At 48.6% G+C, this 115,343-nt stretch carries 100 protein-coding genes and 3 pseudogenes (1 of these 103 running past the window's edge); 39 read left to right on the top strand and 64 right to left on the bottom strand.

The features are described 5' to 3' along the window. The 22 genes from Mcas_RS06575 to Mcas_RS06470 all read right to left on the bottom strand — a co-directional run. Positions 1–81, bottom strand: part of the annotated coding region (locus tag Mcas_RS06575) for an RpnC/YadD family protein (RefSeq protein ID WP_200873651.1) (this coding region is incomplete at its 3' end). The annotated region extends 547 nt beyond the left edge of the window; 81 of its 628 annotated nt are in view. An 89-nt stretch (positions 82–170) separates the two neighbouring features. Beyond that, a complete protein-coding gene (locus Mcas_RS06570) occupies positions 171–617 on the bottom strand; it encodes a hypothetical protein (protein ID WP_040334713.1) in 447 nt (148 codons plus the stop codon). A gap of 73 nt (positions 618–690) precedes the next feature. Continuing rightward, on the bottom strand, positions 691–1,458 hold the full coding sequence (locus tag Mcas_RS06565; RefSeq protein WP_052566946.1) for a glycosyltransferase family 2 protein: 768 nt from the start codon (positions 1,456–1,458) through the stop codon (positions 691–693). Next, complete coding sequence (locus tag Mcas_RS06560) at positions 1,451–2,635, bottom strand: glycosyltransferase family 4 protein (RefSeq protein ID WP_040334712.1); 1,185 nt, start codon at positions 2,633–2,635, stop codon at positions 1,451–1,453. Before Mcas_RS06560 ends, Mcas_RS06565 begins: the two co-directional genes overlap by 8 nt. After that, positions 2,632–3,858, bottom strand: a complete 1,227-nt coding sequence (locus Mcas_RS06555) for an O-antigen ligase family protein (RefSeq protein ID WP_040334711.1) — start codon at positions 3,856–3,858, stop codon at positions 2,632–2,634. The genes Mcas_RS06560 and Mcas_RS06555 overlap by 4 nt, the downstream gene beginning before the upstream one ends. After that, on the bottom strand, positions 3,843–4,637 hold the full coding sequence (locus Mcas_RS06550) for a hypothetical protein (protein ID WP_156033220.1): 795 nt from the start codon (positions 4,635–4,637) through the stop codon (positions 3,843–3,845). The genes Mcas_RS06555 and Mcas_RS06550 overlap by 16 nt, the downstream gene beginning before the upstream one ends. Then, entirely contained in the window at positions 4,621–7,599 is a 2,979-nt protein-coding gene (locus Mcas_RS06545; RefSeq protein ID WP_040334709.1) for a glycosyltransferase family 2 protein, read from the bottom strand. The genes Mcas_RS06550 and Mcas_RS06545 overlap by 17 nt, the downstream gene beginning before the upstream one ends. A 47-nt stretch (positions 7,600–7,646) precedes the next feature. Further along, positions 7,647–7,979 carry a type II toxin-antitoxin system PemK/MazF family toxin gene (locus Mcas_RS06540; RefSeq protein ID WP_040334708.1) on the bottom strand — a complete coding sequence of 111 codons (333 nt, stop codon included), beginning with the start codon at positions 7,977–7,979 and terminating at the stop codon, positions 7,647–7,649. Beyond that, positions 7,964–8,158, bottom strand: coding sequence for a hypothetical protein (locus tag Mcas_RS06535; RefSeq protein ID WP_040334707.1), 195 nt, complete (start codon positions 8,156–8,158; stop codon positions 7,964–7,966). Before Mcas_RS06535 ends, Mcas_RS06540 begins: the two co-directional genes overlap by 16 nt. A 110-nt stretch (positions 8,159–8,268) precedes the next feature. Next, positions 8,269–8,790: a CZB domain-containing protein gene (locus Mcas_RS06530; RefSeq protein ID WP_040334706.1), complete on the bottom strand. Its 522-nt coding sequence runs from the start codon at positions 8,788–8,790 to the stop codon at positions 8,269–8,271. 124 nt (positions 8,791–8,914) lie between these two features. Beyond that, on the bottom strand, positions 8,915–10,285 hold the full coding sequence (gene bioA / locus Mcas_RS06525) for an adenosylmethionine--8-amino-7-oxononanoate transaminase (RefSeq protein WP_040334705.1): 1,371 nt from the start codon (positions 10,283–10,285) through the stop codon (positions 8,915–8,917). A 243-nt stretch (positions 10,286–10,528) separates the two neighbouring features. Next, positions 10,529–11,344 (bottom strand): energy transducer TonB, encoded by an 816-nt coding sequence (locus Mcas_RS16440; RefSeq protein WP_052566944.1) that lies wholly within the window; start codon positions 11,342–11,344, stop codon positions 10,529–10,531. After that, entirely contained in the window at positions 11,341–11,748 is a 408-nt protein-coding gene (locus Mcas_RS06515) for an ExbD/TolR family protein (RefSeq protein ID WP_040334704.1), read from the bottom strand. The genes Mcas_RS16440 and Mcas_RS06515 overlap by 4 nt, the downstream gene beginning before the upstream one ends. Positions 11,749–11,793: 45 nt before the next feature. Then, the gene (locus Mcas_RS06510) at positions 11,794–12,003 is read right to left on the bottom strand and encodes a DUF2283 domain-containing protein (protein WP_040334703.1); all 210 of its coding nucleotides are present in this window, start codon (positions 12,001–12,003) and stop codon (positions 11,794–11,796) included. A gap of 46 nt (positions 12,004–12,049) precedes the next feature. Then, entirely contained in the window at positions 12,050–12,523 is a 474-nt protein-coding gene (locus Mcas_RS06505) for an NADH-quinone oxidoreductase subunit NuoE family protein (protein WP_040334702.1), read from the bottom strand. A 72-nt stretch (positions 12,524–12,595) separates the two neighbouring features. Continuing rightward, entirely contained in the window at positions 12,596–13,066 is a 471-nt protein-coding gene (locus Mcas_RS06500; RefSeq protein ID WP_040334701.1) for a Crp/Fnr family transcriptional regulator, read from the bottom strand. A 39-nt stretch (positions 13,067–13,105) separates the two neighbouring features. After that, positions 13,106–14,299, bottom strand: coding sequence for an NADH dehydrogenase (quinone) subunit D (gene nuoD, locus Mcas_RS06495; protein WP_040334700.1), 1,194 nt, complete (start codon positions 14,297–14,299; stop codon positions 13,106–13,108). Continuing rightward, entirely contained in the window at positions 14,278–14,820 is a 543-nt protein-coding gene (locus Mcas_RS06490; RefSeq protein ID WP_040334699.1) for an NADH-quinone oxidoreductase subunit C, read from the bottom strand. Before Mcas_RS06490 ends, nuoD begins: the two co-directional genes overlap by 22 nt. Next, positions 14,802–15,335 (bottom strand): NADH-quinone oxidoreductase subunit B, encoded by a 534-nt coding sequence (locus Mcas_RS06485; RefSeq protein ID WP_052566943.1) that lies wholly within the window; start codon positions 15,333–15,335, stop codon positions 14,802–14,804. The genes Mcas_RS06490 and Mcas_RS06485 overlap by 19 nt, the downstream gene beginning before the upstream one ends. A 57-nt stretch (positions 15,336–15,392) precedes the next feature. Then, positions 15,393–15,725 (bottom strand): NADH-quinone oxidoreductase subunit A, encoded by a 333-nt coding sequence (locus Mcas_RS06480; RefSeq protein WP_320408698.1) that lies wholly within the window; start codon positions 15,723–15,725, stop codon positions 15,393–15,395. Positions 15,726–15,890: 165 nt separating this feature from the next. Next, the gene (gene rho, locus Mcas_RS06475) at positions 15,891–17,150 is read right to left on the bottom strand and encodes a transcription termination factor Rho (protein WP_156033218.1); all 1,260 of its coding nucleotides are present in this window, start codon (positions 17,148–17,150) and stop codon (positions 15,891–15,893) included. Between the two features lie 533 nt (positions 17,151–17,683). Next, positions 17,684–17,968 (bottom strand): antitoxin family protein, encoded by a 285-nt coding sequence (locus Mcas_RS06470; RefSeq protein WP_040334697.1) that lies wholly within the window; start codon positions 17,966–17,968, stop codon positions 17,684–17,686. A 297-nt stretch (positions 17,969–18,265) separates the two neighbouring features. Here Mcas_RS06470 and Mcas_RS06465 point away from each other — a divergent pair, with 297 nt between their 5' ends. Beyond that, a complete protein-coding gene (locus Mcas_RS06465) occupies positions 18,266–19,819 on the top strand; it encodes a sensor histidine kinase (RefSeq protein WP_162176271.1) in 1,554 nt (517 codons plus the stop codon). Positions 19,820–19,915: 96 nt separating this feature from the next. Here Mcas_RS06465 and Mcas_RS06460 read toward each other — a convergent pair whose 3' ends face one another. The 3 genes from Mcas_RS06460 to uvrA form a co-directional block, all read right to left on the bottom strand. Further along, complete coding sequence (locus tag Mcas_RS06460; protein WP_040334695.1) at positions 19,916–20,386, bottom strand: DUF29 domain-containing protein; 471 nt, start codon at positions 20,384–20,386, stop codon at positions 19,916–19,918. Between the two features lie 4 nt (positions 20,387–20,390). Next, positions 20,391–20,858, bottom strand: coding sequence for a DUF29 domain-containing protein (locus Mcas_RS06455; protein ID WP_040334694.1), 468 nt, complete (start codon positions 20,856–20,858; stop codon positions 20,391–20,393). A gap of 103 nt (positions 20,859–20,961) precedes the next feature. Continuing rightward, positions 20,962–23,457, bottom strand: a complete 2,496-nt coding sequence (uvrA, locus tag Mcas_RS06450) for an excinuclease ABC subunit UvrA (protein ID WP_040334735.1) — start codon at positions 23,455–23,457, stop codon at positions 20,962–20,964. A 298-nt stretch (positions 23,458–23,755) separates the two neighbouring features. Here uvrA and larC point away from each other — a divergent pair, with 298 nt between their 5' ends. Beyond that, positions 23,756–24,955, top strand: a complete 1,200-nt coding sequence (gene larC, locus Mcas_RS06445) for a nickel pincer cofactor biosynthesis protein LarC (RefSeq protein ID WP_040334693.1) — start codon at positions 23,756–23,758, stop codon at positions 24,953–24,955. Beyond that, a complete protein-coding gene (locus Mcas_RS06440; RefSeq protein ID WP_040334692.1) occupies positions 24,927–26,198 on the top strand; it encodes an efflux RND transporter periplasmic adaptor subunit in 1,272 nt (423 codons plus the stop codon). The genes larC and Mcas_RS06440 overlap by 29 nt, the downstream gene beginning before the upstream one ends. A gap of 162 nt (positions 26,199–26,360) precedes the next feature. Here Mcas_RS06440 and Mcas_RS06435 read toward each other — a convergent pair whose 3' ends face one another. The 5 genes from Mcas_RS06435 to ychF all read right to left on the bottom strand — a co-directional run bounded on the left by Mcas_RS06435 (position 26,361) and on the right by ychF (position 34,528). Next, positions 26,361–27,212 carry a HEAT repeat domain-containing protein gene (locus Mcas_RS06435; RefSeq protein ID WP_040334691.1) on the bottom strand — a complete coding sequence of 284 codons (852 nt, stop codon included), beginning with the start codon at positions 27,210–27,212 and terminating at the stop codon, positions 26,361–26,363. 20 nt (positions 27,213–27,232) lie between these two features. Continuing rightward, positions 27,233–29,848 carry an SIR2 family protein gene (locus Mcas_RS06430; RefSeq protein ID WP_040334690.1) on the bottom strand — a complete coding sequence of 872 codons (2,616 nt, stop codon included), beginning with the start codon at positions 29,846–29,848 and terminating at the stop codon, positions 27,233–27,235. A 359-nt stretch (positions 29,849–30,207) separates the two neighbouring features. Beyond that, positions 30,208–32,214, bottom strand: coding sequence for an alpha-1,4-glucan--maltose-1-phosphate maltosyltransferase (locus Mcas_RS06425; RefSeq protein WP_040334689.1), 2,007 nt, complete (start codon positions 32,212–32,214; stop codon positions 30,208–30,210). Next, positions 32,208–33,431 carry a glycogen synthase gene (glgA, locus tag Mcas_RS06420; protein WP_040334688.1) on the bottom strand — a complete coding sequence of 408 codons (1,224 nt, stop codon included), beginning with the start codon at positions 33,429–33,431 and terminating at the stop codon, positions 32,208–32,210. The genes Mcas_RS06425 and glgA overlap by 7 nt, the downstream gene beginning before the upstream one ends. Before the next feature lie 11 nt (positions 33,432–33,442). Next, complete coding sequence (gene ychF / locus Mcas_RS06415) at positions 33,443–34,528, bottom strand: redox-regulated ATPase YchF (protein WP_040334687.1); 1,086 nt, start codon at positions 34,526–34,528, stop codon at positions 33,443–33,445. Positions 34,529–34,855: 327 nt separating this feature from the next. Between ychF and Mcas_RS06410 the strand changes: the two genes are divergently transcribed. Beyond that, positions 34,856–35,800: an Rpn family recombination-promoting nuclease/putative transposase gene (locus Mcas_RS06410; protein ID WP_052566942.1), complete on the top strand. Its 945-nt coding sequence runs from the start codon at positions 34,856–34,858 to the stop codon at positions 35,798–35,800. A 67-nt stretch (positions 35,801–35,867) separates the two neighbouring features. On the opposite strand, the gene Mcas_RS16435 is transcribed toward Mcas_RS06410, so the two are convergent. The 4 genes from Mcas_RS16435 to smc all read right to left on the bottom strand — a co-directional run bounded on the left by Mcas_RS16435 (position 35,868) and on the right by smc (position 42,738). After that, the gene (locus Mcas_RS16435) at positions 35,868–37,910 is read right to left on the bottom strand and encodes an Lcl C-terminal domain-containing protein (protein ID WP_052566941.1); all 2,043 of its coding nucleotides are present in this window, start codon (positions 37,908–37,910) and stop codon (positions 35,868–35,870) included. A 562-nt stretch (positions 37,911–38,472) separates the two neighbouring features. Next, positions 38,473–38,787, bottom strand: coding sequence for a type II toxin-antitoxin system RelE/ParE family toxin (locus Mcas_RS19175; protein WP_040334686.1), 315 nt, complete (start codon positions 38,785–38,787; stop codon positions 38,473–38,475). Next, complete coding sequence (locus Mcas_RS06395; protein ID WP_200873650.1) at positions 38,784–38,999, bottom strand: addiction module protein; 216 nt, start codon at positions 38,997–38,999, stop codon at positions 38,784–38,786. Before Mcas_RS06395 ends, Mcas_RS19175 begins: the two co-directional genes overlap by 4 nt. Before the next feature lie 154 nt (positions 39,000–39,153). Next, positions 39,154–42,738 carry a chromosome segregation protein SMC gene (gene smc, locus Mcas_RS06390; protein WP_040334684.1) on the bottom strand — a complete coding sequence of 1,195 codons (3,585 nt, stop codon included), beginning with the start codon at positions 42,736–42,738 and terminating at the stop codon, positions 39,154–39,156. A 187-nt stretch (positions 42,739–42,925) separates the two neighbouring features. Here smc and dsrA point away from each other — a divergent pair, with 187 nt between their 5' ends. From dsrA to Mcas_RS06320, 14 genes and pseudogenes are all read left to right on the top strand, one after another. Beyond that, positions 42,926–44,107 (top strand): dissimilatory-type sulfite reductase subunit alpha, encoded by a 1,182-nt coding sequence (dsrA, locus tag Mcas_RS06385; RefSeq protein WP_040334683.1) that lies wholly within the window; start codon positions 42,926–42,928, stop codon positions 44,105–44,107. A 37-nt stretch (positions 44,108–44,144) separates the two neighbouring features. Next, positions 44,145–45,224: a dissimilatory-type sulfite reductase subunit beta gene (gene dsrB, locus Mcas_RS06380; RefSeq protein ID WP_040334682.1), complete on the top strand. Its 1,080-nt coding sequence runs from the start codon at positions 44,145–44,147 to the stop codon at positions 45,222–45,224. Between the two features lie 111 nt (positions 45,225–45,335). Beyond that, positions 45,336–45,560 carry a hypothetical protein gene (locus Mcas_RS06375; protein WP_040334681.1) on the top strand — a complete coding sequence of 75 codons (225 nt, stop codon included), beginning with the start codon at positions 45,336–45,338 and terminating at the stop codon, positions 45,558–45,560. Positions 45,561–46,407: 847 nt separating this feature from the next. Continuing rightward, positions 46,408–46,869 (top strand): hypothetical protein, encoded by a 462-nt coding sequence (locus Mcas_RS18080; protein ID WP_156033214.1) that lies wholly within the window; start codon positions 46,408–46,410, stop codon positions 46,867–46,869. Positions 46,870–47,163: 294 nt separating this feature from the next. Then, positions 47,164–47,412, top strand: coding sequence for a type II toxin-antitoxin system ParD family antitoxin (locus Mcas_RS06365; RefSeq protein ID WP_040334679.1), 249 nt, complete (start codon positions 47,164–47,166; stop codon positions 47,410–47,412). 57 nt (positions 47,413–47,469) lie between these two features. Continuing rightward, a pseudogene (locus tag Mcas_RS06360) lies at positions 47,470–47,718 on the top strand (type II toxin-antitoxin system RelE/ParE family toxin); the annotation flags it as partial. 155 nt (positions 47,719–47,873) lie between these two features. Next, positions 47,874–48,992, top strand: coding sequence for a Fic family protein (locus Mcas_RS06355; RefSeq protein ID WP_040334678.1), 1,119 nt, complete (start codon positions 47,874–47,876; stop codon positions 48,990–48,992). Positions 48,993–49,189: 197 nt separating this feature from the next. After that, entirely contained in the window at positions 49,190–50,722 is a 1,533-nt protein-coding gene (locus Mcas_RS06350) for a DUF2142 domain-containing protein (protein WP_081853665.1), read from the top strand. A gap of 135 nt (positions 50,723–50,857) precedes the next feature. Further along, entirely contained in the window at positions 50,858–51,511 is a 654-nt protein-coding gene (locus Mcas_RS06345) for a YgjP-like metallopeptidase domain-containing protein (protein ID WP_040334676.1), read from the top strand. A gap of 79 nt (positions 51,512–51,590) precedes the next feature. Further along, positions 51,591–52,586: an Rpn family recombination-promoting nuclease/putative transposase gene (locus Mcas_RS06340; protein WP_052566939.1), complete on the top strand. Its 996-nt coding sequence runs from the start codon at positions 51,591–51,593 to the stop codon at positions 52,584–52,586. A gap of 90 nt (positions 52,587–52,676) precedes the next feature. Continuing rightward, on the top strand, positions 52,677–53,354 hold the full coding sequence (locus Mcas_RS06335; protein ID WP_040334675.1) for a vWA domain-containing protein: 678 nt from the start codon (positions 52,677–52,679) through the stop codon (positions 53,352–53,354). 10 nt (positions 53,355–53,364) lie between these two features. Continuing rightward, positions 53,365–54,168 carry a PP2C family serine/threonine-protein phosphatase gene (locus Mcas_RS06330; RefSeq protein ID WP_040334674.1) on the top strand — a complete coding sequence of 268 codons (804 nt, stop codon included), beginning with the start codon at positions 53,365–53,367 and terminating at the stop codon, positions 54,166–54,168. Next, complete coding sequence (locus Mcas_RS06325) at positions 54,146–55,351, top strand: helix-hairpin-helix domain-containing protein (RefSeq protein ID WP_081853664.1); 1,206 nt, start codon at positions 54,146–54,148, stop codon at positions 55,349–55,351. The genes Mcas_RS06330 and Mcas_RS06325 overlap by 23 nt, the downstream gene beginning before the upstream one ends. Positions 55,352–55,398: 47 nt before the next feature. After that, a complete protein-coding gene (locus Mcas_RS06320; RefSeq protein ID WP_040334673.1) occupies positions 55,399–55,989 on the top strand; it encodes an Lcl domain-containing protein in 591 nt (196 codons plus the stop codon). A 582-nt stretch (positions 55,990–56,571) separates the two neighbouring features. On the opposite strand, the gene Mcas_RS06315 is transcribed toward Mcas_RS06320, so the two are convergent. The 3 genes from Mcas_RS06315 to Mcas_RS06305 all read right to left on the bottom strand — a co-directional run bounded on the left by Mcas_RS06315 (position 56,572) and on the right by Mcas_RS06305 (position 60,146). Beyond that, positions 56,572–57,576 carry a CNNM domain-containing protein gene (locus Mcas_RS06315; protein WP_040334672.1) on the bottom strand — a complete coding sequence of 335 codons (1,005 nt, stop codon included), beginning with the start codon at positions 57,574–57,576 and terminating at the stop codon, positions 56,572–56,574. A gap of 73 nt (positions 57,577–57,649) precedes the next feature. Continuing rightward, a complete protein-coding gene (locus tag Mcas_RS06310; protein WP_040334671.1) occupies positions 57,650–57,988 on the bottom strand; it encodes an STAS domain-containing protein in 339 nt (112 codons plus the stop codon). A gap of 19 nt (positions 57,989–58,007) precedes the next feature. Continuing rightward, a complete protein-coding gene (locus Mcas_RS06305) occupies positions 58,008–60,146 on the bottom strand; it encodes a SpoIIE family protein phosphatase (RefSeq protein ID WP_040334670.1) in 2,139 nt (712 codons plus the stop codon). A gap of 235 nt (positions 60,147–60,381) precedes the next feature. Here Mcas_RS06305 and Mcas_RS17500 point away from each other — a divergent pair, with 235 nt between their 5' ends. Both Mcas_RS17500 and Mcas_RS06300 read left to right on the top strand, forming a co-directional pair. Beyond that, positions 60,382–60,570 (top strand): type II toxin-antitoxin system HicA family toxin, encoded by a 189-nt coding sequence (locus Mcas_RS17500; RefSeq protein ID WP_081853662.1) that lies wholly within the window; start codon positions 60,382–60,384, stop codon positions 60,568–60,570. A gap of 21 nt (positions 60,571–60,591) precedes the next feature. Continuing rightward, positions 60,592–60,837 carry a type II toxin-antitoxin system HicB family antitoxin gene (locus Mcas_RS06300; RefSeq protein WP_040334669.1) on the top strand — a complete coding sequence of 82 codons (246 nt, stop codon included), beginning with the start codon at positions 60,592–60,594 and terminating at the stop codon, positions 60,835–60,837. On the opposite strand, the gene Mcas_RS17495 is transcribed toward Mcas_RS06300, so the two are convergent. After that, positions 60,800–61,015 carry a type II toxin-antitoxin system HicB family antitoxin gene (locus tag Mcas_RS17495; RefSeq protein ID WP_081853661.1) on the bottom strand — a complete coding sequence of 72 codons (216 nt, stop codon included), beginning with the start codon at positions 61,013–61,015 and terminating at the stop codon, positions 60,800–60,802. The two genes, Mcas_RS06300 and Mcas_RS17495, sit on opposite strands and share 38 nt — an antisense overlap. 55 nt (positions 61,016–61,070) lie before the next feature. Next, complete coding sequence (locus Mcas_RS06295; RefSeq protein WP_040334730.1) at positions 61,071–65,300, bottom strand: PEP/pyruvate-binding domain-containing protein; 4,230 nt, start codon at positions 65,298–65,300, stop codon at positions 61,071–61,073. A gap of 89 nt (positions 65,301–65,389) precedes the next feature. Between Mcas_RS06295 and Mcas_RS06290 the strand changes: the two genes are divergently transcribed. After that, complete coding sequence (locus Mcas_RS06290; RefSeq protein ID WP_040334668.1) at positions 65,390–65,989, top strand: FmdE family protein; 600 nt, start codon at positions 65,390–65,392, stop codon at positions 65,987–65,989. 284 nt (positions 65,990–66,273) lie between these two features. Continuing rightward, on the top strand, positions 66,274–67,377 hold the full coding sequence (locus Mcas_RS16430; protein WP_156033212.1) for a sensor histidine kinase: 1,104 nt from the start codon (positions 66,274–66,276) through the stop codon (positions 67,375–67,377). A 28-nt stretch (positions 67,378–67,405) separates the two neighbouring features. Here Mcas_RS16430 and Mcas_RS06280 read toward each other — a convergent pair whose 3' ends face one another. The 3 genes from Mcas_RS06280 to Mcas_RS06270 all read right to left on the bottom strand — a co-directional run bounded on the left by Mcas_RS06280 (position 67,406) and on the right by Mcas_RS06270 (position 68,730). Continuing rightward, a complete protein-coding gene (locus Mcas_RS06280) occupies positions 67,406–67,669 on the bottom strand; it encodes a CopG family antitoxin (RefSeq protein ID WP_040334667.1) in 264 nt (87 codons plus the stop codon). Beyond that, positions 67,656–67,916, bottom strand: coding sequence for a BrnT family toxin (locus Mcas_RS19170; RefSeq protein WP_164468332.1), 261 nt, complete (start codon positions 67,914–67,916; stop codon positions 67,656–67,658). Before Mcas_RS19170 ends, Mcas_RS06280 begins: the two co-directional genes overlap by 14 nt. 496 nt (positions 67,917–68,412) lie before the next feature. Then, positions 68,413–68,730 (bottom strand): CCDC90 family protein, encoded by a 318-nt coding sequence (locus Mcas_RS06270; RefSeq protein ID WP_040334665.1) that lies wholly within the window; start codon positions 68,728–68,730, stop codon positions 68,413–68,415. 346 nt (positions 68,731–69,076) lie between these two features. On the opposite strand from Mcas_RS06270, the gene Mcas_RS16425 reads away from it, so the two are divergent. The 6 genes from Mcas_RS16425 (at position 69,077) to Mcas_RS06235 (ending at position 78,382) form a co-directional block, all read left to right on the top strand. Then, positions 69,077–72,148 carry an FG-GAP-like repeat-containing protein gene (locus Mcas_RS16425; protein WP_162176269.1) on the top strand — a complete coding sequence of 1,024 codons (3,072 nt, stop codon included), beginning with the start codon at positions 69,077–69,079 and terminating at the stop codon, positions 72,146–72,148. Between the two features lie 494 nt (positions 72,149–72,642). Then, a complete protein-coding gene (locus Mcas_RS06255; protein WP_040334663.1) occupies positions 72,643–73,944 on the top strand; it encodes an OmpP1/FadL family transporter in 1,302 nt (433 codons plus the stop codon). 108 nt (positions 73,945–74,052) lie between these two features. Beyond that, a complete protein-coding gene (locus tag Mcas_RS06250) occupies positions 74,053–74,295 on the top strand; it encodes a Uma2 family endonuclease (protein ID WP_052566934.1) in 243 nt (80 codons plus the stop codon). Between the two features lie 27 nt (positions 74,296–74,322). Beyond that, positions 74,323–75,045 carry a hypothetical protein gene (locus Mcas_RS06245; protein WP_156033210.1) on the top strand — a complete coding sequence of 241 codons (723 nt, stop codon included), beginning with the start codon at positions 74,323–74,325 and terminating at the stop codon, positions 75,043–75,045. 195 nt (positions 75,046–75,240) lie between these two features. Further along, complete coding sequence (locus Mcas_RS06240) at positions 75,241–76,266, top strand: hypothetical protein (RefSeq protein WP_040334661.1); 1,026 nt, start codon at positions 75,241–75,243, stop codon at positions 76,264–76,266. Between the two features lie 220 nt (positions 76,267–76,486). Then, positions 76,487–78,382: an ASKHA domain-containing protein gene (locus Mcas_RS06235; protein ID WP_052566933.1), complete on the top strand. Its 1,896-nt coding sequence runs from the start codon at positions 76,487–76,489 to the stop codon at positions 78,380–78,382. Between the two features lie 390 nt (positions 78,383–78,772). On the opposite strand, the gene Mcas_RS06230 is transcribed toward Mcas_RS06235, so the two are convergent. The 3 genes from Mcas_RS06230 to Mcas_RS06220 all read right to left on the bottom strand — a co-directional run bounded on the left by Mcas_RS06230 (position 78,773) and on the right by Mcas_RS06220 (position 83,348). After that, positions 78,773–80,467: an AIPR family protein gene (locus Mcas_RS06230; RefSeq protein WP_040334660.1), complete on the bottom strand. Its 1,695-nt coding sequence runs from the start codon at positions 80,465–80,467 to the stop codon at positions 78,773–78,775. A 131-nt stretch (positions 80,468–80,598) separates the two neighbouring features. After that, positions 80,599–82,260 (bottom strand): glutamate synthase-related protein, encoded by a 1,662-nt coding sequence (locus Mcas_RS06225; RefSeq protein ID WP_040334659.1) that lies wholly within the window; start codon positions 82,258–82,260, stop codon positions 80,599–80,601. Continuing rightward, positions 82,221–83,348 carry a class II glutamine amidotransferase domain-containing protein gene (locus tag Mcas_RS06220; RefSeq protein WP_040334658.1) on the bottom strand — a complete coding sequence of 376 codons (1,128 nt, stop codon included), beginning with the start codon at positions 83,346–83,348 and terminating at the stop codon, positions 82,221–82,223. The genes Mcas_RS06225 and Mcas_RS06220 overlap by 40 nt, the downstream gene beginning before the upstream one ends. Before the next feature lie 202 nt (positions 83,349–83,550). Here Mcas_RS06220 and Mcas_RS16420 point away from each other — a divergent pair, with 202 nt between their 5' ends. Next, positions 83,551–84,255: an LA_3696 family protein gene (locus Mcas_RS16420; protein WP_156033208.1), complete on the top strand. Its 705-nt coding sequence runs from the start codon at positions 83,551–83,553 to the stop codon at positions 84,253–84,255. A gap of 403 nt (positions 84,256–84,658) precedes the next feature. Here Mcas_RS16420 and Mcas_RS19025 read toward each other — a convergent pair whose 3' ends face one another. The 6 genes and pseudogenes from Mcas_RS19025 to murQ form a co-directional block, all read right to left on the bottom strand. Next, positions 84,659–85,219: a type II secretion system protein gene (locus tag Mcas_RS19025; protein WP_040334657.1), complete on the bottom strand. Its 561-nt coding sequence runs from the start codon at positions 85,217–85,219 to the stop codon at positions 84,659–84,661. Between the two features lie 204 nt (positions 85,220–85,423). Next, positions 85,424–87,172: a tetratricopeptide repeat protein gene (locus tag Mcas_RS06205; protein ID WP_156033206.1), complete on the bottom strand. Its 1,749-nt coding sequence runs from the start codon at positions 87,170–87,172 to the stop codon at positions 85,424–85,426. A gap of 47 nt (positions 87,173–87,219) precedes the next feature. Continuing rightward, positions 87,220–88,593, bottom strand: coding sequence for an adenylate/guanylate cyclase domain-containing protein (locus Mcas_RS06200; protein ID WP_040334656.1), 1,374 nt, complete (start codon positions 88,591–88,593; stop codon positions 87,220–87,222). A 334-nt stretch (positions 88,594–88,927) separates the two neighbouring features. Beyond that, the gene (locus tag Mcas_RS06195) at positions 88,928–89,419 is read right to left on the bottom strand and encodes a YbbD-related protein (RefSeq protein WP_156033204.1); all 492 of its coding nucleotides are present in this window, start codon (positions 89,417–89,419) and stop codon (positions 88,928–88,930) included. Positions 89,420–89,542: 123 nt separating this feature from the next. Then, positions 89,543–90,651, bottom strand: a pseudogene (locus tag Mcas_RS06190) (anhydro-N-acetylmuramic acid kinase). 32 nt (positions 90,652–90,683) lie between these two features. Next, positions 90,684–91,577, bottom strand: coding sequence for an N-acetylmuramic acid 6-phosphate etherase (gene murQ, locus Mcas_RS06185; protein ID WP_200873649.1), 894 nt, complete (start codon positions 91,575–91,577; stop codon positions 90,684–90,686). Between the two features lie 57 nt (positions 91,578–91,634). On the opposite strand from murQ, the gene mltA reads away from it, so the two are divergent. From mltA to Mcas_RS16410, 4 genes are all read left to right on the top strand, one after another. Beyond that, positions 91,635–92,852, top strand: coding sequence for a murein transglycosylase A (gene mltA, locus Mcas_RS16415; RefSeq protein ID WP_235203284.1), 1,218 nt, complete (start codon positions 91,635–91,637; stop codon positions 92,850–92,852). 74 nt (positions 92,853–92,926) lie between these two features. Beyond that, positions 92,927–94,624 carry a glycosyltransferase family protein gene (locus tag Mcas_RS06175; protein WP_040334653.1) on the top strand — a complete coding sequence of 566 codons (1,698 nt, stop codon included), beginning with the start codon at positions 92,927–92,929 and terminating at the stop codon, positions 94,622–94,624. A gap of 177 nt (positions 94,625–94,801) precedes the next feature. Beyond that, positions 94,802–95,266, top strand: coding sequence for a DUF29 domain-containing protein (locus Mcas_RS06170; RefSeq protein ID WP_052566945.1), 465 nt, complete (start codon positions 94,802–94,804; stop codon positions 95,264–95,266). Between the two features lie 101 nt (positions 95,267–95,367). Further along, positions 95,368–95,820 (top strand): phosphorylase family protein, encoded by a 453-nt coding sequence (locus Mcas_RS16410; protein WP_052566929.1) that lies wholly within the window; start codon positions 95,368–95,370, stop codon positions 95,818–95,820. Positions 95,821–96,572: 752 nt separating this feature from the next. Here the strand turns inward: Mcas_RS16410 and Mcas_RS06155 are convergent. The 11 genes from Mcas_RS06155 to Mcas_RS19165 all read right to left on the bottom strand — a co-directional run bounded on the left by Mcas_RS06155 (position 96,573) and on the right by Mcas_RS19165 (position 104,716). Further along, positions 96,573–97,196 (bottom strand): L-threonylcarbamoyladenylate synthase, encoded by a 624-nt coding sequence (locus Mcas_RS06155; protein WP_162176268.1) that lies wholly within the window; start codon positions 97,194–97,196, stop codon positions 96,573–96,575. Between the two features lie 41 nt (positions 97,197–97,237). Next, complete coding sequence (gene prfA / locus Mcas_RS06150) at positions 97,238–98,308, bottom strand: peptide chain release factor 1 (protein ID WP_040334651.1); 1,071 nt, start codon at positions 98,306–98,308, stop codon at positions 97,238–97,240. After that, entirely contained in the window at positions 98,305–99,189 is an 885-nt protein-coding gene (locus tag Mcas_RS06145) for a DUF1385 domain-containing protein (protein WP_040334650.1), read from the bottom strand. Before Mcas_RS06145 ends, prfA begins: the two co-directional genes overlap by 4 nt. Before the next feature lie 18 nt (positions 99,190–99,207). Next, positions 99,208–99,417, bottom strand: coding sequence for a 50S ribosomal protein L31 (gene rpmE / locus Mcas_RS06140; protein ID WP_040334649.1), 210 nt, complete (start codon positions 99,415–99,417; stop codon positions 99,208–99,210). Positions 99,418–99,550: 133 nt separating this feature from the next. Next, complete coding sequence (locus tag Mcas_RS06135) at positions 99,551–100,696, bottom strand: hypothetical protein (protein WP_156033200.1); 1,146 nt, start codon at positions 100,694–100,696, stop codon at positions 99,551–99,553. A 42-nt stretch (positions 100,697–100,738) separates the two neighbouring features. Beyond that, positions 100,739–101,503, bottom strand: coding sequence for a hypothetical protein (locus tag Mcas_RS06130; RefSeq protein WP_040334647.1), 765 nt, complete (start codon positions 101,501–101,503; stop codon positions 100,739–100,741). Continuing rightward, positions 101,500–102,009: a hypothetical protein gene (locus tag Mcas_RS06125; RefSeq protein WP_040334646.1), complete on the bottom strand. Its 510-nt coding sequence runs from the start codon at positions 102,007–102,009 to the stop codon at positions 101,500–101,502. The genes Mcas_RS06130 and Mcas_RS06125 overlap by 4 nt, the downstream gene beginning before the upstream one ends. 367 nt (positions 102,010–102,376) lie before the next feature. Next, positions 102,377–103,336: a branched-chain amino acid ABC transporter permease gene (locus Mcas_RS06120; RefSeq protein ID WP_052566927.1), complete on the bottom strand. Its 960-nt coding sequence runs from the start codon at positions 103,334–103,336 to the stop codon at positions 102,377–102,379. Beyond that, the gene (locus Mcas_RS06115) at positions 103,333–104,220 is read right to left on the bottom strand and encodes a branched-chain amino acid ABC transporter permease (RefSeq protein ID WP_040334718.1); all 888 of its coding nucleotides are present in this window, start codon (positions 104,218–104,220) and stop codon (positions 103,333–103,335) included. The genes Mcas_RS06120 and Mcas_RS06115 overlap by 4 nt, the downstream gene beginning before the upstream one ends. Before the next feature lie 96 nt (positions 104,221–104,316). Then, positions 104,317–104,526, bottom strand: a complete 210-nt coding sequence (locus Mcas_RS06110; RefSeq protein ID WP_040334645.1) for a hypothetical protein — start codon at positions 104,524–104,526, stop codon at positions 104,317–104,319. Positions 104,527–104,539: 13 nt separating this feature from the next. Beyond that, positions 104,540–104,716, bottom strand: coding sequence for a type II toxin-antitoxin system HicA family toxin (locus Mcas_RS19165; RefSeq protein WP_081853656.1), 177 nt, complete (start codon positions 104,714–104,716; stop codon positions 104,540–104,542). A 174-nt stretch (positions 104,717–104,890) separates the two neighbouring features. Here Mcas_RS19165 and Mcas_RS06105 point away from each other — a divergent pair, with 174 nt between their 5' ends. Together Mcas_RS06105 and Mcas_RS16405 are read left to right on the top strand one after the other, a co-directional pair. Continuing rightward, on the top strand, positions 104,891–105,412 hold the full coding sequence (locus Mcas_RS06105) for a Uma2 family endonuclease (RefSeq protein WP_052566926.1): 522 nt from the start codon (positions 104,891–104,893) through the stop codon (positions 105,410–105,412). Positions 105,413–105,763: 351 nt separating this feature from the next. Next, on the top strand, positions 105,764–109,594 hold the full coding sequence (locus Mcas_RS16405) for a hybrid sensor histidine kinase/response regulator (RefSeq protein ID WP_081853655.1): 3,831 nt from the start codon (positions 105,764–105,766) through the stop codon (positions 109,592–109,594). Here Mcas_RS16405 and Mcas_RS06095 read toward each other — a convergent pair. Together Mcas_RS06095 and Mcas_RS06090 are read right to left on the bottom strand one after the other, a co-directional pair. Further along, positions 109,591–110,025, bottom strand: coding sequence for a putative toxin-antitoxin system toxin component, PIN family (locus tag Mcas_RS06095; protein ID WP_040334644.1), 435 nt, complete (start codon positions 110,023–110,025; stop codon positions 109,591–109,593). The genes Mcas_RS16405 and Mcas_RS06095 overlap by 4 nt on opposite strands. Positions 110,026–110,048: 23 nt before the next feature. Beyond that, positions 110,049–110,360, bottom strand: a complete 312-nt coding sequence (locus tag Mcas_RS06090) for a type II toxin-antitoxin system Phd/YefM family antitoxin (RefSeq protein WP_162176267.1) — start codon at positions 110,358–110,360, stop codon at positions 110,049–110,051. Positions 110,361–110,723: 363 nt separating this feature from the next. On the opposite strand from Mcas_RS06090, the gene Mcas_RS18070 reads away from it, so the two are divergent. The 4 genes and pseudogenes from Mcas_RS18070 to Mcas_RS06075 all read left to right on the top strand — a co-directional run. Then, positions 110,724–110,897: a hypothetical protein gene (locus tag Mcas_RS18070; protein ID WP_156033198.1), complete on the top strand. Its 174-nt coding sequence runs from the start codon at positions 110,724–110,726 to the stop codon at positions 110,895–110,897. Beyond that, entirely contained in the window at positions 110,885–111,148 is a 264-nt protein-coding gene (locus Mcas_RS17465) for a type II toxin-antitoxin system RelE family toxin (protein ID WP_320408697.1), read from the top strand. Before Mcas_RS18070 ends, Mcas_RS17465 begins: the two co-directional genes overlap by 13 nt. A gap of 223 nt (positions 111,149–111,371) precedes the next feature. After that, positions 111,372–114,983: an ATP-binding protein gene (locus tag Mcas_RS16400; protein ID WP_052566924.1), complete on the top strand. Its 3,612-nt coding sequence runs from the start codon at positions 111,372–111,374 to the stop codon at positions 114,981–114,983. Between the two features lie 43 nt (positions 114,984–115,026). Beyond that, a pseudogene (locus Mcas_RS06075) lies at positions 115,027–115,343 on the top strand (hypothetical protein); the annotation flags it as partial.

Here is a 115,343-nt window from a genome sequence, read left to right as displayed (position 1 = left end):
TAAATCCGGTTGTCTCATCTGTACGCTTGGAAGCTGGATATCCAGGAATTTTCCTGTTTCGTATCCAGTAAGGATCTTCATAAATTTGGGTGGTACATTCTTAATTAACTCCTTAAGGAGTTTGTCGTATATCTGATGCCTCATATATAGTATACACTCAAAAAGTAGTTTTACTTGATCATACCAATAAGGCTTGCCTTTACTTCATCTATGGTATCAGACCTCTTTATAATGACCTTTAGTTGGCTAAGTTCTTCTAAAGTACCAATATTTCTTATCATACCCATAAGCCCAATGCCTGTATAGCCGTATTTAATCTCAAGTGCCATTTCTATCCCCTCAAGCAAACCTTTTCTCTCTCCCTCAAGCAAACCTTTTCTCTCTCCCTCAAGCAAACCTTCAAGCAAACCCTCTTGTTTGCCATCTAAAAACATCTCGCTCTCTCTTATGTCGAATGTTATAGGCATGTTCTCTACCTCCTTTTTGACTTTATTGTAAATTTTGTTCAGATTTGAAAGACCTAACAGCTTGAAGACATAGTCCTTTGCGTCCTCTGGTGATAAGCCTGAAAGTCTGCTCACTATTGTTCTGATAACGCCGTCTATATCGTCGGTCATGCAAAGGATTGCTAGTATAAAGTCGTTCTGATGCCTCATATATATTATTAAGTATAGCATTTTTCAGGTTCTTTTACAAGTTTTTTTCACCACCCCTTTCTTTTTCCCAGGCCTTGAGGTACTTCAAAAACGTATAAATGGCATACAGCACAGCCAGGATAAACCCTCGTACGCCATCAAGAACCCCCAGACGCAGGACATACATCTTCAGAAACATTGCAAGGGGCTTGAGTGTAAAGGCAAATGCGTACGACCTTACGGGCGCCTTGACAAGCTCCTCGGCTGCAAGGGTCGTGTAGACGTCCATCCTCCTGATGAAGTCCGATATGCTCCTGTAGGAGTAGTGCTCGATGGGATTGCGCAGATTACCAGCCCTGCCATCGAGGAGCACCTTTTCGTGTACCTGACGCTGGTGCATGTGTGCCTTGTCCTTCTTAAAGAGGCGCAGGGTGTTATCGGGCCACCAGCCGCTGTGTTTGATCCACTTGCCCAGGAAGAAGTTCTTGCGTGGGACGTAGAAGCCGTCATATGTTGCATCTGCCAGCACTTGCCCCAGCTCCTGCACAAGGGCGGGGGTCAATCGTTCATCGGAGTCAAGGAGGAACACCCAGGGACCCGCTGCATGGTCTATGGCAAACTGCTTCTGTTGTGCAAATCCCTGCCAGTGATTCTGGTATATCCTGGCGTTGTATCCCCGACATATGTCCACCGTCCTGTCCGTGCTGTAGTCATCGACTATTACGATCTCCTGTGCCATGCACGCACTTTCAAGCGCACCGGCGATGTTAAGCTCCTCGTTCCTGGTAACGATAACAACGGATACAGGCAGCTTGTCAGTCATTGCCAGGTTGCCCACGCTCAACGATACTTGCGATGAAGTCCATGATCTGTGTGGCACGTTTGTCGTAGGTATAGTCGCCGGCAAGGGCCTTGGACTTGGCTGCAATTTCGGCTGCGTAGGCGGGATTGTCGATGAGATGCCTGACCGATGTGGCCAGTTGCATGACGTTTCCCGGTTCAAACAGCAACACGTTGACCTTGTCCGTGAGTACGTCCGTTATGCCGGGGATGTTGGATGCCACAATGGGTAGTCCCAGGGCCATGAACTCAAACATCTTCAACGGCGAAGAGTGTATCGATGGCTTGTGCAGGATGTTGGGGATTATGGCAATCCGCGCACGGGACAGATACCCCGCCAGTTGACTCTGCTCTACGTACCCCGTAAAGACAATCCGTCCTGCAACACCAATGTCTGCGGCAAGCTGCTTCAATTCGTCCAATCTGTCGCCACCGCCGACGATTGTCAACACCTCACCTGGAATAAATGCCATCGCCTTTATTAGCACGTCAACGCCCTTCCACGGATAAAGCCCTCCGGCATAGAGCAGGCCCTCCCTGGCAACAGCGTCTGCCCCCACAGCCACGGCAGCAGCAGTGTTGAGGAGTTCGCTCTTGACGGCATTGGGGATCGTCACTATTGGCTTGCCATGCAGATGAAACAAAAGCAGGAGTTCTTCCCTGAGGAGGTTTGATATCGTAATGACGCCGTCAGCGTTGGCGTATATGTAGGACTCTGTTTTCTTTAACCTATGTTGTTTTTTGGGTCTCTCCGTGGTGAGGTGAAATATTTCGTGTGCCTCAAATATAACCGGCAGCCTCACAAGAGACTTGATCCTGAGCAGAAAGGCGGCCAACTTGGGGTGTCTGACAAAGATTACCCCGCTGCCGGCACGCACCAGAAGGTAAAAAAACAGCGTGACCTTAAACAACATCCCAAAAGAAAATGGCAGCCACGATATGTTTCTGCGCATGACCGGTAGAAACACCATATCAAGGTTTGGGTGTGGGTGCATGTCGTAGTAGCTGAATATGTCATTGGCGTGTTGTCCGAGCTGCCTGCCACAGAGCAGCTTGACTACATGTCCAGCCTTGGCAATGGAGTTGGCGGTGTTCATGATCTGTATGAATCTGGCCTGCGTTGCACATATGAACTCAGGCACGGGATAGAAGACCGTCACTTTCTACTCTCCGAGGTAAAAGCACCTGCCATGCCAGCCAGTACGCCAAATGGGATAATGTTTCTGTCCTCAAAGAGCGTGCGCAATCCGTATTCGGCGATGATTGCCGAAAATACGGCTATCCCCACGTATGAATCAGTCCCGGCTCCATCTGTGATAATCCGCCTGTATAGTCGTATCAATACCATGCCGATAGTAAACGTATAGATGACAATCCCCACAATCCCGTGCTGATACAAGATGGTGAGGAATTGATTGTGCGCCGTGGTGCGTTCGTCCTTTGTGGGGAATCTGCCGTAGAGGTGGTTGAAGGCTTGCCGGTAGTGTTCTGTGGCGTCGTCCTGGTTGAGGCCGTGACCGTAGAGCAGTCGTTGGCTGGACATCGACAGAAACACCTGCCACTGGGCAAACCGCTGTGACATCTGGATTGTCTCCATTGTGTGTCCCTTTATGAGTCTGTACTGACTTGGAAAGACTACCAGTGCTACCGTAACAAGACATAACACTGCCGCCGAAGTCGCTATAAGATTGACCCTCTTAAAAAACACGTCCCTTAGAAAGTACATCCAGATACCGATCACCACCGCAATGCCCAGCCAGCTCGCCCGAACGCTGATAATGATCAGCGCTATGATCGATGCTATCACTGGCATAATCCACAACATTCGTTTGCGTCCCTGGCTTTCTATGTACTTCATGAGGGCAAACGGGAAAAAGTACACGATGATCGTTGCGAAGTATCTGACATCGAGATAAGCAATCCGTCCGTCTGTGATGAGGTCGATGGTTAGTTCGTAAAATGCGGCGATAATGTACGCCACAGCCGTCCAGGCCATGACAAGGGCAAGCCTCTTTAGCCTGGTGGTATCGCTGAAGGTTGTCACGATGATGCAGTAGAGCAGGATGACCTTGAAATAATTCTTCTTGATCACCACGAGTGAAGAGGTCTGATTGGCGTTTAACAGGGATGATACAACGGCAGAGAGCGTAAACAGCAGCAGGCAGACAAGCACGGGGTCATACAACCGTACTCCGGCCTCCTTTTTTATTATCCACCTGATAAACAACACTGAGGCGGGAATGTAAAATGCCAGTGCCTTAAAAGTCCCAAACTTACCGGCATACATCAGCACAACAAAGACATACATCCCCCACTGCATAATAGCGGGGAACACCTTGTCTTCAACGTGTTGGTCCCACCATTGCCTCAGACTGCCTGACATTCAAAGACCTTGTAGTGCAGAAAGGCGTCAAAGCCGGTTTCGTTGCGTACAAAGACGTTGCCGACACTTGGTTTATCGCCATAGCAGGTCGTGATGTCGCTGACAATTACCTCCACATCTACTGCGTCAAGTTGATATCGTCTGGAGAGCTCCTCTGCGGTCATCAGCAGGCTGTCGGCCTGTTCAACGCAGCGCACGGCCCACCCCAGTCCCTGCAGGGTATCCGTCAACTCTGTAACCGTGGGAAACCACTTGTCAACCCCAAAGTGGCTGAAGATGACGTTCATGATCTCCTTGCCCTGTTCGTCCTCAAAGCAGGCGCTCTGGTGGATAAAGAACTCGCCGGATTTCATCTGCAAACGCAGGTGTTTCAGTAGTGGTACCAGTCCCGTAGCCCCAAAGTAGTGGAGCACGCTGCGCATGGTAAAAAGCAATGAGCCATCGTCAGTGAGCAAATCCTCACGTTTGACGTTGCTGAGGCATCGGTTTAGTGTCAGGATGGCAGAGTCAAGATTTACCTGCAGTTGTTTTTCGGAAGTCTCTATGTTGACAAGTCTTATGTTCCGGTCTGTCAGGGTCTGCCGCAGTCTCTGTAGTACATAGCCTGTACCACCGCCAAGGTCTGCCACGACATCCGGGGCAGTCCTGTAGATGACATCCGCGAGTTTATTAATCAATGGGCCGGCTACAGTCGGATCAGAGAAGTATCCGCCATGAGCACTATTCCAGTACTCACCGTGGAAACCCAACTCCTTGTAACACTCAATCCTGGTACTCATCCAAATGCCATTGCCTATTTAGATTTTGTACAAACAAGTATAGTAGTTCTTCCTTTGCCTTTGCCTTCAGGATTTCCTTGCGATTGATCTGAGATTTCTTGGTGAAGTCCACTGCTCCCAAGAATTTTGGGACGGCGTAGAGGACATCTTTGTACATGATGATATTATAGTTTTCATAGGGACAGAGAAGCTCCGGGGTGACGTCGTCGCGTTGTTGGATTGCATTTAGCACATTGTCATAGAGGGCGCTTTTGATTATTCTGTCGTTGTTTGTCTGAGCTTCATCGGTGAAGTCAACGTCTCCAAGGGATTTTGGCAGACCATAGAACAGCTTTTTATATTTTACCACGTTATAACCTGCAAGGCAATCCACCAACACCGGTTGAAAGCGACCAATCTCTACGATTACGGCCTTTAGCCCTTCCTCCGAGGGGGCATGGAGGACGTCCTTATGCTGAAGGAGTGTTAGCAGTTCTTCCTCCGTTTTTTCCCGCAGGATGTCGTGATAGTTGATCTTGGACTTGTAGATGAAGTCTGCCCGTTGCAGGGACTTTGGTATGGCATGAAAAGCGGAACGATATTTGACAATGTTATAGTGCCCACAAGAACACAAAAGAAGCGGGACGACGTGAATAGCTTCACGGATTAGATATAATACATCTTTCAGGTTGGTGGCAATGATTATCTCTGCGTGTTCAAGCTGGGTCTTGTCGTTGAAGTCGATCTTGCCCAGGGAGGCAGGCAGACCATAAAAGACATTGTCGTACCTGATCACGTTATAGCTGTCTATTGTATCGATCAGTTCAGGGACAAAGCGGCAAACCTCTTCTATGAGGGCGATGACCTCTTGTTGTGTATCGCCTTTGAGGATGTCGTCGTGATTTAGTCGTCCCTGGTTGGTAAAATCTATATTGCCGGCTGATGTTGGGATAGCGTAGATTTTTTTGTTGTACTTGACTACGTTATAATGTTTATGCGAGCAGAGCAGTGCCGGTAAGAGGTCATTTCTGTCTTTGGCGATACCTACGGCTTCGTCGTAGGCAGCGACCTTGATTATCTCATCGTGTCGGAGCTGTTTTTCGTCGCTGAAGTCTATTTCGCCAATGGAGGTGGGTACGACGTAGAAGAGCTTGTTATATTTGATTACGTTATAGCTTTCAACCGTATACGTCAAAACGGGATGAAGTTGGCCAGTGTCTTCAATGATGCCCTTTAGTTGTTGCAGGTCCGGGCACTTGATCACCTCTTTGTGTTCCAGCAACTGCAGGAGGTCTTCCGTTGTCTTTGCCCTAAGGACGTCCTGGTAGTTGACAACGCCGTTGTCATTGGTCTTTTCCATCAACATAGGGATGGCATAGAAGCCGTGTCTGTACCTTAAAATATAATATGCCTCATGCGGGCATACATAGACCGGGACAAGGTTTTTGACTTCCTCAATTCGGGCAGTGACCTCATCGAAGTTGATGCCATTGAGTATCTCCGGTTGATTGAGTTGTGCCGTATTGGTGAAATCGATCTGTCCCAGGGACATGGGCAGGGCATAAAACATCTTGCCGTATTTAATAACATTGTAGCCCTCCACGGAGTGTACCAGTTCCGGGTCAAAACGACCGGACTGCTCGATCTTTACCCTGACCTCTTCAGTAGTAGAGCCTTTGATGATCTCATTGCGGTTGAGTTGTTTTTTACTTTTGAAGTCAACGTTTCCCAGGGACATGGGGATGCCGTAAATGATGCCCCTGAATTCAATGATATTGTATGTCAGGTATGATTCAATGATTTCGGGCATGGCATTGATGTCAATTGGCTGATAGTCTCCGTAGATCAGGGTCTTGATAAAGTTGTAGAGTCTCTTGCCCAACAAGAGTTTCAGGGACTTTATCATTGCCGGTTTCAGTATGTTGACCACGATGACCTTCATTGACAGCGAGATAAACAGCTCGATAGTCATTAACCACAGCAGCCACTGAGGAAAGCCCTCCGGACCTGTCATGTCGGCGTAGCGTTCTTCGAAGTTGGTGCCAATGACCCTGTCCTTCATGCGCATGTCAAATACTATGGGGTTTTCCTGCAGGGGCAGCATCTTGCCGGCAGAAAACGCCTCTACGGCCCTTATGGCGTGCAGGTCTACGTGCGGATATGTGTTTTCAAATATGATGTTGATGGAGGCCCTCAGTCCGTTAACGCCGACGGGGTCAGGGTGTGCGTAGTGCCACAGGGCGGTAACCGTGTGGTCGTACCAGACCTCCGGCATCCCTGCGTTGACCAGTCGCCATCCCAGATCGTAGGGGCCACAGAGGTATCCCCGGTAGGAGCTGTGCTCGTCGAAGGCGCCATAGCGGATGGCGTCGGACTTTCTGACGGACATACAGGCCCCGGCATTGGGGTTTACCGGCCACCACTTCCACCGCTTGTCCTTGACGTCGTCGATCTCCTTCAGCCCCTCCGGGAACATAAAGGACGACCTCATTTCGTGGTGCATCAGCACCAGGGAACGTTGACAACCTTTGGTGGCGTCGTACTCGAAGGACTCGGTTATCGAGCTTATAAAGTCGGGCGGGAATATGGCGTCGCTATCGCAGATGGTCACGATATCGCCACGGGCATTGAGTACCCCCGTGTTGTAGCCCAGGTGCTTGTGATACATGCCGGATTGTCCGCACGTGATGTGGCAATCGACCTGTGCCGTCACTTGGGGCACCACCTGGTTGTACAGTTCGATCCAGATAAGCTCGTACTGACTACGCTCAACGTCCTGTCTGTTGAGCCAGTACAGGGAGCTGTAGTGTTCACGACACTCCCAGTCCAGAAGGATTATTGATACAATTGGTTTTTCTTCCCTCTGGTTGGCCTTGTGGATGATCGTCGTGCCTGGGGATTGGGCAGCTTCCAGTGCCCTCTTATTGGCAGCCTTTCTGCCACCTACGCCGCGCACTACCCTGTCGTAATTTAATACCTTCACGTGAGGCTATTTAATCCTTAAACGGTTCATTTTAAATACACTGTAATTCATTTGTTTAAAATAACCACTATCCTTTCAATTACTTCTTTCATTTTTCCTGGTTTGAGAGAACCGATACGGTATAGGACAATATGCCGGTCTGCCGTAAATATGCGATTAGGTCTGACATTACTAATCTGCTTAAGAGTGCCATTGTCAAAGTCATTATCGTCAACTTCAACAGCATATTCATCAGCATTTAACCGACTGGTTATCTGGCAAAGGATCAAATCATTATTTTCTGATTTTGCAATAACCAAGGCAGGACGTCTTTTAGAACGACTCATATCGGAAAATGGAAAAGGAACCACCAAGACATCTCCTTTTACAAATCTTGCCAAGCTTCATCCTCTTCAGGTTTCAGCCAGTCTTTCTTCAGCGAAGTTTCACTTGCAATTGCAGTTGCCAAACCTTCATTCAGTGCCTTTGCTTCAATCATACGTATAAAACCCAACACGTCGGGAAGATAGTCAGCAGGGATAATTTCCAGCTCCTGTATGATTATATCCTTTAAACTCATCGCATTGTCTCTTACTCTTAATGTTTTTACTTCAAGGCAATAACTGTGGCATATCTTTCATACCTGGTTGGTATACCGCAGTTGTCTTAAACATACAGCACTTTCACGCCTCATTTCAAACCCTTCTTTATCAGATCAGCCTTTAACATATCCAATGAGGTTTGAGATACATTGTGGATTTTGTCCTTACCCTTTACCATATTGGTTAATGTCTTTAACGGGTTTTTTATAATACTTTTAAAGTCCAACAGTTGATCTGAGCTGTCATGTTGGTATTTCATCAGCATTTTAAATTCAAGCATAGTCAAAAGGTAAATTATCTCTTTACTTTTTTGTTGCACTTCTTCAAAATCTATCTGTGCCTGGGCATCATACCGTGGGCTTATTTTTGGCGAATTATGCCATTTGACCACCTTATCTGCTGCCATATGAAATAACTTGTGTTCATTTTCCAACAATTCAATTTCGGGTATTTCCTGGTACATCTTCAACGCCGTACTGTAGAGCCATATGCCAAGTTCACATTCATTGTACGGCCTCATATTAATCACCAGATTTCTTTTCTGTAACGCCAGTTCAAGCTGATACTCCCACTCTACATGGGTTATCCTGGCTATGGTAATGTCAATCATAAACCAAAGTCTCCTTTTAAATCTTCAAACACTTGTAAAGCAATAAGAGCGTTTCAATCAGCGCGCATTCTTCTTTCTCTAAAAAAATTCACCATACTTTTATACCACAACTACACCTTCGCTGTCAATAAATAGCTTCCTCAATGATTGCCAGCATTGTGCCAAGGTTTTCCATGCTGATGGCCAGCGGAGGCATTATGACTACGACGTTACCAAGGGGGCGGATAATCAGACCTTTCTGTCGTGCCTTCTGTGCCACCTGCCACCCGATCCTCTGCCCGTACTGACAGGTCTGCGCCGGTGTGCCATCCTGGAGCAGCTCAACCCCCGCCATCAGACCAATCCCCCGTGCCTGCCCTACGCGTGCGGACTTGGCGGCGATGTCCCTCAACCAACCGTTAAGCAGTTCGACCTTGGGCTTGAGGGCCTCAAGCGTACCCTCGGTCTCAAAAACATCCAGACAGGCAAGGGCGCACGCACACCCCAGTGGATTGCCCGTGTAGGAATGTCCGTGGAAGAATGCCTTCAGTTGGCTGAATTCTCCCTGGTAGGCGTCAAAGATTCTCTGTGAGGCCACGGTCATGGCCAGCGGCATGTATCCGCCCGTCAGCCCCTTGGACAAGCAGATAATGTCGGGCACCACAGCCTCATGCTGACAGGCAAACATCTTACCCGTCCTGCCAAACCCAGTTGCCACCTCATCGGCAATCAGCAGCGTGTCGTACTTGCGGCAGAGGTCTCTGACCCCGCGCAGGAACCCCTCCGGGGCCACGATCATCCCCCCGGCGGCCTGCACCAGCGGCTCGATTATCACGGCGGCTATTTCGTGACTTCGGGTGCTCAGTATGGCCTCCATCTGTCCAAGACACCGCATGTGGCAAGTATCCGGCCTCAGACCAAGCTCGCAACGATAACAGTACGGCGAAGGACTCCTGTGCGTCTTAAACAGCAGGGGGGCGTACAGGGCGTGGAAGACGTCGATCCCACCCACGCTGACCGCCCCGAGTGTGTCGCCGTGGTAGCCGTTGTTGAGGCATATAAAGCTGTTGCGTGTGGTTTCGCCGATGTGTTTCCAGTAACCGAAGGCCATCTTTAAGGCCACCTCTACGGCGGTTGAACCGTTGTCGGAAAAGAACACCTTGTTGAGGTCGTGCGGTGTTGCGGCAAGGGTATCGCCCAGGAGTTGGACAACCCTGTGAGCCAGTTCGATGGCCGGGACGTTGCCCAGGCCAAGTAGTGTGCTGTGTGCCAGGGTGTCGATTTGTACCTTGAGGCGTTCGTTGATGTGCCTGTGTCCGTGGCCGTGGATGTTGACCCACATAGAGGAGACACCATCGAGGTACCATCGCCCGTATATGTCTCGTATGAAGCAATCCCGCCCCTGCTCTATGATGACCGGAGGGTCTTGCACCCACTCCTTCATCTGCGTAAAGGGATGCCACAAGCAGGCCCCGTCAAGCTCCTCAAGTCTCTTGTTGCGTGTCAGAATATCCATGACTAATTATTTTACCACACCGGAGAACGCTTTGGAAACTTTAGTTACTGTAAACTGTAAATATGCATTTGACAACAAGATATTATCGTGCTATAATAACAATGCGTCTGGAAGGAGTCGCCACGCGTCTCTCAGAGAGGTCTTAGGACCTCACTCCAGTCGCATTTTTTTTTACTCAAGACATGTGAGCCTCTTGCAAAACTCCTAACGTGCTGATATTTTAGCTCTCTCTATCAAGTCGTTTTAATTCAATCTGTATGTTACCGGAATCACAAGATATGCCGTAACGGGAGGCTTGGGAAATGGTGCGACCTTTTTGATGGTCTCAACTGCGTTGTCATCCAGGGAACGAAAGCCGGAACTCTCAACAACCTTTACGTCTTCAACATGTCCGTCGGCGATTATTACAAACGATACCGTTACCTTGCCTGCCCAGCCCATCTTTTGCGCCATACGTGGATAAGCTATGTTCTTTAATATCATGTCCCTGATGTAGGCAAAGTGTTCTTTCAGATACCGCTTCTTAGCCTCCTCCGGGGCAATTTCCTTAGCGGGAGCATGTCCAACAGGGGCAGGGGATGCTTCTTTGACGCCTCCTGCAGGGGAAGCAACGCCCACAGTATCAGTGGTGGATGTCATTGCACCCTGAGCAGTTGCAACCTCACCCTGATGAGCAGGCACCACCGCCGTGGATGTCTCTTGCGTGTGTGCATATTCTGATGGCCCGGCAACGGTTTCCAACGGGGCACTTTGCGGTATCGGCGCAACGGGTGGCTTGGCAGGTGTGGCAACGGCATGCTTTGGAGATTCTTGTGGCCGCGGCGGTGCGACTTTTGGCTTGACGGCGCTAACGACGGGCTTTTTTTCAGGTACACCTTGCGCAACTGCGGGGGGGGCTGTGTCCTTGACGGGACTTATTACCGGTCTTTCTATGCTGAAGTCTATCACAATCGGTTTATGTCGTTGCGACACCACAAGGGAGTTTGCCCAAACAAAGGCCAGAAACGCAACGGCATGGATAACTACAGAGAGGTTGAACCCCTTAAGCCGATGGCTCATCTTCTCACCTCGGTTGCGGCACCCTGCCCCTGGTCCTGACTCTGGAGGCTTACCTTCTTAAATCCCATCTGCTTTACAACATCAAGTACACTGACAAAGACCTGAAGCCTGATATCCCTGTCTGCCCTGATGAGCACCGGCACCTCCCTGCCAACGTCTGCAAGTCTGTTCCGCAGGGCATCCGGCGACAGCGGCCTGGAGTCAACGTATATGACCCCGGCCTTGTCGATATCGATTGTTATGGTCTTGAGCGTGGTTTCGCTGCCCCTGGAGGCAACCGGAAGCTCAACCGGTATGACCCCCGTGGCTATAAACGTTGACGTCGTAAGCACGATGGTCAGCAGTACCAACATGATATCCACCAGCGGTATGACGTTTATGTAATCAAACTCTCTCTCTTGCATTACGTAAGCTTAACTCCTATGCCAACAGACCTCCTGTGTTTTGCCTTATGTCGCTAATAAATCATATTTCACAGGCAACAAGCGGTCTAACTGTATTTTTTGCGACGCGTTTATAATTTCTATGGCAACAATCTTATCATCCGAGCCGATGTCAAGGACTATATCTTCTGAAATACGTTTATTTATAACATCCTGCGGTCTGTCGTCCAGCCTGAGATACAGGATGTCTCCTCTGTCGTTATAGTTGATATACATTTATGTCTCATTTATCGTCTGTGCTTTTACTATAGCATAAAAAAACCTACCTGTACTCTTGGAGGATGGCGAGCATTTTTTCCCTGGTCAGGCTGTCGTATGGCGTGGAGTCAACCAACATGGCCGGGGCAGTGCCGCAGGCTCCGATGCACTCCATGATTACGAGCGAAAAGCGGCCATCTTCGGTGGTACCGCCAGGCTCCAGGGCATACTCCTGCCTCAACGCCTCAACGAGTTCATCCGACCTGGCTATCATGCACGAAATGTTGGTGCAGAGTTGTATGACATGCCTGCCCATTGGTCTGGTCTTGTACATCGCATAGAAGGTCGCAACCCCCTTGATTTCGGCAGCGGGCACGGCCGTGTGTGTTGAGACCTCACGCATGGCCTCATCACTGAGCCACCCATAGACCTCCTCTGCCGCATACAACGACGGCAGAACCGCCCCCTGGTGCGTTGGATAACGCCCCTTTATCTCCTTGATCCTGCCCATTAGGGCCTCACTCTTTGTATCGTCCATTGTTGTTCCTACCTTGCGTTCATGCCTACTAATAGCCCACCTGCCATGCCTGCCGCCCTGCCTGCTGCCGGCCTACCTGCCCTTTGAAAACAGATACGTTGACAGGTCCATGTACTGTTTGTTCATGTCCCGGATGATTTCGCACAAATGCACACCGATCCGCTTATAGACCTTTGCCGCCATCACGGGGTCGTTTAAGGACAGTGATTCAAAGTCTATTTTTCTAATCTTTACGACCTCAACGTCATTATCGGCCATTGTTATGGCTGCGTGGTTGGTGCCGTCTATAAACGACATCACCCCGAACGTCTCACCTTCAGCCACCGTTGCATAGGGCAGTAGTTCCGAGTCCTTTGTTCGACGACAGACCCTAACCCGCCCCTTCATCAACAGATATAGCGTCCCGCCCTCCTGTGCCTCATCGTATATTACTTCTCCGGTCTTATATGAGCCTCTGACGAAGAATGCACTTAACATCCTTTGTTCATCGCCGTCAAGGCCCTCGAATATATCAAATCTCTCAAAAACCTCGCTATAATCCATCAGCAACCTCTCGTTCTGAGTCTAATCCTTGAATCCAAACTATCTGTCGCACTCGCCCAGCACCACGTCAATCGTTCCGATATTGGCGACCACGTCGGCCAACAGCCTGCCCTCGCACAATCGCGGCAACGCCGAGACATGCACAAAGGATGGTGAGCGTATGCGCATCCTGTAGGGCTTACCGGTACCGTCGCTGACGATGTAAAATCCCAGTTCACCCTTTGGGGCCTCTATTGCCACGTATACTTCACCCTTTGGGGCCGTCATGGGGCCTTTTGTCATGAGCATGAAGTGATGTATGAGGGACTCCATGTCGCCGAGGACCTTGTCTTTTGCCGGTAGCGTGAACTTTGGTGCATCCGGGGCCATGATCGGTCCACGAGGCAGTGCCTCGATGCACTGTTTGACGATCCTCGTTGACTGCCGCAGTTCTTCGAGTCTGCAGAGGTAACGGTCATATACGTCGCCGTTTTTGCCGACGGGGACGTCAAATTCAACCAGGTCGTAGGCATCGTATGGGAAGTGCTTACGGACGTCGTAGTTGACCCCGCAGCCCCTGAGCGTTGCCCCGGAAAAGCCCCAGCTGATGGCCTCCTCCGGTGAGATAATGCCCACCCCTACGGTTCTCTTAAGCCATATCCTGTTTACGTTTATAAGCGTCTCATACTCTTGTATCTTCTCCGGGAAGCCCTCTGCAAAGGCATAGGCCGTGTCTATGAACTCCTGGGTCACATCGATCTTTACCCCGCCTATGCGCGGATAAGTTACCGTCAGACGTGCCCCGGTCAGCATCTCAAAGAGGTCGATAATGCACTCCCTCTCTCTGAAGGCATACAAGAATACGGTCATCGCCCCGATGTCAAGGGCATGTGTGGCAAGCCACAACAGGTGGCTCGATATCCGCGACAGTTCGCTGACCATCGTTCGGATGTACTTTGCCCTCAGGGGGACGTTTATGTCAAAAAGCCTCTCAACCGCAAGACAGTATCCGACGTTGTTGGTCATCGATGAGATGTAGTCAAGTCTGTCGGTCAGCGGGATCACCTGTATGTAGGTCATGGATTCGGCGAGTTTTTCGGTTCCCCTGTGCAGATATCCCACGTATGGGGTACACTTGACGACCGTTTCGCCATCCACCTTGAGTTTGAGTCGCAGCACGCCGTGTGTTGAGGGATGCTGCGGTCCCATGTTTATGACCATCTCGCGTGTGTTCAGGTCTTTGTCTGGTTCCATTGGTACTTCTTAAACTCCTCGGCCTTTCTTTCGACCTCTTTAAATCCGCGCCATTCCTCTTCCGGACCCGCCGTGGGATAGTCCTTTCGCTGCGGATGACCTTCCCAGTCCTCGGGCATGAGGATTCTTCTGAGGTCGGGGTGATTATTAAACACTATACCATACATGTCGTAGCACTCACGCTCGTGCCAGTTGGCACCAGTCCATATGTCCACTACGCTGTCTATATCGGGGGCGTTTTCAGACACCTGCACGTTTAATCTCAGCATATGCCTATGACGCACGGAGTACAGGTGATAGACCACCTCAAAGCGTGGCACCTTTATATCCATGTAGTCAACCCCGCAGAGGTCTTTTAAGTAATCAAAGCTGTACTGTGGAGCATCATGCAGATATCGGGCAATATCGACGATACGAGTCCTTTTCAGATACACGCCCACCTGCCCTCTGAACTTGCTTATGTGGACGACCTCATCGGCAAATCGTTCTTTGAGTTCTGCTGCTATTTCAGCGGGGTCCATCGCATTGTCTCCTTGGATATGAGTTCCTGCAGCTTGATGATGCCGTGCATAAGGGCCTCCGGTCGTGGCGGACAACCCGGTATGTAGACGTCTACGGGCAGGAAGGTATCACAGCCCTGCACCACGCTGTATGTACGGTAGACGTTACCGGAGCAGGCACAACTGCCCATCGCTATGACGTACTTTGGTTCGGGCATCTGATCGTAGACCTTTCGGACAATGGGCGCCATTTTTTTGGTAACCGTTCCGGCCACTATGATGCAGTCGGCCTGTCGTGGTGAGGCCCTGAATATTATACCGAACCTGTCCAGGTCGTAGTGGCTTGCCCCCGTTGCCATCATCTCAATGGCACAGCAGGCCAGGCCAAAAGTCATTGGCCACAACGAAGACTTTCTGCCCCAGTTGATCAGCTTGTCTATCTGGAGCTTTTCCAACTGTGCAACGATGACATTTGCCCCGGGTATTACCTTAATACCATCCTCTACCTCTACAAGTGGTACAGATGAATCCGCCATAGCCTACCTAAATTATACAAGTTATACAAGAAAAGTCATCCTTGTCCAAATAAATTATTATTCCCAATCGAGCGCCCCTTTTTTCCAGGCATACACATACCCGGCTGCCAACACGGCAATAAAGATCGCCATCTCAACAAAGGCAAATAAACCGATCTTGTCAAACACCACCGCCCACGGATACAAAAACACTGCCTCTACATCAAAGACCACAAAGAGTATAGCGACTATGTAGTACTTGATCGAAAACCTCTGTCGCGGCTCACCCTCAGGGGGGATCCCTGACTCATACGTAGATAGCTTTTCGGCATAGGGTCTCCGTGGCCTTACCAGGTAGCCAAACATCAGACTGCCAAGCGCAAAGGCAAAGGCTATCATCAGAAAGACCATTATGGCCAAGTACCCTTCTGGTAAATATGTCCCAGGCATAAGTTATTTTTTATACCTTAATTGCCTGTCAATTGTCAACATCATTTTTTTAAGGGTCTCTGTTACGGTGGAGATAGTCCTGTGCGGACGGCGTTGATGCTACGTGTTCGCCAGTTTATTCGTCATCTATTTATTCATCATTTCTAGGAAATCCTTGTTTGCCTTTGTGTTTCTGAGTTTTGCCATTAAGAACTCCATGCTTTCTACGCTGCTGAGAGGGTTTAGTACCTTGCGTAGGACCCACATTTTGTTGAGGACATCCTTGCTGACGAGTAGTTCTTCTTTTCTGGTACCGGAGGTGTTGATATCAATGCTTGGGAATATGCGTTTGTCAACGAGTTTTCTGTCCAGGTGCAGCTCCATGTTTCCCGTACCCTTGAACTCTTCAAATATGACGTCATCCATCCTGCTTCCGGTGTCTACCAGTGCGGTGGCGATGATGGTGAGACTGCCGCCGGTTTCTATGTTTCTGGCCGTACCGAAGAATCGTTTTGGTTTCTGTAGTGCGTTGGCATCCAGTCCGCCTGAGAGCACCTTACCGCTGGCTGGGATAACGGCGTTGTAGGCACGAGCCAGGCGCGTTATGCTGTCCAGGAGTATGACGACGTCTTTTTTGCTTTCGACGAGTCTCTTGGCCCTGTTGATGACCATTTCGGCCACCTGGCAGTGTCTGTTGGGTGGCTCATCGAAGGTGGAACTGATGATCTCTGCCTGTTGCACCTGTCGCTTCCAGTCGGTGACTTCCTCGGGACGCTCGTCTATGAGGAGAATAATGAGGTGTACTTCCTTGTGGTTTTTCTTGACAGCCTTGGCTATCGACTGCAGGAGCATCGTTTTACCAGTGCGTGGGGCGGCCACGATGATCCCTCTCTGTCCCTTACCGATGGGGGTTATCAGCTCCATGACCCGCGTGGAGTAGTCCCCGCTGTCGTATTCGAGGATCAGGCGTTCGGTGGGGTAGTATGGCGTGAGGTTGTCAAATAGCGGTCTGCTTGCGTTTTCTTCGGGACTCTGGTGGTTGATTGCCTCGACCTTGAGCAGGGCAAAGTATCGTTCGTTTTCCTTTGGTGGTCGCACCTGCCCCGATACCAGCTCTCCGGTGCGCAGACTGAATCGCCGTATCTGTGATGGAGAAACGTAGATGTCATCCGGACCGGGCAGATAACTGTAGTCGGGCGACCTCAAAAACCCAAACCCGTCGGCCAATATCTCAAGCACCCCTTCGGCAAAGAGGTTTCCCGTCATCTGCGCCTGTGCCTGCAGGATCGCAAAAATTAAATCCTGCTTTCTCATGTTTGAAGCGCCCTCGACATTGAGGCCTTCGGCTACGTTAGTCAGCTCCTCGATGTCTTTTTCCTGCAATTCTGCAATTGCTATGTTGCTCATAAAATAGCTCCTTTTTCTGTGCTGCCGCAGTTACGCAGCCCTTGTTGATATTTATGTCCTAAATACCCCATTGTGGTTATTTTTTTATGCCTTAAAAGAATTGGCAGGTTTTATTTATGTATTTGCAACTTGGCTGTTTATGATAGCTAATAATCTATAGATCATTTTACTCTTATATAGTTAAAAGGTACATAAAAAAAACACTTTTGTCAATAGTTATTTTTTTCATGAGTGCATAAACTTTTCACGGGGAGGGGCCGCCCCCCATCCTCTTACTTGACAAAGAGAATGTAGCAGAAATATGCACTATGGCTTTTTTATCACATCGTGTTTGCCAACCCTTCTGAGGACATAAAACTCGCCTTCTATTTGATAAGTGAATCGGTATTGATGGTCAACATATCCTTCCCATATTCCGGCAGCCCTTTGAAGTAAGTGTACGTTTAGAGATGGATGGGCAGGGTTTTCTTGTAGATGGCGAAGTTGCTTGTCCACCTTGTCTTGTATTTCCGTTGGGAGTTTAGAGTAATCGATTATAAAGTATTTTGATAATTTAAGTTTTTTAGCCACTTTTCAGAGTCCGGACTCCTTAGCCATTCAAAGGCATCCTCGACATTATCAAATTCAACATACTCACCCTTTGCCAACGCTTCATCAGCCTCTCTTTCTCTTTCCTGCCACTGGTTAATCCGGAAATATGAGCGGGAATCTTTTATATCTTCGATAGTTATGTTTACTTCAGTACCTTCTTGCAGCTCGATATCATCTAAGGGTTCAAAGACACCATGGATAAATCTTGCCTTAATTGTAGTTAACATAGCAACCTCCTTGCTTCTCTGTATAATTATATTAAACTATAATCGCTGAAAATATCAACCTGACTCTGACAGCATTCCCACCGTTGTTTGCAATACCTCACTTCTTTAAGGTATTGAGCGCCGGAAACTATAAGATATGTATAGCCTTCCAAGTAACCACGGTTGATTGTGGTGCTACCGGTATTTCTTACGGCAAGAAAAAAATATCGACATAACCTGTAAGAATAGTTGTATAATAGATTGCAAACATATTATGTATTTAATGGAGCCATGTTGTTAAGAATGATTCGCAGCTCATTGAGCTGGAAGACAATAATTTTAGTGAGCGCCCTATTGTTGCTGTGGGGCGTGGTGTTCTGGTACAAGTTTATAATCAGTGCCAACAGTGAAGTGATCAGCAACAAGACGGAGGAGACGCTGTCCTACCTTGAGATCATCCGTAGCAGCATCAACTACAACATGCTCGTCAGCCACAAGGAGCAGATACAGAAAACTATTGAAAACGTGGGCAATATCAAAAAGATACCCACGCTGAGACTCCTGGACCATCATGGCAACATCAAGTTCTCCTCCGACAAAAACGAGCTTGGCAAGACCGTGGGTGATAAGGCGCGTATCTGCCAGGAGTGTCACACAAACGATATCAAAGGCGTATACAGTTTCAAGGAGCTTAGGCAGAACTGGTACATCACCGATGAAAGTCAGCATCTGCGCGCCTTTATACCCATCAAGAACGAACAGAGCTGCTACACGGCCCCCTGTCACGTCCACGATGAGCGAGTTAAGATAAACGGCATCCTGGAGGCGGAACTGCCCTTGGGCAGCACCTATGACATGATCAGGGCACGCAACATCGACGCCGTTATCTACGGGACGATCTTTGCCGCGTTGATACTGGTATCCCTGTACATGATGTTGTCAAAGCTGGTGACCAAGCCGTCGGTCTTACTGTACGAGGGGCTGAAGATGGTCTCGCGTGGGTACTACAGTCATTCGCTTGCGGAGGGCAGTGAGGATGAGATCGGCGACCTTGCACGGGCTTACAACGAAATGACACGGAGCCTCAAGTTTGAAAAATCCGATCTGCAGGAAAAGACCAGGAAACTCTCCGAAATCATGGAGCAGAAGGCCCGTGAGGTCAGAAAGACCCAGGAGCAGTACATGCATACGGAAAAACTGGCCTCTCTGGGCAGGATGGTGGCCGGCGTTGCGCATGAGTTAAACAGCCCCTTGACGGGTATAATCATCTTTGCCCAGCTCCTGTTAAAGCGCGTCCCGGCAGAGAACAAACAGGACAAGGACGACCTGGAGGTGATCATCCAGCAGGCCGAAAAATGTTCAAACATCATAGCGGTACTCTTGGGTTATTCGCGTGCGATCCCATCGGAGAAGGTCGATCTCGACGTTAACAAGACAATCGACAGCGCACTGAATATCCTGCAGAACCAGGCCAGGTTCCACAACATGAGCATCACAAAGGAGCTTAACCCTGACCTGCCGAGGATCGCCGGAGACCCCTCACAACTGGAACAGGTCTTCATCAATCTCCTGATAAATGCGGCCGACGCCCTGGAGGGCAAAGGGAAGGTGTTTATCAAGTCAAGGCGTATCAGCGAAGATGACAACGACCTGGTAGAGATCGAGTTTACCGACTCAGGGCCGGGCATCCCCGAGGGAAACCTCGATACGATCTTTGAGCCGTTTTTCACGACAAAACCCGAGGGCAAGGGCACAGGCCTCGGCCTTGCCGTAAGCCGCGGCATTATCCAGAAGATGGGTGGTCGCATCGCAGTCAGAAACAAGCCCGATGCCGGGGCGTCCTTCTTGATCCACCTGCCGATGAACAAGTAACATAGCGCAGATGTCTTCTATATGAGCCTCTTGCAAATGCGACATCGGACACGGGATGTAAGCGTGTCGTTATTTCCTTGCATTAAGGTATCCGTGTTATTCGGGCCAAAAGCTGTAATCCATTAATTGCTCAAAGGTGTAGGGGCAGGTCTCAGGTAATTCACTGGCGCTAATTTTTGTTTCAACTTCAAATTTTCGTTTAGCTGCTATAAATCCCTTAGCGATAACGGTTTCTATATTGTATTTCAGGCTTGGGCTGTCCTCAAGTAAAGAATCAATCTCTGTTCTTTGATTACCTATTGTTGTACGCCAGCTTTCACTACGGCGTTTTGGTTGGTACTGCCATTTTAGCAGATGCATTATTAATACCGCTAATCGGTTGAAAAGTTCTCGTCTGTCTCTTCTGGCCATGCTCTCCAGCTCCTCGATTATATTTTCCAGGTCTATCTCTGCAAACCTGCCCTGCCGCAACAGGTCGGCATTATGAAACGCCCATTGATAAAAATCAACCTCATAGAGGGCACGGGATGGAAGCGTATCGTTATGTGCTTGAGTTAGGATATCCATATTATTAGGGCCAGAAACTACGAACCATTAACTGCTCAAAGGTATAGGGGCAAGCCTCAGGTAATGTATTGGAGCTAATTCCCGTCTCATCTTCAAACATTCGTTTAGCCTCTATAAATCCTTTAGCTATAACTATTTCTATATTATGCTGTAGGCTTGGGCTGTCCTCAAGTAGATGCTCTATCTCGTCCCTTTGATTACCTATTGTTGTACGCCAACTATCACTACGCCGATTTGGTTGGTACTGCCACTTTAACAGGTGCATTATTAGCACTTTTAATCGACTCAAGAGTTCTCGTCTGTCTCTTCTGGCCATGCTCTCCAGCTCCTCGATTATATTTTCCAGGTCTATCTCTGCAAACCTGCCCTGCCGCAACAGGTCGGCGTTATGAAACGCCCATTGATAAAAATCAACCTCATAGAGGGCACGGGATGCAAGCGTGTCGTTATCTACTTGTGTTAAGGTATCCATATACTGATATCCTAACATTATCGAGGAGACGTATGTCAATCCCCCCGCCATTGTTCCGATAGCCACCGTGCAAAATGACCTGTGATTACGGTTCTTTCTTTTCCTACAGCTTGACCCTTAGGAACCTGCCTGTCAACGATGTGCTGTTGGCTACGATCTCCTCAGGGGTACCAACTGCTATGACGTATCCACCTTCATTGCCTCCTGCGGGGCCGAGGTCGATGATGTAGTCGGCTGACTTGATGATATCGAGGTTGTGTTCGATGACAATCACGGTGTTGCCCATGTCAACTAGTCGGTGGATGATCTGCAACAGCCTGTCGATATCAACAAAGTGTAGCCCCGTGGTCGGCTCATCGAGCAGGTAGATGGTGTTACCCGATGAGCGCTTGGCCAACTCCCGTGTCAACTTGAGCCTCTGCGCCTCCCCACCTGAGAGTGTGCCGGCAGCCTGTCCAAGATGTATGTAGCCAAGCCCCACCTCTTCCAGCAGAGACAGCGTCTGACGCAGCGGCGTTATCGGCAGAAAGAACTCCCTGGCCTCACTGACGGACATGGCAAGGACCTCGGCAATCGTCTTGCCCTTGTATACGACCTCAAGGGTCTCCCTGTTGAACCTGCTGCCGCCACAGACCTCACACTGGACGTAGGCATCGGGGAGGAAGTGCATTTCGTACTTCTTTATGCCGGCTCCTTTGCAGTCCTCGCAGCGACCACCCGTGATGTTGAAGCTGAACCGCGATGTGGTGTATCCACGGCTGCGTGCCTGCATGGTGTTGGCAAACAGCTCCCTGATGTACGTAAACATCCCGGCATACGTTGATGGATTTGACCGTGGTGTCTTGCCGATGGGGGACTGATCGACGCTGATGCACTTGTTGATGGCGTCGATGCCGGAGATGGCCTCGTGCCTGCCAACGGCAAGTCCGCTGCCGTAGAGGCTGTTCATCAGGGCGGGATAGAGGGTGTCGATGACCAACGTGCTCTTGCCGGAGCCGGAGACACCCGTCACGCATACAAAAACACCAAGCGGCAGAGACACCGTGATGTCCTTGAGGTTGTTCTCCGACGCCCCGGCGATAACGATGTGACCCTTGGCAGTCCTGCGACGCTCAGGTACCCCGATGGCAGAAGCACCGGATAGAAACCGCCCGGTTGGGGACTTGGCATCTGCGGCGATCTCCTCCGGCGTCCCCATGGCCACGACCAGACCGCCTCGTACCCCAGCCTCCGGTCCCATGTCTATGATCACATCCGAAAACCGAATCGTCTCCTCGTCGTGTTCGATGACGATAACCGTGTTACCGGCGTCCTTGATCTCCCTGAGGCTGTCCAGGAGCTTTGAGCAGTCGCTTGGATGAAGCCCAATGCTTGGCTCATCCAGGACGTACAGCACACCGGACAGATTTGACCCCAATTGCGTGGCAAGCCTCATGCGCTGTGCCTCACCCCCGGAGAGCGTTGCAACCAGACGGTTGAGCGCCAGATAGTCCAGTCCAACACGCTCCAGAAACGACAGCCTGTCCGTAAGTTCCCTCAGTATCCGTGACGCTATGAAGGCGTCCCGTTCGCTCAACGGTAGCGTCCGGAGAAACTCATGGGCATCCGCAATTGACAGCAGCGAAAGTTCCCCGATGTTGAGGTCGTTTATCCTGATGCTGAGGGCCTCCTTATTGAGACGCAGGCCGTGGCAGCCCTGGCATGGGGTCAGGATGCCGGGTGTATCGCTGTCGTCCTCGCCGAGGTTCTCAAATCCGATCCCCTTGCACCGGGGACAGGCGCCAAGGTTGCTGTTAAACGAAAAGTACATCGGCGTCAGATCGGGTACGCTGTTGCCGCACTTTGGGCAGATCATCGTCTTACTGAGCAGGATGTCCCGGTCCTCTTCGATGAGGTTGATTATTACCACGCTGCTGAAGCGCATGGCAGCGTTGACTGCTTCTTTGAGTTTTCGTTCGACGCCGCTTTTGATGACGAGCCTGTCGATGACGATTTCGATGGTATGGCGTTTATTTTTGTTGAGGTTGATGTCTTCGGTGAGGTCAACCATTTCGCCGTCGATCCTGGCACGCACGTAGCCGTCGCCTCTGATGGCGAGGAGTTCTTTTTTGAACGTCCCCTTGCGTTGCTGTGCGATTGGGGAGAGTATCTGGAGCTTTGTTCCTGTGGCAAGCGTTCTGATGACGGTCAGGAGGCTTTCGGTGTCCTGCGAAATCAGCGGGATGGCGCATTGGTGGCAGTAGGGCTTGCCTATGCGTGTGTAGAGGACCCTCAGGTAGTCGTAGAGTTCGGTGAGTGTGCCCACGGTTGATCGGGGGCTTTTGGAGATGGTCTTTTGTTCGATGGCGATGGCAGGAGACAGGCCCTCGATGGAGTCCACGTCGGGCTTCTGCATCTCCCCCAGGAACTGTCGTGCGTACACCGACAGGCTTTCGACGTAGCGTCTCTGGCCCTCGGCATAGATCGTGTCGATGGCAAGGGACGATTTGCCCGAACCCGACGGTCCCGTCACGACCACCAGCTTCCCCCGTGGAATGCTCAGGTCTATGTCTCTGAGGTTGTGCTCCCTGGCACCCTTTATTACTATGTTGTCCTGCATATAAGAAAGACAAAGGCCAAGAAAGAAGGGGAGCGGCTCCGCCCTCCCCTCAGACCCCTCCCACAAGGGGAGGGGCGAGGCGCCCCGGCCGAAAAGAAGTCCTCTTGACCCCTTCCTTGCAGTGGCTTGAGGTTGGGTCAAGTTCTTCGTAATTATTATAGCATAGGGGGGAACACAAGAAAGCTGAGTTTTTTGACATTCGCAAATAGTCAAAGGTCATGTTGAATTGTACAAGAACCAAACTTATGCAGTTTTTGCTCCTATCTTTTTTTAACGCACAGGGGTTAAAATATCCGGTATGAAGATTGTGTACATAGAGTGCCCCAGTGGGGTCAGCGGTGACATGCTCGTAGGGGCGATGATTGACTTAGGGGTGCCCATTGACTACCTCAGAGACAACTTGTCCTTCCTGCCAATTGAGCGCGACCGAATCAGTTGCAAGGGCGTCTTGCGCGGCGGACTCAAGGCCACCAAGTTCGACGTTTGCATGGAAGATGACCATCACAGTGCCAACAAATGGTCAGACGTTGAGAGAATCATCAACGCTTCAACCCTCAAGGACGGGATCAAGGAGCGGGGACTTCGGATTTTCAGGGGACTCTTTGCCGCCGAGGCAAGCGTGCATGGCACCTGCTACGATCAAACACACCTGCACGAGCTTGGCGCCATCGATTGCCTCGTGGACATCCTGGGATACCTCCTGGCCGTTGACTATCTCGGCATCGAGCGACAGTTCGTATCCCCGGTAAACGTGGGAAGCGGCGTCGTAAGGACACAGCACGGTATCTTGCCAGTCCCCGCACCGGCCACGGCAGAGCTGCTCAAGGGGATGCCTCTCTACGCTACCAACATCAACGCAGAGCTTACAACGCCTACCGGGGCGGCCATCATAAAGCATGAGTGTAGCGCAGTTGCCCACATGCCGCAGATGACGGTTTCGGCCATCGGCTGTGGGGCAGGGCAGAGGGACTTCCCCAACACCCCAAACGTACTGAGGGTCTTCAGGGGTGAGGCGCCCGATGTTGCGCAACCGGAAATCGCCACACCAAAGATAATCGTCATCGAAACCAACATAGACGACATGTCCCCGCAATTGTACGAGCCGCTGATGACAAGACTGCTTGAGGCTGGAGCGTTGGATGTCTTTCTTACGCCCATTATCATGAAAAAGGGCAGACCGGCCATCAAACTGACAATTATAACACCCGCCGATATACGAGAGGCGCTGACTGGAATCGTCTTTGCCGAAACGACCACAATCGGCCTGCGCTATTACGGGGTGGAGCGACAGACCCTTGAGCGTCAGATGACAACGGTTGCGACCCCCTATGGCGACGTGCGGGTAAAGATTGCCCTTCACGATGGCCGTGTGACAAACGTAGCGCCGGAATTTGAGGATTGCCGGGCACTTGCACACAAACACAACGCAGCCGTCAGGGACGTATACGCGGCGGCCTTGCAACAGATCAATGGCATCAGGGAAGCGCAGGTACGTTAAGGCGGCCATTGCCGTGCTGGTTATCGTTGCTGCGGTAGTGGGGTGGTATTTCTACGACAAGGCCCACAGGCAGGCTGAGATCAAGCCCCTTGACACAGCAACGGTGAAGCGTGCAGACATTGCCAGTGTCGTGGTGGAAACCGGCATCATCAAGCCCCAGGTGGGGGCCATGATAAAGATAGGCGCCAGGGCCACCGGTACGATTACGCACATGTATGCACGCGTTGGCAACCCGGTCAAAAAGGGACAGTTGATCGCAAAGATAGACGACCGTGAGACCCTCAAGGGCATCGAACAACTGCGGGCATCCCTGCGCAAAGCCCAAGAGAACGTTGCAAGGATCGAGCGCACCTATCCCCTCAGGATACAGGAGGCCGAGGCAGACCTGTCCTATCGTCGGGCGCGTGCAGACCTTGCGCGTGTGGAGGCGGCCAGGCAGGAGGAGCTATCCCGGCGGGAGTTCGTTTCACGCAGCAACTACGACAAGGCGCAGGCAGAGCATAGGCAGGCCATTGCCGACCTGGACAAGTACGAAGAGACGCTCAGGCGCACAAAGGAAGAGTTCAGCGCCGACCTTGCCGTTGCAAAGGCGGATTTGGTTGTAGCACAGACTGCGTTAGACAAGGAGGCTATATTGCTCTCCTACACGAACATCGTCTCCCCCATTGACGGTGTCGTATCGGACGTGACGGCGCAGGAGGGGGAGACCGTGGTGGCCGGCTTGCAGGTGGCCAATCTGGTGACGGTCATCGTCCCGGACAGGCTTGAGATGTGGCTGTACATCGACGAAACCGACGTTGGCAGGATCACCGTGGGGCTGGAGGTGGACTACACCGTTGACACCTATCCGGAGCGGGTTTTCAAGGGCGTCATTGACCGGATCGACCCCTATCCGCTGGTCAAGGACAACATCGTGTATTATCAGGCGATAGTCAACATCCCCCCAGAGGATGCCCGTATGCTCAGGACGGAGATGACCACACACGCAAGGGTCATGGCGGAGGCGAAGGCCAACGTCCTGTGTGTTGCCAACAGCGCCGTAAAGTTTGAGGATGGCACGGAGGTCGTCTACAGGGTCGTCAACGAGACAACCACCGTCAAGGTCCCCGTCAAGGTCGGCATAAGGGGTGAGGACATGACCGAAATCGTCTCAGGTCTCTCCGAAGGCGACGTCGTGGCCACAAAGATAGTAGTCACAGGCAACGCACAAACCAAAAAAGACCAACCCCCTGCGCATAAGTAAGCCAAAGAAGGGAAAGGGAAAGAAAGTGGCGGTTTGTGGCAGGGGTGCCTCACCCCCTCCGCCCCCCTTCAGAACCCCCCGCAAGGGGAGGGGCGAGGCGCCCCGGCCGGAAAGAAGTCCCCTTGACCCCATAAAGGGTTGGTTGACAAGTTGGAGGGTAGTTCATATATCGATGATGTTGCCGTCTTGATCGATGGTTACTCCAACCCGGCGGCTTACTTTATAGAGGGCAGAGTGGAGGATATCGAGGGTATTTTTATCTGTCTTTTCTGAGCGGAGTTTTAACAATCCCATGCAGTGTTTTTTTGTGTTACCAAGATTGCCTGCTAATTGTATAATATCACTCTGAGCAACAGACTCTACATTATCCACCATTGATATCAACTGAGCAACGATGCTTGAATCAGCAACTTTGCTCAAGGTAGATACTATACGGCTTCTTACATAGTTACCTTGTTTTTCATAAAATAAAAGGGGTATCAAGTCAACGACAATGTTTGAATCAGCAACCTCGCCCAATGTTTTTGCTACGCTGCCTCTTAACAATGCATCTGTATTTTTATCGAGTAAAAGAGGCATCAAGTCAGCAACGATGCTTGAATCAGCAATCTTACCCAAAGCAGATGCTATGCTGTCTCTTACATGGGAATTTGTATTTTCATCGAGTAAAAGAGGCATCAAGTCAGCAACGATGCTTGAATCAGCAATCTTACCCAAAGCAGATGCTATGCTGTCTCTTACATGGGAATTTGTATTTTCATCGAGTAAAAGAGGCATCAATACAGCAACTATGTTTGAATCAGCAATATCACCCAAGGCAGATGCTATGCTGCCTCTTACATAGTTATCTGTATTTTTATCAAGTAAAAGAGGCATCAAGTCAGCAACGATGCTTGAATCAGCAATCTTACCCAAGGCAAATGCTATACCCTCTCTTACATAGTTATCTGTATTTTTATCAAGTAAAAGAGGCATCAAGTCAGCAACGATGCTTGAATCAGCAATCTTACCCAAGGCAAATGCTATACGGGATATTAACCAACTATTTGTTTTTTATCTAAAAAAATAGACATCAAGTCAGCAATAATACTTGAATCGGCAAAATTGCTCAAAATTTCTGCTATACTGCCTCTTAAGAAAAACTCTGTTTTTTTACCGCGTAACCGATTTAACAAAAAAACAAAGTCGCCATTTTCAGCCAAAACACCAACAGCCAATTCCTTATTTAACCAATACCGACTCTTGCCTACAAGACTCCTTAGCTTTTTCAAGACCGTCTCTCTGAGCTTAACATCGCCCCTCAACGTTGGTTTCTCTGCAAGGCATCTGCCGGCAAGCATAAGATTGTGATTAAAGATATCATCGGCCTTTGTAAATAACCCCTTTATTAACTCCGTGCTGTCTCCTATCCCTGCAAGGAGTAGGATCACTTCCTCCCACCAGGGCTTGAAACTGTTTGCTATGGCCGTAGCATAATCACGCCTTTGATATATCTCACAAGCAGCAAAATACTCCTGTACCGTCAGATGAATAAAGCCGTACCAACCCTCGGCCTGCTCTTTTAAAAGACCATGATTGGCGGATATCTCCTTTAAAATAGCAGTGGCGTCTTCCGGCTTCAGATATAAGATCGGTAAACATTCCTCAATGGCATGTATAAGCTCATCACTCTTGAAATATCTCTTACCTTCAAGAAAAAACCTGTAGGCGATATCTTGCAAAAGCAGCCTCTTCTTGTCCTGACCGAATTGACCTCTGCGCTCTATCCCTCTGCTTTCATCCCAATCATTGAGCAACACATTGACGCACTTTTCATACAGGGTGACCCGCCTCTCTGGAAATGTCCTGAACTTTTCGTATAGTATGCAGACAAAAGACAGCAGCAACGGGTTTCCAAAGAGTGACCTGCCCCCCGTCCTCCTGCCTAATTCGCGATTTAGCTCCCTTGCCTTTTCAGCCTCACCGTGGAACCACTTCTCTACAAAGCGCGTTATATCCGCAGATGTAAAGTCAAGCACCTCAAAGATGCTGAAGGATTCCTTTATGCCCCCCCTCCATCCGGCCCTCCTGCAGGTAACGGCTATGTGACAGTCTTTGTACTTTGTAGCAATGTCGTTGATGACCTCTACGATTTTATTGTAGTTGTCGCCAGCCTCTTTTTGAGCACCCCCGCTGACCTCATCGAGGCCGTCGAAAAAGATCGCCACGTTACCGGCTTCAAATTCCTCCTCCAGATATCTCCTGGCATTGTTGAAGCCATAACGCCTTGAAAGATCAGCGTCAAGATATTCCAGCAGGTCCGGTGTAAACTTGCTGATGTAGTCCCGAAGCGGGACAAATATCGGCATGCCTTTAATTCCCTCCACGCCCTTGTCCGCCAACTGGAGCGTAATGTGCTTGAGCAGCGTCGTCTTACCCGCCCCAGGGTCGCCCAGGATGACGATCTTCTTATGCCCCTTCAGTGCCTCTTCAATGAACATCGACTTTGAGATGTACTCTGTCTTTAGGCGTGGGATGCCAAGTTTATCCGGGTCGGCAACAGCCATGTGTAACCTGTCAACTCTGTCATCGCCCTCCTGTACGATCCTGTTCACCTTCTCACGCAGGCATATCTTGATATAGATATCCAGCAGGTTTAACGGTCGGCTCATATCCAGGATTCTCAGGTTACTCAGCTCCGCAGTGAGCTTGACCTTGTATTTCGTCAGCTCATCTTCTTTTGATGTTGCAGATATTTCCACTGTCTCCGGCTTTTTTCCTGCTGCGTCTTCGCAATAACACAGGATGTCATTTAACATCTCCCCTCTCCTGGAATGGTTCCCATCCGGACTCTCATAAAAAACGGGGACGATGTTGTATTTGATTGCCAGCCTGCGAACTTCATTTTCAGCATAGCCGTTGTCCGGGCAAGGGATGATTGCATAATGCTTGTCCTGAAACTTCCTGAATACACTATCAATGAACCTCATTATAGTCAGGAAGTCCAGGTCATTCACCCCTGAGCCTATAAACACAACGGGTCGGGTCATTATAATGCTGCGCAAGGAGCTTATAAAACCCTCATGATAGACATCCTTGTAATCATTCTCAGTCAATACGATATCTTGCGGGGTATCATATCTTCCGTGGATATGGAATATCATTTTTGTGGATTCGTTGTTTGAGTTACAGTAATCAGCGAGCTTTTGTCTGTTGTTGTATGTAAAGCAGGCGGCTGATTCTCTTGTGATGAAACAATAAGCACTGTCCAGACAAGCATCATAGTTGCTTGTGATATAGTTATGAAATGGCAGTGAAATGATAGCCTCATGCTCCGGGGTATGTTTCTTGTTTTCTTTTGCTTTTGGTTCAAACTGACGACCAATAAAGGCATAATATTCCGACCCCATGAGACTTTTACATTCATCCGCAACGACAAGAAGGTCGTTCTCTTGCCTGAGCATCTCCACCATAGACTTTGCAGCCGGTTTCGTTTTGGTGATCTCATCCAGCATCTTTTGGGTCAACCCCTTCCACGACGGATACCCAAGGGGCATTGAACACCCCGCCCCGACAAAGGCAATCGCCCTGCCCGACTTGATGACCTCCTTCAGCTTCTGGAGGTTCAGAGCGTTGATCGGCTTATACTCGTCCCAATCCTTACACACCATGACGCATTATACCACGGGCATGATTGTATTTGCAATTGGTCAGACATTTATTTCTGTGATACCTCTAATAAGGCCAATGTCCTGCGTGTTGCCAACAGTGTCGTCAAGTTTGCGGTGGCGTAAATCCTGGAGATGGTTCTATTATAAAAGATTTGGTATCTTCTTAAAAAAGCATGTAAAAATGGGGTCAAGGGGTCAGCAACCCCCGGCTCAGTGGGGGCTGGCCCCCTTGCAGGATGTTCTGAAGTGGGACGGAGGGGGTGAGGCACGATTTTCCCGCAGCGGGGGGCGAGCCGCCCCCTGGCTCAATTGTCGCACCCGCCCCTGCCGTAAACCGCTCCCCTTCTTTCTTTTCTTTCCTACATATGGAAGTAGTCGAACTTTTCTTCTTTGTGTACCCAGCGGATCAGCCTGAATATGAAGGCCGGCTCTACTGCCGGGTCAAGGGTGATGGTTGTCTCCTGCCCCTTGCACAGCAGCCACTCATCCGTAATGAGATTTAACAACTCATAGGTCTCGTCGTCCTTTATGCCAAGCTCCTGTGTCGGGATGTAGACCTTTGACTGATGCGCCTTAAACGGGTCAAGGTTGACCACCACGAAAATCGTGTTGCTGCCATCATCGGAGGTCTTGCCGTAGAACAGGATGTTTTCGTCATAGGAGTTATAAAAGCGCAGGTTCTTGTTGTAATGCAGGGCCACGTTTTCGTGCCGTATGCGGTTGACACGTGCGACGTAGTCCTTGATGTTGCCCTCTCTGTCCCAGTCCCAGACCTTGTAGTCGTACTTTTCGGAGTTCAGGTACTCCTCCTTGCCTTGGATGGCGGTATTTTCGCACAACTCAAAGCCGTTGTATATCCCGTAGGTTGCGCCCAGGGTTGCGGCCAGGGCGAGACGCATCTTAAAGGCCGGTCTGCCACCCTGCTGGAGAATCTGCGGCAGGATATCGGGCGTGTTGGCAAAGAGATTGCAGCGGAGACACTCGCTGACCTCATCCTGCGTCAGGTGGGTGAAGTACCCGATGATTTCGTGTTTAAAATTCCTCCACGTAAAGTACGTATACGATTGCGTAAAGCCGGCCTTGGCCAGGACCTCCATCATCGGCGGCCTGGTAAAAGCCTCCGACAAGAAGATGGCGTCAGGATACTGGTCCTGTACCTCGGCAATGAGCCACTGCCAGAACGGAACCGGCTTGGTATGCGGATTGTCAACCCTGAATATGCGAACGTTCCTGGCACACCAGAACAGGATAATATCGCGCATCTCCGCCCACAACTCCTTCCAACTGTCACCGGGGGCATAGAAGTTCAGGGGATAGATGTCCTCGTACTTTTTGGGCGGATTTTCGGCGTACTTGATGGTGCCGTCGGGACGCTTGAAGAACCAGTCGGGGTGCTCCTTTACGTAAGGATGGTCGGGCGAACAGTTGATGGCAAAGTCAATGGCCACCTCCATGCCCTTTTCCTTGCAGGCGGCCTCAAACCCGGCAAAATCCTCAAACGTTCCAAGTCCGGGTTCTATCGCCTTGTGCCCACCAAAATCGCTGCCAATGGCGTAGGGACATCCGGGGTCGTTGGGGCCGCAGACGAGGCTGTTGTTTGGCCCCTTGCGCTTGGTGACCCCAATGGGATGAATCGGCGTGAGGTACACCACGTCAAACCCCATGTACCTGATCTCCGTCAGACGCTCTATGCAATCCTTAAACGTGGCGCTGACGCCCGGCTTTTTGCCCTGGGAGCGCGGAAACATCTCATACCACGTCCCATACCGCGCCCGCACCCTGTCTACAAACACCTCCAATGTCGGCTCAAACACCGTGCTATCTCCACGGGCACTGAGTATGGTGAGTATCTCAACCAGCTTGCTATCAGACATGAGGGCCATCTTCTCTGCCTGTGAGGATGCCTCATCCACTGCCGTCAGGAAACTCTGAATATAGCTCTTGTATATATCCGGGGCCGAAACCGCCCTGTCAAGTGTCTCTGCGATAAGGCTGTATCCCTCGATCAACTCACTTTCGACGTCCTGGTGACTGTCAAACTTCTTGGTGGTGTCATTCAGCCACGATTTATACAGGTCCGTGTATGCCTCCACGGTGTACTGATAGCGGGTGTTTTTTGGCAGACTGAAGCTGCCCTCGTAGATATCCAGGCCGGCATTTTTCAAGGTCATAGGGGATTCACTCCAGGGGCCGCCAGCAGCCTTCTCCCTGTGCCTGAGCAACACCACAATGACGTCATGGCCCTCCTTAAAGACCGTTGCCCTTACCGTAAAAACGTCACCCACTTCACGCTTAACCGGATATCTGCCTCCATCAATGCACGGAGATACATTTTCTATGATAAACGGATTTACCCTATTCAGCATGTTGCACCTCTGCTTTGTACGCATCTCTCATACAACGCCACAACGTCTCTGGCGATGGCCTTCCAACTGAAGTACTGTTCGGCCCGTATGCGGCTGTTTTTGCCCATTTCGGTGCACAGGGCATTGTCGTCGAGGCACCTGTTTATCTTTTGGGCAAGGTCACGCGCAAACTGCTCAGGGTCAATGGCCTCAAAGGGGCTTTCCTTATGCTGCTGCAGCGGGACGAGAAACCCGGTCTTGCCGTCCTCAATGATTTCGACGATGCCACCAACGGCGCTTGCCACAACCGGCGTGCCACAGGCCATCGCTTCGAGATTGATGATACCAAAGGGTTCATAGATGGACGGACAGCAGAACACGGTGGCATGAGAGTATAGTTCAATTATCTCTTTCCTGGGAACCATCTTCTGTATCCAGAGGATATTATCGCGCTTTGCCTGCAGACGTCGCACGCCCTCCTCCATCTCATTTTTGATCTCCTCGGTATCGGGCTGACCGGCACAGAGCACTATCTGGGCTTCATCGTTGATGTGTTTGATGGCGTTTACGAGGTGTATAATGCCCTTTTGCCTGGTGATCCTTCCCACAAAGAGCACGTAGGGCTTATCGGGATTGATCCCGTATTTGAGCAGGGCTTCATGGGACGTCTGTGGCGTATACTCATCGGTGTCTATGCCGTTGTAGATGACGGCTATCTTTGATTGGTCTATGTCAAAGAGGTTTAATACGTCCTGTTTCATGCCATGTGAGACGGCAATGATGGCATCGGCCATTTCCATGGCAGTTTTTTCCACCCACAGGGAGAGGTCATAGCCCAGGCCGAGCTGTTCACGCTTCCAGGGTCTTAACGGTTCAAGCGAGTGAGTGGTTATGATCAGTGGCAGACCGTAGGCCTTGCTTGCCATAATGCCCCCCATGTGCGTGTACCAGGTGTGGCAGTGCACTACGTTGGCATCTATGGGGGCGATGTTAAACAGGACGTTGTTGTAGAAGGCTGCAAGGGGTGATCTGAGCTGCTTGTCACAGCCCTCAAAGGCTTTTTTGTCGCAGTTGTAGCCCTTGAAGGACAGGTTGCCGAAATGCCCGTATTGGTCCCCGAAACATCGCACCTCCACGTCAATCAGCCTGGACATCTCACGGGTCAGGTACTCAACATGCACGCCCGCTCCCCCGTAAACGTATGGCGGAAACTCATTGGTCAATATTAGTGCTTTCATAAGTACTCCTCTTAAACGTTAAATCTAAAGTTTATAATATCTCCGTCATTTACCGTGTAAGTCTTTCCCTGCAGGGTAACGGAGCCATGTTTACGCGCCTCTGCCATGCTGCCGGCGACCTTGAATGCATCGCAGGAGACCACCTCGGCCCTGATAAAGCCACGTTCAATGTCCGAGTGTATCTTGCCGGCGGCCTGCACGGCGCTGCTGCCACGGCTGATGGTCCAGGATTTAACTTCGTCCTCGCCCACCGTCAGAAACGATATCAGCTCCAGGGCCTCATAGCAGACACTGATCAGGCGGTTACATGCCGGTTCTGCGATCCCAAGGTCGGCAAGGAAATCCTTGGCCTCCTCGGGTGGCAGTTGTCCTATCTCCATTTCGATTTTGCCACACATGGGGATCACGTGTTGGGGTTTACACCTAAGCTCTCCGGCTATGGCGGCAACCATCTCTGCCACCTTGTCCGATCCTACGTCGCCTTCGGAGATGTTCAGGACGAGTATCCGTGGCTTGGCGGAGACAAACTGGAGGTGTCTGAGGGACTTCCACTCTTCCGGGGACAGTGGCATGTTGCGCAGCGGTTGTTCGCCTTCGAGGAAATCCTTACACCGGGTGAGCAGTTTTTTTTCGGCCTCATCGGGCTTCTTTCCTCTTTTGGCCGCATCGGCCATCCGGGTGAGCCTCTTTTCCACCAGGTCGAGGTCAGACAGTACCCACTCCACTTCCAGGGTCCTGGCATCGCGCAGCGGGTCTACGGAGTTGTCCGGATGCACGACGGCCGGGTCATTGAAGGCCCGCAGTACGTCCAGGATGGCATCGGCGTCCTTCAAGAGGTCCAGCACCTTACGGTTGTTATCGGCCTCACCGCGTGTGAGACCGATGAAGTCCGTATACTCGATTGTCGAATGTGTCGTTTTTTTGGGCTTAAACACGCCCGAAAGCCACTCAACCCGCTCATCCGGAACCTTCACCGATCCCCGGTGGGGGGCCTCAGTGACCGAAGGATAAATGGTGGTCTCAACATTCAGGCCAGTCAGGGCGTTAAATATTGTCGTTTTTCCCGCATTGGATAGTCCGCTTATCGCTATGTTCAAGGGCTTACTCCTTCAATATAAAATAATCGTATTATTTTAGCAGAGTTTACCCTCAGAATGATATAAGTAAATTTCCGGAGCGTTAAAAAACGTATCTTCTTTATATTTCATGGTAACTATACTTTTACGCATCTTGGATTCCTGGTCAAGCCAGGAATGACCCCTGTTCGAGCCAGGGGCAGGCACACTTGGAAAACGGCTGTAATTGTCATTCCTGCGAAAGCAGGAATCCATGCCTTTTAAGCGTGAAATAAAAATTACCCTGCTTTTTAAAGAGGATACTTTATTTCCCTGTATAAAGTTTAAGATGTTTTGTTATAATAAAAGATGCAGTTTGTAGATGTAAGAAGTGACATAGCGTTTAGGAAGATATTTGGCAACGAAGGCAAGAAGGGTATCCTCATATCTTTTTTAAATGCAGTCTTAGGCCTCGCCGGAGACAGGGAAATAGATGATTTGTCGATTCTTAATCCGTACCAGACACCAAATATAAAGATACTGAAAGAGACGATCTTGGATATAAGGGCGGTAGATAAAAGGGGCATAACATTTATAATAGAGATACAGATTCAAAGGCAGAGCGGATTTGAAAAACGGGTGCTGTACTATACAAGTAAGGCATATATTGCCCAGTTGGAGAAAGGCGACGATTATCCTGCGTTAAAACCGGTGATATATATAGGCATACTGGACTTTGACATGTTTGAAGGTGACAGCTACATCACAAGGCATCTGATATTAAACTCCGCCACTCTCAGGCAGGAGTTAATGGATTTTGAATTCAACTTTATAGAGCTGCCCAAGTTTACCAAAACCGAGGATGAGCTGCAGAGCGTAGTGGATAAATGGATACATTTTATAAAAAACGCCGGTTCCATGCAAATAATACCCAAGAGCGCAGACTTTGCGGAGATACAAGAGGCATACAACATAGCAACCAGGATGTTCTGGAGCAAGGATGAATTTGAGCTGTACGATTACTGGCTGATTCGCTTACAGGATGAAAGGGGTGCAATAGAGTATTCATTTCTTGAGGGAGAGCGCAAAGGCAGACTAGAGGGAGAGCGCAAGGGCAGACTCGAAGGAAAACTTGAAGGAAAGTACGAGGGGCTGCTTGAAGGAATAGAAGTGATACTTGAGGTTAAGTATGCAGATGTGGCTACCGATATTATGGAAAGTGTCAGAAAACTTGGAACTATAGAAAAATTAGAGGAATTTAAGAAACTGTTAAAGACGTCTGCCTCCGTAGAAGATTTGAAGGGATTCTTTTGAGTAAGTTATTCCTCCTTCAGCCCAACGGCAACAGGGATATCCCCATTGCCGTCAAAGCCACCAGCGCCTAGTACGTGAACACACCCGTGCCGCCCAACGCTCCGAGGTTGTTTGACCTGCAGAGATAGCCGACCAGGTTGCGTTTGGGGAGCGTATTTCCCTGGAAGCAGGCCATCGGAACGCTGCCACAACTCAGACCAACCGGGTCTACCGTACTCTCGCTTGTGATAACAATCGAGGCACCGTAGGAACCATACAGGCTTGATTTAGGGGCCACCTCCGGTATGCTGCCTATCACGTTTGTATCCAGTGAGATGTCTTTGCCATTGAAGGTTAGCATCCGTGTCTGATAGGCGTTGATTTGTTTATTAGCCGTTGTCATTGTCGATATCAGGTCATTCGTGGGGCCGGACATGTTACCGGCGGCAGTTGCTGTAAGCTCAACGCCTACCGTTGAGGTATCCGCCGTCATGTTCGATATGACGCAATAGGTCACGTTGACGGGGTTTGTGTGCAGGTATGGCAGCGTGTATGTCACCTGTGCAGGCGATAAAAGCGCCACGGGGTCCTGGATCGTCCCGACGGTGCTATCGATGTCTCCCAGTTGGTTGTCTATCAGGTAGAGGGTCACGACCAGATTATTCCTCCCGCCGCTTATCTCACCGCAGGGAGTCCCCCTGAATTTACCGTTGCAGTCGAAGTCGTACCATCCGCTAGTACCGTACTTTTTCACGTGATTGACGACAACCCCGCGGGGCAGATAGAACTTCACCTGGTTGACCGTGCCAGTCTGGACGCCTGTCAGGGTGAATGACAATGTGCCCACGGGCAGCTTTGTGCTCGCGTTGCCTGTAGTCAGGCCAAGGCCGCCGAGGTCGGGGGTAGTGACTGAACTGATGGTACTGATGTTCACGGATGGATCGGCTGCCACGGTTATGTACTGTGAGTTGGCCGCGTGAAATGACTCCACGTTGCCCTGTAGTCTGTCGGGGGTACCGTCGCCGTTGCCGTCGTAGTTGGGGTCGTTGCCGCCGGGACCTTGTTCCTCTGTATCAACTTGTCCAGAACGCACTGGCCACACGTAACCAGCGTTGGTCATAATGTTGGCGACGACGCTGCCATCGTACATGCTGACGACCCACGCGCCGAACGAGGACGTAGACGACCAGTAGTAGCCAGACTGAAGATTGGTAAAAAGGTGGCCGTATGGAAGCGATGGGTTATACGTTGCACGGTCGGCCAAGCTGAAAAGCTCTTTCCTGTTTGGCAGTCGCCAGTCGGTATACCCATACGTGCCAGCCCCGGAGTTCATCGATGCAATATAGTCCAACGCCTGTTGCCAGGTCTTGGTAGTGCCTGGAAGGTTGGCGTCTTTGGTCCACATCAGCCCCGTGAGGTTGTCGGTCACGGTCGGGGTGCTGTTGTCCGTGAATCTCGGGCTGGGCCAAGCAACACCTTTCTGGAGTGCGCCGTCGTCACCCGCAGCATAGCTCGTCGTCTGTCCGGATGACCAAATGGCCGAATTACCAACCTGTCCAGAACGAACCGGCCACACGTAGCTGCTGCCATTGGACCTAACGTAGGCGCTGAGGCTGCCAGCGTCCATGTAGACGATCCACGCGTCGGACGTATTGACAGCGCAGGACGTAGACGACCAGTAGTGGCTAGACTGCACATTGGTAAACCCCTGCAAATTTAGCCATGTCGCTATATTCGCCTGACCCACGTTGACAAGACTCTCCAGCTCGTTGACGTTCGGCAACCGCCAGTCGGTATAGCCATACGTACCTGCTCCGTTGTTCATTGAGGCAATATAGTCCAGGGCCTGATGCCATGTCACGATTCCGGCAAGGTTGGCGTCTTTGGTCCACATCAGTCCCGTGAGGTTGTCGGTCACGGTCGGGGTGCTGTTGTCCGTGAATCTCGGGCTGGGCCAAGCCACGCCTGCCCTGATCGCCCCGTCGTCACCCGCGGCGTAGCTCGTCGTCTGCCCCGTCTGCGGCAGGCTTACGGTACCGGCCATCAGCGTTGCCACCGACACCAGCACCAGGGCTATTATTAACGTAATCATTTTCGTTGTTGCCAATAACTTTTTACTTGCTCTGATCATCCTTTTTCTTCTCCTTCCAGGTTTACGGTTCATGTTCACGGTAAAAATGTCTGAACCACGCCTGCGACCGTAGGGAGTAAATTTAACTCCACGGATTATATAGATTATCAGGATTAGGTTAAAGGCAGGCCTTAATCGTTTTTCTGTAAATCAATCCTGTAAATCCTCTAATCCGTTTAATCCCGGTTCAGACAATCCCTTTATCGCCGGAGATCATCACGGTGGGGCGCGCAGAGCCGGACTTGCCGCCTGCCGGTGGATCGGACAAAAAAGCCCCGCAGACAAAACACAAGGTTTACATGCAAGAAGAAAAACTATTAAATATGTGTTACATATAAGACTGACTGACTGACTGACTGACTGACTGAGCAATAGCCATGCCAGAATCATGGCACCTCTGAGCTAAATCTTTTTTGCTCATCTCTGTCGGTGACATTATCCCCAATCTACACACCATAGGGATTGTATCGGAACATGGGGCAATAATCTTTAGCCCGGCAATACCAGATGCAATGGGCGGTATAAAAAACGTGCAAAAATTGAAAAAGCCCCCCATTCAAACTTACAGCGCTGTTCTAACGTCAATGCTCTTAAACAGGCGTTTTGGTTCTTGTTTGATATGAAAGACGGCAATTATATAAACGGTCTCATTATCAAATATATAAAAGATACCATAAGGAAACCTGCGTATAAGAACTCTCTGTATATTTTTATAAATTACCGGATAGGCTTTAGGGTATCGTTGCAAAGCATTTAGAGATGCCTCTATACTTTTCATAAACCCGCTTCCTAATCCCATTCGTTTGTTTTCATACCACCGATAGGCATCCAATAAATCATTTTCGGCTTCAGGACTGATTATGAGTCTAACAATCATTTAGAATTTAATATTCTGTCTTTTACATTCTCCCAACTATCCCCGGCACCACGATTGTCGTAGTAGGCGGCAAGTCTGCGTTCTATCTCCGTTTTTTGAATGTCAGTCAATACTATATCGCCAGGACTATCTATAATAGTATCCCAGATTGTCTCAACAAGTATAATACGCTCAGAGATGCTTAACTTTAATATGTCCGATAAGGAAAACATACTCATGATTTATTCTAACATAAAAGGAAACAGTATAACAATCAAGCTGCAAACTGCCGTGCATAAATGTTTCATGTGTACGGGTGCATAATTATGGAGTCAAGGGGGGCGAAGGGGGTGGGACCCCGGCCACAAACCGCCCCTTTCTTTCTCTTCAGCTCAACTGCATGGAGATGACCTTTGACATGCCGGCAGCTTCGTTGGTTATACCGTAGATGTAATCGGCTATCTCCATCGTGGCGCGATTGTGGGTGATGACGATAAACTGTGTCTTGTCCGAAAGGGCCTTGAGGGTTTCGGAAAAACGGCGGGTGTTGCTCTCATCCAGGGCGGCATCGGCCTCATCGAGGATGCACATGGGCGTGGGTTTTATCAGAAATCCGGCAAAGACCAACGACAACGCCGACAACGACTTCTCCCCGCCTGAGAGCAGATTTATGTTCTGGAGCTTTTTCCCCGGAGGCTGCACCACTATCTCTATGCCCGATTCCAGGATGTTTGAGGGATCGGTAAGTGACAACTCCGCCTTGCCACCACCAAAAAACGCCTGAAACGTCTCGTTAAACTTGATGTTTAGCTCGTAAAAGGACTCCGTGAGCATCTTCCGCGTCGTGGAATTTATCTTGGCTATGACCTGCTCCAACTCCGCTATCGACTTTAAGAGGTCCTCCTGCTGGGCCAACAGGAAATCGTACCGCGTCTTCAGCTCCTCGTACTCCTCGATGCTGGCCATGTTGACTGCACCAATTTCGGCTATCTTACGCTTGAGTTCGCCGACCATCCCCTCCTCGCCTTCCTCTAACGGTTGCAGCTCAACCTCAAGGACGTCCTTGTCATATGTGTTAGAGACAGACGTCCTGATGTTTTCCATCCTGAGGGTGTGCTGCATACGTTGTACGTCGGCTTCGTTGAGCTGCTCTTTCAGGAGGTCTGTGTCACGCCTCAACCGAGTCAGCGTCCGGTCGATTTCGCCAAGGGCGTGTATATCGACATCGATGACGTCCTTCTCCTGTGCGGCCCGCTGACGTAAGACCGCTACCTCCTGCGATATCCGCCGCAGGTCCACGGCACCAACCTCGATGTCGTTGGCCATCTCCTGCCTGTTGGCCGTAAGCGTGGCGGACTCCTGGGCAATGGCAGAGAGCTTGTCGGCTATGGTCTCTGCCGCCCTGCGCAGGGAGGAGGACTCCTTATTGACCGACTTGAGACGCTCCTTTTTGGCCGTCAGGGCTACCTTCTTATCCGTCAGGGAGGCACGTGTGGTGTCTATCAACGCCTTGTGCGAGGACAGGCTGTCACGAAGCCCCTGGAGATATGCGGCTGTCTCATCCTTCCTGGTGTTGAGCATGTTCTGCTGCTCAGTCTTTTCCGTGATGGCCGCAACCACGCCCTGTAGCTCCTGCTCTGTCTGCTGTGCCTCTACCTCCATGTAGTGCATCTTTTTGGCGAGTCTGTCACGTTCTTCTGTGAGCTTCTTGAGATTGAGGCGAAATATGGACACCTCCTTGTCCAGGGTCGCCAGTTGCTCCTGCACCTGCTGTTGTTCCGTGCGCAGCCAGTCCCGCTCCGAAATGGCAGCAGCAAGCTCCTTCTCAATGCCGTCAAGTGCCTCGGCGCTGACAACAAGCCCTTCCGTCAACTCCCGGATGGTCCTCAGATGTCTCAGCACATCGGTGCCCTTACCCGTGGTGAGCACCCCGCTAAAGTCCAGGACATCACCATCGAGCGTTACATAATGCCTGCCCCGGCCATAGCCATTGCCCCTGAACAACTCCAGCGCCCTGTCAATGTCGCTCACGATGACAAAGTCCCCCAAGAGTTGGTTGACTATCGCCCCGTATGCGCCATCGACCCTGATCACATCCAGCGCCATGACGTCAGGCCCACTCTCTCGTCCTGTCCCCCTCCCCTTGTGGGAGGGGTTAGGGGAGGGTGATTGGGGAGGATATAAATCCAGCGAGATCAGCGCCGTCCTGTCCCACGCATGTTGTTTGATAAATGCCACCGCACCCTTGAGTTCGTCTACGGTACCGAGGATGACCCCCATGACCTTGTCAGACAGGGCACTCTCTATGGCTATCTCATACTGTTGTGGCACTTCCAGGGTTGCAGAGAGCGTTGTTATAGTATTAATGGCACCACCAAAGTCCTTTTCATGCAGCGTGCCGGCGGTTACCTCCTGCAGGGACTTGAGCCTGGCCCTGTCGGAGGCAATCGACTCACGTTTGGCAGCAATCCCCTGCCTCAGACGCTCTATCGACATGTCCGACTGCTTGAGCTGTGTGGTCAACAACTGTTTCCTCTCCGCAGCCAGGGCCAACTCCTCCTCAGTGGTGGCGATGTCCTTTTGTGCGGCCCCGATGTCGCCCTCATGCTTGTTAAGCGTCTGCTGCGCACCCCTGAAGAACCCCCCGGAGGACTCCTTCTTCTGCTGCAACGCACCCAGATGACCCTGGAGCGTGGATATTTCGTTGCGGACGTTGCTGATCTGCTCGGATAGCTGATAAAAGTCCCGGTTCTTGTCCCTGACCTCCGCCTCTATGGCGGCAAACGTCTGTTCGATGCCATCGATTTTGGCCTTATCACCCTGATACTCTGCCTCGACGATTTCGATCTCACGTTGCAGCTCAAGCTCGACCTCGGAGAGTTCCTCCATCCTGTCAATGGTCTCGTATTGCTGCTGGAGATAGTCGGTCTGTTGGGCGCTGAGGCGTTCGATGTGACTGAGGATGTTGCTCAGGGCAGAGTCCTTGACGGCCATGTCCTTTTCGGTGCCGGAGAGGCGTTTTTCCATCTCCGATATCGCCGTGAGGGTCTTATCCAGCACCTGTTTCTTGTCCCTGAGTATGGCGCCGTGTTTGACCTTCAGCTCTTCGTTGTGTGCAACTTCGGTGCCGAGTTCGGCAAGTCTGGCGGAGTATTTGGCATGTAGCAGATCGAGGGCCTTGTAAGCGTTGTCAAGAGTCTCGTAGTCACGCCTGGCAATCCGCAAATCTATCGAGCTTAGGCGGTCAACGAGGGCCTTATACCTTTCGGCCTTTTTTGCCTGACGCTCAAGCGATCCCACCGAACGCTTTACCTCGTTGACGATGTCGTTTACCCGTTCAAGGTTCGCACCGGCCCGCTGCAGCTTTGTCACCGCCTCGGACTTCCGCACCTTGTACTTCATGACCCCGGCTACCTCTTCTATGAGAAACCGGCGTTCGGCAGGTTTTGCGTTGAGTATTTCGCTGATCCTGCCCTGCTCCAGGATGGAGTAACTCTTTACCTCAAGGCCGGTATCCAGGAACAACTCTCGAACGTCCTTGAGGCGACTCTTTGTCTTGTTGATGTAGTACTCGCTCTCACCGGAGCGATACAGCCTCCTGGTTACCTCGACGATGTCCGATTTGTCGGGGGACGGTTTGCCGGAGCCGTTATCGGATGGTTTACCGGAGCCGTTGCCGGAGACCTCGATGCCGGATGCCTCGGTGCCCCTGATGTCGGCCAGCGACAGGGTGACCTCGGCCATGCCCTTGGGGGCCGTGTCGGAGGTGCCACTAAAGATGACCTCTTCCATCTTATCCCCCCTGAGGGTCTTTGCGCTCTGCTCACCCAGCACCCACCGGAAGGCATCCACGACGTTGCTCTTGCCACTGCCATTTGGACCAACTATGCAGGTGACCCCCGAGTGCATGGTAAAAGATGTCCTTTCTGCAAAAGACTTGAAACCATTTAATTGCAACTTTACAATTTTCATAAACTATGTTATACTCATGTGGCTAAAATCTCATGTGGATAGATTATTATAATATATAGACAAGGTAGTAGTATATATCATATGTACTTGCTAAAAGCAACTATCATGATCTAGGTAGATTAAGGGTCTCATTAGGAAATGGGATTTTGGCGGAATCTCTATATACATTTAAATAAGGAGGTATTACATGGGTAAGAAGTACGAAACACCGTTACTGGACGAGCTGAAAAAGGGTGCCTTCCCAAGCTTCGTCACAGAGATGGAAAAGGCAGCCGGACACTCGGACATGGCTGCCGACTTGCTCGGTCTGGTGGAACTTTCTTTCAAGGAAAAGCAGACCCACTGGAAGCACGGCGGAATAGTTGGCGTGAGAGGTTACGGCGGTGGAGTTATCGGCAGATACTCCGACATCCCGGAGAAATTCCCCGGCGTGGCACACTTCCACACGGTCAGAATTAACAGTCCATCGGGATTCTTCTACACGTCTGCTGCCATCAGGCAGGTATGCGACATATGGGACAAGTACGGAAGCGGTTTGACCAACATGCACGGTTCCACGGGCGATATGGTTCTGCTTGGCACCAAGACGGAGAACCTGGAGCCGATTTTTGCGGAGTTCTCCTCAAGGGGCTGGGACCTCGGAGGTTCCGGTTCGGCCATGAGAACACCCAGTTGCTGCGTTGGCAAGGCTCGTTGTGAGTGGGCCAACATTGACACCATGCACCTGACCAACGACATCACCCACCACTTCCAGGATGAGATGCACAGACCCGCATTCCCCTACAAGTTCAAGTTCAAGGTGGCAGGCTGCGCCGTTGACTGTATCGCCTCTATCGCACGTGCCGACATGTCCATCATTGGAACCTGGAAGGGTGACATACAGATAGACCAGGCCGAAGTCAAAAACTACAAGGGCAAGATCAACATCCAGAGCGAAGTCATTGACCTGTGTCCAACCGGTTGTATGCAGATGGCCGGCGACGAGCTTAAGATCGATAACTCCAACTGCAGCAGGTGTATGCACTGTCTTGCCAGGATGCCAAAGGCACTGAGACCGGGCAAAGAACAAGGAGCAACAATCCTTTTAGGCAGCAAGGCCCCCATTGTCACCGGAGCCCTGATGTCATGGGTCATCGTACCATTTATGAAGATGGAGCCACCGTATGAGGAGTTCTATGAGCTGGTTGGCAAGATATGGGAATGGTGGGATGAAAACGGAAAGAACCGTGAGAGAATCGGCGAGCTTATCGAAAGAGTCAGCTTCCCGCGCTTCCTGAAAGACCTGAACATTACACCGGTTGCAGCAATGGTTAAAGAGCCGCGCAGGGATCCGTTCTTCTTCTGGTCTGAGGAAGACATTAAAAGATAAATCAATCACAACTTTTTGATAAGGAGGTTTTATACTTATGTCAGAGCTACCACAGAGACAAACGGATATCGGTCCACCCAATTACGAACAGTTCTTACCACCGGTGATAAAGAAGAACTATGGCAAGTGGAAGTACCACGAGATACTAACCCCAGGGTCAATGGTTCACGTCAGCGAAACCGGCGATAAAGTATATACAGTCAGAGTGGCCTCGCCAAGGCTCCTGTCAACGGACACGCTCCGTATCATAGCAGACGTAGCCGAAAAACACTGCGACGGACATCTGCGCTTTACCACAAGAAACAATGTGGAGTTCCTTTTAGATGCGGAGAGCAAGGTTGCTCCCCTCATTGCCGATCTCAAGGGCAGAGGCTTTATGGTTGGCGGTATCGGACCGGGAATCAGCAACATTGTTCACACCCAGGGTTGGATACACTGTCACTCAGCCGCCACTGATGCCTCCGGTCTGGTCAAGGTCATCATGGACGAGCTGCACGAGTACTTCACCGAAAAACAGTTGGCCAACAGGGTAAGGATAGCCGTTGCCTGTTGCGTCAATATGTGCGGAGCCGTTCACTGCTCAGACATAGCCCTCGTGGGTGTCCACAAGACTCCACCGAGAATAGACGACAACAACGTCAAGAATTTCTGCGAAGTGCCTTCCACGATAGCCTCATGCCCAACCAGCGCTATCAGCCCCGACCCCGCAAAGAAGAGCGTCAAGATAAAGCTCGAAAAGTGCATGTACTGCGGTAACTGCTACTCCGTTTGCCCTGCCATGCCTATAGCCGATCCGGAAAATGACGGCATCGCTATCGTCGTTGGCGGCAAGGTCGCAAACCTCAGAAGCGCCCCGACGTTCTCCAAGCTGGCCATTCCCTGGATACCAAACAATCCACCCAGATGGCCAGAGGTCACCGATGCAGTCAAGAAAATCCTCAACGCCTACATCGCAGGCGCCAAGAAGCACGAGAGAGTTGGCGAATGGATAGGCAGGATCGGATGGGAGAAGTTCTTCCAGGAGGCCGATCTCGAGTTCAAGATGCAGCACGTGGACGACTTCACATTTGCTCGTGAGACATTCAGAACCACGGCAGCCTTTAAGTGGACAACATAGACAAAAACCAATGAAAGATTCAGTGCAGGGAATGGGTCGTGGGGTGGAAAAGTATCCCCCACACCTGCCCCTGCCTCTCTTTTAGATTACAAAGAAGATAAGAGGTACCATATGGAAAAAGAAGAACTCAAAAAGGTAATTTATGACCTGGTAGAGGCCTCAACCGGTAAGAAAAAACTCAAACAAACCGATATCCTCAAGAAGGTATCTGCCGACCAGGGCGTGGAAAAAGACGAAGTCAAGGCAGCACTGAGAGAACTGGTGGATGCCGGTACGTTGATTTTTACTTACTTTGGTGGAAGTTACATAGAAGTCCCCCCAAAAGAGAATCCTTAAATCAACCCTTAAAAAGAAAGAAGGGGAGCGGTTTACGGCAAGGGGTGCCTCACCCCCTCCGCCCTCCCCTCAGACCCCTCCCGCATATGGGGCCAGCCCCCTTGACCCCGTCCTTAGCTAGAACTTATGGTTTATTTTGTAGTGTGGTTGGGAGTAATCTATTGCCGTTTTTTAATATATCCTACATATAAGGATTTTGGAATGTGAAGTAAACTTTTCAAAAGTAAATTTCTCTTGACAGCATAATGAATATTCTGTTAGGATAGAAAATATATTTAATGAAGGAGAATTTATGAATGTTGTACAGGATTACACGGGCAGGTGATGGGCAACGTCACAATCAACTGTGCGTGTCGGGATTTAATAACATTAGACAAAAGAGTCCTGTTGTGGTATCCTCTTTAAAAAACATGGTAAAGTTTCTTTTATTCTTTGAAGATATGGATTCCAGCTTTCTCGGGAATGACAATAACAGGCGTTTTACCAGACATGTCATTCCTGCGTAAGCAGGAATCCAGAAGGTCAAAAACATAGTTACCATGGAATATAAAGAAGATATCTGTTGTGTATGTCGGTTTAACCTCATGTGTATTTACACATATGAGGTATGTTATTATTTATAATTTAGGTGTTTTAAAAAAAGGAGGTACAAAATGGGACACACAGATATGTCATGCTTTAAATGTGGGAAACCAGGGAAGGATTACGACACGTCGTATCCGGGGGCAAAGTATTGTCCTGAGTGCGGTATTCATTTATGCTCAAAGTGTGGATACAGTTACACTCAATGTCCTAAATGTGGCAAATACTCACTCAAGTAATCCATTTTGAAATATTAGAAAAGCGCATGAGAAATGTCGGACTCTCTTTAAGACTTGCTAAGTTAAAAAAATCTCATGGGCATTGGAAGGATTATAAAACCGCAAATATTGCTCTTGATCATGGTAATGACGATGTTGCTCTATCATTGATAGAAACAATGGAGTCTACTTCAAATTCGTCATCTAACTCAAATATTTCACACTCCTCTACAATTTCATCATCCGATTCACAGTCTTCTTCTAAAAAAAGAGGTTGGTTCTTTAAGTTTCTTGTTTTTTGTTCTACTGTATGTTTTTTGATACCTGGCGCTGATTATATATTAAGCAACAGTTCATTAGGCGCCGGAGAAAAACTAATGGGATTTATTGTCAGTTTTATTATATCATATTATATAATCTATAAGTTGTTAGACATGTGGAATGAAATATTAGTGGCTATTATACAAATCACCCTTCTTCTCATATTTCTCAAATGGCTTTTCTCTTAATGGACATACTCAATAACCGGTTCTTTCTCAAAAGGTCTTGTAGTAGCAAGGCATCTGTAACACTGGCCAGAAGGAGTCCTTTTGTCTGGTATCTGAAACGGTACACCAGCGTTGACACCGCTTTCTGTGGTGTTTGGATCGGCTAACATTAGACAAAACAATGGCCATAGCGCCTCCCCCTTCTTTTTGCCCGGTCAAATGTGATAGCCGTGGCTTCACCCACAACACGGTTGCCAAACAGTTAAGGAACATGTTATTGTAGGGGCAGAATATATAAGGTAGGATTATAGATTTATGAACATCTCACTTACGCCACAACTTGAAGAGCTGGTTAAAGCAAAAGTAGATAGCGGACTTTATGGTTCCGCAAACGAAGTCTTGTGTGAGGCCTTACGCCTTATCGAAGAACGAGACAGGATAAAATCTTTACGAGTTGAAGAGCTAAGGGTTGAAATAAAGAAGGGCTTGGATAGCGGTGAGTCAACTCCTTTAGACATGGAAGCCATAAAAATGCGGAGCCGTGAACGACTTGCTGCTCAATAAAAATAAACAGACTGGCTGATCTTGAGAATCCTAAAGCGCCCCTAGGCTGAAAATGACCTCAAAGAAATCTGGCTTTATATGGCTCAGGACAACCCTGACAAGGCTGACAAACTCCTTGATGAAATTGAAGAAACAAGCCGGAAGCTCGCACTGTTTACAAACATGGGTAGAAACAGGGATGAAATCTATCCCGGACTGAGAAGTTTCCCTGTCGGTAAATATATTATTTTCTATGTACCAATTAGCGATGGTCTTGAGATTGTCAGGGTACTGCATGGTATGAGGGATATCGTTACATTTTTTTAGTTGTGGCCCACTCTCATTTCTCCCTCTACCTGCCGCTAAAAATGCCATGTATATTGTATTTAAGCCAATCGAAAAATGACGTGAATGTTTCGGAATAAATCTTGTTGCTTTTGCGGAGAATATCCTTTATAATATCCGCATGAGAAGCGGAGATTATGGTTACATACATTCACGAATTACCTGACTGGCCTCGTTTCCAATGGGACGAAAAGCATCTTGCCGTAAAGCTTGCCGCCGTGCGCCACCGACAAGGACGAATGATAGGTCGTCTGGAAAATTTAGGGATCAATCTGCGCAAAGAGGCCTCATTCCGTACCCTGACGGAAGAAGTCATCAAGTCAAGCGAAATCGAAGGCGAAATCCTGGACCGTGAACAAGTGCGCTCCTCGCTCGCCCAACGCCTTGGTATAGACATCGGTGCGCTGACGCAAGCGGATCGTGATACCGAAGGTGTCGTCGATATGATCCTTGATGCAACGCAGAATTATAACAGTCCTTTGACCGTCGAAAGGTTGTTTGGCTGGCACGCAGCGTTGTTTCCAACCGGCTATAGCGGTTTACACAAAATCTCCGTCGGCAAATGGCGCACGGAGAAATCGGGGCCGATGAGGGTTGTTTCCGGCGCTGTCGGCAAGGAGCGCATTCATTTCGAGGCACCGGCTGCTAAACGACTTGCCAAGGAAATGACTACTTTTCTTAAATGGCTCAACGGCAAGGCAAACGGAACCGACATCGATCCGGTTTTAAGGGCTGCTATCGCACATCTATGGTTCGTTACCATTCACCCGTTCGAGGACGGCAACGGGCGTATCGGCAGGGCCATTGTCGATATGATGTTGGCGCGCTCGGAACAGAGCAGTCAGCGATTCTACAGTATGTCAGCGCAAATCCGCAAAGAACGCGGCCAATATTATGACTATCTCGAAGATGCCCAAAAGGGTGATCTCAACATCACCAGGCACCTGGAATGGTTTCTCGATTGCATGGATCGCGCTTTTGACAACGCCGAAATCATTTTGAGGGATGTTCTAAAAAGAGCCGACTTTTGGCAACGCCATAGTGGAGAAAACTTTAACGCTCGTCAGCGCAACATCATTAACCGGCTGCTGGAAGGCTTCGAAGGCAAGCTGACGTCATCCAAATGGGCTAAAATAGCCAAGTGCTCGCAAGACACCGCAGGGCGAGACATTTACGATCTGATCAAGCGCCACATCCTGAAAAAAGATGCCACTGGAGGTCGCAGCACCAGCTACTCGCTACTGGAAGATAAATAACGGAGCATAAATGTTTAGAACATTAGGGTTAAGAATAATGGGGTCAAGGGGACTTCTTCGTGGCCGGGGCGCCTCGCCCCTCCCCTTGCGGGGGAGGTCTGAGGAGGGCCAGGTGCGACCTGGAGCGAAAAAGAGGCGGCTCCGCCCTCCTTCTTTTCTTCTGTTGTTATAGCTACTTATACTATTCTGCTTAACTTATGAAATGTAAGAATAATGAATTGAAAGACAAGTCTCGTAAACCATTTTGGATGTTACAATATCCGGAACGAGTTTTTGTTTTTTTCGCAAGTTGTTTTGGCGTGCTGTTTTTGTTATTGGTCCCGCCGTTTCAGTCTCCCGATGAATACGCCCATTTTTACAGGGCTTATCAGATTTCTGAAGGTCGCATGGTTGCAGAAATAGAGTATGATTACATCGGAGGTTACCTGCCTGAGAGTCTGCTGACAACTGCAAAGGGCCTCTCTAAAGGGATTCCCTATCCTTTTGCAATGGGAGTTTCGGTAGATGCCCATTTTAATCAACATGAAAAACTCACTCTGAGCGACGCTACATCTTTGCTCAAACTCCCCGTTAATAGTCAGCAAAGGGTGTTTTTGGCTTTTCCAAATACGGCATCCTACAGTCCCATACCATATCTGCCACACCAATTGGGTCTTATGCTCGGAAGACTGTTTAACCTCTCGCCGATATTACTGTTTTATGTCGCCAGGGTATTTAATTTACTCGCGTGGATTTGTCTTGTCGCTCTTGCCATAAAAATCATTCCGATTTTGAAGCGGGTGTTTTTCTTGTTGGCCCTGACCCCCATGTCTCTGTTTATAGCCTCCACCCTCTCTGCTGACGCTTTCACAAACGCTATTTCGTTTCTTATCATCTCAGTGTTCATTCGCTATGCCTGCGATAACGACAAGGAGATCAAAGCCAATGATATGTTCATCCTTCTTGCGCTATCCATACTCCTGTCTCTTTCAAAACAAGGTTACGGCCTGATTTTGTTCCTATTTTTTCTGATTCCTGTCGATAAAATGAAGACCATCAAAGCCGGAAAATACAAACACATAAAATACTTGTCCGTCTTTATTGCTTTAATATCGGTTAACCTGGTTGTAGCGGCGTTCTGGTCATCCGTAGTGAGAGACATAGTGATGATACCGCTTAATTATGCCCCCAACATGTCAGCCCATCAACAGATGAACTTTATCCTCTCTCACCCATTAACCTATTGTAGCACAATTGTAAATACATTCATGAGACGTCATTTTTATGCAGATCAACTAATCGGAGTCCTGGGATGGCTGGATACGCCTATGCCGACATTTATCGTATACTCGTATTTTATGGTGCTTGTAGTTGTTTCGCTTATCGAAAGAGATAAACTGTGCGTTATATCAAAGCTCAAAAAGATTCTGATTTTTGTCACCATGCTTTCAACCATACTCGTAATTAGCACAATAGGTTATTTATTCTGGATGCCGGTTGGAGCCGATTCAATAGACGGGATTCAGGGGAGATACTTTATCCCCGTGTTTCCTCTGTTGATGCTACTGCTATATAACACTGCAATATCCAATCAGAGCGTAATCATTAAGAACATCGTATTTGAAAAACACGTAAAGATTATAGAATATCTCAGGAACAATGATACCGTGATTAACCTGTTGGTTGTTTTTTATAGCGTTGTTACGTTAAGTTGCACATTATCCGTATTAGTTCAGAGATATTGGTCTTAATTTAATTATAGCTGATTTAGATAGGTTAGGGCAATAGCATTTGACCGTAATCGAAAAGAAAGGGGAGGGGTGAGCTTTGTGTCTTAACTCAATAGAATTTTCACGGTAATATGCTATAATATATCCCTATACTAAATGATAAATGATCCTGCGTCATTAAAGACCTATCTGGAGAAGGTCTCGGGTAAGGCAGTGACCGTTAAGGTTACCGATAATGTCACCTCCATGCTCTCAGTGAGACCAGGCGTCAGGGGGGTGGTTGTACGCATCAATAAGATGTTCCTGGATGCAGAGCCGGATGTCATAAACGAAATAGGCTCTTTATTGAAAAACACAAAGGGCAAGACCCCCCTTATCAGACAATATATACGCAATAACTCAAATCGCATCAAAAAGACCACCCACAGGACAATATTTATCACCCACCAGGGCAAATACTATAACCTGCTTGACATCTACAACAAGATAAACGATCAGTATTTTGGCGGCAGCATCAATGCCGTCATAACCTGGGGCAAGCGCACCCGTAAAATGCGTGTCAAGACACGACGTCTTGGAAGCTACCACAGTTCCACCAACGTGATCCGTATCAGTCCCGTCCTTGATAGCATCAAAATTCCAAGATACGTGCTTGAGTACGTGGTCTACCACGAGATGCTCCACACCAGGATTAACGTTGCCCCCTGTAGTGGCAGACGGCGCGTCCACTGTCGTGAATTTAATCAGCGGGAGAAGCTGTTTATCGATTATGCCCCCGCAATTGCCTTTCTGGAGGCAAATACGTTTTAAAGAGGATACGTTAAGTGTCTATAGCGGTTGAGCTATTATTCTTCTTGTAAACTCCATTTAGTTTGGTATATAATAAAACATGCAGTTTGCAGATGTAAGGAGCGACATAGCGTTTAGGAAGATATTTGGCAATGAGGCCCAAAAGGGGATACTCATATCGTTTTTAAATGCAGTATTAGACCTTAGCGGAGACAGGGAAATAGAAGACTTGTCTATTCTGAATCCGTATCAGACACCACAGATAACGATCCTGAAAGAGACTATCCTTGATATACGTGCGGTAGACAAGCGTGGTATAACATTCATCGTAGAGATACAGCTTCAAAAGAGGCGCGGCTTTGAAAAGCGTGTGTTGTACTATACAAGTAAGGCCTATGTTGCCCAGTTGTCAAAAGGTGAGGATTATCCTGCTTTAAATCAGGTGATATATATAGGCATCCTGGATTTTGACATCTTTGAGGGCGATAGTTATATTACAAGGCATATGATATTAAACACTAAAACTCTCAAGCAGGAGTTGAAAGATTTTGAGTTCAACTTTATAGAGTTGCCCAAGTTTAAGAAGACGGAGGATGAATTAGAGAGCGTAGTAGACAAGTGGATACATTTCATCAAAAACGCTGTTTCCCTGGAGATGATACCCAAGAGTGCAGACTTTGATGAGATACAAGCGGCCTACGATACAGCGACCATGATGCTCTGGAGTAAGGACGAGCTTGAAATCTATGATTATTGGCAGATACGATTGCAGGATGAGAGGGGTGCGATAGAGTATTCATTTCTTGAGGGCGAACGCAAGGGCAAGATCGAAGGATTACTTGAGGGCGAACGCAAGGGAAAGCTCGAAGGATTACTTGAGGGAGAACGCAAGGGCAAGCTCGAAGGATTGCTTGAGGGGGAGCGCAAAGGGTTGCTTGAGGGGATAGAGATGGTGCTTGAGATGAAGTACGGAGACAGAGGGACTGCCCTTATGGGGCGTGTCAGGGGGCTTGGAACCATAGAGGCATTGGAGAGGTTCAAGGGGCTGTTAAAGACGTCTGCCTCCGTAGAGGAGTTGGAGGGGTACTTCGAGTGAGGGAGAGATGGTCATTGCCCCACATCGTGAGAGTATGCTACTATTAAAATAGCTGTATTACAAAATTATTAAGTAACTAAGGAGGGTAACATGTCAAAACTAGAGGATGCAATTGGTATAGCTAACCCGCAACATCCCCACTGCGCAACGGTTCTCGTACTAGATACTTCCGGTTCTATGGACGGTGTAAACATCAATCAGTTAAACGATGGGGTGAGGTTTTTTAAAGAAGACGTGCTTGCAGATGAACTGGCAAGTAAACGTGCTGATATCGCCATAATATCATTTGGTGCAGAGATAAAAGTTGTTCACGATTTTTCATCGGTAACTATGCTGCCTGACATTGTTTTGGATGCCAATGGCTTAACCCCCATGGGAGACGCCTTGCTCCTGGCTATGGACATGGTAGAGCAGCGAAAAAAGGAGTATAAGAACACGGGCGTAGACTATTATAGACCCTGGATTTTTATGATTACCGACGGTGGGCCCACCGACATGAATTACGGTGACTCAAAGTGGAACAATGTTGTGCAGAGGGTTCACGATGGCGAAAAGAGTGGAAAATTTATGTTTTTTGCCGTAGGGGTTGATAGTGCCGACATGCAGACATTGCAAGCAATTGCCAGTCCAACAAGACCTCCCCTTAAACTCCAGCAGGGCAAGTTCAGAGACATGTTTAGCTGGCTTTCCAAGAGCGTTCAGGCAGTATCTGGTTCAAAACCAGGTCAGCAGGTTGCCTTGGCCCCTCCCGGGTGGGGTTCTATCTAATGAGGTGGACATGACAAAAGCTTTAAAACCACCATACATATTTGGAGCCTCAGTTATTGGGCCTCTCCATGTCCCAATGGGGATTCCTTGCCAGGATGCCTGTGCTTACGAAGTATTTAAAGATATCGGTTTGATAGCCGTTGCCGACGGATTAGGCAGCGCCCCGAAATCGGATATCGGTTCAAGACAGGCGGTCGATGCCGCAATTGAGGCAGCAAAACAACACTTAGTGGCAAATGACAACGGTGAGCATAGCCTTGGTGAACTTACAGGAAAGATGATTTTATCTGCACGGGAACAGATTGAAAAAACTGCTGAGAAAGATGGCTATAAACTACGAGACTTGGCAACAACACTTATCGTTAGTGCGTTTGTAGGAGGCAGTGTGTCAATAGCACATATAGGTGATGGCGCGGTCATAGCGAAAACTGACAAGGGTTTAATACTAGCCTCTGCCCCTGAAGAGTCTGAGTACGCAAACGAGGTCGTACCGCTTACAAGCAACAAGTGGAACGAACACACCCACACAAGCAGCATAAAGAACGCGTCGTTTATAGCGCTTTTTACTGATGGATGCCAGAGGGCGGCTCTTAAAAAGTCCCCGCTTGGCTACGAACCGTTTAATGGATTTTTCGACCCCGTCTGTTCATACGCTATCAAAATTGAAGAGATCGAAAGCGCTAACGAAGAAATCAAAGCGCTTCTGTCTTCACCAAAGATGAATGAGCACTCAGATGATGACAAGACATTGGTTATAGCGATCTTAAAAACAGTGAGGGGCAATTCAACCGATGGGTACTCTGACAGTATATAATCATAACGGAGCGTCCCTGAATCTCCGGAAAAGCAATAAGAGTGGTGGGGAAGGTACATTGTATTTCGTACATGGTAACAATAACGAGGTGGCAAAGATATATCACAATGCCAAGGTTAACCGTGAGCTGGCCGACAAATTAAAGGTAATGGTACACAATCCACCCGATGACCCAACGGTGAAAACACTCGGACACAGGTCTATTGCCTGGCCTTTGAACGTCTTGTATTACGACTACGCCAGGACCAGACTTGCGGGATATACTATGCCGCTAATTGACACCAACGGGACCGGTGGGTTTCAGGAAAGTCACAAATACTATGACCCAGACGATAGAAGGCAATTATTCGGAGGTGGTTTCACCTGGAAGTACCTGATGGTGACCGCAATGAACATATCCAGCGCCATAAATGCCATTCACGCAAAGGGTCACTGTGTAGGCGACCTGAGAGAGAAAAACATACTGGTGTCTCCAAAGACGTTGATAACCTTTGTAGATTGTGATTCATTTCAGGTGTTCGACAGCGTTTCCAAAACCACCTACTACACCAGGGTTGGTACTGGAGAATACCTTCCACCGGAGTTACAATCCGCGAATTTCAACAACAACCTCGGCAGGCTTTATTCTGACCTTTTTGCGCTGGGCGTCATTGTTTTCAAGTTTCTGATGATGGGAGTGCACCCATACCAGGCCATGGGGATACTTGTTGACGATGCACCTTCGACGGAGGATAAGATAAAAAAAGGGATTTTCCCGTATACTGTCAACTACTCAAGTATCAAACCGCCTGCGTATGCTCCCCCTTATAAAATCATTCCTTCCAGCATAAAGAAGCTCTTTGCCGACTGTTTCGATGGCGGCCATAAAATGCCATTTACAAGACCTACGGCGCAGGACTGGTACTATGCCCTCAAGATGGAGAGCGAACGAATCAAGAAATGCGGCAATAATACAAATCACCACTTTGCTTATGATCTGCAATCCTGCCCGTGGTGCAGTATAAAGGAAGACTACTTCCCCGGCAATGGCAATATAGGCAGCCAAGTCACACTCCCTCCTCCAATTTTAAAGAAGAGTGCGAAAATCTATGGCATATCATTCTGTACTGTCTGTGGTGAGAGGTTGGAACCCGACTTTGAATTTTGCCCGGGATGCAGAACAAAAGTGGAGAATATGCTTTAGGAGAGATAGAATTTAAAGCACTGATAAATATTGGAGGGATTTAAGAGATGAAGTGTCCTAATTTCCAATGTGGCAGAGACATTAGCAAGCCGGGTAAATTTTGTCCCTACTGCGGCACCAGCATGAGTGTATCCGCATCCACCCAGCAAGCAGTTAAACCACAGCCCATGCGCACACCCACAAGGTTTGTGGACAACGGCGACCAAACAATAACTGATACATCAACCGGACTGATGTGGACAAAAGACGCTAATTTTGTAGGTTGGAAGACTTGGCAAGGGGCGTTAGACTATGTCGCCTCGATGAACACCGGGGCTGGTACGTATGGTTACATAGACTGGCGGTTGCCTACTATCCAAGAGTTGTATACCCTTTGTAGGAAAGACGGGTCTCAGGTGGGTTTAGATAAAATGTTGAGTAATGGCAAAAGGGGATATTGTAACGGTGTGGCTGTTGATGTTGCATCATTGCTTGTTAATGCTGGCTTTACAAATGTGCCATCGGGCGGCTACTGGTCATCTACGACCGTCGCTAGCGATACGTCCCTCGCTTGGTTCGTCTACATGGGCGTCGGCGTCGTCGGCGCCAACCACAGGTCCAACCTCAGCTATGTATGGCCAGTTCGTTCCGGACATTGATGATTGGGTCATTTGGTTATTTGGGTACAGGGCGGAGCCCTGTCGAATTTTTTTTGACAAACCGTAACTGTACTAAGGCGCCTATGTAATTTGACAATATCACGTTTAAGTAAACATAGGGATTGTCTGAACCAGGGATTGATCACGTTGCTTCCGACGGTCGCAGGGCAGATTAAAGGATTTACAGGAAAAAAATTAAGGAATGCCTTTATCCTAATCCTGATAATCCCCGATAATCAAATCGCTCCTTACAGTCGCCAAGCCGCTAAATCGTGGTTCAGACATCTTTAGTTGCATAAATTGGAATATGACATTATCCTCTTAAAAAAGCAGGGTAAAATTTATTTCCCGGTTAAACCCTCATGAATAGGGAGCATATTCACCCCCGCACATGAAAATGTATTTTCACGGTAAAAGGCATGGATTCCTGCTTACGCAGGAATGACATTTATAGGCGTTCTTCAAGTGTGCCTGCCCCTGGCTCGAACAGGGGTCATTCCTGGCTTGACCAGGAATCCAGGACGCGTAAAAGTATAGTTACCGTGAAATATAAAGAGAATACGTTGATTTCATTATTTGCAGTTATTTGTGGAGGTATTTCTGTGCCCTTTTGCTGGCCTCCAGACGCAGGTCAACGATGTTGTCTGCCTCATCGACGATCTCCACCTTCATGATCTCCTCGACGATGTCCTCAAGTGTGACGATGCCAACCAACATGCCGTACTCGTCATAGACGACGGCGAGGTGATTTCTGCCCTGTATTAGTTCGTTCATCAGGGGGCCGAGTTTTTTGGTCTCGGGGATGATCAGCACCTTGTCGTGTCTGTAGACGTCTGAGACACTGGAGTCAGGCTCTACGGCTATGAGGTCCTTGGCATAGAGCAAACCGATTATGTTGTCGGACTTGTCCCTGTAGACGGGGATTCTGGTAAAACCGTTTGCCTTGACCTCCGAAAGGGTCTTGTCATCCAGGATGGCATTTACTTCGAGGCTGAACAGGATGGAGCGTGGGGTCATGATATCGGCAGCGATCTTGTCCGAGTACGAAAGCGCCCCAAGTATGATTCGCTCTTCGTTGGCATCGACGCTGGACTCCGGGCGGTCCTCGTGAAACTTGATGATTTCCTTAAGCTCCTGTTTGCTCCACACGGTTGGCACCTCGGCACCCAATGCCCTGTCAAGCAGCCTCGAAAGCGGATAGGCAACCGGGTATAAAATAAACATAAAGACCTTCACCAGCCATATTGATCTTGCCCCAATCTTTAATGGATACCGTGTGATCATGGCTATAGGCAAAATTTCTCCAAAGATTACAATCAAAGAAGTGGCAATAACTCCGGCAATAAAACTATTCACTACCGTAGTCCAAAATATTGAAAGCGCACTGTTAACGGCAACGTTGCCAAGCACCAAGGTACACAACAACTGATTGCCCTTCTTTCTTACTGCATAAACCTTCCTTGCATCCCTGTCACCCAGCTTAATTTTACGTTCCAACTCGGTTGCGCTTAAACCCAGCAGACCGTTTGTTAAAGCCGCAAACAACGCAGACAGCAAAAGCAACAGGACTATTATAAGATATATCAACTTTTATATTGTATCAGTAACCACGACACGCTATCAACTCAGGGACTCCTAAGCCCCAAACCAGCCTCTGAGCTTATTCAAGATATTTCAATGCTGTCTCCTCGGAGTCGTAGACACTAAAGAGGGTGTTGTAAAAGCCGGCCATTTTAAATATCCTCTCTATGCGTTCCGTCATGGCAACAAAGAGGAGTTTTCCCCCCTGCCCCTGGAGCTTTTTTGCCGGTGCGATAAAGCTGCTGAGGCCGGCGCTGGAGATAAACTTCAGACCGCTTACGTTAATTATAAAGCGCGTCTCTCCATTGGCCATACACTGCTCAATGGTACTGGCGAACTGTCGTGCGGTGGAGCTGTCGAGACTACCTTTTATGGCCATAATCGTTGCGTTGTTTTTTTTACTGGTCAGGATTTCCATATTTCCTCCATTTTGATAGTTATTGCATCAGGTCTTTGATGAGTGTCAGCACTCCTATGCCATTTTTGTGTTCGTAACTCATCTCCTCCATTATTTGCCTTATAAAGTGTATACCCATGCCACCAGGTTTTCTGTCTGCAAGGTTAGAGGTAAGGTTCGGGGCAGGCACGGAGTCATAGTCAAAGGGACGTCCTTTGTCCCTGATGGTGATTACGAGTTTGTCGTCCGTCAGTGCAACGCTGAGATTGATCCATGCTTGTTGGGGGTCATCATATGCGTATTTTATAATGTTTGTGCATGCCTCCTCAACGGCCAGTTTTGAGTCAAACCCGATGTCTTCGCTCAGGCCAAGGGATTGGGACGACTCCGCAATGAAGTCCACGATTGCCGGTATGTTTTCAAGTCCGCCTGTCAGGGTTAGTTCGAAGCGTTTTGGGGATGACAGCTTTCTCATGGCCAGCACCGTGATGTCATCAGCCTGGGGGGCGTCTTCCGAAAACTCATCTACGGCGTCAAGGATGGCGGTAACGAGTCTTTCGGCTGACAACGTGCGGTTTTCATACAGCAATTGTTCGACCCGCCCGATGGAAAAAAAACCGCCCTCTGTATCCCTGGAATCCTCAATGCCATCGGTGTACATAAACAACGAACTTCCCGGGGCGATTTCCACCTCAGAGGACTCGTACAGGGTATCCTCAAGCACGCCCAAGGCCGGGCCTACTGCCCCAGTTACTGGCGATATGCCGTTGTTGCAGAGCAAATAGGGTGGATTATGACCGCCGTTGGAGTACCTGAGATATCCCGTGCCAAGATCAAAGATGCCCAGGAACACGGTCACAAACATGTATGAGCGGTTGTCCGTGCATAGCTCACGGTTTACGATAGTCAATGCCACCTCAGGGGTCACACCGGTCTGTACGGTGGATTTTAAGAGCGTCATGGCCTTTACCATAAACAACGCCGCCGGTACCCCCTTGCCTGATACATCACCAATAGTCAGGCACAGTCTGTCATGGTCAACAAAGAAGAAGTCGTAGAAGTCACCGCCCACATCCCGTGCCGCCTTCATGCAACAATGCAGGTCTATGCCACGGTTGAGCAGGGGCAGGGAAACCCTCGGAACCATGTTCATCTGTATATCGTGTGCCACACGCAGGGATTCCTCAATGCGCCTTTTCTCAAGGCATGCCTCCGTGAGCTTGATCCGCTCCAGGGCCACTGCCGCATGTCCGCACAGTATTTCAAGCAGGCGTTCATCCTGTTCGCCGAAGTTTTTAACGTTGCCGTTTGTTCCGTTGTCGCCCTTTTTGTTGATCACCTGTATGACGCCCATCAGGGTCTTATTGCTGCCAACGATGGCGCTGCAGAGCACCGAACGTGTACGATAACCCGTGCGACAGTCAACCTCGATGTTGAAACGTTCATCTGAATACGCATCTGGGATGTTTACGGTCTTGCGGTGTTTGGCCACGTCCCCGGCTATGCCCTGACCCACAGGCAGACGAATCTCTCTGATACCTGCCAGTCCCTCTGCGATCCTGCTCTTTAGTTCGTTTCGGGACTCATCGTATATGAACAGCGTGGTGCGCTCTGCATCCATCACATCCGTTGTCTTTTTAACAATGACATCGAGCAGGTTTTCGATCTCTATCTCAAAACCAATGGCTCGTGACAGCTCCAGCAGGGCATAGAGCTTTTCCATACAAGCACTGTCACCCGGGACATGTTCATGGAGTTTTTCCATGGCATGTCTTCTGCGATCAAGTTTCCTGGATAGCGGTGTAATCATTAAAGCCACAGATTCATAAGTCAACGGGGTCTTGAGGATTGCACTGACCCCCGCCCGCAGTGCCCTGTCAATACGCACATCATTGGCGTCGTCTACTATCATTACAAAGGGTACACCACGCCAGTCTGATATCATTGCACCGAGCATCCCGCCATCAAAACCAACCGGCCACCGGTCAAACACCACCAGATCATAGCGGATATCCCTCTGATTACCGGCAATATAAGATTGTAACTCCCGTATATCCCAAACTGTCTCAAAGACCAGACGACTGCCATATATCTCTCGCAGTATACAGCCAATACCGGTAGACTCACCACACTTCCTGAGTGCCCCAACCACATATACACGGTCCTTTTTTTCTTCCATAGGAAAACAATAATAAGCTATCATAAGAATGGAAACATTGTCAACTACATGCTAAGGCACTTGTCACAGCAAGAAGGGTCTATTGACTTTACTTTTCTTATGTTATAAAATATATGAAATGAGAAGGAACCAAATGAAGCTTAGGATAAGGAGGGATAAAAAAATAAAGTTATTTGTTAAAATATTGGCATACAATCTGAGTATCAAGAAATATTAAACGTAGCAAGATTAAAAAATGACTTTCAGCGAATTAACAAGGCTTTTAAAAGTAAACGGTTTTAGGGTGATAAAAGAAAAAGGTTCAGTAAGGTATTATGGTAAAACAGGTTGGGAAAGATTAATTAGAGTCGATTATCACGGGTCAAAAGAAGTTCCAACCGGTACTTGTGATGCCATATTAAAGGCGGCAGGCATAAAAGATTGAATCAAATATTGCAGGTAAAAGATGATAGACTTAGACTACACGATTGTAATTGAAGCGACGGATGAGCCGGATTATTTCGGGTTTTACTCCCCTGACTTAGAGGGATTCACTGGAATAGGATATTCTATTGAAGACTGCATATACAAGGCTAAGTGTGGTATGAAAGAGCATGTAGCCCTGCTGGAAGAAGAAGGGCTCCCAGTTCCACAGATAAATCCCAATCCTAAGATCATAATCCAAAACGAACAAGCAATGGCTGTTGTGTGAGCTTGAGTGTATTGTCCTTTAGCTCAGTCTCTATCATTGCAAGGTAAGTCTTTATGGCATCTTTAATATTTTCCTGTGCCTCTTCAAGGGTATCCCCCTGGCTATGGCATCCTCTGAGGAGCGGACAATGTGCGTCATAACCGTATTCGGTTTTGTTTATGATAACAGGGAATTCCATTTATATGCCATGCAGTTAGGATATCAAACAAACAATCTGAACATGTTGCTGATTCCTATAAACCCTCCACCTCTCTTATCTCTATCGGGCCATCATAAATAGCGCCACTGTAGCCATCTATGCTTATAATGTCACCGGCATTCATCGTCCTGCCCTTTAATGCCATCCTGCCCTCACGCTCCATGCAGACCATGTCGGCACAGCCCACCACACAGGTCTTTCCGAGCCTTCCGGCCACAATGGAGGCATGACTGGTGGCCCCGCCCCTTGCCGTTAAGAGGCCGTCGGTTGCCGATACCTCACGGATGTCATCGGGGACGGTGTCGCGCCTGACCAGGATGAGGTCTGTCTGTGGTTCACTTTTGCGAAAACGCTCAATGTCCGCCATCGAAAACACAATCCGACCCGACAACGCACCACCACTGACGCCAATGCCGTGACCGAGCAATTTCGCTGAAATCTCCGGGGTCAGGACAAACCCCTTGACGCTCTGCCTCTCTGATATCTCCATGTCCCTGCTCTGCAATATGTATGTGTCATCGACCGTGGGACTCTCAAACGTGAACTCTATATCCTGCGGATTCCACTGCCGGTCATAGATGAGCTTGTGTGCGACGTCAACGAGCCTCTTGTAGACCACCGGATAGCGCCTCTCCAGCGACATCTCAACCGGTCTGTCCTCGGTAATCGCCTGCAGGGCGGATATCGGCCAGGTCTGCACCAGACCCGCAACCACGTCGTCACCCTGGACGCTGGTGGCGTAATCCCCGCATGGCCGCAGCAGATACTGCGACACCCGCGGGCTGTGCGTAAAGAACACCCCGGAGCCGGAGTTGGCACTGATGTTTCCATAGACCATGAGTTGGACGGTGACGGAGGTGCCCCAGTCATCGGATATCCCGATTATGCGACGGTAGACCTTTGCCTTTTCAGTGTTCCAGGAGTCAAACACCTTGCCTATGGCCACGTAGAGCTGCTCCCTGGGCGACTCCTCTATGGCAACACCACTTGCTATGACCCGGTCCTTGTAGGCAATGGCTATCCTCTTCATTTGCCGCGCCGTGAGGTCCTTTTTGAGGGCCACGCCGTATTTTTTCTTGTAATCATTTATTATGAAGTCAAAGCTGTCTCGTTCTATCCCAAACGACATCCCGTAGTGTTGCAGGAACCTCCGGTAACAGTCCCAGACGAACCACTCATTGCCGGTCTTTTTGATCAACCCCTCAGCGACGGCCTCGTTGATACCCACGTTGAGGTAGGAGTCCAACATGCCGGGCTGCGATATGGCAGAGCCGCTGCGCACCGATACGAGCAGGGGGTTGTCGGGATTACCAAAAGACCTTCCCGTAAGCCTCTCCAAGTTTGCAAGTTCGTTGTCCACCCTCTCCCTGAACTGCTCATTGGCAGGCCGGTAGAGGTCAAACAGTTCCCGTGTCCTGAATACATCCGAGGTAATGATAAACCCCGGAGGGATAGGAAGCCCAAGGGTCTTCATTCTCACCAGGTTAAACCCCTTGTTGCCCAGATGGATTATGTCGGAGGTATTACCGGTGGGATTGGTAATCGAGCAGACGGCCTTTACGGGATTATAGCTGATCAGGAGGTGGTGTTTGTCCTCGGGGATATATTCTGCCTCCGTGTGGAGGCTGTTTAGTATTTTCGTGATAAACAGGTCAAGACTCTGCAGCCCCAGGGACGTTGCAATGGTGTCTCTGAGGAATATCTCTGAAACCCTGTGGAGCATATCTCTCTTCTGCTCCGGCGTGGAAGCGGGCATCAGGTATTTGGGCAGCAAGCTCTCCGGTGTCGTGTGTTCGACAACGGTCTTTAGATTTTCCTTGTGGATGTTGTTAAAATTATCGCTTACGATGTTTCTGACCACCTGTGAAAAGCCCTTAAAGATGTCCAGGAACTGCGTAAATGTAAACCCCCTTATCCTCATTGCGCTCTCCAGGAGATAGAGCTGCTTGTCAAACCCCCGCAGCGGGATAGCGTCTACGCTCAATGCCTGTCTGTATAGCTTGAGGTACTCGTGTATCTTGGTGAGGACGGTACGGGTTATGAGTTTAAAGTCAAAGCCTTCGATCAGCTCCTCAAACAGGACGTTTACGAGGGATTCCAGGCGGAAGGTCAGTCCCAGGGCGTCAAACTTGGTCTCGTGATAGCTGCCGTACATGGAGGGTATCTCCGTGGATATGTGGCGCTTTCTGTAGATGTCTTCCCTGACCTCATAGACCTGATCGGAGAGGATCAGCTCCTTGAGCTGGACGAGGTATGTCAGGATGGCGGAGAGTTTGCTGGTTGTGTGCTCCCCCGACAGGGCACGCAGCAGGGGGGCTGAGTCCGGAAATACGGGTGAGTGTATTTGGCTTATGTAGCTTTCTATGTCATGTGCGCTGGTGCTGTATTTCTGGTCCAGGAGCCTGTAGAATGATATGGTCAGGGCGACCTTTTCGACGTCTGCCGCGTAGGTATCGCCAAGCTCCCTGAGGACTTCACCAAAGTAATCCTCCTGAAAGCGGAGCAGGTCTGAGACCCTGGTCAGGCCCTTGGTCTCAAAGATGTGCTTGAGTGCGACGTGCAGACCGTCTATGAGTGGACCGGTTGTTTGCACCTGGTTGTAGATATCCGGTGGCAGGTAGTGTGCAAGTACCTCCTTGTTGCGGGTTCTCCAGAACTCCAGGGTTGCCTCGGCCAGGGCGGTTATCTTGTTTGAGCTTTCGACGTGGCTCTGTTTTCTCAGGAAGTGGACCAGGGCATCGTTGCGTTTGCAGGAGTCGTCCATGCGGGTTGAGATGTCCCGCAGCAGCCCTTCGGCCCCAAGCTCGTTAAAGTACGTGGGGAAGAGTCGCATCAGTTGCTTGACGAGATTGTATACCGGCCTTATATCAGCATTTAGAAATTCCGTTATATTGCGTGGAAACAGGTCCGTGTCCTTGACGAGTACCCCGCACAGCGACAGGTGGATGATCAGCGAAGAGAGCAGCTTTTTCGAGCTTATCGGATTTAAACGGATTAGCTCCATCCACGTGCGTATGTTTTCTATGTGAGCGGCGTTGCTCTGTATCTGCCAGTCGTTATTGATCCCCCTGAAGTCGGGCGATTGAAATCCAAGGGGGTCAATGCCGTAGCTTAGGAAGTTTATGAGGTCGCTGTCATTGCTTTCGTAGACGCCCTTGCCCATGTTCAGGACGCATCTCAGCACGGTGCTTGGGTAGTGTTGTACGCTGCCCTTGAGGATCGTGAGCGTCTTTTTGATGAGCGCCTTGTTTTGATCAAAATCCTGCTGGTTTATCATCAGCTTTATGATGCGGTTGATCTCCCTGATGGCCTCCTCGTGGATGTTTGAAAGGCCAGGGGTGTTCATTATGTGAAACAGGAACATGATTTCGTAGTTGTACTTGATTTTCTCATCAAGATTGGCACGAGCAATCTTAGGTGGGATATCGTTAAAGAGGGCAACGATGTCTCCGTATCCTGGCAGTTCAATCAGCGCCTTGAGTGTGTTGACGGGGACTGCATCACCGTCCTGTATGATTGCGTTGAGGCTGCCCTGGCACGCCCTGAACTTGTCCAGGGATATCGGCTCAAACATTGCGATTATCTCAGGCGGTATTTGCTGCCCCACCTCCTGCGTCAACCAATCCTTGGGTTCCTTTTCGGTAAGCCAGTAGTCGTATGTATATCTCAGGAAGTGTATCAGCAGGGAGTTAAAGACCTTGAAGGTAGTCTCAAGTTTGCCGGCGTGGTCAACATCCGTCAGTTGCGTGGCGGTGGTGTAGAAATGCCTGGCCAGCTTGTTTATCTGGTAGTAGCTCTTTGCAACGATAATAAACAGTTCATCCGGGAGGTTGTCCACCAGCCTGAGTCCGTGGCTTATGACGGGCAAAAACGTTGGCAGGGCATTACCCGTATCCCGTATGAGTTTTTGCATAAAGAGGTAGAACAGGCTGTAGGCATCCGAGCGAGTGCTATAGTCTTTGGCGTTTGTCATGACGTCCACTATGATATCGGTGTACAGGGATGCGGCCTCCTGCCCTTGTGGGTGGACGGTGAGGTCGTAGAAGTGTGCCAGGCAATACGTCCAGGTTTCCTTGATAATGAACTGCCGGTTCTTGTACGGGTGGCATAGCTCTTTGAGGTACGTATTGATGCCATCCTGGAGGCCGTGGTACTTGGCCATCACCTCCTGGATTGGGTGATATTTTGGGTCAATGGTAACCTCGACCTTGTAGTCGGCGAGGTTTATCGCAAGTGCCCGCGATGTCTTAGCCTTATCAACCATAGAGTTTATTATAGCACAAAGTGGGTCGTTTGAAAACTTTTTTTTTATGCTTGACACATCTGTCTTGTGTGGTTTAATCTATCAGTAGGATGGCTTATAATTTTGATTTACTGTTGACCGAGTCTGCCAGGATACACGGTCATTTGTGTGCCGGTCAGGTGCTTGGCGTGAGGATGTCCATATTGGGGCTTACGCTGATTGGCATAGAGGACCCAAAGGGCAGGGACAGAAAGAATCTGCTTGTCTATGTGGAGATCGACAGGTGTGCCACTGATGCCATTACATCGGTAACGGGATGTTCCCTGGGGCACAGGACGTTAAAGTACGTTGACTACGGCAAGATGGCGGCAACGTTTTTGAACCTCACAACGGGGCGTGCCATCAGGGTGTTGGCCCTTGAGGAGGCCAGGGATATTGCCAAGAGTCGTTTCCCCCATATCGACGACCAGATGCAGGCTCAGTGTGAGGCCTACAAGGTCATGGCGGATGAGGAGTTGTTCCGGTGGATGGAGGTATCTCTGAGCGTCAGGCAGGAGGATATGCCCGGCAAACCCCTCAGACGGGTTGTGTGCAGCGCATGCGGCGAACACGTCTCTGATGCCAGGGAGGGCGTTGTTGATGGCAAGGTGTTGTGCAGGGCGTGTCAGAACGGCGCATATTACACCCTGGCAGGGCAGCGACAGGCATAACAGATTACTCAACGGGTTTATGGCAACAACGAAGGTGCATCCGTTGGCGGTCTGTTTATTAAAAGATACCAGGAACAGTATCCTCACTGTAAGGCAAGAAAGAAAGGGGCGGCTCCGCCCCCCTTCAGAACCCCCCGCAAGGGGAGGGGTGAGGCACCCCGGCCAGAAAGAAGTCCCCTTGACCCCATTTTACCATGCTTTTTTAAGAGGATACAATGAACATATCCCCTCAAGAAACATATCCGACAATTGCTTGACGATGTAGCATACGGGGAGTTTGACGGTTGCCGATAGTTAATGAAGAGATGAGTGATTCAGCGGACTGGAAGGTAGTGATTGCCGGTAGCGATGAGGGTATCTGCAGGGCGATCAGACATGAGCTGGGCGGATATCGCTTCTATGACAAGGGGGTGAGTTTTGTCGTTGCCTGTTCCGTGAGGGATATCGGACAACTGCTAAAAACGCACCCTGACGTGGCCCTGGTTCTGGCGGATGTGGCCCTGGAGGGTGAGGACTCAGACGGCCTGTGTGTGGTCAGGCATATCAGGGAGGGCCTGGGCAACCCTGACGTGCGGATTGTGCTTTGCACTACGCAACGTGGACGTTTTCCCGATGAGGATGCCTTTATCAGCTACGATATACATGACTGCCGGATGGTGGAGGAGTTGAGGGGCAGGGGATTGTTTGCCGTTGTAGCGGCCTCTTTGCGCTCATACATGGACAGGGTCATGTTGCGTGAAAGTCGTCAGAGGTCTCGTGCACTGGGCGCCCTGGCACAGGAGAAGGAACTGCTCCTGGCAGAGATACACCACAGGGTCAAGAACAACCTCCAGATAATTTCCAGCTTGCTGTTTCTCCAGGGCAAGTACGTCAAGGACGAGTGCGTCTCGGAGCAGTTGAAGGAGAGCCGCGACCGCGTGAAATCAATGGCCCTTGTGCACGAGTTGTTGTATCAGTCCAATGACCTGGCAAGTGTGGACTTTGCACAGTACATCAAGATATTAACGAGCGACCTGCTCTACTCCTACGGGGTCTGCACGGAAACCGTAAGCGTAAAGATAAACGTAGACCATCTCTCACTGGGCATTGACACGGCCATCCCCTGTGGATTGATCATAAGCGAACTGCTCACCAACGCTATAAAGTACGCCTTTGCAGCGGATACCACGGGCGTGATTGCGATAGACTTTCACCTCGCACCTGACAACAACTACGTCCTGGCCATAAGCGATAACGGCAGGGGATTGCCCGGGGATATCAGAATCAGCAACAGCAAATCCTTTGGCCTGAAGCTCGTACACGAATTAACCATGCAACAGGATGGCACCATCACCGTAGATAACAGCGCCGGTACCGCATACAGGATTACGTTTCCCAAAAAGGATTGAGGCAATTGCCTTAACACTACAAGGAGGATTAAACTTCTTGTTCATTGAGCTTTTCCTGCACCCACGAGTTGATTAAGCTACCAGCAGAGATGCCGTGTTTTAGCGCAACAGACTGGAGATGTTCCGACAACTCTCTTTCTATGGCATAATAAATAACTTCGGAGTCAATGTCTACCTCAAAATCAACTTTACGGGTTTTATCCCAAAAATCAGATAACTCATGTTTGTCCCAGAACTCACCAATGGCCTTGTAAGACTTTGCCCCTGATACCGAACTCTTAGATTTGCTCATACCTTTTCCTCTCAGAAGACGTCATATCACGCGCCGATACAACCAAAACACTACCACCCTTCTTGTATATGAAGAAGACTATAAGATAGCGCCCATCGCTTGTCTGACCCATTGCTGAATAAACACTCTCAGAAATGCGATACCCTTTCTCAACAAATCTAAAATGAGGTTTATTCAATAAAACCTCTGCTACTTCATTAGTCCTAACATTATGTTTTCGTAATAACTTATCAATTACTTCATCCAATCAGATAATATCTCGTATCTTCAATAGCTACACCTTGTTCGTCCATCTCTGTATTTATTATACCATCTTATTTTGACAATGTCAAATTAACAATGGAGGTATCCTCTTTAAAAAGCAGGGTAATTTTTATTTCACGCTTAAAAGGCATGGATTCCTGCTTTCGCAGGAATGACAGTTACAGCCGTTTTCCAAGTGTGTCATTCTTGGCTTGACCAGGAATCCAAGATGCGTAAAAGTATAGTTACCATGAAATATAAAGAGGATACCAATGGAGCCTCTTGCAAAAGTACATATACTAAAATGACACGGGTTTTTTCAGACATGATAATTGAGTGTGAAATAATGGGGTCAAGGGGACTTCTTTCCGGCCAGGGCGCCTCGCCCCTCCCCTTGCAGGGGGTTCTGAAGGGGCCAAGAGCGTCCTGGAGCGAAAAAGAAGCGGAGCCGCCCCTTTCTTTTTTCTTACGGTCAAAGACTATTGTCCTGCTCTCAATCCTTACCGGATGAACAGCCTCATTAGTGTAACGATGAAACCAGCCTGCGCCACCATCATTGCAGCCACCCACTTTAGCGTATCTACCTTGGCTCGTTCGATCTCAGCCCGCAGCTTTTCGACTTCTGCTTTCATCTCTATGCGCAGTTTTTCTATTTCGGCTTGTAGTTCGGATTGCAGCTTGTTTATATCGCCCTTTGTTGCCAAAGAGGATTCGGTAACGTCTTTTATGACCTCGGCAATCTCCCTGGCCGCTCTCTTGTCGAGATTAGCGTTTTTAAGTCGGTCGTAAATCTTTAGCGTATCTATAGCTGCATCCATTATTTAATTTAGCACAAGCGGCAAACGGATGTCAACTCACGGTAAATTTATTCTCCAGGACAATCTTAAATATCTCCAGTCAAAACTAAAGTTTACTACTGACTGCAAACAAAAAAATTCCTTGACAAAACCATCCTAATATTTATAGCATATTTTAAATCTTAATTCAAACCGTAAACAGGAGGGAACGGTAGCACCACAATCAACCGTGGTTGCCAGTATTTAAGCCACTTTTATATTTTCTTAGTATGGCATTGTTACTGTGCTTAAGCGATGAGACCACACCGGACTGAAGTGCTACCCAAAGTTAATGGATGCAGAAAAAACTAAGGAGGAACATCAGACCATGAGAACAAGGGTTATTATTTTTACGATTGTCCTGGGCATAATACTGAGTATGCCGCTGTGGGCACAGACGTATTACGTCTCCAGTTCCACGGGAGTGGATTCAAATGACGGACTGACACAAACCACCCCGTTTATGTCCGTAACGAAGGTGAACTCGCTCAACCTGACTGCCGGGGATCAGGTGCTGTTTAAGTGCGGTGATACCTGGCGTGTCGAAACCCTGATCGTGACAAAGTCCGGCACGCAGACAAACCCCGTCACGTACTCCTCATATCCGCAGGGGTGCAAGGATAAGCCAATTCTTTCAGGCTCCAGACCAATCAGCGGATGGGAGCCTTATAACGGCAACATATATGTCGCCGACCTGACCAAAGGCAATAACTCCGGAATGTTTACAAGGGGGATCAACCAGCTATTCAAAAATGGCAAACGTCTGAGACTTGGCCGCTGGCCAAACACAGGCGAGGCCGACAACGGCTATTCCACCATCGATGGTGCCCCCGATCTAAAGACAATTGTCGATAAAGAGCTTCCAAATGCGGATTGGACAAATGCAGTTGTCCACATAAAGGGGATGCGGTGGTATATCATCAATCGTGAGGTAACCGGTTCGTCGGGGACTACGTTGTCTCTGGCCGTTGACACGGATTGCTGGAATGGATGCACAGGGTGGGGGTACTTTATCAACAGCCACATGGCTACCCTGGACCAGGACGGCGAATGGTATTATGATAGCGTATCAAATAAGTTGTATCTCTACTCGACCACCGGCAAACCTGCCGATTCGGAGATGGAAGGCTCCGTAATTGTTGACAGCGATACGGAGTTTATGGGTGCAATCATCCTGGGCCTTAACCTGAAAACGCACATAACGGATGTGGTCATAGAAAACCTTGCGATACAGAACTGGTTCGCCAACGGCATTACGCTGCCAATAAACCTCGAAACGGACGACAACACCCGCATCGTCATCAGAAACAACCTCATCAAGGACGTTGATTCAATAGGCCTGAATCTCTCCACGTGGGTATGGAAGGCCTCAAATGGCGCAAGCGGCTGGCGTGGTGGACACAACCAGACCATCACGGGTAATGTCATAGATGGCGCAAATCACTACGGCATAAGCAGCTATGCCTATGGCACCGTCTTTGAAGATAACGAGCTAAGAGACATCGGGCTGGTTGAAAATGCCGGCAGGTCCGGAATCGGTTGCGGATACAACGGCGGCGAAGGGGCTTGCAGCGAAGGTGGCACTGGCATCCGGCTCCGGGTCGATAACGCCGCCTACTCAAGCCACAGCAATACCCTCAGGTATAATCGGGTATTAAGGACGGGATATTCGGGTATCATGGTGTTTGGTTCAAACGAACTGCTTGAGAACAACTATGTCAAGGATGCGTGTTTTTCCAAGGGCGACTGTGGCGGGATACATGTCTATGGCAGAAACAGCCTGTCCTCTACGCCGGCTCACGATGTAACCATACGCAACAACATCGTTGTTGATACCATTGGAAATACGGATGGCGTAATAACAGGCTACAGACCCCTTTTTGGCATGGGCATATATATCTATAACTATGCCAAAGACATAGAGGTAACCGGCAATACGATCATCAATTCCTCAGTGGATGGCATATTGTATGGAGCCTCATCAACGGGGCTTGTGAACAACAACACGATGTATGATAACTCCTCGGGTTCGATGGATACCAGGGGGCAGGCGGGTTTCTATTATGAGGGAGGGACAAGCATAAAGGAATTCAAGGATAATATACTGTACGGGGTGAGGGGAGGAGCCAGGACCCTGGTAGTGTCTGACAAGAACGTCATAACGGCTTCAGACAGAAACTACTATTTTCAGCCCTTCCTGCCAAAGCACATATTTTCAGAGGAGGTATATTCATCAGCAAAACATATGAATCTCCAGGATTGGAGGACATATAGCGGTCAGGATGCAAATTCCAGGGAGAACTGGTTTACGTTGGCCGCAACAGACAAGGCATTATCCGTGATACACTACAACCCCACCAGGGAGGCCAAGACCGTAGACCTTGCAGGCAAGGGGTACTTCGATATAGACCATGGGTTGCTCAAGGGCAGCATAACCCTCAAGCCTTTTGAGTCAAAGATACTGATCGATTGTCAGTGCACCGTATCCGCAACAACACAGCGGTACGATTTTGACGGCGATGGCAAGGCTGACGTGTTGTGGCGCAACAAGACAACCGGCGACACGGCCATATGGCTGATGCGTGGCACGGAGATAACCGGTGGTGACTTTGTTGTCAAGGGGGTTGACCCCGGGTGGGTCATCAGGGCCGTTGGCGACTTTAATGCTGATGGCAAAAGTGACGTTCTCTGGCAGGATACCGCAACCGGAGATGTCTATATATGGCTTGTAGAAGGAACCACGGTTAAGACCGTGGGGAATGTCTTCAAGGGGATGCCGGTTCAATGGGAGTTTGTGGCATCCGGGGACTTTAATGGCGACAAAAAGCTCGACGTCCTCTGGAGAAACACGGGCAGCGGCGACATATATCTCTGGCTCATGGACGGCACAACGATAGCCGGTGGTGGTCACATTGTCCGGGGGATGAGTTCGGATTGGGCGATCAAGGCCGTAGCCGATCTGGACGGAGACGGCAAGAGCGACATTGTCTGGCAACAGGCCACAAGTGGCGACGTTGCAGGGTGGTTGATGTCCGGGTTGGGGATGTCCGGTGGCAACTATATTGCGAAGGGAATTCAGGGCAACTGGCAGATAAATACGGCTGAGGATTTTGACGGCGATGGCAAGGCCGACGTCCTCTGGCAAGACACCACCACGGGCAATGTTGCCGTTTGGCTGATGAATGGCCTGAGCATCAGCAGTGGTGGTTATATAGCACGCGGGGTTCCCGGTAACTGGAAACTCCGTGTGGTTGCCGATTACAGCGGCGATGGCAAGGCCGACGTCCTCTGGCAGGACACCACCACGGGCGATGTTGCCGTTTGGCTGATGAATGGCACAAAGATAACCGCTGCCGGTTATGCCGCACGTGGCATCGGCGGTCAGTGGGAGGTCAGGTAGAGACAGGGTAATAGTTCAGGTATACCTATGGTTTCGCACTTTCTGGATTCCTGCTTTCGCAGGAATGACATAGAACAGCCAAAACTGCCATTTACTGTCATTCCCGCGAAAGCGGGAATCCATTTTCAAGAACTGCATAAAATGCTGGTTTATAAAAAAGTGCGAAAGTATAGGTATACAATAGAAAGATTGCACTGGAACAAGATATTATGGGGTCAAGGGGACTTCTTTCTGGCCGGGGTGCCTCACCCCTCCCCTTGCGGGGGGTTCTGAAGGGGGGCGGAGGGGGTGAGGCACCCCGGCCACAAACCGCCCCTTTCTTTTCTTGCCTTAAAGTTATAATTACCATGAAATATAAAGAGGATACCTTGTCTATGGTTTATCAGTTCTGATGGTGCGTGGCAAAATAAAGATTGCATAAACAGATCAAAATATGGTATAAATTAGAATTCCAACATTAGTTGGAAGAGTGCTCATAGCTTAGGAGGAGTAGTATGGAAGGCTTGAAGAAATTACGGTTTATTAACCTCTTGTTGTCATTGGTAGTGCTGATGGCGTTTACGGTGCCGGCAGAGGTGTTTGCAATAACAAACAGTGAGGAGTGGGGGTTGGCGGATTTTAACTTCACACCGCCCGGTGCACGTGCCAGTGGTATGGGAGGGGCTTTTGTGGCCCTGGCCGATGATGCAACCTGTGCATTAAGCAATCCTGCCGGACTGGCTCAGTTGCCCAGGACCCAGATCGCCGCCGAAGCTACATACCGGCATTACGATGACAAATATGATACAAAGAATTGGCCCGAATTTGACAATCTCACTACCTATACGGATACAAAGATCAAAAACAATACGAGACTGTCTTTTGCCTCTTTTTCAACGCCGCTCTTTGACAACTTTATCAATGTCTCTTTGTTTTATAACAAGTTGGTTTATTCCAATTCCGAATTTGTTTATGGCAGTAACACCCCGGACCGTGAATTTAAACAACCCGGCTACAATAAAGTTGCGGTTGATGAATATGGTTTGAGCCTTGCGAAGGCCTTCTTTGGTGAAAAGCTGTTTGTGGGTGCAGGGTTCAGTGAAGCAAACCTTGATCTGAAGAGCAACTTTGTCTTCAGGCAATACAAGACCACATCATCGGGAACGTACAACAGTGCGGCTGAGTCAACGGGGTCATCTACGAAGATGGCTTACCGTGCAGGGGTGCTTTTTGTACCGTGGGACTTCCTGAGATTTGGGGCTAATTACAGCAGAATGCCGGCATTCAACTATCAGTATGTTTCCAATGCCGTCGTCTCTAACAACTCTGTAATATTCAAGTCTGTGATGGAGTATAAAATACCTGATACCTTTTCGGTCGGGGCTGCCGTAAAACCACTAAAAAACTGGACAATTATCACCGAGGGAAAGTATGTCAAGTATTCAGACCTGATGGATGGCTTTGTACCGACCAAGTGCATCCAATCATCAAAGGGAGGATGTGCCAACCCCGGAGACCTCAAGGCTGAAAACTACGATATCCCCGATATCTGGGAGTTTCACCTCGGAACCGAGTACATATTGTATGTAAAGGAAACCCCGATCGCTATAAGAACCGGTACATACTACGAACCAAAACATTCCCTGTATGCCAATGAAAACACCTCCTACAACGATCTCTACAAAGGCGGCAGAGATGCCTGGCATTGGACAGGCGGTATAGGAACCGTACTCTTTAAGCACTGGCAGATCGATGGCGCCGTTGACCTGGCCAAAGACAGAGACAAACTCACCATCTCTATGGTCTATCAGTTCTAAGGGAAGCCATGCAAGGGCTAGCAGGATTATCAGGCGACCTTGATTTAACGGAAATAATCAACGGAAAAAAGATTGTGCCACCTATATTGGATCAGAGGGGTGCCCGACATGGTGTGTGAGATAGTGTCAAAGGGGACATCGGCAAAAGATATGATAACAAAAAAGGATATATACCAACGATACGGTGTTCCTGAATATTGGATCGTAATCCCCGAGTTGGAGATGATAGAGATATTAACCCTCAAAGACGGCAGATATGAGCTGTTTTCGTATGCCGAATGTTCCGGCGTGGTTAAGTCCAGGGTAATGGATGGCCTGGAGATAGACATTGAAAAAATTTTCAGAACTTAACAACAGATCAGGAGTGTTATGTTGACATTGAGATATATGAGAGTGTGTCTGTTAAACAGAGGCACGGTAACGCTGTTGAGTTTTGTCTTTCTCTTGTGCGGGGTACTGAACTCTTATGCCGTTGCGGGTTCCGTTTCGGCACTGATGACTTACGAAAAGGGTGTCAGCTCCCTCAAAGACGGCAACTGCAACCGTTCCATAATATACTTCAACAAGGCCATAGGGATCGATCCCCAGGACAAGACCCTACGGATCGGGATGTATGACTTCGAATATACCCCTAACAGCAAGTTATCCGAACTACAAGGGCAGTGTCCGCCAGGAGCCGATGTTCAACAGGGGGTTGAGCTTAAAAGACGCCCCCCCGTTGCCGGAAACATCCAGGGAGTCTTTGATGAAAACCTCCGGATCGACATCGATGGACAACCGTTGACTATAGCAAAAAACGGTTATTTTTCTTCCGTGATTGTGCTAAAACAGCAAAGAAAGACCCTCTTATTACAGGTAAATCGTGTGGGGGAAAAAAAGACCCCCTCCGTTGAATTCCCACTGACATCCCTTGGACTATCCGCAGATACCATGACTAAGGACAACCTCTCACACGCTACCCTCTCTGTCTCAGGCAACGTTGCCTACGCCGGCATAGAGAGAGATGAAGTACAGGTGACTATTGACCAGTCTGCACTGTTCTTTGGGCAGGATATCAAGCTGGAATCCAATCTGCCGGTAATCTTTAAGCTAAGGTTTTGATTTGACTCGTGTGACATCAGTATCGGAAAATTGTATCCTCTTAGAAAAACATGGTAAAATGGGGTCAAGGGGGCTGGCCCCCTTGCAGGGGAGGTCTGAGGAGGGGGCGGAGCCGCCCTCCTTCTTTCTTGCCTTAAAGTATAGTCACCATGAAGTATAAAGAGGATACGAAAAATTATTAAATTAAACGTTCTTATGAATATAAAAGACTCTTTCAATAAAGACGTTATATCTCTGATCATTAAAATAGCCATAGTTGCGGCAGCGTTGTTTTTTATCATATCTCAGTTTAACATCTCAACCAAACGTACAATCCGCCTGGGTGTATCGGAGGCAAGGGCAGAGAAATGCAAGACCATTGGCATGTTTACAACCTGCGAGCCAACCCCTACAACACCTCCGCCATCAACACCGGAGCCAACCCCTGCTCACACGCTCAAACCTACACCTAAGCCAACTCCTGCACCAACGCCGGAACCAACACCTGTACCGACTCCAAAACCAACACCGGTGCCTACAGCCATGCCAACACCAGTGCCTACACCAATGCCAACTGTTGTTAAACCTACACCCACACATACGCCTGCGCCAACGCCGGTACTGACACCTGTTCATACGCCAAAACCTACGCGTACACCTAAACCTACACCTGTTTCAAAACCTGTTCATGAGAAAAAAACTACACCAGCGATAAGACTTATACTGACCGGTATCTCTGATGGCATCAGCACTACGGATGAAACTATTAGCATCACAGGCAGTGTCAACACCGATGAACTGAAGATACAAGTCAACATCAACAACGACCCCGTACAGACGGACAACAAGGGTAACTTCAGTCATACGGTAAAGTTGGATATCGGCAAAAACAAGCTCACGGTCACTGCCAGGGACGATTCCGGTCGTGTTGAAACCAAGACATACGTAATCGTCAGAAAAGAGAAGATGCCTCTGAAGATATCGCTCGAATTCCCTGACGAGGACAAGGCAACACTACGCTCAAAACCCGATGAGACAACCCTTAAGGGCAAGATCGAAGGGGGCGTAGGCCAGGTTGTCCTCACCGTTGGCAAACACAACGTCAGCGTCAATAAAGACGGCTCGTTTGCAACCACGGTGACCCTCAAACCTGGCAGAAACGCAATCGACATCGAGGTCGTAGACAAAATAGGTAACCGGGATAAGCAGTCCTGGATTATCTACAACAACATACTGAAATAAGTATCCTCTTTAAAAAGTAGGGTAATTTTTATTTCACGGTTAAAAGGCATGGATTCCTGCTTTCGCAGGAATGACAGTTACAGCCGTTTTCCAAGTGTGCCTGCCCCTGGCTCGAACAGGGGTCATTCCTGGCTTGACCAGGAATCCAGGATGTGTAAAAGTATAGTTACCATGAAATATAAACAACATACTGAAATAACAGCAGAAAGGAAGCCATTCAGTGACCAAAGAGATGCAGATAGCCGGAGAGAGGACTCTCCACGTACAGGAAAGAGAGACCATCTATGATGCCCTCAAGCGCAACGGTGTCTACCTTGCCGCCCCATGCGGAGGTAAAGGCAGTTGTGGCAAGTGCAAGGTCAGGGTGCTTCAGGGGCAGTTTGAAACCAAGGGGTATGGCAGACTCCAAAAGGCGGAGATAGATGCCGGAATGCTCCTGGCCTGTCAGAGCACGCCATCCACTGCACTTGTCATAGAGATACCCAAGGAGTCAAAGCTCATCCTTGGCGGCAGGATCGCCATAGCGGCATTCAAGGACCCCGCCGCATATCTGACCTCATACGGGGTAACGACAGACCCGTTGGTAAAGCGTCTGGCGCTTCCATTGCCACCCCCCTCCATACAGGATAACATCAGCGACCTGGAAAGAGTCAAGCGAGCAGTCAGTGAGACATCGCTGACAATGAGCTATTCCTACGAACTCGTCTCAACCCTGCACGATGTCCTGCGAGAGGGTAACTGGAATGTCTCCCTGTCCTACAGCAAACTCAACGACGTATCGGCTGAGGCCCTGTCCCTGTTTCTGCCCGACAGATGCAAACGCAGGTTTGGCCTGGCCATAGACATTGGCACGACCACCGTGGTCGTCTACCTAGTTGACTTTGAAACCGGCCAGGTGCTCGATATCGGTTCAACGTACAACTCCCAGACCAGATACGGCGATGATGTCATAACGAGAATTGTCTACGCCACCGAGCCAGGTGCGACCTGGAGCGATGCAAATGGTCTTGAAGACCTCAGAGACGCCGTCGTTGGCGACATAAACACGATCGTCAACTCGTTTATGGACAAACATGCCATATCGGGCTGCGAAATAGACGGGGCAGTGATTGCGGCCAACACCACCATGTCACAGATATTCTGGGGACTTAATCCCGCATCCATACGGGAAGACCCCTATATCCCGACGGTCAACATCTATCCGGTGTGGAAGGCACAGGCGGCAAGGCTCTCCATAAATCCGCAGTCGCCGGTCTATACGTCTCCGGCAGTTGCCAGCTACGTTGGTGGCGATATCGTGGCCGGAATATTGGCCTCAAAGCTGTACAAGAGCCCCGAGTTGTCGCTGTTTATGGACATAGGCACAAATGCCGAGGTGGCCATCGGCAACAACGAATGGATAATGACGGCGGCCTGTTCGGCTGGTCCGTGCTTTGAGGGTAGCGGCATACGACACGGCATGAGGGCCACGCCGGGGGCCATTGATTCGGTGAAGATCGACCCCATCACGTTGGAACTCAGCTTTGGTGTCATAGACGGCGTTGCCCCTGTGGGAATCTGTGGATCGGGGATGATCGACGCAATCGTCGAAATGTATACAACCGGTATCATAAATCAAAAGGGCATATTTGTCTCCGACAAGTCACAACGCATACGCCAGGGACAGGAGGGACCGGAGTTTGTCTTCCACCATGATCCGGTACTGAAGAGGGATATTGTCCTTACGCAGGTCGATATTGAAAACCTGATCAGGGCAAAGGCCGCCATCTTTGCCGGTGTTTCGTTATTGCTCAACGAGGTGGGGATGCCCCTTGAGGCCCTGGACAGGGTGTATATCGCCGGCGGATTTGGAAACTCCCTCAACGTACCAAAGGCCATTACGCTTGGCATGTTGCCAGACCTTGACCGTGACAAGTACGTATTCCTGGGCAACACCTCCATTATCGGCGCATATCTGGCGCTCATGTCCGACGAACTCAGACGAGAGATGGAAGACATCGCCTCAAAGATGACCTACGTTGAACTCTCTGTCGTGGGCGGATATATGGATGAGTACATCTCGGCAATGTTCATCCCCCATACCGACATGACGAGATTTCCCTCCGTTGTAAAATAATGCCTACCCATAAATCAAGAAGAGGGAAAGAAAGGGGCGGCGGAGCTTCTTTTCCGCTCCAGGACGCTCCTGGCCCCCTTCAGAACCCCCTGCAAGGGGGCCAGCCCCCTTGACCCCGTAATGCTCAATCCTGATATTACAAATATTCATGCCCATTATTTATCAATGGCCTTAATTTGACAATGTCATATTCCAATTTGTGCAATTAAAGATGTCTGAACCACGATTTAACGGATTAAGGGATTATCAGGATTAGGTTAAAGGCATTCCTTAATTTTTTTCCTGTAAATCCTTTAATCTGTGTAATCCTGGTTCAGACAATCCTCATGTTTACTTGAATGTGACATTGTCAAATTACGCACTCTTCTATAATAAATTGGCATCATTTTGTCAAATTGCTAGTCCACAAAATTGTTTCATAAGCTCTCTGCATTTTGTAATGTTTCTATACAGATGATAAAGCAACAAATCTTTATACAGTTCATCGACTAATGCCATTATCTTTTCAATGGTGTCCAGAATGATATTATGTAACTTCGTTGTTTTAAAATCCTCAAAATCGAAATTAGGGTCCATTAAAACATTTGTATCTATCCTCTTAAAAATAGCATGAAGGAATAACCTGTTTCCATAGATATAGTGGCTCTTTATTCTTCCATTTAGGTTAGGTTGTTTGGGGTTTAAGATTTTGTTTGTTGCTCTGTTTATAATGACGGCTCTTATAACCTTATGAGTCGTTGTTGAATCGTTTATTATATCTGTGTAAGGGCTTTTATTTATATCATCCCACAACTTGCCAATTTCTTTTTTTGCATAAACGGCCAGTTCAACGTTTTGATTAGCACAGGCCAAAGCTACAATGACCTCTTCAATATCAATAATCTTATCATCATCATGTTGAGGTTTCTCAGCAGACCTCTTATAATTATATGTTATACCTTCTAACATAAGTTCCGTATGTAGCCTGCGTTGTTGAGGGTCAAGAAACACAAAGTCTCTTTTCTCTATCTTGTTTTGAGTGTTAGTCTTTTCCGTTATATTAGTTCCGAACTCATCGAGATTATCATTATTCAGTAGTATTATTTTGATTAATACTCTAGTTTGCTTGACTTCTTCCGGATATTTTTCAAGAGCATACCCCAAACTTCCCACGGTTTGTGCTCCGTTTATCACCCTGAAATTCTCAAAAATAAAGACACCTGAATTTCGATCTCCAGCTCCTAAAGCCCTTCTCTCTATTTTATTACATAGGGCTGTAATACCATTGTTGTAGTAAAAAAAATTCTGAAACTCATTAACAACCGTATTAATAATATCACTGTTTATGCTGCTATGACCTAAAAAATCTCTAATGTTTTCTGAAAATAGCCTGTTCCTGTAATTACGCCAAATACTTGCAATATCATTCCCACTAATGGTCCCATATATTGCAGTGTAAGGTTCTTCTACTTTTCCCCAGTTGTAAAGCATTAACTCCGCATTTATAGGAGCACCCTTCAACAATTCAGATAGCGACATATACGCACGTTTTAGTGAAAAAATCTCATGCTCAACTAAACCTACAGGATCATTAAGCTGCAAAATCAAATTGTTTATGATCGATTGATTACTATCAGATAAATTGTTTTGGCCTGTAAATGCAAGAACTATTTTTATTTTTAAACGACCTCCAGTAGCATCCAATGCATCGTTAATATCTTCTTCCTTCATCTTAACTTTTTCGTTAAACCGATCTATCTGAAGCTCTATCAAGTCCTTTATTCCTTGGGCAAACTTGTGAATATCGCCCGAGGCAGGTTCACCCCTGGCATTTTTTATCCATTTTGACTGAATAATCCATAAGAAATTGTTTCTTCTATCAAAATAGATAAGATCAATACCATTATCCCCATAGCCGTCAACTACGGCACCTGCGGCAGTAGCAGATTCAACGCCAGATAACGCCTCCAGCGTATAAGCGGCATAAGCCCTCGTTAAAAAGAAATTCTCTCTTTCCTGCTCACTTCTTGCATCAGATAAATCAATCTTACCACTATAGACATCCTCTATCCTCTTTTGTACCGGTCTTAAATGCAAAATGCTCATAATTTAATCATCCGTCGCACATCATAAGCAGAGATGGGGTCAAGGGGACTTCTTCGTGGCCGGGGTGCCTCACCCCTCCCCTTGCAGGAGGGGTCTGAGGGGAGATCCCCTTCTTTCTTCTTCTCTTCATCTTAGCAGACATAGCTGATGTCCAGGCGCTCGGAGATAGCCGGGTCGCCGGAGCTTATGCCGTCTGACATGCCGATGGGGAGTTCGGTGCTTCTGCCCATTGGGGCGAAAATCTTCTTGAGTTCGACGTCCAACGCCTTGAACACCTCCACGACACGTTCGGCCACCTTGTCCGGATCGAGCCGACGGTAGAGCTTTGGGTCCTGCGTCGTTATCCCGCGCGGACAACGCCCGATGTTACAGACGTTACAGCGATTGTTTTCATCGCCAAAGCAACCAGCAGCCGCCTGCATGATGTACTTGCCTATCGACACCGCCGAGGCCCCCAGCATGATTAACGCCGCAACGTTGGCCGCAAGATTGCCCTGCTTGCCAACACCTCCGGCTGCAATCAGCGGCAGTTCGTTCTGCTTGCCCTGCGCAACCAGGTCCAGGTAACACTCCCGGAGATTGGACGCTATGGGATGTCCCATCTTGTCCATCGAAACGTTGTAGGCCGCACCTGTGCCGCCGTCCTCGCCGTCTATGGACAGGGCCGCCGCATAGGGATTTCGCACCAGATTGTTGAGCACGGCCTTGGCCGTCCTCGTGCCAGATATCTTGGGATACACCGGCACCCTGAAACCCCATGCCAGATACATCGACTGGATCATCTTGGCCACGGCCTCTTCGATTGAATACTTGGTCTGATGTGTGGGCGGGGAGGGCAGGTCTACCCCTTGGGGCACTCCACGGATTTCCGATATGAGCTTTAAAACCTTGTGCGCCATCAACAGACCGCCATCGCCGGGCTTGGCACCCTGACCGTACTTTATCTCTATAGCACATGGGTCGTCCACCATATCCGGCAACGCCCTGATTATTTCGTCCCAACCAAAATACCCCGACGCTATCTGCGGTATGAAGTACTTGATAAACCGTGATTTCAAAAGCCTCAACGGCATCCCTCCCTCACCGGAACACATCACCACGGGCATACCATCGACTTCGTTGAGATACGTAATTCCCATGGCCAGCCCCTCCCACATCGTCGGCGACAACGCACCAACGGACATGCTGCCGATCATCACGGGGTATATCTCCCGCACCGGTGGGATGAATGTCGCACTCTGCGTATCCAGCGTGATGTTGTCACCCTCAACCCGCACGGGCAGTTCATCCGGCGGCAGTATCCTTCCTAAGTAGGTGCGAATGCGAAACTCGTGTCGTCCGGCGTCCAGGGCCGGGTCGGTTAGCATCGATATCCGCGTAAACTTGAGCTTGTCAAGCGTGGAGATCGATGGGTCGTTTCTACGGCCGCCTCTGGTGTGAGGACTGCCTCCAGTGTTCTTATAGAACAGAAACTTGTGGTGCGGATTGAACTCCGGCGCTATAGCCTCGTTCGGACACACCAGACTGCACGTGGCACAGCCGGTACAATAATTGTTTATCTCGGTGGATTGCTTTATGACGGTGACAACACGTCGCTCCGTGCTTGGTGCGGGGATAGGGCCAACTGATTGCACCACCCGCTGGGCTATCACAGACGGATAGATTGCAAACATCGGGCAGACTGCAGTGCATCGACCACACCTCTTGCACCTGTCCTGTTTCCACTGTATTATATAAGGGAATTCCTTAAGCGTTAGTTCATGATTGTTGTCCAACCGGCAAGCTGGTTCCATACCTTAACCTCCTGAGCGCCCGGTGAAACAACTACCATGTCGTATTTCATCGGGAATATATCTTTGTCACAAGCCCGTTGCGGGATGCTTTTGTTGAGTCCGCACTCCTCCGACATCAGCGCCACCTTGCCCTTGACCCCGCCCACGACACCGGGTCTGAGCTTCTTGGCGTCCTGCACCATAAAGCACGAGCCATCGGGCGTAAACCCTATAACGCAATTAGGCCCGTCTATGCACAGGAACCTCAGCGACGTCTTTAGCAACCGGACGGCCTCCCTGTCAGCCCTGCCTTCGATTTCCGAGGACTTCAGCGGCGTGATGACGTCCTTGTAGTATTTAAGCGGGTACCGGAGCGTGTTGCAGACGTAGTGCAGGATGTGGGTGAAGACCTCACTGTCGCTATTGTAGCCCATGTAGCCTGGGAATCCACGGCTTTTGAGGTACTCCCTGATGGGAACAAATGCGGTGTTTTCGCCGTTGGTCATGGAGCCGTAGCCCTGTATAAAGAACGGGTGGCAGGCATAGAGGTTGATGGCGTAGTTGGTGTTTTGCCTGCCCTGGGCAAAGATGAGCTTTGCCTTGATGGTTGCCGTGTCGAGGTTGAAGAACTCGCACAGTTGCAGCGGGTCACCGACCTCCTTGAGCGTGATGACGTCGGGGTAGAACGAAAAGACGATAATCGATTCATCCTCCTGCCCCATCATCCGGAGGGCTATGCGTGTCCTGAGCAGCAGGTCCTCCCTGACCTCCCTGGAGGCATTGGCAAACTGCTGTGGGTACTCGTAGACCCTTGCAAAGTAGTACTCGCGTGCCTTGATCCCCCTGATGGGTTTGAGCTTTGGCGACCACGTGTGTCTGAGCTTAAACCCCTCGCCGTTGAGGTAGTTGTCAAGGGTTTTGAGGCCATGCTTTGAGCATATCCCAGACAGGACGGGGTAGTCCTTGAACTCCCCGAACTCGCTGCCGAGGTCTTTTAGTATCAGCCCCATGCCGGAGCCGTCGTGCCCCTCCTTCATGGTCTCGAGGGCCAGGATGTTCTCGATGGGCGATATGTAATCCGTTGATGATATTGCACTTAATCTGCACATATATGTATTCCTCCCAAGCGACTGTAAGGAGCTGTCCGATTAATAGTTATATTGCTCCCGTTTTACAAGTATATAACTATATAGGCATTGATGCACTTTTGTCAAATAGAAATTGCCAAACAAAAAAAAGAAAGGAGCGGAGCCGCATCTTGACGCTCTCCAGACATTGATATTTTGTTTGCCGTGGTTGTATAATTAAGACATGAGTGTAGTAACGGTACCAAAGGTCTTAAGAGAAAGGTTGGGAGACGAGGCAACAGATGCCTTTATCAGGCTGATAAACGATGCCGGGTTTGACACGAGAAAAGAGCTTGCTAGCAAAGAAGATGTAGCCAAGCTCAAGGAGGAGCTGCGTAGGGTAGAGGCCAGTCTCAAAGAGGACATGCTCAAACTGGAAGCCAGGTTAAAAGAAGACATGAATAAGCAGATAACTGGCTTAAAAGAGGACATGAATAAGCAGATAACCGGCTTAAAAGAAGACATGAATAAGCAGATAACCGGCTTAAAAGAAGACACGAATAAGCAGATAACCGGCTTAAAAGAAGACATGCTCAAACTGGAAGCCAGGTTAAAAGAAGACATGAATAAGCAGATAACTGGCTTAAAAGAGGACATGCTCAAACTGGAAGCCGGCTTAAAAGAAGACATGCTCAAACTGGAAGCCAGGTTAAAAGAAGACATGAGTAAGCAGGTAGCAGGCTTAAAAGAGGACATGCGTAAGCTGGAAGCCAATTTGTTCAAGGTGGAGACTAATCTCCGGGAAGATATAAATTATTTGGAAGCTAAATTAAACGAAAACATAGTAATGATAAAAGGTGAGTTGACGTACATCAAATGGATGATGGGTACGATGATAGCCTTGGTTATTGCGGTGCTCATTCTTGTGATGAGGACGTTCTTCAGGTAACACCCCTGCCACCCCCTGTCTGGCTGACCTGTTTTTTTGTAAGTGTTTCTCTTGTCTCTTACCATCTCATCAAAACCTATATAAGCGTTTTCAAATATACGATCGGTAGATCACTGAGCGGTTCTCACTGAATATACATGTAATTGGTCAATTCACGCAATCTGTAGTTGAAGATGATCTGTCATAGCTTATAATATACATGTTTAGGTGGTAAGGATGTAATTTTAACGTCTGATAAGGTTTATTATGTAAAATTATATTGACAATGTCACATTCCGTTTCTTGCAACTAAAAATGCCTGAACCATTTTAACATAAAAAAAAGCAGACAGGGGTACTTATGCCCTGCCCGCTCCGCTTTCCTTAACTACAGGACTATGAGAGTCCTGTTTGTGTGAAACAGCTTACCGTGTTGTAACCACCTGACTGAAGATTGGGGAGGTTGTATCTGTAGCGTATGCAGTGATGTTGACCGCACGTGTACCACTTGGGGTTACAAATACCTCACCCTCTGTAGTGTGGGTTGTGACAAACAGTGATGCTCCTGTAAACGGGCTCTTGTCGCCCTTGTATGTGTGGTGGTTTACAAAGTCGTTAAGTATATCCGTGATACCGCCCGGGAATGCGGTGTATGTGCTTGTGCTGGCCTGGTTGTACATTGCCTGACAGGTCTTGCCTGTTGCCGTACCATTGGTGGCCTCTACGCAACCCTGGGCACCGGCCGTGCTGGTTATTATTATGTATGGGTCACCTGCTACGTATGAATCAAGATATCCCTGCAGGTCTGATACGGCTCCCTTTGCTCCTGACTCAACTGCCCTCACCTTTGCCTTCTCCCTTTGACCCAGGAACGCCGGCACTGCTATAGCGGTCAATATACCGATAATCGCTATAACGATCAATAACTCGATCAGGGTAAAACCTCTTTCGTCCCTCTTGCTCATCTCTGACACTACCTTAAACATGTTAGTCCTCCTATCGACTATTACTTTTTTTTAAGACGGTTAAAAACCGCTCTTTAACTCAATGTCACTTGAAATCCATTGACAGTTATTGTGCAATAATCATGCCATATGTAATTCTCAAGAATGCGGCTATTTTATTCAGGTCATATTTATTTCAACTGCCATATTGTGGCATGTATGACACAAAGTGACAGTGCGGTAGTTCTAGTTAAGTTGCCGAGCCTGGAACAGATGTCTCTGTGCCTCCTGGAACCTGCCAGCCTTTGTCAGGGCATCCCCCAGGCTCTTGTGCAAGCGACCACTCTGCGGGGAGAGAGAGACCGCCCTGGTAAGGACTCCAATGGCCTCATCCACCCTGTCAAGGGACATCAGGGCGATGCCAAGGCTATTTAGCGCCTCCGGGTCATCCGGATAGTGTTCGATATACTTGTTGAGGTGCCTGATGGCATATTGATAGTCTTTTCTGTTGAGGTAGAGCAATCCAAATCGCTTGTGCATCAGGGCCTCATCATCAGGGGACATCAGTGGGCCTGAGCGTGCGTAGTGCTCCATGGCCTCTTCGAGCATGCCCTTGGCAGTGAGGGCATTGCCCATGCTCATGTGCAATTCCGGGTCATCGCTTTTTAATTCCAGCCCCTTGGCGAAGTATCCGATGGCCTCGTCCAGCTTGCCGTAGTCGCTCAGGAGCAAGTCGTTGCCGTAATTGTTGTAGGCCTTGTAGTTGTTATCCACGACGTCTATAGCATGTCTGAATATGCTCAGAGAGTTTTTCCAGTGGCCAGTGTATGTCCACGTAAGGGTCGAGTAAAACACGATAAGCGCAGAGGCGGCCGCAGCAAGGAGCGGTTTTCGGAATCTGTTGCTTTGCAGGAGGTCGGCGCTGCCCCACGCCAGGATTATGTAGATACCAATGAGCGGGACGTATGCGTATCTATCCGCAACGGCCTCACGCCCCGTATGCACCAGCTTGATCACAGGCACCAGGGTGCCCAGATACCACAGCCAACCAACAAGTACGTAGGGTTTCCTACGGGCTACGAGCAGGGCACAGATGCTGATTGTTACAAGCAACACGGAGGCGGCAACGGGCTTCCACAGGGGCATGTCGTAGGGGTAGGGATAAAAGATGGCCAGCTTACTTGGATTTACCATCATGTACAGGTATTGCACGTAACTGACTATGGCCGTAGAGACACGCTTTGCAATTGGCAACACGCTCAACGGTTTTAACCCATGAGCCTCACTCTGTATCGTGTACGTGATCATGGCCGATATCGCAGACAGGGCAAAAAGCGGTATCTTTTCGATGACCCTCCAATAACTGAATTTCCTCAGCGGCCATACATCCATCAGGAGCAGGACACAGGGCAGTGTAACCGCCATCGGTTTGGCCATAAGCGACAGTGCAAGCAACAACATGACAAGCATGTATCTCCCTGCCCTCGTCCACGTGCTCGGGTGGTTGGGGGGGACATCAATCCCCCTCACTTTATGGGAGGGGTAAGGGGAGGGTGTTGCATAGTGGTGGTATGCAATCATGGTCAGGAGCCAGAACATCGTGCTCAGTACATTTTTGCGCTCTGCCACCCACGCCACAGACTCCACACCTAAAGGGTGTATGGCAAACAGTGCCGCAACAAAGGCACTCTGCCACCTCTCTGCCGTCATCCGGTACAGGACGTAGAACAACAAGACGGTGTTTATCATGTGGATTATGAGACTTGTAAGATGATGTCCTCCGGGGTTTAGCCTGAAGAGCGAAACATCCGTCATGTGAGAAATCCACGTCATCGGATGCCAGTTGGACATGAACACAGACCTCAACGCCCACAAGACCCCCTCTCTGGTCAGACCTGCATTTACAATGGGATTATCCCTGACGTACTGTGGGTCGTCGTAGTTGATAAAGTCGTTAAACCCCACACGGTAGTACACGACAAGGGTTAGTAGCAACAGGGCGAGTATGAGTGTTTTTATGTTTTTTTTGATGAGTTTAACCTTTATTCATAGGGGGTGTCGTTTGGATCGGAGGCGATGAGTTTCAGGATAAATGGGCCTATTTCGAGCGTGTCCGTAGTGTTGAGCTTTATGGGTTTGTCGGAAGGGATTTGGATGCCGTTTAGAAAGACGCCATTTGTGCTGTTGAGGTCAACGATATAGACAGCCTTGTTGTCGTACCAGAGCCTTGCGTGTTTGGCCGATACGACTTGTTCTGGCAGGTGGATATCGCATGTCCCTGAGCGTCCTATCATGAGTCCGTCGGCGGAGACAGGGTGTTGTTGTATTTCGGAGTTGTTCTGCAAAACGATGACTCTATAGGGTTTTTGCTCGTAGTGTGCCACGATCTTGCTGATCTCCTTGCGCAATTTGTCTTGTGTACTGCGCATGGTAACGGAGTCATCCGAGTGTGATTGCAGAAAAGTTATGGCAATAGAGGGGCCAATGTTTATCACATCGCCGTGTTTAAGGACAGAGGAGGTGATGACCTTACCGTTGAGGGTGATCCCGCTCTGACTCTGCAGGTCCTCGACGTAGTAGGCCCCATCAAGCAAAAACACGTGTGCGTGATGACGGGAGACAAATGGCGCTGTCAAAGAGATATCACAGTCACTTGTGCGTCCTATGAGCAGCTCCTCCTCCTTGATCGGTATCGTAAAGGGTGGATAGCCGTCCCTCTCTATACGCAGGACCGGTACGGCATCGAGCTTGTCAGCGACTAACTTATCTGCCGTGGTATGTTCCCACATGGCCATGTAGACCTTGAATGCCTCTTTTTTGCCCTTTATGTTTGTCGTCTTGATGTAACGACACAATTGCTTGTGTGTTTGGTCAAGGGTATTGAAGGTCTCCTCGGAAAGATAGATTTCGCCTGTGTTTGCCATGGCTTCAAAGCGTTGAGCGACGTTTACCACATCGCCAAAGACGTCATTGTGTTCAACTATGCAGTTGCCCGTATTGAGGCCTATGCGCAGGTGTATCTTGAGCATGTCCTCTTCCTTTAGGTTATGCCTTGCCACTGCACGCTGTATATCAACGGCAGCCTCAACGGCATTGTTGCCTGATTCAAAGTATGACAGCGTGCCATCGCCTATGGACTTGACGTAGGTACCACGGAACTTATTTATTATTGGGTGGATGATGTCGTTTTGATTCTTTATAACGGTTCGTAAGGCAAGGTCACCTGCCTCTTCCGTCAGCACCGTAGAGCCTTCCAGATCGGTAAACATTACGGTGACCCATTTGGTGTATTTGTTGTGCAGGAGAGACTCTATCTTTTTCTTTTTCTCCAGCAACTGTTCCATGTTAAAGTTTTCGGTTCTCTCCTCGGGAGTTCCACCAATCCATGGTTTTTGATCTTTAGGGGGTAACGGCATTATCTATGTCCTCTTTTGTCAAATATATCACACTATTACCTGATTTTAAACACCCAGGCTCATCTCCCTTTACATCTCGCCTGCCATGGCTGCAAACGTTTGGGCAACTATTCATGAATACTATTATATCAAAAAATCAATAATTAATAAAAGTGATAAGTACCTGCCCATAATTACCTAATATACGAAAGAAGAAAGAAAGGGGCGACTCAGCCCCCCTTCAGAACCCCCTGCAAGGGGAGGGGTGAGGCACCCCGGCCATGAAGAAGTCCCCTTGACCCCATTAATACTCAATCCTGAGTTTATATAAAAACTTCTGTCCATGTATTTATGCTTAAAACTCCCAGAACCATGCAGTTAAGGTGCCGTTATCAAGGGCTAAAAATGCCACTTGTTTATGCGAAAGAAAATTACCGTATTCGATTTCGACGTTGCATGAAAAGAATTCGTAAGATTTTTTTAAAAAACCGGAATATGGTTTTAAATTATTAGGCCACCATGATGCTGATCTACGAGGGTAACGTACTTGTGATTCTTCAATTTTCTTACAGGAACGATAAACAGTCGGTAGACCTGAAGGGGAATAATTAAATTTAATAGTTACCTCATTGGTATCAATGTTATGCCTTTCAAATATTTTTATGGCATCAGGCGGAATGAAATCCGGCACCCATCCTCTGCTTACGGCACCTTTTTCAACTGCTTCACTGTAAGTTTGATAAAAGTTCTCGTCAATGTCAGGATCATATGCGTCACAGCAGGCAAGAATTATAGGCAATAAAAATACGGCTAAATGCTTAGAACATCGTTTAGCTATTTTATCCACAATATGCCACATTTGCATACTGATATTATAACCTACCTGATAAATAACGGAGCATAAATGTTTAGAACATTAGGGTTAAGAATAATGGGGTCAAGAAGGCGGAGTCGCCACCTTCTTTGTCTTTCACGGCAGGGTGATCTTTCCCAACAGTACCGGCCGTGATGCCCCGGTTGCCGATGGCAGGTTGCCGGGTCTGCGCTTGAGCGTCATGTACCCCAGGATGGCAAAGCATACCGCTTCCTTCGCCTCGGGCAGGAACCCGTAAGAGGAGATGCTGCCGACCTTGCAGCCCTTCTTGCTGAATTGCTCGGTCAGAAGCGACATCAGAAAGGCGTTCCTGCTGCCTCCGCCGCTGACTATGACCTCCTGGGGCTTGTACGGCCTGATGGCGTCAAAGATGCTCTGTGCGGTCAGATGGGTCAGGGTTGACAGCATGTCGTTTTGCGTAAGGGTACCGTTGCGCTTTATGATGCCTCGCACAAGCTCTGCGCCAAACATCTCGCGTCCGGTTGACTTTGGGGGGGCTGCTTAAAAAACGGATGCCTGAGCAGTTCCTCCAGCAGTGGGAGGTGTGGGGTTCCGGCGCTTGCCATGCTGCCATTTTTGTCGAAACTCGCAGCGCCATCGGAGTATATCACCACGGCCTCGTCAATGAGACAGTTACCGGGGCCGATGTCAAAGGCCAACGTGTCAGTCAGGGTGTCCTTTACGATGGTTGCGTTGGCAATTCCACCAACGTTTAATACTGCACGCGTGCCGGAGTCCTTTCTAAACAGTATGTAATCCGGCAACGGCACAAGCGGGGCACCATGACCACCGGCAGCCATGTCCCTTGTGCGGAAGTCGGATATGGTCAGGATGCCGGTTCTCTCCGCAATTACGGCGGCCTCCCCTATCTGCAGCGTGCTGCCACGTTTGTGCAATGCCGAAGGCGGAATGTGATAGACCGTTTGACCGTGGGAGGCTATGGCATCTATATCCCCAACCTCAAGCCCTGACTCCTGTATCAACAACAACGCCACCTGGGCAAAGACCTCGCCCATGATGAAATTTAGGTTGCAGATGTGCTCAACGTTGCCACTAAAGGCCTTTCGTATGCTGTCCCTTAGGGAATTGTCATATGGCATGTGCAGATGCCGCCTGACCGATACCTCTATATCGAGGTCGGAGTCACCAACATCGCTGATCTCTACAATAGCCGCATCAACACCATCATGCGAAGTGCCCGACATCAGTCCAATGATGCGCACGGGGGCTGTCTCTGTCAATTTTCACCTCCAATAACCGGCAATTCAAGTGCCCGTCTCAGCCCACCACCTGCACGCCGGAGCATCTCCGTGGCCTGTTGATAACCGACCCCCCGCAGTTGCATCAGGATGGCGGTCTTTGCGTTTCCTGTGACCTGGTCTGTTTCCAGTAGTTCCCTGGCCCTGTTGCTGCTGCATCCGGTAAGCTCCTGCACGATCCGCAGGGCACGTCTGCGCAGCTTGGCATTTGAGGGGACAACGTCTACCATGTAGCCATTGTAGACCCTTCCAAGCCGTATCATCGTAATGGTGGATATCATATTTAGCACCATCTTGGTGGCAGTGCCGGCCTTAAGCCTCGTTGAACCCGAGACAACCTCCGGCCCGGTGGCTACCACAATGGTGCCGTCAACAAAGTCGCAGGAGACGTCGTTGCAACTCAGTAGCCATCCCTTAATGCCCCTGCGCCTGGCTTCCTTCAGTGCGGCCAGGACAAACGGGGTAGTACCGGAGGCCGTGATCCCGATGAGCATGTCGCCGCTTTTGAGGTCGGCAATGGCCCTGACGCCGGCCTGTTCGTCGTCCTCGGCGCCCTCTACTGATGTCGTTATCGCCGCAGGGCCACCCGCTATGATGGCCTGTATCATGTCGCTGCCGACACTGAATGTCGGTGGCATTTCGGAGGCATCCAGGACTCCGAGCCGACCGCTTGTGCCTGCTCCTGCGTAGAACAACCTCCCACCGCAACTGAGCGTCCGGATGGCGTCTTCGATGGCCTGGCAGATGTCCATCCCGGCAGCTCTGACCGCAGTGGCCACCGTGGCGTCCTCGGCATTGAGCACCGCAAATATCTCCTCTACTGTCAGTGCATCAATGTCCGTGCAGCTAGGATTAATATCTTCAGTTGACATGATCATATCTTAGCATTTTTTTGTTATAATTTAGTGGTGCGTAGAATTATATTGGTAGTGACACTGTATGCGGTGCTCTTGTTGTCAGCCACCATACAGGGTTGTGCGTCAGTGGAGGCTGGTCTGCCTGTGACGCGTCTTGAGCCGTCGCAATACCCGACATTCACCGACGACTACAACCTCACTGACCTCAGAGAAGTCATCAATCGAAACCTCGTCTACCTGAACAGACTCGATGACACCAAGTCGTTTGCCTATGGCCCGGACGTCTATACGGTCAAACACCTCAAGGAGTCCCTCAATGATTTCCTGGATGCCCTGAAGCACTCCAAAGGTGATATGTCTGCGTTGAACAAACACATCCGCCAACACTATGCAGTCTACGCCTACAGGGGCAATAACAGCCCTGACGGGATAATAGTCACCGGCTATTTTGTGCCCACGCTCAAGGGAAGTCTCCGCAGCAGTGACACCTTTCGTTACCCCCTGTACCGCCCCCCACAGGAGCTGAACAAGGTCGTGCCATTTCTGACGCGTAAGGAGATAGACGGCGGGGCACTGTCAGGCAGGGGGCTTGAACTGCTCTACGTTGATGACCGCGTAGACCTGTTTTTCCTGCATATCCAGGGTTCCGGTGTGATAGAGCTTGACACCGGTGACGTCTTGTACGTTGGCTACGCCGGCACCAACGGGCATGACTACAGGAGCATTGGCAAGTTCCTCATGGAAGAAAACAGGATGGACAACCGTTCGGTGTCAATGCAGGGCATAAAGGCCTATCTGCGTGAGCATCCCGAGGAGATGGACAGGGTCATGGCGCACAATCCCAGCTACGTGTTCTTCACCACCACGCAGGAGATAGGCATAGGGGCATGCAACGTGCCGTTGGTCTCCGGCAGGGCAATTGCAACCGACCTGAGTATTTACCCGCAGGGTGCGCTTTCATACATAAGCACCAAAAAAGCCGTTCTGGATAACAACGATCGGATAACGGGCTATACTCCGCTGACACGCTTTGTCATCAATCAGGATACGGGCAAGGCAATAGTTGGTCCCACGCGTGTTGATTTCTTCTGGGGCAGGGGCAAGCACGCCGAAATCCAGGCCGGAAACATGAAGCAGAGCGGTAAGCTGTATTTTCTCGTCAAAAAGCAACCACAGGGGGTAAGCCACCCCGGGCACAAAAAAGAAAACGCAAAAGACGGCAAGAAATCAGCAACAAAAAATCACAACACCAAGGGCACCACATCTCATGTCGAACAGAACGGCAAATAGTGTGGCACTTGTGATACCAAGCAGGGGCTCGGATTTTTACTTCTGTTGTTTTTCTTAAGATTAAGTTCTGACACATGAACATGGGTAAAATTGCACAACGCAGGAACCTGGGTGTTTTTACCTTATTTGCAACCATTGCAGGCATCCTGTTTATATTTGGCCTCACGGAGCCCTATCACTATGATACGGCTGAATACATGCAGGCAGTGCAGATATTTAAGGAGACCTCCGAGATCAGGTGTTTTCCTGTGGCGAGGTGCTTTAATTCTTACTCCCTGTTGCCGTTGTCGCTGCTTACGGGCTATATGACCTTGCCCGTTACGGTCTTTTTGTCTGCGTTGCTGACGTTAATCATGTACTTCTTCTGGATAAGGGCACTGACTGACCACACAACCGCCGCCGTGTCAACCACCCTCCTGTTTATAGTTCCGGCAAGCATTATGACGATTACGCACATGAAGGAGGACTTCCTGGTGCTGATGTACATGCTTGCTGCCATGCTCCTGGTATCGGGAAAGAGGCCCGGTTACGTCAGATATGCCGGCGGCGTTCTTTATGCCCTTGCCATATTAAGCAAGGAGATGCCGATAATGTTTCTGCCGCTTTTTGTGACAAGCATGTATGTTTATTCCCTCAGAGATGACGCCCAGTGGGGTGATTTCATCAGCAGGGACAGCCTGTTGCGTGGAGGCAGAGAGATCGCCGTATTTTTACTCGTGACCGTGGCAACGGTGTCAGTGTTTGACATACACCACTTTCAGGCCCTGTGGACGTCTGCGGCCTCTCCATACGTCGGGCAGTTTAAGGGGCTGTTTTCGTCGCTGTTTCCGGTGGGCATCAGCAGTTGGAGATACGGCGTTGGTACCTTCCTGTTCGTTGCGCAGTTCATCGGACTTGCAAGCATTGTCTTTGAGACTGACCGTGTGAAAAAGACCATCCATGCAGCTTTCATTCTTGAATTTGTGTTACTGTTTTTCTTCTTGTGCAATCTGAGTGTCAGGGTATACAGGCACTTTCTCTGGCCATCTCTGGTGTCTTTGCCGCTGATGGTGGTGGTGTTTCGCAACGCCCTGTCGTTGATCGGGATAAGGCAGACAGTCCGTGACGCCATCACGTGGGGGACGTGTATATTGATAGCGATGTTCTTGTTTTACAGCGTCTACCCCGTGCTGTCCTTCCACCGTAAGGTCAACACAATTGCAGAGTTCTACAAAAACATTCCAGGGGAAAGGCACAACACTCTGGTCATGGGCATGGATAACTGCATCTTTGTCAGATACTTCTCACATTTGCGGTGTATCAGTCACCCCGTTGATGCCACGGAGGCGCAGGCTCGTGACTTTGCCAATTCCATTACCGCTGAAATGCAAAATGGCACAACGGTGCTTGTGTTGCCGGATTTTCTCTCATACGATGCACACAAAAACATAACTAATGTCTTTACAAGCTCCTTTCCGATAGAAAAAGTCTACAGCAACTGGTTTCAGGACTATCACTTCATGGACTACGGTTACACCGTAGATGAATACAGAGATATCCTGCTTTTCAAGACAAAACGCTCCGGCAAAGATGTCAGCAACTGCAACGTGGTCTGCCACAAATCAACCCGGGGCACGATTGCCCTGAAAACTGCCGCAGCCCTGGACATTGAATACCATGCCTGCAACATGTATTGTGAGGGCGGCTCGTACAGGGAAGACAACATCGTCATGATGCACAATCGCCTCTTCCCGGACCTAAAGGTCGCCAGCGTTGTCCGGTTGCACAAATGAACTAAGGTAAAATGGGGTCAAAGGGACTTCTTCGTGCCCGGGGTGGCTCACCCCTCCCCTTGCGGGGGGGTTCTGAAGGGGGGTGGAGCCGCCCCTTTTTTTTTCTTACGGTCAAATGCAAGCCCTGGAGCCGTCCCCTTGACAAATATCTCGTGGGTAATGTTAGCATACTATATTATGGATACCTTGACACATAACGACGCGTTTACAGCCCGGGACCTCTATTATGTCGATTTTTACCAGTGGGCGTTTCATAATGCCGACCTGTTGCGGCAGGGCAGATTCTCGGAGACAGACCTTGAAAATATAATAGAGGAGCTGGAGAGCATGGCCAGGAATAACAAAAGAGAGCTATTGAGTCGATTAAAGGTGTTAATAATGCACCTGCTAAAATGGCAGTACCAACCAGAACGACGTTGTAAAAGTTGGCGCGCAACAATAATTATTCAAAGACAAGATATTAAGAGTCTGCTTGAGGACAGTCCAAGCTTAAAGCATAACATAGACACCGTTATAGATAAAGGGTTTATAGCAGCTAAACAAATATTTGAAGTTGAAACGGGCATTAACGCCAGGCAATTACCTGAGACCTGCCCCTATACATCTGAGCGATTGATGGATTACGGTTTCCTGCCCGAATAGTCGGCTCAAAACATCTTCCTAAATACACCTATGAAGCCACAGACCTTAGAGCTGGATTTTTACCTGACTGAGACCATCAAGTGGGCGGTGCTGATTAGCGGATGAACATTGCGGTGCTGTATGCAGTGGCAGTTGAGGGATGGCTGTTTAACGAGACCCGTTTTTCAGGTCATAGCGTCTGTTTGTACGAAACCGGCATGGGCAAAGTCAACGCCGCACACGTCTGCACGCTGGCCATAGAGCGTCAGCGTCCCGACCTTGTGATCTCCACGGGGATATGTGGGGCTTACCCCGATGTGGGACTTGTCAGGGGGGATATAGCCGTTGCCAGCAGGGAGGTCTATGGCGATGAGGGTGTCGTCCTGGCGGATGGCTTTGCGGGGTTGGAGGAGATCGGGATTGCCCTCTTTAGGTATGGCCAGAGGGAGTGGTTTAACGTCTTTGACCTTGACCAACAACTGGTTAATTATGCCACCGGACAACTGAGATGTCTCAGCGGGACGTTTCTGAATGGCGTGGAGGCGATTCAATCCAGACCCTCTATTGCACACTAACAACTATAGTAAACACCCTCATGATGAAAATTATACAGCATTGAATGGATTACTGCCTTCAACACAGTGGTTGGGAGATATTTACGAATTTCTTCGTTTTCTACGTAACAGGATCCCTTTACTTGTACTTCCTGACATGTGTTTCCTTGTAAGTATGATTAGAACTGTCAGATGTTTTTATTTCTATGAACAACCAAGCATCGTTGGTTATGATTACTACAAAGCTGACACAGAAATTATTGAAATGGACAGATATCTGTACGATTGTAACCGCCTTCAATTAGAACTGGAGCAAGCATATGGACGGAAAAGGATTCTGGTTGTAGTCATCGGTGCAGGACGTATACCAAAGACTCATCTCTCTTTAATCCAAAAAATATCGAAAGAAACCGAAACTAAAAAGCAACTCGTATTTTTTTGTAATTTCGGCTCAAAATGTATATCACAATAAACACCTACCTGCTAATTTCGGAGCAGGAAGAATATTATGGATAGAATGAAGCCTACAAAATGGGTAGTCCTGCACAAGCAGTAGTAACCGCAGACCTAAGCCTCACCAGTCAAAGGTCAAAGCATTGAAAAACAGTATCCTCTTAAAAAAGCATGGTAAAAGGTTTCGCAAGAAGGGGTCAAAGGGACTTCTTCGTGCCCGGGGTGGCTCACCCCTCCCCTTGCGGGGGGGCTGAAGGGGGGGCAAAGGTGGCGGAGGGGGTGAGGCACGATTTTCCCGCAGCGGGTCGCACCCGCCCCTGCTACAAACCGCCCCCTTCTTCCTTCTTGAGTTGTACCCGCCCCTGCCTGAGAATCTTTAGCGTTCCCTCAGTAACATCAACGAGCGTGGAAGGCAGCCCTCCGCTGGTGGTGCCGCCGTCTATGAGGACGTCTATGCCGGAGCCAAAGTACGATAGCACCTCCGATGCCATTGTGGGTGGTGGCATCCCGGATGGATTGGCGCTGGTGGCCGTGATGGCAAAGGCGGCAGAGCGGGCAAGCTCCAAGGCAAAGGACTCAGCCGGCAAGCGAATGGCAACCTTGCCGTTTGCACCCACGATGTAGGGGGATAATCCGTCAGCCGCCTCAAAGAGTACCGTCAGGGGGCCGGGCCAGTGGCTTGACATCAGTTGTATGTGCAAATCTGTTATGCCCCTGACAAGTGCATTGAGCTGATGCCGATGGCCGATTATCAGCGGGAAGGGTTTGTTGGCGGGTCTGTTTTTGAGGTCGTAGAGACGCCTGAGGGCATCGGCGTTGTCGTAGCGTACCCCAAGACCATAGAAGGTCTCCGTGGGATAGGCAACGACATTACCGGCGTTTAATGCCTCAATGGTCGCCCTGATGGCCTCCTGTGGGTTGTCGTGGGCAATGCAACACAACACATACCCGGATTCAACGACAGAGGTGTGGCAAATCTGTGGATTTATATTGCCATCTCCTGGAGCTTTTTGGCCTCAAAGTGCGTGCTGAGTGTGTCAATGATCTCATCCATGTCGCCCTCAAGCACGAGTGTGAGTTTGTGCAGGGTCAGACCGACACGGTGGTCTGTGACGCGATTCTGTGGGAAGTTGTATGTCCTTATGCGTTCGCTCCTGTCGCCGGAGCCAACCTGTGACTTGCGAGTATCGGCGCGTTGTCTTTCGGCCTTTTCGATCTCCATGTCGTAGAGCCTCGAGCGCAGGACCTTCATGGCCTTGATCTTGTTTTTCAACTGTGAACGCTCATCCTGACACTGGACGGTTACTCCAGTGGGGATATGCACGATCCTGATGGCCGAATACGTGGTGTTGACGCCCTGTCCGCCTGGCCCTGAGGAGCAGAAGGTGTCTATACGGAGGTCCTTTTCGTCGATCTTGAGGTCTAACTCTTCGGCCTCCGGCAAGACGGCAACCGTAGAGGCGGAGGTGTGTATCCTCCCCGATGCCTCGGTCAGGGGCACACGCTGAACCCTGTGTACGCCGCTTTCGTACTTGAGGCGACTGTAGGCCCCCCGACCCGTAATGGAGGCCACTATCTCCTTGAGGCCGCCTATACCCGTGGGGTTGGAGTCTATGACGTCAACCTTCCAGTGTCTGAGTTCGGCATAGCGCGTGTACATCCGAAACAGGTCTGTGACAAACAGTGCGGCCTCATCCCCGCCGGTACCGGCACGGATCTCTATCACCACGTTGCGCTCATCGCGTGGGTCCTTGGGGATAAGCATAGTCTTGAGGTTGTCTTCTATGACAGGCCTCTTGCCCTTGAGTTCCTCGAACTCCTCACGCGCAAGCTCCCTGAGGTCAACATCTGTTGTGGCCCTGATGATGTCCTCGGCCTCTTCCATGTCGCAGAGCATCTTGCGGTACTCCTGTATCTTGTCAATGAGGGGTTTTAGCTCGCTGCTTTCCTTTGAGTAGCGGAGAAAATCCTTCTGAGAGCTTATGACACCGGGGTCGGAGAGTTTCTGGGTTATTTCGTTGTATTTATCTTCTATGGTCTTGAGTTTCTCAATCATTTCTCAGCACCTGCTGTTGGAACTACCTCCATTAATGCCCTGAGGGCGACCTCTATTTGTTTTTCATCGGGTTCTTTGGTTGTTATGTACTGGAGCATCAGGCCGGGTTGGATCAGAAGACGTACCAGCGGGTTTTTGCTCAATCGTGCCGATAACTTCAATATCTCATAGGACGTACCGGCTATTAACGGGATCAGGACAAGCCTCGAACCAAACTTCATGTAGAACGCCCATTCCTTTGGGATCACCGAAAAAATAAGCATACTCAGGATCATGACGATAAAGAGAAAACTCGTCCCACACCGCGGATGATGCCGGCTGAAGTTGCGCACTGCCTCCACTGCCATGCTGCCTCCGGCCTCATAGGCAAAGATGACCTTGTGCTCTGCCCCGTGATACTCAAAGACGCGCCTCATCTCCTTCCAACACCCAACGGCAAAGACGTATGCCACAAAAAACACAACCCTTATCACGCCATCAACCATGTTAAACATCAGCGAACTCTCAGCCACGATAGGAAATACCAGCCCTATCAGCCTGGTTATATACAGCGGCAGGAACAGAAACAGCCCAACCCCCAATAGCAGAGAAAACCCGATGGTCATCCCCATGGCGGTGGGACTAATTGGCTCTTGCCCTTCCTCTTCGTATGCCTTGTTGGCCGAATAGTCAAGCGCCTTGATACCCAGCGCCACGGACTGAAACAGCGCTACAACCCCACGCACCAGCGGCAACTTAAACACCTTTGGCAGCGGATTGAGGCGTTCGCTCTTTACATGGATAACGCCATCTCTGTCCCTGACTGCCACAGACCACAGGGTGCCGGACTTCATCATCACGCCCTCTATTACTGCCTGTCCACCTACTTGCAAGGGGTTCATTGACCTTCTTGTCCTCTCTTACTTTGACTGTACATGAGCGTACTTTTTCTTGAACTTTTCGACCCTGCCCTCGGCATCCACTATCTTCTGCTTGCCCGTGTAGAACGGGTGGCACTTCGAGCATATGTCCACCGATATGACCGGCCTGACCGACCTGGTCGTAAAGACCTCTCCACATGCACAGTTGACCTTCGATTCCTTATAGTTTGGGTGTATCCCTTCTTTCAACGCATACCTCCTTATAGCTTTTAGCTTTATTATAACATATGATTGGCAAATTATAAAGACAGCGGGGTGCATAGGGTGCATAAAAAAAGTCAATAAATAAATCTACCTCCATTACGCTAAAACCATCTGATGCTTACTTAACGGCAGTGTACAGTGGGACACCTTTGTCATCTATACGTATATAACACCCCTTTTCCGGAAAGCTGGAGATGGCCAAGCTCACAATTCCTAATAGATTAATTTTATTGGGTTTCAATATAGTTTCATTTATCACTGCTACAATACTCCCGGCAGATATAACATCATCTACAACGACGACATTAGGTGATTTGCATACTAAGTTCCTATAATATTCTACAGAATTGTTTCCTAAGAATATAAAACTAACGATTTTCTCCTGCATTTGCATTATGAAATAGCACAAGGCTATCGCAAGTGGAATACCACCAACTGTAGCAGCAATGATGGCATCTATATCTTTATCTTTAAGTTTCTTTGAAATAGTAGAGGCATACTCGCTTAATTGTTCTGGATGCAGCAGCAGCTTTCCAGGGTATAACTTGTCATCTTTAAGAATTAAGTCATTGATTCCTGTATTCACTTCTATGGGATTAACAGTAATAAAATTTTTGTTTGGGTTGGATATATCGTTAGAGAGAGTAGTAAGCCACGATTTTTCGTGATATGTCCAAAATTTTGGGTCGTTTAGTATTTCAGGATGATCAACCAATCTTTTCAGAAACTCGAAAGACTCTGCACTGTTATACAGTGATACTATCTTAAAGGTACAAGAAGATTTATATTTCTCAGTAAGACAGTTGGCTATAACATAACAAGTATGGACTTTTGAAGAGAATTGGGCTTCAATTGCTGACGCTGCTAAAAGAGCAGTCTGCCCCGTATGTATATGAGAATCAACCAAATACCAATTGTATGACCAGCAATCTGAGTCTGAAATAATATCAACAATTGGAATCCCTTGGTCAGTAAAAAATTCTCCTAATGCAAAAAAATACAACGGCTTATTTAAAAGCAGCGATAAAAGTGTACCTAATGGAAGCCCTGATTTACTTAGTGCGCATAACACATACGGTTCTGTAGAATGTCCAGTCTCTATCTTCTTTGCAATTTCTTTTGCAGTGTCTACCGTAATGTCTATATGCCTGTAGAAATTCCATTCGTCCCAGTAACTCCTATCGTCTGTCTTTACAACAAAATTAGAAAATCTCCTATCCTCTATTTTCAATGGCTTATCTTTTATGTTTTTCTCACTTACCATTAAAATATAAAGAAGATACAAAATTCGTCAATGGAGACATCATCAATGGATGTCATAAAGTCTATGGATTACAGACTTAGGGTCTTTTATAATATTAGCAGCTATATCTGTGACAAGCTTGTGCAACTCGTTTAGAGCTTTTTCGTTATCTGATTTCTTGTAATTGTAAATCCGACCCTGAAAAAACACCGATAGTCGTGCCAACAGGAAATGAACAATAAGCAATTCAAGGTCGGTAAGACTATGATCATCTTCCTTTTTTTGCAACAAAAGATGGGCACGAAATAAATTGTTCTCACTAATGGAGATTTCTATCTCTACTAGTAATTTGCGAAAGGACTCTTTTGTGAAAAAGGATGGTTCGCTGGTACTATCACCTCTTATTTTTCTGTGGTAATTGGCAACTGCGTTTGTCATCTCTTTGATATTTCGTGTCCAGAGAGCATCATTATATTTTACAAATAGAGGAACGAGGTCTTTAAGCAAAAGAGGATCGCTAGCAAATCTGTCACGTTGAACTTCAGTCAGATTTGAAAATGCCATTAAGAAATGAAAGGGACCTATATTAGGACAATCCGACAAAGATTCTTTACATGAGGAACGAATACTTAAACGATCTTGCGAATATTTATTCAGGACAGAAAAGAATTGCCGGAAGTCTGTAACATCAGATAGTTCTTCAGATGGAATAAGAAAAAATATATCACGACTAAGTAAAACCAACCCACGAGTCATGAATTTTATATATACCAAACCGAGCAATATCCCAATGATTAACACTATGAGAAAGTATAATAATTCATTCATACCTTCCTAAATCTCCTTTCTAAAAATATGGTAATAAGTATATAATATTTACCCAAAAAAAATGCCACATACATAAAAAGAAATAAAACAAATAAATATGGCTGCTTAAAAATGTAGGTAACAAAGATATAGGCTATTATTATTCCGGCTAATACTATTAGCCAGTCCTTGAACATAACACCTCTATAATAAGCTGCTAGCTCTTCTGAATTTGTAGAGGTTTGAGAACCCAAGGCCTTTACTACATTATATGTAATTAAATGCGAAACTCCAAAGAGTATAATTGGGGAAAAAATAAGTAGTATCATCACAGCTCCATAGAAATAACCCAAAAAATTTATGGAAACAGGGTCGTATAAGTTTGACACAACTGGCTTAGGGCTGTTCTGGTCAAAAAAAGCCTGCCTAAAGAAAACCGACACTATTGCGGCTAAAGGAAAATTTACATAGAACAACAAATCGCGCAAACGATTACGAAAATCATTTATTAATTCGTTTTTCCCCATACTACCCCTCTAACACAAGAGAGACAAAAAAGTCAAATAATACATTAGACACAAAGGATTCTTTTGCCTAATGCTGTTGAATCCTGCCATCCACAATTGATTGTGGTGTTGTCCATCGCATGCCCGTGTAATTCTGTAAAACATTTCAAAACCATCCTTCATTAATACCTTAGCCAGTATAACAGAAAAGTTCATATGCTGTCAATATAAATTTACTTTTGAAAAGTTTACTTCACATTCCAAAATTTTTATGCGTATGACATGGTAAAAAAACACAACCGATGTGTAACCCACAACCTAACTTAACGACCAGCCTTCACTAAGGGTTGAGTCAAGAGGGCCAACACCTTTTTTTGTGCAGTTTCGTTCAGCTTTTGAGGCCCTGGGACCTGAATCGCATCATCAGGACGAGTATTACGCCGAAGATCAAATAGCGGGCATTTACGATGTCCTGGCTGATGAATGTTACCCCTGACTGTGCACTCCACCGGGCCACCGCAAGGAGCGCCACCCGCAGGATATCCGTCACCGGTATAAGCACCAGGGCACCTGCGACTACCCCCGAAATCGACCCCGTACCACCAACTATCACAATGCAGAGGACCAGTATCGACTCCCAGAAGTAAAACATATCCGGGTGGACTATGTGCATCCAGTGGGCATAGAACGAACCAGCCGCTGCCCCAAATGACGCACTTAGCGCAAAGGCAAGCATCTTGTATTTCCGGGTATCTATGCCGCAGGTCTCTGCCGCCGTTTCATCTTCCCTGATTGCAATCATGGCCCTGCCTATGCGCGAATGCTCAAGGCGTCTTATGATTACTATGGCCAGTACAAGCATAAACAGTATCAGATAGAAGAACTCCCAATCTTTGCTCAACGTATGCCACAGAAACGAGGGACCTTTGATACCGGTAATCCCCATTGGCCCACGCGTCAGCCAGACCTCATTGCGGATTATCAGGACGATGAGTTCGCTGAAACCAAACGTGACAATGGCAAAGTAGTCCCCGGTCAATCCCAGCGTTGGAATGCCCCGCAATATCCCCCACAGGGCACCGTGTGATACCGCAAGAAGGAAAACTATCCAGTACGGTATGTCGTAGTGGGCGCTCAACAGGGCCGAGGTGTATGCGCCAATGGCGTAAAATCCCACGTATCCCAGATCGAGGTAGCCTATGAATCCCGTCACTATGCGCAGGCCAAGGGCAAGCACCATGTACAGCATCGACATGGTGGCTATGCGCAAGACGTAGTTCATTGACGTGCCTATCGGTATCCACGGCAGTAACAACAGGGCCAGCAGGACGACTGTCTTTCTGTTCACTTTCTGTTGTCTTCTGTCTTGCCAAGCAGTCCGGCAGGCTTAAAGATTATAACGAGGATCATTATGGCATATGCGATACCATCCCTGTATGCCGACGATATGTACCCGGCGCCAAAGGCCTCGGCGATTCCGAGGATCATTCCGCCCAATATGGCCCCCGGCACGCTGCCAATGCCGCCCAGGACTGCCGCGGCAAAGGCCTTTATCCCGGCCATGTAGCCCATCGTAGGCCAGATGGCGTTGTAGTACACACCCACAAGCACCCCCGCAACGGCCCCAAGAAAAGACCCCACGGCAAAGGTAAAGGATATCACACGGTTGAGGTTGATGCCCATCAATGCGGCTGCCTTTGCATCCTGGGCAATGGCACGCATGGCCATACCGATTGGCGTGCGCATTATTATGTAGTTCAGTACCAGCATCAGAAGCACGCAGAGCGCAAATATAAACACCTGCAGGTAGTTTATGTTTATATCGCCGATGGTCAGTGCCATCGATGAGAAAAACTCAGGGAGTTTCTCTGCCGGAAACCCCTTCTGCTGTGCCCCCCATATGATCAGGGCAAGATTCTGCAGGAATATGCTCATCCCGACAGCGCTGATCAGGGCCACCAGGCGGCGTTTATCTCTGAGGGGTCTGTAGGCAAAGTATTCCAGGAATATCCCAAATGCAGAGCACACAATCAGGGCTATGCCAAAGGCGGCAAAAAAAGGCACATCGCAGGCAGTCACCAGATGGTAGGCGATAAATGCCCCCAGCATGTACACCTCACCGTGGGCAAAGTTTATAAGCTCCAGCACCCCGTAGACCATTGTGTAACCGACCGCAATCAGGGCATATATGCTGCCCAGCGTAAGCCCGTTAGTCAGTTGAAGCAGAAACAGCGATGACTTGTCTAAAATCTCTTGCCAGTTCAAATAAACTCACTCCACCTCCGCCCCCCCCCTCAGGCAGCAGACATCTGCCATATGTTACCGCAATTAGCTATATATTTCTTCAGGTATGTCAATGACCTCAATATGACCATCTTTAACTAACTCATTGTTAATACTTATCATATCTTGTGCCCCAATAATTAACGATTCTATTAAATCATCCCTTGTTCTCTCCTGGGCATTGACACCCGGTATATCAATTAACCATCCTATCCACCAATCATCACATTTTTTAACACAAGCCCTGCTTTTCATTTACTACCCCCTATTATAAAGGTATGCCTAAATCCTTGCATATTTTATTAACCAATTCATCCACTATCTCAGTGTGTCTTGGAATTTGAGTCTTTTTGTTGTCCTTCACATATATCGAATGTCTTCGACCTTCTCTAAGCAACTCAGCTCCATATGCCCTTAGATGTTTAAGTAACTCTTTTCTTTTCACTCACAGTGTCTTGTACCCTGTCATTATTTTAATCCACATCGCTACTGCGTCTGTAAAAAAAGCTTGATATATACTTCTCACATGCTATCATAACTACGCAGCCTAAGTCAAGGGATTTGTTTGTCTGATTGTTGTATCCTTGAGTTTACGGATCGGGGGTGGGTGTGGTATAGTATGAGTATGGAGATACAGGTATCAGACAGAGATTTTGATCTGACAGAGATTATCAATGGGGTGGAAGTTATGGGGCCTAGTCCGTTTGGAAAGCATCAGAACATTACTAAAAACATATATGACATAATGAATCATTTCGTAAAGAAAAGCAAAATAGGGACGGTTTATTTTTCTCCGCTTGACGTTATCTTGAAAGAAGGAGAGCAGAGATTACAACCTGACTTACTGTTTATCAGGAAAGAGAATATGGGTATTTTTCAGGACTGGATAAGAGGTGTACCGGATGTAGTTTGTGAAATCGTCTCTAAAGGCTCTCATACTAAAGACACTGTAACAAAAAGGAAAATTTACGAAAAATTTAGGGTTCCTGAATATTGGATTGTTATACCTGAACTTGAAACTATCGAGATACTGACCATCGAAGGAGACACATATGAGGTGTTTTCCACATCCGAAAGGGAGGGTACCGTCAAGTCAAAGGTCATTGAAGGGCTGGAGATAGACGTTAATGACGTATTTTGAGACTTCGCTTTTTAAGGATAGACTATTGGTCGCTAACCTCAAGTTGAGTTACCCACATGAAGTAAGAAGGAACCCATTGTTAAGCCGATGTATCCTCTTTATATTTCATGGTAACTACATTGTTAAGCGTCCTGGATTCCTGGTCAAGCCAGGAATGACACAATCGTAAAACGGACGTAACTGTCATTCCTGCGAAAGCAGGAATCCATTTCTTTAAGGCATGAAATTAATTTTACCATGCTTTTTAAAGAGGATACAAGCCGATGTTGAAAGAACAAGTCTTTTTTGATTTTATTGGTTTCCATATGCTAAACTCATCCTATAGTGAGAGACAGATATACATATAGTTATTTGGTTTACGTTTCCGGCGTTATTTTTCTTGTTGTCCTTAGCGAAATAATAGGCAGGTTGACGGCAGATTTCGGGTTTGAAATCGAAAATGTACAGAAGACGTTAGAGACTGCCGAGTCAGTAATTGCCATTAGCATGGCTGCAATCCTTCTGCAAAGAACGAGTTACCAGGGAGGAGTATTATTTCTTGTCTCCATGGGATTTTTGGGAATGGGTATCTTTGACGGACTTTCCACGGTTATATTGTCTGAAAAGGATTTCGACCGATTCGAACCAATATTAGAAGCCATGGCCGGCCTGTGGGGGAGCTTGTGTTTTTTGGGTACATGCATACCAGCTATAGTGTCTGAGATAAAAACAGGCTGGAAAAAAACCATACCTTGGTTCTCCATAGGTCTGTACATATTTATTATGACGTGGCTATTGAAAATTTATGTTGCAATATCAGATATCGCTTTTGATTCAATGTTTGTGGTAGTCAGTATCGTTACAGGAGTGGGATTTGTACCACCTGCGATACGTTTTATGAGAGATTTTCAGGATACCGGAAGAATTCTCTATTTCCTGCTTGTCTGTATTGCAACGCTGTTTTCGATATCTTACATGGGGTTTATCATTTTAATCTCACATGACACCTCATGGTGGCTGTGGGATTTTTATCGCCTGTTTGCATATGTCTTGATGCTTGGGTTTGTCTCCCACGATAGCCGTGTCACTGAAAACGAACTAAAACAGAACAACGAAACGCTCCAGAATGAGATTGCGCAACGTGAGAAGGCACAGAAGCTATTGTTTCAAAGCGAGCAGAAACATAGACTCCTCCTTACAAACATCCCGCACAAGGTTTTCTATAAGGACCTGGATTCCGTCTACGTGGCAGTCAATCCGGCCTACGCCAAGGACCTCAATCTCAGCCCCGACGAGGTCGTTGGCAAGACGGATTACGACTTCTTTCCCAAACACCTTGCAGAGAAGTACCGCAATGACGACATCCTTATCATGGAATCAGAGGCAACATGGGGGTTTGATGAGACGTATATACAAAATGCCCAGGAACGGGTGATCCACACGGTAAAGGCCCCCATCCGCGATGACAATGGCGCCATAATCGGAGTACTTGGTGTGTTCTGGGACGTTACCGACAGAAAGAACGCCGAAGACGCCTTACGCATGGAAAAGGAGACCGCACGGAGATACCTTGACATGGCCGGCGTCATAATCGCAGTCCTCAATCCCGACCAGACCGTTGAGCTCATCAATAAAAAGGGATGTGACATACTCGGTTATCACGAAAGCGAAATACTGGGCAAAAACTGGTTTGATAACTTTGTACCCGAACGTGTGCGTGAAAATACCAAGCACGCCTTTGAAGACTGCATAGCAGGCAATATGATTGATTATTATGAGCACGAGCTTCTGACAAACTATGGCACGGAACCAATAGTTTCATGGCATATAGTGCCAATTTACGACAAAAAGGGAAACATCGCTGCACTGATGGGGGCCGGCGAGGATATCACAGAACGCATACGGATTGAGACCAGGCTTATGGCAGCAATGCTGGATGCCGAAAACGCCAGCCGTGCCAAGAGCGAATTCCTCGCCAACATGAGTCACGAAATACGTACACCGATGAACGCAATAATCGGACTTGGACACCTGATGCTTACCTCGGAGCTTTCGGCAGACCTCACGCCAAAACACATGGACTACCTCAATAAGATACAGTCATCGGCCAAGTCGCTGTTGGTCCTTATCAACGATATGCTTGACCTGTCCAAGATAGAGGCCGGCAAATTAGAGCTGGAAATAATCGACTTTGACCTCGACGGCGTCCTTGACAACATAGCTACCATGCTGGCCATAATGGCAAAGGAGAAAGGGGTCGAAATAATGTTTTCCGTGGACAGGGACGTGCCCTTTCTGCTCACCGGCGACCCGCTGAGGCTCAACCAGGTAATCGTCAACCTCCTCAGCAATGCGATTAAGTTCACGCACCAGGGGGATATCATTGTTACGATAAAGGTTGCCGAGTTGAATGAAAAAGAAGTTACCCTGAGTTTTTCCGTCAAAGATACCGGCATTGGGATTCTGCCTGAGATGATGCCCCATCTGTTTCTGCCATTTTTGCAGGCCGACAGTTCAACGACAAGGAAGTATGGCGGTACCGGGCTGGGGTTGAGCATATGCAAGAAACTGGTAGAGATGATGAATGGCGACATCTGTGTAAAGAGCGAGTACGGCAAGGGAAGCGAGTTTACCTTTACGATAGTGGCAGGCTATCAACAATCGCGTGATACGGTAAAAAACATGCCTCCCCCCGACCTTACAGGCATGAGGGTCATGGTGGTTGACGACAACGAAATCGCACGAGACATCATCAGGGGTATCCTGGAGGGGTTCAGCTTCAATGTAACGGTGGTTGATTGTGGCATGGCGGCGATAGAGGAATTGAGGCGTTCCTGCTGGATGCCTGCACAGCAACAATACAGGCTGCTGCTTGTTGATCTGAAGATGCCCGACATGGACGGCTTTGAGACGACGAGGTGTATACAGTCCGAGTTTGCTCCGGCCCAATTGCCCGTGATAATGATGATAACCGCCTATGGCAAGGAGGAGGTAAGACAAAAGTCCAAAGAACTTGGGATACGGTCTTTTATAACAAAGCCGGTACTGCCATCGGCGTTGTTTAGTGCGGTGCTCGATATATTTGGTGAGGATACTATCAGTCAGTTAAGACACCACGAAAGCAGCGACACTGAAAGGCCAAGGCTGGCAACCATCAAAGGTGCACAAATATTGCTCGTGGAAGACAACTACATAAATCAACAGGTTGCCCTTGCGCTCCTGAGCCGGGCCGGCCTTGTTGTTGACATAGCAAACAACGGCTCAGAGGCAGTGAGTGCCGTAGAGATGTCGCCCCAAAAGTATAGCGCTATCTTAATGGACATACAGATGCCCGAAATGGACGGCATTGAGGCAACAAAGAGGATCAGGGAAGAGATATCCAAAGAGGAGCTGCCCATAATTGCAATGACTGCCCACGTGATGAAGGCAGAGCGGGATAAATGCTATGCAGCGGGGATGAACGACCACGTCTCCAAGCCAATAGACATCAAAATCCTCTATGACACGCTTCTGAGGTGGGTGCGGCCAATGACATCCGATGTCCCTGACGTTGAATCTGCCCCGCCACGGCAGGGAGAGACCACGCCAATCGATAACCTCCCAGGCATTGACGTGGCATCGGCACTTGAGAGGATTGGCGGCAACAGAGACCTGTTACGTAAAATTCTTGTACATTTCAGGGGCATTAATGCCCATGTAGTCAAAGACATAGAGGCTGCGCTTGAAGCGCATGATTACAAGCTGGCCAGGGATTTGGTGCACGGCCTTAAGGGTATGGCAGGTAATATATCGGCAACGGAGCTGTTTGACGTTGTCAGGGAACTTGAAGGCCTGATTGTAAGGGAAGTCACAGACGAAATATACGAGTGTCTGAACAGGATGGCAGAGAAACTGCAAACGGTATTTGAATCGGCAAGTACGTTTGAGGCGTTGACGGAAAAAGCGGTCACCCTAACGTCAGGTGCACCTGTTGAGCGCAGTGCCCTGGTTGCAATTGTCACAGAGTTGGATCGCCTGCTAAGACAGAACTCCCTCCAGGCACGGAGGTATTTCGCTGAAAACCAGTCGGCACTGATGTCGGTGGCAGGGGAAAAGGAGATCGCACAGTTAAGTGCTTGTATCGACAAACTGGACTTTAAAGCCGCCGCGGCAGTTTTAAAGGGAATAGTAGACAGTGGAGATAATTCTTTCCCCTACGATTAAAAAAGTTTGTCTTGTTTACACCTTTTTAAAAACTCCTCTGGATTGAGAATCGGAATACGCTGAAAGAATTTAAGGTTTTTTAGATGATGATCTCCTGAAATTATAAAATCCGCATGTCCTTCCATTGCACACTCTAAGTATTTGTTGTCTGCTGGATCGTCTACAATCTTTTTTGATTTTAGTTTGCCTTCGGTAAACTCGGCTACAGCAAAAACTTTGTATAAATATTGTTCGACCTCATGGGAAGTATTTTGATGGCGTTTGCTTATTTTTGGATACAAAAACACCCTCTTAACTTCCGAGACAATCTCCAAAGAGGTAAGTAACTGTATTTTACCACCCCTGATTAAAGCAAAAACCTGTGCCGGACCGCCGTGAGGATTTAAAAGGGCGCTAATAAAAACATTAGCATCCACAACAACCTTTAGCATGTTTCTATGTGAAGCTCATTATGTTAATCCACTTTTCGCTTCATTTCTGCTAACTCTTCTTTTTTTACGGCCTCCACTGCTTCTTCGATCTCTTTTTCTAAAATGTCCGGATCAACATCTTTATTGTGTTCATGAATTTTATCAACCCATTGAAAAAACTCCTTTCTGGATTTTTCCCTGTCTTGCTGTATTCTTTCATATTCTCTTACCGGTATAACCGCTACCAACGGTTTCCCCGCACGCTCAATAATATAGGTGTCTTCACTAATAGACACCTCATTGATGATTTGCCCCAAGTTTTGTCTGGCCTTCATTGCTGATATGGTTTTAAGCACGGTCATATCTCCTTTATCAAAGTTGATATAGATATTATAGTTAATGTGGCTATAATGGTCAAGTTTTTTGTGAATAGATTTTTTAAGGCTTTTGCCAACTTTGGGTGGGTAAGATTAACAACCCCGCCTGTGGTAAGCCTTGTCATATTAGGGCAATCGCATTTGAGCGTAAGAAAAAAAGGGGCGGCTCCGCCCCCCTTTAGAACCCCCTGCAAGGGGGCCAGCCCCCTTGACCCCATCCTGCGCAACCTTGATTTTAAGCTATTAACAATTCATAAAATTCTCTAATGCGATTGCCCTGCTTGTCATATTGATTCTTGACCCCTTTTTTGTGTAAACTAATTATTAGGAGGTAAGCAACATATGACTAAAATAGAAGTTAGAGTATCATCAGAAATTATAGAAGATTGGCAGAGTCGGGAAGAAACACTCGAAATACTCTCTAAACCGACATGGGTGGAATCTATAGAGGAAGGACTACGGGCTTCTGAAAAAGGCGAAACAGTTAGATGGAGAGATAAGAAATTTGGGAAATAGTATTAACAAAGACTGCTGAAAAAACCTATGACAAATCAATAGGTAACATGCAAAAAAGGCTTGATAGTTGTTTTGAGGAGTTAGAAAAAAATCCTCTATATGGAAACAACATAAGACCTCTAACTGGAAAATTGAACGGTCTTTATAGATGTAGGATAGAAAACTGGAGGGTAATTTACAGGATTGACAAGAAACATACGATTGTTGAAATAATTGCGATACTACCACGTGGAGACGCTTACCTTGCCTAGTACCTTTGCATTTGTGATGATGGCGACTCCCCCTTCTTTTTCAAATGCGATTGACCTGCCCAGGCAATTCGACGTGTTGATTTGTGTAGGCCTTATATGGTACACTCGTCCATGAAATTCTTGCATAGGTCGTGATTATAACAGTCGAAAAAGACGATGGCCTTTTTCCTGATGGATACATATGGTTTGCGTTAAAACTTGATGGGGGGGCAGGACAACCGTTATGAAGAAGATAAAGACGAAGTTGTTTTTGTATTTCTTGTCTTTTTCCGTGTTTCTGTGGGGTGCAATCTATTTGGCTATCAGCATCAGTGTAAAGGCATTTGAAGCCTCCATTGTATCCACCCATATAGATATTTATGAGAGATACGTTGAGTTCATAGACCATCACATATCAGACAAGATTGATTTCTACAGACTGTATTCAACGGACGCTTTTTTCAGACAATTTGTCGATGAATCCAATACCCGTTTTGACAATATTGACAACGTCGGTGACTACATTGATGAAAAAGACAAGGAGTGGATGCAGGTTCCAAAGAATGTTATAACACCGTTTATGGCTGATATCATCAATAACCCATTATCAAAGAGTTTAAAACATCAGATTGAACATCTGAAAAAGGAGCAAGGGTATTATATATACAGTGAGGTCTTTGTAACAAACAAGCACGGAGCAAATGTGGCTCAGACAGGCAAGACCAGTGATTACTTTCAAGCCGATGAGCAGTGGTGGCAGACAGCAAAGAAGGAAGGTTTCTATATTGGCGCCGCCGAGTACGATGACAGCAGTGAAACGTATGCCTTGCCGATAGGAATAGCCATTACGGACAGCAAAGGTAACTTCAGTGGTGTGATAAAGCTCGTCTTTAACCTGAAGAATATAATAGATATGCTGAAAGAAATGAAAAACAATGCCTCACACAAACAATATGCCAAGTGGAGACTTGGACTGTTTACAAGGGACGGCAAGAAAATCTATTCACCGGACAATATAAATATATCGGAAGATGTTAAGAAACACTTATTGCAAAGTGGTTCTGTACGCCTCAGAAGCATTGACAAGCACTGGGGCGATTCCTTGTCAATATATGTCATTAATCAGGATAATGACAAAAACGTAATTCACCTTGGCTGGATGTTGGTCAACGAGCACGCAACTGATGAGTTGTTTGCGCAGGTACGTGAGTTGAGGATGCTGATATTGCTCTCGGCTATTGTGGTAACGCTATTTGCCATGTTTTCCAGCCTCTACCTGTCACGAAGGATATCAAGACCTCTATTGTTGTTGACCAATTCGGTAAACGCATTTGACGACAATAACCTCTGCGTTGATATACCGGCAATACAGTCAAGGGATGAGATCGGCCAATTGACCGGCGCCTTTACCCGAATGACGGAAAAACTGAGGTATAGCATCATTCAACGTGATGAGATAAACAAAGGGCTTGAGCTTAAAACAGACGAAATAAAGAAAAACTACGACCTGCAAAATGTAATAAGTACGTTACTCAAGCAATCCTACAGGGACCTGAGCATTGAAGAGTTCCTTGATCTTGCATTGGATATCCTGTTGTCACTTCCCTGGCTTGCCGCAAAATCAACCGGGTGCATATTCCTGTACGATGAGGCTACGCGTGTGTTAAAGATGCAGACAAGCAGGAACCTGGATAGTGCCACATTAGAGTTATGCAAGGAGGTTCAGGCTGGAAGGTGCCTGTGTGGACTGGCCGTGTCAAGGAGGGAATTGATACATAAAGACCTTATCGACGGCGAACATGAAATAATATATGAGGGTATCACAGAGCATGGCAATTATTGCGTACCAATCATAACAAGAGACAGCACCCTGGGTGTTATCAATGTAAACATCGATGCCGGTCATGGGAAAGACAAGACGGAGGAACAGCTATTGCTGATGTTTGCTGATACGCTGGCAGCAATAATTCAACGCAAGAGGACTGATGAGAAGCTCCTGGCGGCCATGCAGGAGGCGGAGAGCGCCAACCGTGCCAAGACCGACTTCCTTGCAAACATGAGCCACGAGATACGTACTCCGATGAACGCGATAGTCGGCCTGGGACATTTAGCGCTTCAAACAGACCTCTCGGCAAAACAGAGGGATTATCTCACCAAGATTCAGTCTTCGGCAAAATCGTTATTAGCCATCATTAACGACATGCTCGACCTGTCAAAGATAGAGGCAGGGAAATTGGAACTGGAGATAATCGGGTTCGATCTCAGAAACGTCCTGGATAATATAGTCACAATGCTGGCGGCAAGGGCAGAGGAAAAGGGGATCGAGATAATTCTCTCCGCAGACAAGGACGTGCCCTCCCTGCTCATTGGCGACCCGTTGAGGATAGGCCAGGTGCTCACAAACCTCCTCAGCAATGCGCTCAAGTTCACCGAACAGGGGGAAATTGCCATAACGGTAAAGGTTGTCGCTATAGATAAAGAGGAGGTCACCCTGGGTTTTTCTGTCAGAGATACGGGAATTGGCATAGCACTGGAGATGTTGCCCAATTTGTTTCAACCATTTTTGCAGGCCGACCGATCCACTACACGTAAGTATGGCGGGACCGGCCTTGGGTTGAGTATATGCAAGAAACTGGTAGAGCTGATGAATGGCGACATCTGCATCAGGAGCGAGTACGGCAAGGGAAGCGAGTTTACATTTACGATAAAGGCAGGTTACCAACAGCAACTTGATACGTCAAATGACATGAAGGCACTCGACAAGGAATCAGAAAGGTCGGCAAGACGACATGAATATAACGCAACTGCAATGGAGAAACTGGCAGCCATACAAGGCGCACGATTACTGCTCGTGGAGGACAATTACATAAATCAACAGGTTGCCTTTGAGGTCTTGAGCAATGCCGGCTTTGTCGTTGACATCGCCAACAACGGATTAGATGCGGTGAGGGCGATAGAGATGGCCCCGAAAAAGTACGGCGCCGTCTTAATGGACATACAGATGCATGAAATGGACGGCATAGAGGCGACAAGGAGGATCAGGCAGTTGACATCAGAGCTACCCGTCATTGCAATGACTGCCCATGTGATGAAGGCAGAGCGGGATAAATGCTACGCGGCTGGGATGAACGACCACGTCTCCAAGCCAATAGACATCAAAGAACTCTGCGACACGCTTCTGAGGTGGGTGCGGCCAACGGTATCCGACGTCCCTGACGTTGAATCTGCCCCGCCACGGCAGGGAGAGACTACGCCAGTCTATAACCTGCCCGGCATTGACATAGCGGCAGCACTTGAGAGGATTGGCGGCAACAGAGACCTGCTGAAAAAAATCATTGTGTATTTCAAGGATAATAATGTTCATATAGCTAATGACATAGAGGCTGCCATTGAGAGGAGTGATTATAGTCAGGCCAGGGATTTGGTGCATGGCCTGAAGGGCATGGCGGGTAATATATCGGCAACGGAGTTGTTTGGTGTTGTTAAGGAACTGGAAGACCTGCTGATAAAAGAGGACCCGGCAGTGATATACGAGTGTTTAAAAAGAGTGGACAAGGAGCTTCATACAGTGTTTGAATCTGCCGGCACATTTGAAAAGTTGACAGGCAATAGCAAACCGGTACCGACGGATATACCTGTTGAGTGTAGAGACCTCACTGCAATAGTCATTGAGTTGGACAGCCTGCTGAGACAGCACTCCATGCAGGCAAGGAAATTTTTTGCTGAAAACCGGACGTGTCTTATGTCAGTGGCAGGGGAAAAGGATATCGATCAACTGAGCGGTTGTATCGACAAGCTGGACTTTAAAGCCGCCGTGGCAGTATTGAATGGGATAGCGGTGGCAATCAAAAAGTGATTGGCTTTTAATTTTTTAATGCCATGCGTTATAATAGATCAATATGGATACTACACCACCAGGCGGTTACGATAAGCTCATCAAGGAGCTGATTGAGGAAATAGAGCAGCCTCTGATAGAGAGTGTCTTGGGGATCAAGGCCGATAAAATTACCAGGCTGAACCCCATTATGCAGTTGACGGACGAACGTGAGGCTGATTTTCTGGCAAGGGTGGACTCCGCCAACACCGACTCCTTCATTGCACACGCAGAGATTCAGAGCACAAATGACCCCAAAATGCTTAAGAGAATGATGCGGTACTTTATTCACATATATTCGTTGTACGAGTTGAGAGTAAAGCAGTACGTCATATTTATCGG

The organism is Candidatus Magnetobacterium casense (genome assembly GCF_000714715.1).
In the GTDB taxonomy this organism is placed as follows: domain Bacteria; phylum Nitrospirota; class Thermodesulfovibrionia; order Thermodesulfovibrionales; family Magnetobacteriaceae; genus Magnetobacterium; species Magnetobacterium casense.
Note: the sequence above shows the minus strand (reverse complement) of the source record. Positions and strands in the feature narration are given on the sequence as shown.

Coding starts and splice junctions, on each gene's coding strand:
- Mcas_RS06460 (WP_040334695.1), bottom strand. CDS start 20,386: ATGGATATCCTAACTCAAGCACATAACGATACGCTTCCATCCCGTGCC.
- Mcas_RS06375 (WP_040334681.1), top strand. CDS start 45,336: ATGGAAAAAGAAGAACTCAAAAAGGTAATTTATGACCTGGTAGAGGCC.
- Mcas_RS06515 (WP_040334704.1), bottom strand. CDS start 11,748: ATGCAAGAGAGAGAGTTTGATTACATAAACGTCATACCGCTGGTGGAT.
- Mcas_RS06480 (WP_320408698.1), bottom strand. CDS start 15,725: ATGGTCTTTCTGATGATAGCCTTTGCCTTTGCGCTTGGCAGTCTGATG.
- Mcas_RS06330 (WP_040334674.1), top strand. CDS start 53,365: ATGACAAAAGCTTTAAAACCACCATACATATTTGGAGCCTCAGTTATT.
- Mcas_RS06530 (WP_040334706.1), bottom strand. CDS start 8,790: ATGATTGACATTACCATAGCCAGGATAACCCATGTAGAGTGGGAGTAT.
- Mcas_RS06345 (WP_040334676.1), top strand. CDS start 50,858: ATGATAAATGATCCTGCGTCATTAAAGACCTATCTGGAGAAGGTCTCG.
- Mcas_RS06170 (WP_052566945.1), top strand. CDS start 94,802: ATGGATACCTTGACACATAACGACGCGTTTACAGCCCGGGACCTCTAT.
- bioA (WP_040334705.1), bottom strand. CDS start 10,285: ATGGATATTCTGACACGCAACAAGAGACTTGAGGAGCTTGACGGGGCC.
- Mcas_RS06175 (WP_040334653.1), top strand. CDS start 92,927: ATGAACATGGGTAAAATTGCACAACGCAGGAACCTGGGTGTTTTTACC.
- Mcas_RS06220 (WP_040334658.1), bottom strand. CDS start 83,348: ATGTGCAGATTAAGTGCAATATCATCAACGGATTACATATCGCCCATC.
- Mcas_RS06500 (WP_040334701.1), bottom strand. CDS start 13,066: ATGGATTATAGCGAGGTTTTTGAGAGATTTGATATATTCGAGGGCCTT.
- Mcas_RS06510 (WP_040334703.1), bottom strand. CDS start 12,003: ATGTATATCAACTATAACGACAGAGGAGACATCCTGTATCTCAGGCTG.
- smc (WP_040334684.1), bottom strand. CDS start 42,738: ATGAAAATTGTAAAGTTGCAATTAAATGGTTTCAAGTCTTTTGCAGAA.
- Mcas_RS06350 (WP_081853665.1), top strand. CDS start 49,190: ATGAAATGTAAGAATAATGAATTGAAAGACAAGTCTCGTAAACCATTT.
- Mcas_RS17500 (WP_081853662.1), top strand. CDS start 60,382: ATGACTTTCAGCGAATTAACAAGGCTTTTAAAAGTAAACGGTTTTAGG.
- Mcas_RS19025 (WP_040334657.1), bottom strand. CDS start 85,219: ATGTTTAAGGTAGTGTCAGAGATGAGCAAGAGGGACGAAAGAGGTTTT.
- Mcas_RS06200 (WP_040334656.1), bottom strand. CDS start 88,593: ATGCCGTTACCCCCTAAAGATCAAAAACCATGGATTGGTGGAACTCCC.
- larC (WP_040334693.1), top strand. CDS start 23,756: ATGAAGATTGTGTACATAGAGTGCCCCAGTGGGGTCAGCGGTGACATG.
- Mcas_RS06335 (WP_040334675.1), top strand. CDS start 52,677: ATGTCAAAACTAGAGGATGCAATTGGTATAGCTAACCCGCAACATCCC.
- glgA (WP_040334688.1), bottom strand. CDS start 33,431: ATGAAAGCACTAATATTGACCAATGAGTTTCCGCCATACGTTTACGGG.
- dsrA (WP_040334683.1), top strand. CDS start 42,926: ATGGGTAAGAAGTACGAAACACCGTTACTGGACGAGCTGAAAAAGGGT.
- Mcas_RS06305 (WP_040334670.1), bottom strand. CDS start 60,146: ATGGAAGAAAAAAAGGACCGTGTATATGTGGTTGGGGCACTCAGGAAG.
- Mcas_RS16425 (WP_162176269.1), top strand. CDS start 69,077: ATGAGAACAAGGGTTATTATTTTTACGATTGTCCTGGGCATAATACTG.
- Mcas_RS06225 (WP_040334659.1), bottom strand. CDS start 82,260: ATGGAACCAGCTTGCCGGTTGGACAACAATCATGAACTAACGCTTAAG.
- Mcas_RS06470 (WP_040334697.1), bottom strand. CDS start 17,968: ATGTTAACTACAATTAAGGCAAGATTTATCCATGGTGTCTTTGAACCC.
- prfA (WP_040334651.1), bottom strand. CDS start 98,308: ATGATTGAGAAACTCAAGACCATAGAAGATAAATACAACGAAATAACC.
- nuoD (WP_040334700.1), bottom strand. CDS start 14,299: ATGGAACCAGACAAAGACCTGAACACACGCGAGATGGTCATAAACATG.
- Mcas_RS16440 (WP_052566944.1), bottom strand. CDS start 11,344: ATGAGCCATCGGCTTAAGGGGTTCAACCTCTCTGTAGTTATCCATGCC.
- Mcas_RS06485 (WP_052566943.1), bottom strand. CDS start 15,335: ATGGCGGATTCATCTGTACCACTTGTAGAGGTAGAGGATGGTATTAAG.
- Mcas_RS16400 (WP_052566924.1), top strand. CDS start 111,372: ATGAAGAAGATAAAGACGAAGTTGTTTTTGTATTTCTTGTCTTTTTCC.
- Mcas_RS06135 (WP_156033200.1), bottom strand. CDS start 100,696: ATGGTAAGTGAGAAAAACATAAAAGATAAGCCATTGAAAATAGAGGAT.
- Mcas_RS06290 (WP_040334668.1), top strand. CDS start 65,390: ATGGCTTATAATTTTGATTTACTGTTGACCGAGTCTGCCAGGATACAC.
- Mcas_RS06320 (WP_040334673.1), top strand. CDS start 55,399: ATGAAGTGTCCTAATTTCCAATGTGGCAGAGACATTAGCAAGCCGGGT.
- Mcas_RS06325 (WP_081853664.1), top strand. CDS start 54,146: ATGGGTACTCTGACAGTATATAATCATAACGGAGCGTCCCTGAATCTC.
- Mcas_RS19175 (WP_040334686.1), bottom strand. CDS start 38,787: ATGATTGTTAGACTCATAATCAGTCCTGAAGCCGAAAATGATTTATTG.
- Mcas_RS06505 (WP_040334702.1), bottom strand. CDS start 12,523: ATGGACGATACAAAGAGTGAGGCCCTAATGGGCAGGATCAAGGAGATA.
- Mcas_RS06535 (WP_040334707.1), bottom strand. CDS start 8,158: ATGAGTTTAAAGGATATAATCATACAGGAGCTGGAAATTATCCCTGCT.
- Mcas_RS06425 (WP_040334689.1), bottom strand. CDS start 32,214: ATGCTGAATAGGGTAAATCCGTTTATCATAGAAAATGTATCTCCGTGC.
- Mcas_RS16435 (WP_052566941.1), bottom strand. CDS start 37,910: ATGATCAGAGCAAGTAAAAAGTTATTGGCAACAACGAAAATGATTACG.
- Mcas_RS06395 (WP_200873650.1), bottom strand. CDS start 38,999: ATGTTTTCCTTATCGGACATATTAAAGTTAAGCATCTCTGAGCGTATT.
- Mcas_RS06310 (WP_040334671.1), bottom strand. CDS start 57,988: ATGGAAATCCTGACCAGTAAAAAAAACAACGCAACGATTATGGCCATA.
- Mcas_RS18080 (WP_156033214.1), top strand. CDS start 46,408: ATGAGAAATGTCGGACTCTCTTTAAGACTTGCTAAGTTAAAAAAATCT.
- Mcas_RS06550 (WP_156033220.1), bottom strand. CDS start 4,637: ATGAGTACCAGGATTGAGTGTTACAAGGAGTTGGGTTTCCACGGTGAG.
- dsrB (WP_040334682.1), top strand. CDS start 44,145: ATGTCAGAGCTACCACAGAGACAAACGGATATCGGTCCACCCAATTAC.
- Mcas_RS18070 (WP_156033198.1), top strand. CDS start 110,724: ATGACTAAAATAGAAGTTAGAGTATCATCAGAAATTATAGAAGATTGG.
- Mcas_RS06270 (WP_040334665.1), bottom strand. CDS start 68,730: ATGGATGCAGCTATAGATACGCTAAAGATTTACGACCGACTTAAAAAC.
- Mcas_RS06565 (WP_052566946.1), bottom strand. CDS start 1,458: ATGACTGACAAGCTGCCTGTATCCGTTGTTATCGTTACCAGGAACGAG.
- Mcas_RS06110 (WP_040334645.1), bottom strand. CDS start 104,526: ATGAAAAGCAGGGCTTGTGTTAAAAAATGTGATGATTGGTGGATAGGA.
- Mcas_RS06570 (WP_040334713.1), bottom strand. CDS start 617: ATGACCGACGATATAGACGGCGTTATCAGAACAATAGTGAGCAGACTT.
- Mcas_RS06430 (WP_040334690.1), bottom strand. CDS start 29,848: ATGGTGTGTAAGGATTGGGACGAGTATAAGCCGATCAACGCTCTGAAC.
- Mcas_RS06250 (WP_052566934.1), top strand. CDS start 74,053: ATGGTGTGTGAGATAGTGTCAAAGGGGACATCGGCAAAAGATATGATA.
- Mcas_RS06295 (WP_040334730.1), bottom strand. CDS start 65,300: ATGGTTGATAAGGCTAAGACATCGCGGGCACTTGCGATAAACCTCGCC.
- Mcas_RS06255 (WP_040334663.1), top strand. CDS start 72,643: ATGGAAGGCTTGAAGAAATTACGGTTTATTAACCTCTTGTTGTCATTG.
- Mcas_RS06340 (WP_052566939.1), top strand. CDS start 51,591: ATGCAGTTTGCAGATGTAAGGAGCGACATAGCGTTTAGGAAGATATTT.
- Mcas_RS06145 (WP_040334650.1), bottom strand. CDS start 99,189: ATGAACCCCTTGCAAGTAGGTGGACAGGCAGTAATAGAGGGCGTGATG.
- Mcas_RS06095 (WP_040334644.1), bottom strand. CDS start 110,025: ATGCTAAAGGTTGTTGTGGATGCTAATGTTTTTATTAGCGCCCTTTTA.
- Mcas_RS06130 (WP_040334647.1), bottom strand. CDS start 101,503: ATGAATGAATTATTATACTTTCTCATAGTGTTAATCATTGGGATATTG.
- Mcas_RS06355 (WP_040334678.1), top strand. CDS start 47,874: ATGGTTACATACATTCACGAATTACCTGACTGGCCTCGTTTCCAATGG.
- Mcas_RS06490 (WP_040334699.1), bottom strand. CDS start 14,820: ATGGACCCCGCTGAAATAGCAGCAGAACTCAAAGAACGATTTGCCGAT.
- Mcas_RS16420 (WP_156033208.1), top strand. CDS start 83,551: ATGAGTGTAGTAACGGTACCAAAGGTCTTAAGAGAAAGGTTGGGAGAC.
- Mcas_RS06410 (WP_052566942.1), top strand. CDS start 34,856: ATGCAGTTTGTAGATGTAAGAAGTGACATAGCGTTTAGGAAGATATTT.
- Mcas_RS06125 (WP_040334646.1), bottom strand. CDS start 102,009: ATGGGGAAAAACGAATTAATAAATGATTTTCGTAATCGTTTGCGCGAT.
- Mcas_RS06230 (WP_040334660.1), bottom strand. CDS start 80,467: ATGAGCATTTTGCATTTAAGACCGGTACAAAAGAGGATAGAGGATGTC.
- Mcas_RS16410 (WP_052566929.1), top strand. CDS start 95,368: ATGAACATTGCGGTGCTGTATGCAGTGGCAGTTGAGGGATGGCTGTTT.
- Mcas_RS06365 (WP_040334679.1), top strand. CDS start 47,164: ATGAACATCTCACTTACGCCACAACTTGAAGAGCTGGTTAAAGCAAAA.
- Mcas_RS06240 (WP_040334661.1), top strand. CDS start 75,241: ATGAATATAAAAGACTCTTTCAATAAAGACGTTATATCTCTGATCATT.
- Mcas_RS06455 (WP_040334694.1), bottom strand. CDS start 20,858: ATGGATACCTTAACACAAGTAGATAACGACACGCTTGCATCCCGTGCC.
- Mcas_RS06555 (WP_040334711.1), bottom strand. CDS start 3,858: ATGTCAGGCAGTCTGAGGCAATGGTGGGACCAACACGTTGAAGACAAG.
- Mcas_RS06280 (WP_040334667.1), bottom strand. CDS start 67,669: ATGAGCAAATCTAAGAGTTCGGTATCAGGGGCAAAGTCTTACAAGGCC.
- Mcas_RS06105 (WP_052566926.1), top strand. CDS start 104,891: ATGAGTATGGAGATACAGGTATCAGACAGAGATTTTGATCTGACAGAG.
- uvrA (WP_040334735.1), bottom strand. CDS start 23,457: ATGCAGGACAACATAGTAATAAAGGGTGCCAGGGAGCACAACCTCAGA.
- Mcas_RS06440 (WP_040334692.1), top strand. CDS start 24,927: ATGGCATCAGGGAAGCGCAGGTACGTTAAGGCGGCCATTGCCGTGCTG.
- rho (WP_156033218.1), bottom strand. CDS start 17,150: ATGAGCAACATAGCAATTGCAGAATTGCAGGAAAAAGACATCGAGGAG.
- murQ (WP_200873649.1), bottom strand. CDS start 91,577: ATGTCAACTGAAGATATTAATCCTAGCTGCACGGACATTGATGCACTG.
- Mcas_RS17495 (WP_081853661.1), bottom strand. CDS start 61,015: ATGGAATTCCCTGTTATCATAAACAAAACCGAATACGGTTATGACGCA.
- Mcas_RS06300 (WP_040334669.1), top strand. CDS start 60,592: ATGATAGACTTAGACTACACGATTGTAATTGAAGCGACGGATGAGCCG.